The organism is Rheinheimera sp. (assembly GCF_030690345.1).
Taxonomy (GTDB): domain Bacteria; phylum Pseudomonadota; class Gammaproteobacteria; order Enterobacterales; family Alteromonadaceae; genus Alishewanella.
This window is the reverse complement of sequence record NZ_JAUYGV010000001.1, coordinates 686482-798960: the sequence shown is the minus strand read 5'-3', so window position 1 is coordinate 798960 and position 112479 is coordinate 686482. Positions and strand designations below refer to the sequence as shown.

The window sequence follows — 112479 nt, the reverse complement described above, 5'->3', positions numbered from 1 at the left end:
AGCATAGTACCGCAGCTGTACACCAGAAAAGGCCGCACCCGCTTGCCGCCGAGCAGCAAACTGTAAGACATGGCCGCTAATAAACGACCATCAGTTTCATCTCGCTGTGCCAGTAACTGCTGTAAATGCTGCTCTACCCGCTGTTGGTACAGTGGCAAGTTTTGCGGTACCACCTTATTCTCCTGCGACAGGTTCAAACGGCAACAGGCTTTCCTGCTGTTGCTGCTGCATCAGGATCTGTACTTTTTGTTCGGCGGCCTGCAACAACTGTTGGCTTTGTCTGGCCAGGGTAATACCGCGTTCAAACTGCTGTAATGACTGATCAAGCGACAGTTCGCCTTGTTCCAGTTGCTGCACTATCTGCTCAAGTTCAGAAAGTGTTTGCTCAAACTGGCTGAGATCGGCTTTTTTCTTGCTCATACTACCCCCGGAAAAAGTGTGCGCAAAGGTACCTTAGCAGGCTATTATGGTCAATCACAAAGCGGATGGGAAAGGCTAAATTGATAATTTTACGCAATTTATACTCAATCATTCGGCGCTTTTGTCGATAAACAGCTATCGTCTAAGATAAACTGGCACAGATAGTCGGTATAGCAGTGGCTCAATTAAGGAGAAAACAGTGGATTTAGCTACCCTGGTTGGTATGTTGGGCGCAATTGGCTTTATTGTTATGGCGATGGTGTTAGGCAGTAGCGGCAATGTTGGTATGTTTGCTGACACCGTGTCGGTATTGATCGTTTTTGGCGGCTCCATCTTTGTGGTTATTTCCAAGTTCACGCTTAGCCAGTTTTTTGGTTCCGGTAAAGCTGCGGCCAAAGCTTTTATGTTTAAAATTGAAGCACCGGAAGAGTTAATTGAAAAAGCGGTGCAGCTGGCTGACTCGGCACGTAAAGGCGGTTTTTTAGCGCTGGAAGAAGCTGATATTCCCAATGCTTTTATGCAAAAGGGTGTAAATATGTTGGTAGATGGCCATGACGCTGATGTGGTGCGTGCCACTTTACTCAAAGATATCAGCCTGACTGAAAAACGCCATGAAACCGCCATTGCCATTTTTAAAAGCCTGGGTGATGTGGCACCGGCCATGGGCATGATAGGTACTTTGGTTGGTTTAGTGGCGATGTTATCGAATATGGACGACCCTAAAGCGATAGGACCGGCGATGGCGGTGGCGCTGTTAACCACCTTATACGGTGCCTTTATTGCCAACGTTATTGCCATACCGCTGGCCGACAAGTTGGCAATTCGGAACCAGCAGGAAAAACAGAACAATCAGCTTATTCTCGATGCCATCCTGGGTATTCAGGATGGCCAGAACCCGAAAGTTATAGAAGGCATACTGCGCAACTATTTAGCCCAGGGTAAACGTGAAGTGGTGCCGGCGGAGTAAGTTATGAGCGAGCAAGCAGAAGAAGAATGTAAATGTCCACCGCCTGGTCTACCGCAGTATATGGGCACTTTTGCCGACCTAATGGCACTGCTGATGTGCTTTTTCGTATTGCTGTTGGCGTTTTCCGAGATGGACGTGCTGAAATTTAAGCAAATTGCCGGCTCGATGAAATTTGCTTTTGGTGTGCAAAACAAAATTGAAGTAGAAGATATCCCCAAAGGCACCAGTGTGATTGCGATGGAGTTTCGCCCCGGCCGGCCGGACCCAACGCCGATTGAAACGCTGCAGCAGCAAACCATCGACATTACTCAGCAGGTTATCGAATTTCAGGCCGGCGAAGAGGACTCAGCCGGCGGGCGTCAGGAGCAGCGTGAGGATTTAAGCGGCGGCCAGTCGATCAGCAATGCTGAAGAAATTATGGATGGCGAGCAGGCCTCTGCTGAAGCCGAAGCTCAGGCGCAACAGGAACAAACCAACGAAATGGTAAAAAAGCTGGCCGAACAGCTGGAGCAACAAATTGTCGACGGTGCCATAGAGCTGGAATCCCTCGGGCAGCAAATTATTATCCGCATTCGCGAAAACGGCTCTTTTCCGTCCGGGTCATCATTTTTGCAACCGCGCTTTAAACCGATTATTCAGCGTATCGGTGGCTTGTTAAATGAGGTACCGGGCCAGATCACAGTAACCGGCCATACCGACGATATTCAGGTATCGGACGAGCTGCATAGCAACAACTGGGATTTATCGGCTAAACGGGCGGTATCGGTGGCGACAGAAATGGTTAAAGCCGATGGCTTTGACCGCACGCGTTTAGTGGTGGCGGGGCATGCCGACACCAAACCTTTGGTACCGAATGAAGATGAACTGAGCCGGCGGCGCAACCGCAGGGTAGAAATTGCCATTATGCAGGGTAAAGCGAAAGAGTCTGATCCTATCAGCCTTGAACCGCCAGCCGCGCCGCAAAGCTAGGTTGCGACAAAACCAGCCAGGCACAAAATCAGGCTGTGACAAAATTAGTTTGGCACAAAGCGCAGATTAGGTCTTTAGCTACAGATCCGCTATAATCTGCGCCACTTTTTTTCCTGCTTAACTATGCTGCTACCCGATGATTGAATTCCTTATCAAATTACACCCTGAAATCGCCATTAAAAGCAGATCAGTGCGTAAACGCCAAACCCTGTTGCTGGAACGTAACCTGAAAACGATCCTGCTGCAGGTAGACCCTACCGTAGTGGTTAATAACAACTTTGATCATCTTACTGTGCGCTGCGACAGCGATGATGAAGTGCTGCGCCAGCGCTTAATTGACCGGTTGGGGTGTATTCCGGGCGTGGTCGCTTTCGCTGAAATGCAATCCTCAGCCTTTAGCAGCCTGCATGATATTTTTGAACAGGTACTGGCGGTATATGCATCGCAGTTGGAGAATAAAACCTTTAGCGTAAGAGTGCGTCGCAGTGGCAGCCATGAATTCAGCTCCATCGAAGCTGAGCGCTACATTGGTGGTGGTTTAAACCAGCATGTTGCCAGCGCCAAAGTGCAACTGAAAAAGCCGGATTTGGTGGTAACGCTGGAAATTAAAAAAGAGCTGCTGATCATGGTGCGCAAGATGCACCAGGGCATGGGCGGTTTTCCGTTGCCTTCGCAGTCTGATGTGTTGTCATTAATCTCCGGCGGCTATGACTCTGCGGTAGCCAGCTACCTGATGATCCGCAAGGGCCTGCGCACCCATTATCTGTTTTTTAATCTGGGTGGCGCTGCACATGAAGCCGGCGTACGCGAGATGGCGTTTCTTATCTGGCAAAAATACAGCCTGTCGCACAAAGTAAAGTTTGTCAGTGTTAACTTTGCCCCAGTGGTGGATCAGATTTTAGAAACTATCGACAATGGCTTAATGGGCGTGGTGCTCAAGCGCATGATGATGCGCGCGGCCAGTGAAGTGGCCGACAGCCTCGGTATTAAAGCCATTGTTACCGGTGAAAGTATCGGCCAGGTATCGAGCCAAACTGTTACTAATTTGAATGTCATAGACCGTGTTACCGAAACACTGATCCTGCGGCCGCTGATTTATCAGGACAAGCAGGAAATTATTGATATGGCGCGTAAGATCGGCGCCGAAGATATTGCCAAAAGCATGCCGGAATATTGCGGTGTCATTTCAAAAAAACCAACAGTAAACGCTGTACTGGCGGAGGTGCTGGCCAACGAGCAGAAGTTTGATTTCAGCGTATTGCAACAGGCGGTGCAAACGGCGAAAGTGCTGGATATCCGCACTGTGGATTACCAGGCTGAGCAACAAGCTCATGTTGTCAGCGAGTTAGCGCAGCTACCGCCGGCTGCTGTGGTATTGGATATCCGTAGCCCGGAAGAAACTGAGCTGAAGCCGCTTACTGTGGCCGGGCATGAAGTAGTTGAAATGCCGTTCTTTCGTTTGGCGTCGCAGTTTGCCAACCTGGATCAGGGCAAACAATATTACTGTTACTGTGAGCGCGGTGTCATGAGCCGCTTGCAGGCGGTTGTCTTACAAGAACAGGGGTTTAGCAATGTGGCGGTTTACCGGCCATAACCTTGTTGCAGTTGCAGCAGCAGATGCAGCAACTGCGCATTATGCGGTACTGCAAGCTTAAAACGCGCCGCTTGCGCCACTATATAGCCGTTAATGGCCTCAATTTCAGTGCGCCGCTGATGCACTATATCCTGCTGCATAGATGAGAAATTTGCTGCTGTGCTTTGTATTACTGCATGTATTCTTTCCAGCGTAACCTCATAGTGCAGCGCATAGCCGGCTGCTGCGGCTACCTGACATACTTCGTGTAAAATAGCGCTGATATGTTGCTGATACTGCGGTTGCGCCAACTCGCCGTTGTGGCAATTATGCAGTGCCGTCAGCGGATTAATGACCGCATTGATTGCCAGCTTTTGCCACAAAAACGGCTGAATATCCTCTGTTAACGCAACCGGCCCCAGTGCGCAGTCCATCGCGGCGCTAACGGCACCGCTGTGAGCCTGTGCCGCGCGGTTAAGCGGCGCCAGTACACTTTGGCCCAAACCTGTGTGTAAAATGCTCTGAGCTTGTTTTAGTGCACCGTGGGTGGTGGTTAAAAACCATAACCCCTGTTGTGGCGCCAACAATGGCAGCACCTGTTCTATGTTGCCCATACCATTGTGACTCAGTACCAGTTGTGCATCGCTGGTTAAATGCGGCAGCAGTGTTGTTACGGCTTCCAATACCGCATAGCTTTTTACCGGCACTAATACCGCGCTAAGCGGCGGCACCGCCGGTAAAAATTGTAATGGTTGTTGCTGAAACTGAATATTGACAGGCGCAGGCTGGCGCAGCCACAGCCCGGGTTTATAGCCGGCCAGTTGTAACCGGCTGGCGGCCAGTAAACCAATGGCGCCGTGGCCAACTATGCTCCAGCTCAGCGCTGGCTGCGCGGACGTATTTGATGCCACAGGGCACGTATCAGGTAAAAGCACAACACGCCGCCGATATCTGCCAGCCAATCCCACCAATCGCCGTTACGGCGGGTAAAGTTGTGCTGGGCTAATTCCACTGCGCCACCATAAAGGCCCAAAAACAGAAATGCCGGCCAGGGGCTGAGTTTAAAACCCTTCCACAGTAGCGCCGTTAACAGCGTAAAAATGCCGAAATGGGCAATTTTGTCCATGTGGGCAAAACCGCCGCCAATACGGTGACCGCTAAGCTCAGCCAAAAAGCCGGCAGTAGCCAGCACAAAGCACAATACGCATACCCAACGATAAAAAACCTGAGACACAGCTACCCCCTGTCAGAAACGGCGCTCGGATTGTAGCAGTTTTCTGGTTATAATCACCAGCAGACAGAAAGGCTTATGCTAAGGAGACTTTTAATGCCCTCATTCGATATTGTGTCAGAAGTAGATCAGCAAGAAGTGCTGAATGCGGTGGAAAACGCTAACCGCGAATTAACCACCCGCTTTGATTTTCGCGGCGTGCAGGCAGAATTCAGCCTGAAAGAGAAAGTTATTACCATGAAAGCGGAGGCGGAGTTTCAGCTGCAGCAAATGCTGGAAATTTTTCTGGCCAAAGCGGTAAAGCGCGGCCTGGATGTACGCTCATTTAAAGAGGGCGATGTCGTGCATTCCGGTAAAACCTATAGCCTCAGTGTCAGCCTGTTGCAGGGCATTGAGCAGGATATGGCGAAAAAGCTGGTGAAGCTGATTAAAGATAACAAAATGAAAGTGCAGGCGGCCATTCAGGGTGACCAGGTGCGGGTAACCGGCAAGAAACGTGACGACTTGCAAGAAGCTATAGCGCTTATTCGTGGCGCAGAATTAGAACAAGCCTTTCAATACACCAACTTCCGCGACTAAATTGCGCGGCGCTTGGCTGTTTTAGCCATCCGGAGCGCTGTTGACTTTTTTATTCGCCACGCTAAACTGCACGCGGCTCCGACAGGGAGCCGCTTTTTCTGGTGCTGCAGTTAACTGCAGGTAAACGGGAATCTGGTGTAAATCCAGAGCTGCCCCCGCAACGGTAAACAACTGAGCTGCATTCATGGCCACTGTCGCAAGATGGGAAGGCGAATGCAGGCGCAAGCAGGTTGTCAGCCCGGAGACCGGCCGGAAAAATCCTTCAACCAGACTAAATGTGCGGCGGGCACGTTTTCGGAGCTTACATGTTTAAACCTGCTTTGGCGGCCGTATTGGTCGCATCCTGTTTTCCGGCTATCGCTGAGAACATCGAACATATCAGTATTTATGCTAATCGCACCGCCACGCCGCAACAGGACGTATTGGCCAGTGTGACGGTATTGGAGCGCGATGATATCGTCGCACGCCAGGCCAACGATTTGTCAGCCTTACTGGCACAACTGCCGGGTATTAACCTGGCCCGTAACGGTGGCCGCGGCCAGCTGAGTAGTATTTTTGTTCGCGGCGGAGAAACCAAGCACACTCTGGTGCTGATTGACGGCGTGCGCAGTGGCTCGGCTACTGCCGGGGCGAAATCATTGGCAATGTTGCCGCTTGAACTGATTGAACGTATTGAAGTGATCCGCGGCCCACGTGCTGCCTGGTACGGCTCAGATGCACTGGCTGGTGTTATCGCCATTACCACAAGACGTGCCGGTGCAGTTGAGTTAAATGCCAATGTTGGTAGTGATGGCCAGGCGGGAACTGATATCAGTTTAAGCCACACTGTGGATCAACTTACTGTGCGCGCCACCGCAGGTGCAAGCCGTGCTGACGGTTATAACGTGCAACCGGCACAAGATCCGGATCGGGATGGTTACAACCAGAAATTTATTAAAGTAGCGGCAGATTATCAAACCGGGCTGGGTTTATGGACAACGCAGGTTGATGTTAACTCCGGCTACTATGAGTTTGATACATCCTGGGGTACAGAAGATCAAGCCGATACATTAAACCGCACCTATTTATTGGGCTGGGGACATCAAATTGGTGCATGGCAGCATCAGGCTCAGCTTAGCCGCCAGCTGGATCGTGATGTCAGTTTCGGGCCTGTGTCCAGCAGCCCGTTTAATACCGAACGTGATGAATTCAACTATCAAACCACAACGGATCTTACCGACAATTTGGGAGTATTGTTGGGGGTTAACTGGTATCAGGAAGAAGTGGCAAAAGCCGCACCAAACTTTGAGCGTGACAGCCGTACTAACCGGGCTGTGTTTACCGGTGTTAGTTACCAGCTGAGTCAGTTAAAGCTTGAAGCTGCTGCGCGACAGGACAATGCAACTCAGTATGGCAGCAATAACACCTGGCAGCTTGCGGCTGGTTATCAGTTCAATGAGCACTGGGCACTGCGCGCAAGTCGTGGCTCAGCTTTTAAAGCACCAACGTTCAATGATTTATATTTCCCCGGCTCTAATAACCCGGATTTACTGCCGGAACACGCAGTTGCTGATGAACTGGCGCTGGATTTTACAACAGCGGATACACAAGTCAGTTTGGCATGGTTTAACCGCGACGTAACTAACCTTATTCAGTGGGTTATTGATAAACCGGAAAATATCGCCAAAGCTGGTATTGAAGGCATAGAGTTCAGTGTGGCTTATCAGTGGCAGCAGTGGTCACAAAGCTTTGCTTATACCTGGCTGGATGCGCGCGACAAATCGAGTGATACCCGGTTGTTGTTGCGTCCGGAAAACAGTATTAACTGGCGGGGTAGTTTCAGTGCGGATGATTGGTCTGCTTTTATCACTGCCGATTATCAAAGCCGAACCAGGCAGCCATTTGATTGGGCAACGGGTAGTAACTTTCCCGATGCCTCAGCCCATACTTTATGGGGTGTAGGCGCAAGTTATACGGTATCACCGGTATTAGTACTGCGAGCTAAAGTTGATAATCTGTTTGATAAAGACTATTACACCAACCATGGTTTTGCCGCGAAGGGTACCAACTTTGGTATCAGTGTCAGCTATACGCCGCAGTAACAACGGTAGTCGTTAAAAAAGCGTGCTGTGGCCAAGGTGCCCGGCGCGCTTTTTTTCCGTTTACATATCCGGATAGTGCAGATAGTCATAATAACGCTGCGGCTCTATAGTGCGGCCAAGCAGTTGCCATAATTGCTCTGCCAAAGCCGGATGGCGCTGATAAAACCCTTTACTGAACACCAGATAACCGGTGGTCTCATACAGCGGCGGGTATACCAATCGCAGCGGTTTACGCAGGCTTTGCCGATCTGCCCCGGCGACACCGTTTACCTTGCACAATGTGGTAGTGGCATCGACCCGACCGGACAACACCAGCTCTAAGGCTTGCTGCTGTGAATGGACCTGCACCACACTTATCCCTGCCGGATAATCCGGATTAGAGTGACCAAGCGGCCTGGATACCACCAAACCACCGTGCTGTTGGGTGATTTTATGTTGAATATCGTTATCTGCCCTATGTACCAGGCAAGTGGCATGGCGGCTCATTGCGCGGGCCGGATCCGGTTTGCCGTCTGCTGTCATCGGGTAAACTGCAAAATCGCTGCGCTGCGGCAAATAGGTAGCTACCAATGCATCTACTTCATTTTGCTCCAGTTTTTGCAGGCAGCGGCGCCAGGGAAAGCGGACAAAAGCCAACCTTATGTTGCCGGCCGCTGCCGCACTGGCTTGCAAATGTTCAATGGTCACGCCCGGCAAATAGGCCGCAGCATGGCCTTCGCCGGTGTAATAGGGCAACAGTTGCTTATCTTCATAGCAAAATGTCAGCGTTACATTGTGTTCTGCCCGCGGCATAAATGACAGCAGCGGGCCAAGGCAGAGCAGCAACACAATACGGTAAGTCATAGTATTCCCGTTTATTGCAAGGTGGCACAGCGCTTTGCCGCCGGTGCATCAGCGCTTTAGTAGTTCAGTATAGTGCTGTTTGAACTTTGCCATCTTTGGGGCGACAACCAGTTGGCAATAGCCTTGCTCCGGATGTTGTAAAAAATAACCCTGATGATACTCTTCTGCCAGGTAAAAAGCCGACACCGGGCTTAGCTCCGTTACTATGTCGGCGCTAAACACTTGTTTTGCGCTCAGCTCTGCCAGCATCTGCTGTGCGTTTTGTTGTTGCTGCGCGTTGTGATAAAAAATTACCGAGCGGTACTGTGTGCCGACATCGTTACCCTGGCGGTTTAACTGGGTTGGGTCGTGCAGGCTGAAAAACACCAGACACAGCTGCTGATAGCTGACAATGCTGTCATCAAATTCTACCTGTACCACTTCGGCATGGCCGGTATCACCGTCACAGACACGGCGGTAATTGGCACTGTCGGCACTGCCGCCCATATAGCCGCTTAATGCCTGAATAACGCCGTTAAGCTGGTTCATAGCCGCTTCCAAACACCAAAAACAGCCGGCACCAAAGGTTGCAGTTTGTATCGCCATTGTGTTTCTCCGCTGGTAAAACATTGAATGTATCTTAATCGTCGCAGATGCACCAGTATCCATAGCTGTAGCAGATGATGCGATGAAGCGGGCTGATCCTGTACCCGGGCTGCAGCGTAAACAGGCGGTAAAACATTAAACAGGACTTTTATTGTGACGATAGCCATTATCGGGGCCGGTATTGCCGGAGCAGCTTGCGCGCATGAACTGGTGCGGCTGGGTAAGCAAGTAGTAGTGTTTGATAAAGGTCGTGCTGCCGGCGGGCGCATGAGCAGCAAACGCACAGCGACCGGCTATCTGGATTTGGGCGCGCAATATTTTACTGCCCGCAGCCAGGTGTTTAACCAGCAGTGTCAGCAGTGGCTGGCAGATAATGTTATTGCCCGCTGGCATGGCGAAACAGCACGGTATGACCAGGGCCGCTTGATAGCTTCGCCGGATAATACAGTACGTTATATTGGTGTGCCGTCGATGCAGGCACCGGTGCAACGTTTATTGGCCGGCATTGAGCTGCAAAGCAATTGCCGTATCGACAGTATTCGCTTTGATGGCGTTAACTGGCAGTTGTACAGTGGCGATACGCAGCTGGGCAGTTTTCAGCAGCTTATTCTGGCATTGCCGCAGCAACAGGCGGCGCAGTTACTGGCGCCTTGTTCAGCGCAGCTGTCACTGCTTGCAGCATTATTTAGCCAACCGGCCTTGTTGCCGTGTTGGGCGGTAGACCTTGAGCTGACGCAAGCCGCTGCGCTGGCTTTTTCGGCAATCTTTGTAAAAGACGACCCTACATTAAGCTGGCTGGCGCGGCAATCAACAAAGCCCGGACGCGCCGCGGGCGAGCACTGGCTGGTGCACTTTAATGCTGCTTTTTCCGCACAACATCTGGAAGCACAGCCAGAGCAGATAGCACCGCTTGCAGCGGCAGAGCTGCAACGTATATTGGGCCGGGCCATAGCGGTAAAAGCCTCGGTATGCCATCGCTGGCGCTATGCGCAGCAGGCTGAGGATGTTGCTGTAACGGGTTTTGTTTATCAGCCCGAAGCTGCGCTCGGGCTTTGTGGTGACTGGCTCAATGGCGGTCGGGTAGAAAATGCCTTTTTAAGTGGCAGGCAGCTGGCTGCGGCGGTAGCAGTATGAACGCGGCCACAGTAGTAATTGGCGCCGGCAGTGGTATTGGCCAGGCGCTGGTACAGCATTATTTGCAACAAGGCAGCACAGTGTATGCGTTTAGCCGCAAGGCTGCACCACCTGCACTAGACGCTGATAAGTTGCATTGGTATCGCGACAGCGCAGCTGATAGCGCAGCAGACACAGAGCGCAGAGCCGCGCTGTTGGCGCAGATTTTCAGCCAGGCTGTCAGTTATGTATTTATCTGCAACGGGGTGTTGCATGACGACAGTGCAATGCCGGAGAAAACCATCCGCCAGCTCGATACACAGGTATTGCTGACACGCCTGCATACTAATGTTGCAGTACCTGCGATGTACCTGCAGCAGTTATTTCCTTATTTGTGTAAAAGCCCGGCGGTGCGCGTACTGGTGCTAAGCGCTAAAGTCGGCAGTATCAGCGACAACCGCCTCGGCGGTTGGTACAGTTACCGGATCAGTAAGGCTGCGCTGAATATGCTGGTAAAAAATGTCAGCATTGAAGTAGGGCGGTTAAACAAAACCGCAGCTGTGGTAAGTGTACACCCTGGCACGACTGATACCGACTTGTCACAACCGTTTCAACAAAATTTGCCCCACGGGCAGCTGCAAAGCCCGGCAGCAACTGCGCAGCGCCTGGCGCAGGTAGCTGCAGCTCTGCAACCGCAGCAAAGCGGCGCTTTGTTGAATTGGGATGGCGCGGTGTTACCGTTTTAACTGCGGCGAAATAATAAAGACGCCGGGAGGCGCCTTTATTTACCCAGAGAGCTACATCAGCTCGGATGCACTTCATCAGCGGCGTGTTCGTCCGGCGCTTCGTTTTCCAGCCTATGCAGTTTTTGCTCTAAGCGCTTGGGTGAGCCGGTATTGCGCGCTATTACCATGTAAGTTACCGGGACCACGTAGATAGTCATCAGGGTAGCCAGCGCTACTCCGGAGAAAATCACCATACCGATCACCATCCGGCTTTCTGAGCCCGGGCCGGTAGCCACTATCAGCGGTATACTGCTCATTGCGGTGGTAAAGGCCGTCATCACAATCGGCCGCAAGCGCTGGGTGGCGGCTTGCTGGATTGCTGTACTGAATTCCACTCCGGCGTCGCGTAACTGGTTAGCAAATTCCACGATTAAAATACCGTTTTTCGCCACCAGGCCAATCAGCATTACCAGGCCAATCTGGCTGTAAATATTCAGTGTCATGCCACTGAAATACAAGCCCGATAACGCACCCACCAAACCCAGCGGTACTGTGATCAGGATCACCAGCGGGTGAATAAAGCTTTCAAACTGGGCGGCCAGCACCAGGTAAGTGATCAGTAACGCCAGAATAAACACCATCAGCGTGGAGCTGCCGCTTTCCTGAAACAGCAGCGATTCACCTTTATAATCAATACCGACCGTGTCCTGAATTTCCGTTTTAACGATATTTTCCAGGTACTCCAGCGCTTCACCCAAGCTGTAACCCGGTGCCATACTGGCGGTCAGTGTAATGCTGCGCATCCGGTTGTAGCGGTTTAAACTGGACGAGGTTGCCTCTTCACGCAGGGTAACTAAGTTATCCAGCGGGATTAGCTCGCCGGAAGTCTCTGAGCGCAAATACACATTGGTAATGCTGCCGGGCTGGGCGAAGTCTTCATCCAAACCCTCCAGAATCACGTCGTATTCTTTACCGCGGTCAAGGAAAGTCGTTACCCGCCGCCCGCCCAGCATGGCTTCCAGTGAGCGGCCAATAGCACCAACTGATACGCCCAGATCGCCGGCCCGCTCGGTGTTAATTTCCACCAACACCTGGGGTACTGTCTCTTTGTAATCGTGATCCAGCATCAGAATGTTCGGATTTTCTGCCGCCTTGTTGATCACAATATCACGCCAGCGCGCCAGTTCTTCGTAGGTATTACCCTGCAAAACAAACTGAATCGGCCGGCCGCCGCCACCGCCGCCGCCCAGGCCGCTGCGCATAAAGGTAAAGGCGCGTACGTCGGGAATTTCATTCAGCTTTTTGCCCACTTCACCCATTAGTTCTTCGGTACGGCGTTTACCGTTATGCCAGTTTTCTGTACCTACAATGGCAACGCCACCGCTGTTACCCCAACCGGGCACCCGTACCAGCAGGCGGTTAAACTCGCCCTGTTGATAATAGGGCATCAGTACATCTTCAATCAGACGCATATTGCGGCTGTTGCTGGTGTAGCTGGCGCCTTCTGCCGGGCTCATCATAACGAAAAAGGTGCCGCGATCTTCTACCGGTGCCAGCTCTGAGGGCAGCAGTTTTATCAACATATAACTGGCAACAAAACATAACGACACCACGATCATCACCGGCCAGCGGGTGGCGCAAACTACCTCCAGTTGCCGGCGGTAAGCTGCTTCCAGCTTATGAAAGGCAGCATGTAACCATAGTCCCAGCTTACTCTCGCGTTTTTGGTGGGTGAGTAATTTGCTGCACAGCATAGGAGATAATGTCAGCGCCGTGACGCTGGAAAAGGCTACTGCGGCGGAGATAGCCAGCGCAAATTCAGTAAACAGTTTGCCCAGTTGTCCCTGCATAAACACCAGCGGTACGAACACCGAAATTAATACCAGAGTGGTAGCGACCACTGCAAAGCCTACTTCGCGCGCACCGCGGTATGATGCCACTAACGGATGCTCGCCCAGCTCAATGCGGCGGTAGATGTTTTCCAGCACGACGATAGAGTCATCTACTACCAAACCAATAGCCAGAACCATGGCCAGCAAGGTAAGCAGGTTAACGGAGAAATCCAGCGCAAACAGCACGGTAACAGCTGCTACCAATGCTACCGGCACCGTTACCGCCGGAATAAAAGTAGCGCGGATATTACCTAAGAATAAAAAGATAACCACGACCACCAGCACCATGGCAATGCCCAGGGTGTTGTACACTTCTTTAATGGATTCAGCGATGAACAGCGAAGAGTCGTAACCTGGTTCAATAGTAGTGCCGTCCGGCAGGGTGGCCTTAATCCGTTCCATTTCAGCGCGGGCATTACGCACTACCTCCAGCGTATTGGCTTTTGACTGCTTAATAATACCGATACCCAGCAGGTTTTTACCGTCACCACGGAACTCGCTTTCCTCGTTTTCGGCGGTTAACAGTACATCGGCCACTTCGCCCAAGCGCACCAGGTAATTGTTATCGCCGCGTTTAATTACCAGGCGGCGAAAGTCTTGCTGAGTTTTATAAGTGCGTACCACGCGCACGGTAAAGTCGCGTTCTGTCGACTTAATATTACCCGCCGGCAGCTCAACGTTCTCTGCGCGCAGCACCGCTTCAATATCCTGCACGGTGACGCCGCGTGATGCCATGGCATCACGGTCCAGCCAAATCCGCATGGCATAATCACGGGAACCGCCTAACTGCAGACGGGCCACACCGTCGACCACAGAGAAACGCTCAACAATGTAGCGGTCAGCATAGTCGGTCAGCTCCAGCGAGGTCATGGTTTCGCTGTTTAACACAAACCAGGCAATGGTGTCTTCATCATCACTGGCTTTAGACACTTCCGGCGGATCAGCCTGATCCGGCAAGTTATTCAGCGCCCGTGATACGCGGTCGCGCACATCGTTAGCGGCTGAATCAATATCACGCTCTACATTAAACTCAATTGAAATATTAGAGCGGCCGTTGCGGCTGGTAGAGTTAATATTTTTAATGCCTTCGACGCCACTGATGCGGTCTTCCAGCAACTGGGTAATTTTTGACTCGACAATCTCCGCCGAAGCACCCGGGTAATTGGTACCGATACTGACAATAGGCGTATCAATATCGGGGTATTCGCGCAGCGGCAGCATGCTAAAGCAAACAATACCAAACACGATAAGCAACAGGTTAACAACCGTAGCAAAAACCGGCCGCTTAACCGAGGTATCAGATAGCCACATAATTAGCCTCCGACACGGTTAATGGTGACACCGGAGCGCAGTTTCTGAATACCTTCTACTACCACTTCGTCGCCTTCTTTCAGCCCGGTGAGAATTTCCACCCAGCCCGGCTCGCGCTGGCCGATGGTTACTTCCACCTGTGATACGGTGTTGTTATCGCCAACCAGATAGACAAATTGCTTTTGCTGCTGCGGTACCAGGGCTTTTTCTGAGATTTGCATGGCCACGCGGTTGTCCAACTCAAGTTTGACATTCAGCAGCATGCCTGGACGCAGGCGCACATCTTTATTTTCCAGGGAACCATGCACTGTTACCGTGCGGGTAACCGGATCCAGCCGGGTGTCAATGGCGCTAACCTTGCCGTTAAAACTGATATTGCCGTACGCGGCATTGGTTACGGTAAGTGGCATACCCGGCTTGATATCCGCCAAATAGTGTTCCGCTACGCTAAAGGCGACGCGCAGGGTGTTTAAATCGTCCAGGGTAGTGATAACAGTGCCGCTATTGATATAAGCGCCTTCGCTTACCTGGCGTAAGCCAAGATAACCGGCAAAGGGCGCGCTGATGGTCATTTGCGCCAGCTGTGCTTTGGCACTGTTTAACTGGGCCAGGGTGGTATTAACCCGGGTAATTTGTTCATCCAGCAGCGATTGCGCGGTTGCCTGGGTGTTAGCCAGATTTTTTAACCGGTCCAGCTGGCGTTTTTGCTCTGACAGAATGCCTTCCAGCTCTGTTACTCTGGCGCGTTCATCAACATCTTGTAATTTGGCAATAACCTCGCCGCGCTGCACCGCTTTGCCTTCACGAACGTTGAGCTCGGTAATAAAGTCGCTGGTTGGCGAGATTAACTGAATAGACTGGTTGGCAATACCGGTACCCAGCGAGTTTACGCTGCGGATCATCGGCTTGGTTTCCACTTTGGCTGTACTGACCGCCACGGCGGCTGCTGCGCGCCGGTTGTCAGTTTGTTGTGCCGGTAACCAGTACAAATAACCGATAAACACCAATAGAGCGATTAAAATCACCCAAATTAATTTTGAATGTAATTTTGCCACAGTAACCCCGTGTAACACCTGATAATAATTTCTGCCTTATTGTATGGAAGAAACACCCTGTTAGATTCCCTGTTATCGCAGTAGCGGCGGTGTTGGTCGATTCGCAGCCGTCACTTTACGCCGATAGCGGCACAATTTAGTAGCAAAACGCTGAACTATTGTGCAAAGCGTGCCATCATAAACAGTATCGACCCGCCAGGAGTATAGATCAGATGCAAGCGGTGAAAATTCAGGGCCAGGCCAGCCGCGGCGGCGCAAAACTGATGCTGTTCAGTACGCTTGGTTTATTTGTATTGCTGCTGAGTTTGATGTGGGTGCAACAGCTTGCTGTAATGCATGCCATTGCCTTTGTTGTGGCCTTGCTGGGCATGTTTGCCGGCTGGGCCAAGCTGGCTGAACCACAGTATTTTCTGCAGTACGATGATAAGGCTGTACGCTACTGTCATCGGAACGGTAGCTGGAGCCTGCCGTGGCACAGTTTTTTATATAGCGGAGTACCGCAGTACCAACAACAGCGCCTTGGCTATATTGGTTTTAAAGTAACAGATTACGATAGTTTTTTGGCGCAGTTACCGCTGCGGTTGGCGGTACGGCTTATGACCGAGCAACGGGCACTGTACATAGAAGCAGTACGGCAAAGCTGCAGCAACGGGCAATGTGCCGGCGAATTACTGGCAGAAAACAGCCATTTTCGCACGGCAGAGCAACAATATAACGGTATTAAAGCTGCGTTTGCCTGGCGCATGCAGCGTTTATCTGCAGCTACAGGCTTCGATGTTTTTGTGCCGGTAAACTTTGACGAAAGCGATAGCGAACATTTGTGTCGGCAGATTAATCAGGCCAGACTACAATTAATACAAAATACAGTCACCTAGACACTCCGGGCTGTCTGTATCATAATATTGGCATTATCGGATATTACGTAGGCTAGTGAATGAATAATTACGAAAAACCTTATTTGGTTAGTGGTCGTAACACACTGATACACAAAAACAAAAAGCTGGATTTAGTGTTGGTAAATGACGACGATGATCCTGCGGTCATCGTGACACGGCATGGCGTTAAAATTTTTACCGAGAGCGTACCGGCCAATCGTGGTGAAGCCAAAGATCGCTATATGGAAGTGGTGGACATCTCCAGCTCGGATGTATTTAGCGAAGTGAAAACGTTACTGTTTATCCAGGCAATCAATAATAAAGAATATAAAGTTGATTACAGTAAAAAAGGTACAGATTTGTTTATCCGTATCCATCAGGAAAACTATATCTGATATTTCCGGCAGTAATAGCCCTGCAACACTAAACAGGGCTTGCCTTTAGGGCGGTTATTTGTTTCATTAGTTGAGCTTTCTTGCAGTAATCAAAAGTGTGATGCCTTATGCAATTTACCGAGCACAACAATAGTATAAAAATAACCGTGCCTGTCACCTCAGACGCGTTAAGCGCCCATGACGTAGCAACTCAACTGCAGGCTGCCGGTTTTGGCCGCTGCCTGGTTATTCAGGATCAAATAACTAATCTGCTGGTGGAATATCAGCAAATTCAAAAGAAAATTAAAGATAAACTGCAGCCGGAAGGCACTACGCTCACTTATCGTATAGCTGAGAAGCGTGATGCTGAGCTCAGCTTTGATATTGCAGAAGACGCTATGTCTGCTGCTGCAGTTATAACGGCCGCCTGGGGCGGAGCGCCGGTGTCTGCTAATGTGCTGGTTAAAGGCGCGCAGGAAGCCGGCATAGTATTTGGCTTTAGCAAAGAACACATTATTAAATTGGTAACTCATGCCAGTAAAGGTGACCCGGGCAGTAAGGTAAAGCTGGTGATTGCCCGCGGTCGTAATGTGGTCAATGGTGAGAATTCCCGCTTTGAGGCGTTAATTCCTGATATGGAAAGCCGGCGCAATAAACCGCTGTTACAATCCGAAGAAAAAGCCGATTTGCGCGATTTTGGTGTAATCCCTGCTATCCGTGCCGGTGAGCCGTTAATGCGCCGTCATCCGCCCACTGCCGGTGTCGATGGCATGACAGTAACCGGCACTGCCTTACCGGCCACGCCAGGCCAGAGTATTGAATGGAATTTGGCCGAGGGCAGTGAGTTATCTGCTACCGATCCGGATTTATTGCAAGCTGCGCGTGATGGCTTACCCCGCGTAATAGAACACGGTGCTACGGTTGATGAAGTCTTTACCGTAAAGAACGTTGATTTAGCCACCGGACATATTATTTTTCGCGGCTCTGTGGTGGTAAACGGCGATGTAACCGAAGGCATGAAAGTAATAGCCGGCGGCAATGTGTTCGTTAAAGGCTTTGTTGAAGGCACGCTGATAGAAGCCGGTGGTGATATTAAAATTGGTGGCTCTGTTATCGGCCATCAACTGCCAACGGCAGAAAAAGACAGCGAATACAGCACAGAGCTTAGAGCTAAAGGCGATATTCAGTGCAACCTGGCGCAATATGCCCGGCTGGCCTGCGACGGCAACGTGTATGTGAATAAACAGATGATGCACTGTGCTGTGGCTGCCGCCAAGGTGTATGCCGGGCCGGAGGATAACCCGAACGGTAAACTAATCGGCGGTTATTTTTATCTTGATTACGGTATCTTTACCGGCAATCTGGGCGCCCCTTCCAGCAGCAATGTACTGGTTGAGCTAAACCGGTTAATTGATCCTATAGCCGAGAAGCAAGACATATTGCGTGCCAGTATATCGGCCGCCAAAACGGACATGCAGGATATTCGCGAGCAGTTGGAAAAGCTGAAAAAAATTGAAGGTAATGCCCAAATTGAGCTGCGCCGGCAACAGCTACAAGACGATTTTGATGAACATAAAAGTGTTGCGTTGGCGTTGATTGAAGACGTGAAGCAACTGGAGCAGCAACGTAAAGAAAAACTGGCGGCTACGCAGATAGTGGTACGTCAGCAACTGTTTTCTGCGGTAGAAGTGCACTTTGGTAAAGACTTGATCCGCAGCCGACGCGAATATGGCCCGTCTAAGGTATTGCTGGTTGATGGTAGCCCGGCGATTGAACCTTTCTTCTAACGTTGTTTCGATAGTTTGCAGCTTAGTTGCGGCATGGCGCAGTGCCTTTGCCGCCGCACTGGCTTAAGCTTTAACCGAACAAGCAGCCGGACAAAAAGTGGTGAAACGTTTTTATATTCTGATAATACTGTTATTGGCAGCGCCGCTGCAGGCGGCAGAGTGCAATATGGCTTTTGCCCACGGTATTCTTATTGCGCCTGAACATATCCGTATTATGCAAAATAACCGCACTCATGTGCAGATCAACGCCGATGAGCAACTGTTTATCCGTGGCGAATGGGTAACGCTTAACGCTGAAGAAACAGCCTTATTACAGCGTTACAGCCAGGGCTTGCGTAAATTTGTACCGGAAATTGTCAGCATTGCGGTTGACGGTGTTGAACTGGGTTTATCCAGTATCGAAGCCATGTTTACCGGTATTGGCAGCAGTGCCCAGCAAGCGGAATGGCGCGAGCTGGTACGTGAAACCACCTTTCAATGGATGTCGCGTTTTGTCCGCACCAACGAGCATTTCTATTTGGCCCCGCAAAGCCTGAATGAGCTGGATTATTTCTTACACGGCGAGCTGAAACCGCAGTTGGATAATTTGGCCAGGCATACTGTTGGCGCTGTGTGGGGCGCACTGCGTGATGCGCTGCGTCATTCTGATAACAACTTTGAGCGCTCAGACAACCAGGAATGGCAAGCCGTGGGCGCCCTGGTGAATAAGATCAATTCCGGGCTGGATGCCAAAGCGGTAGAGCTGGAAGAGAAATCGGCGCTGTTTTGTCAGCGGATGCAGGAGCTGGATAAAATAGAGTTGCAATTACAGCAGCGGGTGCCGGCGCTGCTGGATTACGATGTGGTAGCAGAAAAAGACTAGCGCTTAAACTACGCCATATTCCTCGCCCAACACCGGTGGCATAGCGTTATCTACTTCATCGTTTATCGCATCGACGGTCTTTTCAGCCTCTTCCAGTGAGCTGACTTCAGCGACATGAAACAAGGCTTCACCTTCATTTACCAGCGGCAGGTTGTTGCGACCGATCACAATACCGTCAAAGCTGGCATGTACGGCTACTTCAAAATCAGAGTAGGGCGAGTATATATGCGCCAGTACATCGCCGGTTTTAACCGTTTGCCCCAGCCCGACATAGTAACGGGCTATGCCATCATGCTCGGCGCGTACCCAGCTGCTTTTCTTGGAGAACAACGATTTGGTATTGGGCCGCTTGCGACCGGCACGCAACATGCCCAAGTCTGTCATTACGTTTAAAATGCCGCGTACACCAACATTAATTGACTGCTCATCAAAGCGCAGTGCTTCGCCGGCTTCAAACAGCAAAATAGGAATACCCAGGTTGTTGGCGGTGCCGCGCATAGTACCATCGCGGCTGGCGGCTTTAATAATAATGGGCGCGTTGAACACTTCTGCCATGCGCAGGGCCACTTTGTCTTTAGCGCTGGCTCTTACCTGCGGCAGGTTGGAGCGGTGAATAGCACCGGTGTGCAAATCAATGGCATGGCTGCAGTTTTGCAAAATTTTGTCGGTAAACTGAAATGCCATCCGGCTGCCGAGCGAGCCTTTTTCACTGCCGGGAAAGCTGCGGTTTAAATCGCGCCGATCGGGTAAATAACGCGATTGCTGCACAAAACCATAGGTATTTACTATCGGCACCACTATCAGGGTGCCTTTGAGCTGATTCAGCCGCGGCAGTTTCAGCAGGCGACGGCAAATTTCCACGCCGTTAATTTCATCGCCGTGTAACGCCGCCGTTACCAGCAGCACCGGGCCCTCTCTACGACCATGGATCACATGAGCGCCGATATTCAGCTCAGTGTGGGTGTACAGCTTACCAAAAGGGATATCTACCACGGCACGGCTGCCGGGCGGAATACTGCTGTTACCTAAGGTAAAAGGTGCTCTGCTGCTGGTTTGCATTAGCCGGTTCCTTTGGTGTTCAGTTTGCGCCGCGTTTTATGGCTGACTACTTTTTGCTCCAAAAATTCAATGCTCAGGTTGGCAATGTCTTTACCTGTAGCGGCTTCAATGCCTTCCAGCCCTGGCGAGCTGTTCACTTCCATTACCACAGGGCCATGGTTAGAGCGCAGTAAATCTACCCCGGCCACATTTAAGCCCATGGTTTTAGCTGCCCGAATGGCTGTGCTGCGCTCTTCTTTACTCAGGCGTACCACTGAGGCTGAGCCGCCGCGGTGCAGGTTAGAGCGAAACTCACCGGCTTTAGCCTGGCGTTTCATCGCGGCAACTACTTTGTTGCCCACCACAAAGCAGCGGATATCGGCGCCGTTAGCTTCACGAATATATTCCTGTACCAGGATATTCGCGTTTAAGCCCATAAAGGCTTCTATTACGCTTTCAGCGGCGGTGCGCGTTTCTGCCAACACCACACCTATGCCCTGGGTGCCTTCAAGTAACTTTATCACCAGCGGTGCACCGCCTACCATGTCAATTAAATCGGGGATATCGCCCGGTTTATCGGCAAAGCCGGTTACCGGCAAACCTATGCCCTGGCGCGCCAGCAACTGTAAGCTGCGCAGCTTATCGCGGGCGCGGCTGATAGCTACCGATTCATTTAAGCTGTACACCCCCATCATTTCAAACTGGCGCAGTACAGCGGTGCCGTAAAAGGTGATAGAAGCGCCAATGCGCGGGATCACGGCATCAAAACCGGCCAGCACTTCGCCTTTGTGGTGAATAGAAGAATTGCTGCGGTTAACATTCATATAGCAGGTAAGCGGGTCTATTACCTGGACTTCATGGCCGCGGGCTGTGGCTGCTTCCACCAGACGTTTGGTGGAGTACAATTCTGCGTTGCGCGATAAAATCGCAATTTTCATGCGCTCTCCGATAAGCGGTAATCTAAGTGGCTATTGTAAAAGTGTCTGGCGCGCAGAGCAGCAACAATACTGCTGTTTAAACTAAATAATTCAGTTGCTTTTCCATGGCAGTACAGCTGTTGCCAGCCTGTTCAGGCCAGCAAAAATAACGAGCCTAAGCCGAGAAAGGCAAAAAAGCCAATTACATCGGTAACCGTGGTCAGGATCACCGAGCCGGACAGGGCCGGGTCTATATCCAGCTTTTCCAGCCAAATCGGGATCATCACACCGGATAAGGCAGCCACTACGATGTTGATCACTATCGCCATGCCGATAATGCCGCCGATAATCCAATCACCAAACCAAAAATAGGTGATGGCAGCGATCACCAGTGCCCAAAGTACGCCATTAATGGCACCAACCCCCAGCTCTTTGCGCAGCAGCGTCATATAAGTTTTCGGTGTAATTTGTTCCAGCGCCAGGCCGCGGATCATCAGGGTCAGGGTTTGGCTGCCGGCAATGCCGCCCATACTGGCCACTATCGGCATAAGTACCGCCAGTGCCACGACTTGTTGCAGCGTGGCTTCAAACAAGCCTATAGTCCAGGCGGCTAAAAACGCCGTTAGCAGGTTAATGCCCAGCCACAGTGCACGGCGTTTGGCGCTGTTAAATATCGGCGCAAATAAATCTTCCTCTTCGTCTAAACCTGCGGTATGCATAAATTGGCTTTCGAGGCTGCGCCGCACGTTTTCCAGCGCTTCACCGATAGATAGCCGGCCCAGTAATTTACCTTCGGCATCGGTGACCGCCAGCGCGGTATAGCCGGAGCGCGAGACAATATCCGAGCCCTGGTCCAGCTCCATTTCACCGGCTACCACCGGCGCATCTTTATCAATAAAGGTTTCTACCGGCAAATGGCTACCCAGGCCCAGCAGCTGAGTGGCATGCACCAGGCCAACATAGCGGCCGGTGCGGTCTACCACAAACAGGGCATCGTGGTATTCGGCGTCCTCCGCCAATTGACGGAATAAACGGATAGCGTCACGAACTTTGGCGTTTTTATTGATGATCAACATGTCGTGGTCGGCATAACGGCCACATTGGTCTTCGTCATACGCCAGGGCGGTATCTAACCAGCGGCGCTGGCTTTCGTCCAGCCGCGAGCAGGCATAGTCATAGATGCGCTGCGGCAACTCGTCCAGCAGCTCAATCAGATCATCAACTTCCATGCCTTCAACCAGACTGCGCAGTTGCTGCTCGTCCAGTTGTTTAAAGATGTTTTCCCGCGCGTCAGAGCGCATATAGGTTAGCGCGGCTACCTGATCATCCGGATGCAGGCCCAGCCAGGTGCTTACCCGTTGTTCAACCGGCATTGCCTCCAGCGCTATGGCAATTTCTTCCGGTTCCAGTTGGCTTAGTTTGTCGCTCAGTTGTTCAGCTTCATTCTCATCAAAGCTGTCGCGGACAATTTCTTCAATATCCAAAGCCTGGTTTTCAGCCATATACAACTCCCTGGTCCGTGCTTACGGTGGTTACCACCAGCCGCGTATTTTAAACCAAATCAGCCCGCTAATGCCGCCTAAAGCCATAGCAGTTAATACCATAAAATAGCCATTGCTCATTTGCAGCTCCGGCATATAAATAAAATTCATGCCGTAGATGCCGGCAATAAAGGTCAACGGGATAAAAATAGTACTGACAATGGTTAATACTTTCATCCGTTCGTTAATCTGGTGCGAGGTCGTTGACAGATAGCCCTCCACCAGGTCGCTGAGCTGATCGTAATACAAATCGGTCATGCTGTGCAGCCGTTCAAATTTCTCGTAAAAGTCGCGGATATCCGCCGTGTTAAAATGACGCAACAGCGGATTCTGCTCTTCATACATAGCGTCGGAAAAAATGTCTTTCTGATAGGCCAGATTACGATTAATTTTACGCAGCACCGAGCGGTAGCGCATTATGCGCGCCATATGCTCATCATTGCCACGGTGCAGCATAACATCTTCCAGGTCGCTCTGTTCATCTTCAAAACTAATCAGTTTTTCCAGATAACTGGCCGATACCGCCAAAATCAGTTGTTTTACCCAATCAGCAACCGCATTGCTGCCGTTGTTGCTAAGCTGGGGTTCCAGCTGCTTCAATAATTGCGGGTTATGGCAATGCATACGGCTTATTAATACTTGTTTTGAATACAGTAAGTTAACCTGGGCGCTGCTGGTATATTCGGTAAAGTCGACATCGGCATAGCCGCGCATAATCAGCAGGGTAAAGTCCGGTTGCGCTTCCAGTTTTGGCGGGTGGCGCTGGCGGCTGAAATCTTCTGCCAGCGTAGGGGCTATGGCAAAGTGTTGTAGCACCAGTTGCATTTCTGCGGCGGTAGCGTCGTTCAGGTTTATCCACAGCCGGGCATCAGCCGGTAACGGCGCCGCCAGCTGAGCAGGCAGCTGTGTCACAGTGCTTTGCCGCCAGCTGTTGGTTTCCGGTTCAAAATAGCTAAGTAAAATCATACTGTTTCTCCAACTTCGGCCAGCGTTCAGGCTTATGTTACAGCATATGCATAAAAGCCTGTTACGGGCAAATACGTCAGGTGGTGCTTTTTCTACGCCGGTTAGTGCAGTGCCGGGCGCAACCGGCGGCTAAAAATCGCTATAATGCGAATCATTCTTTTTTGAGCTTTGGATTGTTGTATGCAAAAGCTGCTGTTGTTGTGTTTATTGTTGGTTACGCTGCCCGGCCAGGCATCGGATAAGTTAATTCAACTGATAGAGTATATCGGTGCCGACTATAAAGAAGCGGTGCAGCAGGGCGAGGTGGTTAATGCTGCCGAGTTTGCTGAAATGCAGGAATTTGCCGCGCTGATCCCCGCGCAATTGCCGGCCGGCCATGCAGAGTTACAGCAACAGGCCGCGCAGTTGCAGCAGCTGGTGGCCAGCCATGCTGCTGAAGCGCAAATTCAGCAGTTAACCGCCGCTATGCGCAGCGCGGTAATAGCAGCCATGCCGGCGGTAACCTTACCACAGCAGGTGCCGGATCACGGCCGCGGTAAAGTACTGTATCAGCAAAACTGTGCTATCTGTCACGGCAACACGGCGGAGGGTGATGGCCCTGCCGGCGCGCAGCTGGACCCGGCACCGACCAATTTCCATGATACAGAGCGCTACCGTGCGCGCAGTTTATTTGGCTTGTTTAACACCATCAGCCTTGGGGTAGAAGATACCGGTATGGCCTCCTTTGCTCATTTGGATGCGCAAAGCCGTTGGGACCTGGCTTTCTATGTCGGTGCCATTGCTGCGGACGATAGCGGTGCCGGTGCTTTGCCGGCTGCGCTGGTAACGCAATCTGCTGTCAGTGGTTTGCTTACTGCTACGCCAAACGATATGCACCATGCCGCCGGTGAGCAGGGCGCGGCGCAGATGGCATTGTTTCGTCGTCAACCGCAACAGTTTTTCCATGCTAAACAACTGTCTCCGCTGGATATAGCACAGCAACAACTGGTGCTGGTGCAACAGCAGGTGCAACAACAACAGTATAATTTAGCCTACAACCATGCTGTTGCCGCCTACCTTGATGGCTTTGAGCTGACAGAAAATAATCTGGCGGCAGTAGACAGTGCATTAAAAGATCAAATTGAGCAGCGTATGCTGCAGCTGCGGCAATTACTGCAGCAACAACGCAGCGCGGCTGAACTGCAAACAGAAATTGCGGCGATACAACAATTGCTGCAACAGGCACAAAGCGCGCTGGACAATACTGAGCTGGCCGGCGTTAACGTATTTTTACTGGCACTACTGATTTTACTGCGCGAAGGCCTCGAAGCCTTATTGGTGGTAGCCGCCATATACAGCGTGGCAGTAAAAACGGCACAGCCACAGTTAAAACGCTCAGTGCATTACGGCTGGATAGCGGCATTAGCGTTGGGGGCATTTACCTGGGTGCTGGCCAGTTTCGTTATTACGGTTTCCGGCGCGTCACGCGAGCTGACCGAAGGCTATACTGCGCTAATCGCAGCCGCGATGCTGTTTTATATGGGCTTTTGGATGCACAGTAAAACCTCTGCTGCGCAGTGGCAGCAGTTTATCGGTCGCCAGGTAAATAAAGCCATGACATCGGGCGCGTACTTCGGCTTGGCCCTGGTGGTGTTTTTAGCGGTATATCGTGAAGTGTTTGAAACCATCCTGTTCTATCAGTCCTTGTGGCTGCAGGGTGGCAGTGCCCATCAATTAGCTTTTACCGGCGGCATCGGCGCAGCATTGTTGGCACTGTTGGTGGTGGCGATCGCCTTGTTTAAATTTGCACTTAAACTGCCGTTAAAAACCTTTTTCGGCAGCACAGCACTGCTGATGATAGTGCTGGCGATGGTAATGGTGGGTAAAGGCGTCATGGCGTTGCAGGAAGCCGGCATTATGCCAATAAGCCAGCTGCCGTTGCCAGCCGTGAGCTGGTTGGGCATTTACCCGACAGTGCAGGGCATGGCAGCGCAGGCAGTATTGCTGCTGTTGGCACTGGTATTACTGTTGCAGCAGCGTTATCTGCGTAATGTCTGAGCGGTTGGCCTGGCACCATAGCGGCAGATAAAGCATTTTATTTACAGCAAATTAACGGGCATAATGCGGCGCTTTGTAGTTAAGAAACAAGGAACACCATGAAGTACCTCGTTAGCGCCCTGGCCTGCTGTTTAGTAACAGCCTGCTCTTTTGTTGATACGGACGTTGAATTTAAACCTGAACAAGGCGAAGAGCGGCGCTATCAGGTATACAGCAGCGCCAAAATGACGCTGGACACCGGCCGGCGCACGGAAACCCTTAACACCACATCGCACCAGCTGCTGCGCTACAAAGTAACCGATACCGGCGCAAACAGCCGCTTTGAAGTGCATATTGATTATATGCAAATGCGCGACGGCCAGGGCAGCGGTATCAGCAGCAGCTACCCGGCAGAGCGTAACCCCGAGATGCATGCTATTTTCTCACAAGGCTTTGAGTTTACGGCTAATTTACGTAGTGGCAATGTAACCGGCTTTAGTGCACTGAATAAACCTGTGTGGCAGGCGTTGCTGGCAGAGCGCGGCGCAGAGCTCGAACAAGAGATGAAAAAGCTGTTCAGTTCATCGGCGTTTCTAAGCAGTATTCCGGCCCGCGTTGGCGCTGTAGTGCAGCTTCCGGCTTATCAGGGCCAGGCTGATGCCACCCTTACTGTGCTGCAGCTAACCGACACTCATCTGCTGGCCAGGGTAGAAAGTGAACAGGCTGACGGCAAGTTTTATGGCCATATGCTGCTGGAGCGCGAGCGCGGCTGGTTGGTGCGCTTAGCCTTGGTAACCGAAATGCCGTTTGAGCGTTACGGCTATAACGGCACAGTGCGCAGCAACGTGCTGATGCTGGAGCAGCAGGAGCAGACGGGGGATCTGAGCCAGCGTTTTAGCTTTGAACATGATTTCCCTTCCTTTGAGTATGAACAGCAACCGGCGTTACGGGCGGATGACGCTAATAAAGCCTTAACGCAACAGGTAGTATTTCCGTTTGATGCCGGTTACTTTCAGCAGCAGGAGTATCAGTTACACCTGGTGTATCAGCATGATTTTACTGATGTCTCGCCGGTGGGAGAGTTTCGTTTAAGCAACATTATTGCCCGTAATGCAGAGGGCGTTGCGCTGCCGTTGCAGTTGGGTGCTATGGGCAGTTACAGCTACCCGGAGCAGGACGGTTTATATAAATCTGTGCGGCAAAACCTGCTGCTGGGCTGGAATGCACCGCATGAGTTGTTGCAACAGGTTACGCAGTTTAGTGCCACTGCAGAGTATACTGCGGCCAAATTGGTGCCGCTTAGCCTGACACCGGATCCGGCCAAAACGGTGACGGCACAGTATGAAGACTTAGAACTGGAATTATCTCCGGTGCCGGGCGATCCGCTCAGTTACCGCTTAGCCATCCGCGGTAGTGATAAGCATTGGTTGCTACAGCGTTATGACGGCGCCGAAGGAGCCACCGTGCAGTTTGCCCGGCCACAGTTTGCCGCAGAGCAGAGCACTGCGACAGACTGGCTCAGCGCGCAAGAGCAAACTATGCTGGCGCTGGCATCTGCAGCACACCATGAGCGCATCGTGCTGTTTACTTTTAAACAGCTGCCGCCTGCGCTGACGCTGTATGTTAATGCGGTGTCTGACAGCGGCGTGTTTCGTAAAGACATCACCTTTATGCCGGCAGAGCAATATGAACAAGATGCTGCTTATCCACCGGCGCATGAGCAGCTGTTGTTCAACGAGGACAGCTATGGCGGTTTTTATGATGAGTTTAAAGAGACAGCGCCGGCACAGCCTGACCCGGCTTTACTTGAGCCGCAAATAGTTAATACCTATGGTTTAAGCCTGCACCTTACGGCTGAACAAGCCGCTGTCTGTACCTTAAGCATTAGTGATGCGCCAAAGGTAAACGGCCATACACTGCAGTGGACCCTGCTTAACAACCGCAATAACCAGGTCGGCAATAACCAGGCCGGGGCACCTGCTAAACATGCGCGCTACCAACTGAGTACGGCCGATGGCATCCGGCGCAACTTTTACGATATCAAGCTAAGTAGCAGCTTAAACTGCAGCGGCACACCGCAATGGCATACTGTCGATTACCAACCGCAGCAAAACTGGCTTATAGATATTACCCGTTTGCCGGATGTGGATACTGAGCAAAGCGTGGCAGAGTTTATGCAGCGTTACCGCTTTTTAAATGCACAGGGCCTGGCGTTAGCACCTTTGGTGCTACCAAACCAGGTTGATGACTTTTATCAGCAACCGCTGCAGCAGGTATTGCACAAACAGCGCTGGTTTGCTTTATGGGGCCGCAGCCAGACTATCGAGCGGCTGAGCGTAAGCGGTGAGCCGGTTAACAAGCAGTGGCACAGCCAATTCCCCGCTTTACCTTAAGGAGCGCCCGATGAAACCTGTATTAATACTCTGCGTGCTGCTGTTATCGCTTAGTTTATCGTTTAGTGTGTCGGCAGAGCGTATCTTGCTGGATCAACAATGGCAGCCAAGCGATGAGCCCGGCGAAGTGATGTATTACCTGAAGCAGCCAGCTGAAGAAAAAAACGGTGTGTGGCCGCTGCAGTTATTTCATCTTTCAACAGATAAGCCGTTTTTTAACGGCAGTTTAAACGGGCCGGATTTAGCCGGACATTATCTGGTCGGCGATTTTGAGTTCTTCTATGATAATGGCCAGTTGTCGCGCAGCGGCAGCAGTTCTGCTGATGGCAGCTATCAGGGCACACACCGGCATTATTGGGAAGACGGCACACTAAAGGGCGAATATCAGTACCAAAACGGCCAGCTTCATGGTGAGCAAAAAACTTATCATAACAATGGCCAGCTGCACCGCCATGAGCAGCGTGTTAACGGTAGTGAGCTTGGGTTGGCAGAAAGCTTTCACGACAACGGCCAGTTGGCATCACGTAAAACCTATGGCGCTAACGGCATGGAAGGCTTGTATGAAACCTTCTATGACAACGGTAAACCGGAGCAGAGGGTTAACATGCTGGCCGGTGAATACCAGGGGGAGCGGCTGTACTGGGCCAAAGACGGCTGGGTGATCTATCAGCAGCATTATCTTAACGGTAAGCTGCACGGCGAAGAGCGTTATTACCAGGCCGAAGGTATTTTACGCGATCTGAAGAATTATCAGCATGGCAAATTGGTCGGCTTGCAACAGCATTTCAAAGGCCCCGGGTTATTGGCTGAAACCTTGCAGTACGATAACGACGGCCGTGAAATACAACGTATCAGCTATGGCAGCAAGGGCAAGATAACCGCGCGAACCGATACAGAGTATCCGCCTGGCGGCGCAGTAGTTATTGAGCAGCAGTTTAATGATGCGGCGAAGCTGAGCTACAGACAGCAGCATGACAGTAGCCGTGACTGGAGCCTGCGAGAGACCTTTAACAACGCCGGCGAGCTGATCGGGCGTGAGGAAAAACTTAACGGGCTGTATCAGGGGCTCTATATAGGTCCGGCCTGGAATGGTTATATAAAACGCGCGCATTATGTTAACGGTAAAATGCACGGCGATTATCGGGATGACGCCGAAGATGGCAGCGGCTTTGTCAGCGGCCAATACCAGCATGGTGTAAAAGTGGGGCAGTGGCTAACGAAGAACCCTGACATGTCGTCAACTGAGCGGTTTAACCAGCAGGGCCAGCTTGAGGGCGAACAACTACAAACCAGTGCCGATGGTACGATAATGCGGCAAGAGTTTTACAAAAACGATAAATTACATGGGGAGTATTTACTCCGTCGTTTTGATGGCCAGTTAGAAGCTAAAGGCCGTTATGTGAATGGTAAACGCGAGGGCAATTGGCAGCTGCTGGACGAAACCAGCTACAGCACGGTTAAGTTGTGGCAGGGTAACTATAAAGCCGGGCGCGAAGTGGGCCGCTGGCAGGCTTTTTCTGCCAACGGCCACTTGCTGGGGCTGATGCAGTATGACGATAAAGGTCGGCTGCAGGGCAAAGCCTACAGCTTTAACGAAGACGGCAGCTTGATAGAAAGCGACGAGTACCTTGATAACTTACGTCATGGCCGCTCGGTATATTACCAACAGGGCGAGCCGGCTTCGGTTTATCGCTATTTGCATGGCAGTCTTATACCGGCAGAATAAAACCCGACAAAGCAAAAAACCGGCACAATGTGTCGGTTTTTTGTTTCTGCTTGTCGAATTTGTTTATGGTTATCCGATTACAGGCAGGTAGCTGCAAGGTTATATCGCCAGCTATTATTTGTAACGACTAACTAACTGCTATTCGGAGAAACAGCATGAGCCGCATGATATTTGTTAACCTGCCGGTAAAAGACTTAACCGCCTCCATGGCGTTTTATACCGCGCTGGGTTTTAGCAACAACCCGCACTTTACGGATGACACCGCTGCCTGTATGGTTTGGAGCAAAGAAATTTACGTAATGCTGCTAACCCACGACAAGTGGCGCCAGTTTACCAACAGGGCCATTCCGGCAACGACCGCAAGCGAGGTGATGCTGGCGTTGTCATGCGATAGCCGCGATGCGGTTGATGCTATGAATAATGCAGCAAAGCAGGGCGGTACGGCAGATATTAATCCCGTGCAGGATTTGGGCTTTATGTACAGCCGCGCCTTTACCGATCCGGATGGCCATATTTGGGAACCGTTCTGGATGGACCCTGCCGCTGTGCCGGCAGAATAAGGCTGTTTTTGTGCTGCCGGCGTTATTGCCTGCAGCTCAGTTGTAAAGGAGTAAAGCATGCAATGGCTTGAACTGCGGCTACCGCCGGTAGCCCTGGTTATAATACTGGCTGGCGCTATGTGGCTGCTGGTAGCAGTTAACCCGGCACTGGCTATTGCGTTGCCGGCGGCTGTCGTTGTAGCCGCCATTTTTATGTTGGCCGGCACTGCGGTGGCGCTGCTGGGTGTGTATGCGTTTAAACAGGCCCGCACTACGGTAGATCCGCGCAGCCCGGACAAGGCAGAAGCGCTGGTAGTCGCCGGCATTTACCGGCTAAGCCGCAACCCGATGTATCTGGGCTTTTTACTGCTTTTGCTCGGCTTTGCCTGTTACCTGCAGCATATGCTGCCGTTTTTGTTACTGCCGCTGTTTGTGCTTTATATCAACCGCTTTCAAATCCGGCCGGAAGAGCGCTATATGCAACAAAAATTCGCCGCGGACTTTAGCGCTTACTGCGCCAAAGTACCGCGCTGGCTGGCACTGCAATTCTGGTTGCCCGGGTTGTTGTTGCTAAGCGGTTATATTTTGCTGGCTATTTGTCTCTTTCAGGATACGCTGCTATAGTATGCACATTACGCTGAGTGTGGATTGCTATGCCGGAGATTGACGCTTTTTTGGGCCTTTCATTCTGCTTGTATTTCTTTGATAACAAACAGCATAAATTACCTCACATACATGTTAAGTACGGCAGCCATGAGGTAATTATTGCCATTGAAACGGGCAAATGTCTGGAAGGGTATTTACCGAATAAACAGCGTAAACGGGCAGAGAGCCATATTGCAGCACACCGTGTGCAATTAATGGATATGTGGCATAAAGCGGTAAAGGGAAAAAATCCGGGGAAGTTGGAGGATTTATGTTAAAAATCATTGATGTAGATTGGGTTGCTGATTATACACTTACGCTGACATTCAATGACGGCTTTGAGGGTCTGGCCGATTTATCGGCGTACTTTTGTAACCCCCCTTTTTCTGCAATAACAGACTTTAAGAAGTTTTCTTTAACCGCAGAAGGTTCCTTAAACTGGAGTGGTAACGAATTATCTGCTGCTACGTTGCGTGATGCAACGCAGGGCGGGTATAAGGCATCGGATTTAAGCGTTAATGTTATGGAGATTGAACAGGTTATTAAGCAAGCTTCCTGGGACTCTATGCAAGAAGGCCGGCCTGATATTTTGCAGGCGGCCATTCGCGCTTACGTTGAACAGTTTGGCCATAGTCAGGTTATTGCTAAAGCAGGTATTAAAAGCCGTACCAGTGCTTACCGCTCACTTAAACCGCAAACCACGCCAAGCTTTGCTACTTTGGTTCAGCTTGGACATGCCGTAATTGAATTGGCAAAAGATCGCATCTCCCCGACGCCTGCACTTAAGCTGTAAGGAATTTTTTTATGAGTAAAGTTGTAATCGTAACTGGTGGTGGCCGGGGCATTGGAGCGGCTACCTCTGAGCTGCTGGCATCAAAGAGATACAGGGTTTGTGTCAATTATCGGGCAGATGCTGCAAGTGCGAATGCAACGGTTAGCAACATTACAGTATCAGGTGGTGAAGCATTTTCATTTCAGGCTGATGTATCCAATGAAAGTGACGTAATCGCTTTGTTTGATGCCACTGAAACAAGGTTCGGAGCTGTTACTCATTTGGTCAATAATGCGGGAATTCTGTTGCCGCAATCTGGTTTTGCAGACATTGGTATTGAGCGATTTAACAAGGTCCTGATATCTAATGTGACGAGCTGTTTTCTTTGCTCGCGTGAGTTTATCAAACGGGCTAAATCAAAGGGGGCTATCGTCAATGTGTCTTCAGCTGCTGCCAGAACCGGTGCACCATTTGAATACATCGATTATGCAGCCTCTAAAGGCGCAATGGACTCTTTAACAAAAGGCCTGTCGCTGGAAGTTGCAGCAAAGGGTATTCGGGTTAATTCAGTAAGGCCGGGTTTTATTTATACACAAATGCACGCAGATGGTGGCGAACCAAGCCGGGTCGATCGTTTGTCTTCGCAGATCCCTCTGCAGCGTGGCGGCACAGCTGGTGAAGTAGCCAATGCCATTGCCTGGTTATTATCAGACGAAGCATCTTATGTTACCGGCTCTTTTATTGATTTAGCCGGCGGGAAATAGTAGTTCCGGATCCATTGAATTAATTGTCAGGCATAAAGGAAAATACAGTGGTTACCTGCTATCTGCGATATATCATTGACCCATACAAACTGCAAGAGTTTGAGCATTACGGCAAACTCTGGATCCCGCTGGTTGAGAAATTCGGTGGTAAACATCATGGTTATTTTTTGCCGTCCGAGGGCGCAAATAACGTTGCTCTTGCCATGTTCACTTTCCCTGGTCTGGCTGAGTACGAACAGTATCGGCAAAAATCACTTCAGGACACGGCCTGCATAGCGGCGTTTAAATATGCTGAAGAAACAAAATGCATTATTAGCTATGAGCGCACATTCTTCAGGCCTGTGTTCAACGCCTGACAGGTGGTTCAGTAGCAAGACGGGAGGTATGAGTGAATATCAGGGAAATGGAACAGAGGGATCTGGAGGCTGTAAGTGCAATCTGCATAGATTCTTTTTCACAATCGGTAGCAGGCAGCCTGTCCGCAGCCGGAGTGTCCACCTTCAACAACATTGCTGCAAGCAGTGCCTTTCTTAACCGAATGCAGCAGGACAACGTGATGTTTGTGGCAGAACGCGATGGCAAGATTAACGGCGTAATTGAGCTTAAAGAGGGCCGCCATGTTGCCATGCTATTTGTTGCGCCAGAATGTCAGAAGCAAGGTGTCGGCCGTGCCTTAATTGCCGCCGCTTTGCGGTATGCGCGGGCAGACAGCGTAACGGTAAAGGCTTCGCTGTCTTCTGTTGCGGCGTATGAAAAGTATGGTTTCAAGTGCAACGGCGGCATAGCCGAAACCGCGGGTTTGGTTTTCCAGCCGATGGAAATTGAGCGTAGCAAATTTACGCCTTCCCGAGCCTTGTAAGTAAAGCAGCCCCGGGCACTATTGTGCGCAGGGCATAGTGTTATTTTCAGGACCCTGTTGTACTGTGCAGTACGGTATCCGGCCAGGCTGGGTTACCGTCGTTAGCGGCAGGTGTTAAGCCCAGAATGCGGCACATCAGGTTATACAGCTCGGTATTACTGAAAGCAGGAATAGTGCTGCCGGCTTTAAATGCCGGGCCGTGGCCGATAAAAATGGCCTGCATATAGTCGCTCTGGTTGTCATAACCGTGGCTACCGCTGGTTTTGCCTTCAGCGGCCATCTGCTGGTATTTTGCTGCGGTTTTTTGCTGAATTAGCCGCCAGCCGGGCTGTGGCACGACTAACAATGGCGCTATGCGATTATTGTCCCGGTAACGCCAGCGTGCGGGTAAGCTGGTTTTTTTATACACTTTGGCTTGTGGCGGTAAGCTGCGGCTTAGCTGCTGATAAATGCTGTCCAGTTTGCCTTCGCGCGGGAAGATTGAAACAATCTCTGCTGTCCATAGCGTAAGCAGGGCATCGCGGCTGTTAAACAACTGATCTAATTCAATAACTTGTTGTGGCGGCGTTTCTGCCATGCCGTGGTCTGACACCAGCATAATATTTACTTTGCGGTATAACCCCCGTTGGCTTAACCCTGCCAGTAAACGGCCAATCGCCTGGTCTACATCTGCTATTGCTGCGGCGACTTCTGCCGAGTCAGGGCCGTAAGTGTGGCCGGCATCATCTACCGCACTAAAATACAAGCTTAAAAAGCGCGGGCGCTCTGCCCCGGGTAAATCCAGCCATTGCAGCACAGAGTCGACTCTATCGTTATGGCTTACGTTGCCGTCATAGCGTTGCCAGTAACTGGGGCGCACATTCTTTATCGCCGCTTCGGAGCCCGGGTAAAAATAGGTAGCCGCTTTTACGCCCTGAGATTCAGCGGTAACCCATATTGGCTCACCATGCCACCAGCGCGCATTGGTCACTTCTTCGGCCTTATTTAGCCGGAAAATAGCATCAAAGTCGGCATCAAATATGTTGTTCTCAACAATGCCGTGCTTAGCCGGGTACAGGCCGGTAACAATGCTGTAGTGATTGGGGAAGGTTTTAGTGGGGAATACCGGCTGCATGCTCTGTGCCCTAAGGCCTTCCTGTGCCAGTTTTTTAATATTGGCCGCAGGGTATTGCTGCAGGTAGCGGTTGGCAAAGCCATCGATAGAAATCAACAGCACGCTGTCGGGCTGCGCTGTTACGGCAAAGCTAACCAGCAGGCTAAAGTGCAGAACCAGCTGTATTATCCGGGAAAATATCATAAGTTTGGTCTGGTAGTAAAAATCCGCTGCAGTGTATGCTGCCAATAATAAGTTAAGATGACAGATCCGATAAACTGCCGGCCTGGTGCCATAAATGGCGGGCACAATCCGAAAGGATTAGGCGTCCGGGTTACCTGTGAGCAGTAAACCGCTGTATAGTCAGTTATCTCAGCCAATAGTTAACACAACAAAGAGGCCCTATGTTTAAAGACGTACTCACTTTTTGGTTTAAAGAATTAGATCCCAAGCAGTGGTGGGTGTCGGAGCCTGGTTTTGATGCGCTGATTAAACAGCGCTTTTTACCGCTGTTGCAGCAGGCTGCGGCGGGTGAGTTATTTAGCTGGCGCGACAGTGCTGCGGGGCGTTTGGCGGAAATTATCGTGCTGGACCAGTTCTCGCGCAATATTTACCGTAATACCGCTATGGCTTTTGCCCGGGATGCAACGGCGCTGGTGCTGGCACAAGAAGCTGTTGCGGCCGGTGCGCTGGCGCAGCTTAATGCCGATGAGCGTAATTTTCTGCTAATGCCCTATATGCACAGCGAATCGCGCGCTATTCATCAGCAGGCAGAGGCGTTGTTTAAGCAATTTGCCCCGGAAAATAATTACCAATTTGAGCTTAAACACAAAGTGATAATTGACCGCTTTGGCCGTTATCCGCACCGCAATGCTATTTTAGGCCGCGCCTCCACTGCAGAAGAGTTGGCGTTTCTTCAACAGCCGGGCTCGGGCTTTTAGCCTTGCACTAAACAAGGTTTTGGCTTGCTTTAGTGTTTTAAGATGACATAAAGCGCATGAATAATGCCGGGTATAAAACCGAGCAGCGTTAGCAGAATACTGAGCCAAAAATGCCCTTTCAGGCCAACTTCGAGAAACACCCCCAGTGGCGGCAGCAGTATGGCGAAAAGGATTTTAATAGGGTCGGTTGCAGTAACGGCCATAACAGGCTCCTTAGCTTATAAGTCAGATGTGCTGTCGTAAGTTAAGCACTATTTGTGCCGTTTGGGCAAATAGAGCGGCTGGCAAGCGTGTTTTGCAATAAGGCATTGTGCTGCAGAGCTTGGCCCGGTTGAGCTTAGCTGATAACACGGCAAAAAAGCGCGGCTGATGTTTTAGCGGGTAACAGGCGTGTTGTCCGGCGGTTGCCGGTGAAAGCACTGCACTTTTTGTAACCTGGTTTGCAAACTTTACCGGCGCCGGCTCTATTTACTTCCGGCAAATAAAAAAGCCGGTCACTGGACCGGCTGGCAGGTTTTACACGTTGTTGGCTATCAGGCTTGAGTGGCGGCGATATACTCGTCTACCAGTTGCTCTAATACATCAAGCGGTACGGCGCCGTTTTTCAGTATCGTATCGTGGAAGGCGCGGATATCAAATTTATCGCCCAGCGCTGTTTTGGCTTTTTCGCGCAGTTCGATAATTTTAATCATGCCGATTTTATATGCCGTGGCCTGAGATGGCATCACGATATAGCGCTCTATGGCTTTTTCTACTGCCGTAGGCGTGTTGGGCGTGTTATCCAGCAGGTACTGAATAGCGTCTTCACGGCTCCACTTTTTCGCGTGAATACCGGTGTCGACCACTAAGCGGCAGGCGCGCCACAGCTCCATGGCTAAACGGCCAAAGTCGGAGTAGGGATCCTGATACAGGCCAATCTCTTTTGGCAGCAGTTCGGTATATAAACCCCAGCCTTCAATATAGGCCGTGTAACCGCCAAAACGGCGGAATTTAGGCATATCTTCCAGTTCTTGGGCGATAGCCAGCTGCATATGGTGGCCCGGGATACCTTCATGGTAGGCCAGTGCTTCGAGCTCATACCTGGGCATATCGCTCATGCGGTACAGGTTAGCGTAGTAAATGCCCGGCCGGCTGCCGTCCATCGACGGTTGCTGATAAAAGGCTTTACCGGCGCTTTTTTCGCGAAACGGCTCAACGGCTTTCACAATCATCTTGGCTTTGGGCTTAACCAGGAATAACTCATCCAGTCGCGTACGCATGTCGTCAATGACCGCGGTGGCATCTTTTAAGTAGGCGGCTTTGCCTTCCTCAGTGTCCGGGTAGTAAAACTGCTCGTCGGTTTGCATAAAGTTAAAGAAGGCTTTTAAGTCTCCGTTAAAGCCGGTCTTTGTCATAATGGCTTGCATTTCATTATGAATACGCGCCACTTCGTCCAAACCAAGCTGGTGAATTTGCGCTGCGGTTAAATCGGTGGTGGTGGTGCGCTGTAAGGCATTATTGTAAAACGCTTCGCCGTCTTTAAAGCGCCACACGCCATCGTCGGTACCGGCTTGTTGCTCCAGGCCTTGCAAGTAACGGATCAACGAGGTGTAGGCCGGCTTTACACTGGTAAGCAGCGCCACTTTGGCTTCATCTAGCAGCAGTTTTTTGGCCTGGTCGTTCAGTGTCAACTGGTTTACTTTTTTGGTGAAATCAGCCAGCAAGGTGCTGTCTTCGCCATCGTCAAACGGGGCACCCTTAATAACATTTTCACTGGCCGAGATCACCAGCGGAAAGACAAACTTCGGTGCGATAATACCCGCCGCGGCGCGATTTTCCAGCTGTTGTTGCAGCTGGTTAAACAAGGTTGGCACCGCATTTAAACGTGCGATATAGGCCTTGGCATCGCTTTCGTCGCTGATAGTATGTTGGTTGATTAGCAGTGATGGTACCTGCGAATGGGTGCCATACATTTGATTAACCGGGTAGCTGTATAAGCGCCATTTAGCATCGTCCAGTGTTTGCTGCAGCTCTTGTTGCATCAGCAGATAACTGACGCGGCTGTTGTCGTCCAGCTGTTCAATATCGATGGCGTGCAGCATGGTTAAATGTTGCTGCGTTAAGGCTAAACCGGCTTGATAGTGCTCGTCAGATAAGTCCTGCCATTTGTCGTAATCATCTTTAATCCCCAGCCGGGTTTGCTGCACCGGGTTGCGGCGGATATTGTCCATAAAAATTTGTTCAAACAGCGCATTGGCTTTTTCGGATTCAGTTTGCGTGCTGACAACGCTTGCCGGCGCGCTTTGCTGCGGGCTTTGGTTTTGCTGCGGGCCGCAAGCAGCCAATAGGGCGATGCTTATGGCGGCGGGCAATAGCGCCAGCCGGGTAAAGGTGGTTGCTTTCATCGGTATACCTGTCGTTGTAGTTAGAATAGTCATTTCATTCTACCTGCCTGACACAGGATGAAAAGGTAAAGTATCGCGTTGCTGTGTTGATCAGCCCCGGAAAAAACGGGGCTGTCTGTTAATAAACAACCCCCAGATAAACAACGCCAGATAACCTGCTTCAGATAAACAACGTTAGTAAGTCGTTCAGATAACGCGCGCCGTGGTCGGTAATTTGCCAGTGGCTGTCTGTTACCGTCAGTAGCTGTTTTTGCTCAGCTTCGGCAATAGCGCTGCTGATGCTGCTAAGCGGCAAGCCGGTGTAGGCAGTAAAATCGGCAATCGGGCAGGGCTCGAGCAGGCGAAAACGGTTCATAAAGAATTCAAACGGCCGGTCTTCCGCTGTTACCTGCTCGCGGCTGTCCATATAGCCGCGGCTGATATCCATATAGCCTTTAGGGTGCTTAATTTTTACTGTACGTAAAATAGCATTGCGCGAGGGCAGGGTAATTTTGCCGTGCGCGCCGCAGCCAATACCTAAATAGTCACCGTAGCGCCAGTAATTCAGATTATGCCGGCATTGCTGGCCTGGTTTGCTATAGGCTGAAATTTCATACTGCTGATAGCCATGCTGCTGCAATAACGCCAGGCCCTGCTGCTGAATATCCCACAGGGTATCGTCCGGCGGCAACACCGGCGGCCGGGAGGCAAAGGCGGTATTGGGTTCAATAGTCAGCTGATACCAGGATAAATGCGGCGGGGCTAAGTCGATAGCTTGCTGTAAATCGGCCAGGGCGCCGTTGATGTCCTGCTGTGGCAGGCCGTGCATTAAATCCAGATTAAAGCTTTGCAACGCCCGGCTGTTTAGCAGCCCGCCGGCAAGCCTTGCAGCGTTAACCGCTTCGTTGCTGTCATGGATACGGCCCAGCGCTTTTAGCTGCGCAGTTTGAAAGCTTTGTACGCCGATAGAAAAGCGTGTAACGCCGGCAGCAACATAGGCGGCAAAGCGCTCGGCTTCTATGGTGCCCGGGTTGGCTTCCATGGTCACTTCCATATCGGCATCACAGTGCAAGCGCTGTTTAACGCCATCTAAGATCCGGCCGATACCGGCGGCAGAAAATACGCTGGGGGTGCCGCCACCGATAAAAATACTGCTTAGATTGCGCCCTTTTACCAAAGCCAAATCCTGGTCAAGATCGGCCAGCAGGTGGGCAATGTATTCCTGCTCCGGTATGCCTTGTTTTACTGCGTGCGAGTTGAAATCGCAGTAAGGGCATTTCTCAATGCACCAGGGAATATGAATATACAACGCCAGTGGCGGTAACTGCAGTGCCACGGCTTAACCTTGTGGCCGCGTAAGCTGGCTGAGTAACTGTGCCAGGGCTTTGCCACGATGGCTCAGTTGTGCTTTACGCTCGCGGCTCAGCTCTGCACTGGTGCAGCCTTCAGCGGCAACATAAAACACCGGGTCATAGCCAAAGCCGCCGTTACCTTGCGGTGCCATTGTAATGTCGCCGTGCCAAACGCCATGGCATACCAGCGGCGTAGGGTCTTCGGCGTGACGTAAATACACCAGCACACAATGAAACTGCGCGCTGCGCTGCGCCTTGGGCACATCTTTTAAGGCCTGCAGCAGTTTGGCGATATTATCGGCGTCTGTGGCTGCTTCACCGGCATAACGGGCCGAGTAAATACCGGGCGCACCGCCCAAAGCATCTACTGCCAGGCCGGAGTCATCGGCAATGGCCGGCAAACCGGTAGCCAGAGCGGCGTGGCGGGCTTTAATAATGGCGTTTTCAATAAAAGTCAGTCCGGTTTCATCTGCATCGCTTACCGCCAGCTCGCTTTGCGGCACAATTTGGTACTGAAACGGTGCCAACATCTGTGACAACTCTGCCACTTTGCCCTTGTTGCCTGTGGCAAGTACAATTTTTTTTGTCATAAGTTTTTGTTTAATCTACGTAAAAAGTTTGGTCGAAGTTTAACTGCTCTGAACGGTTGCCGCTGATAATACTGATAGTAAAACTAAAGCGTTGTTCATGCCGGAATGGCAACTGCGCCAGATAATATACCGCATCCCCCTCTGTTACCTGGCTAAACTCCAGTTTGCGCTGGCGGCCCTGTAAGTCTTTGGCTACACCGCTGATAGCAACCTGCTGCGCTTTTTGGCTGGCTTTATCCAGCACTGAAATATTAATAATGCCGTTGTATTTGCTGCGCTGCAGTTGGTATTGCTGTGCCACTTCAGCTGTCAGTAGCGGCGCAGGAAAGGCGATATAATGCACATCCCAGTCACCCAGTTGTTTTTTCTGTTCGGCTGCGGCGCTAAAGCTAACGGTTAAGCCCAACAATAGGGCGAGAATAATGCGACTCATAGTTCACCTCGGTATTAGCTCAGGGAGTTAATTATAGTGGTTCATGCGATTGCCAGCAGGTTTTTCACCAGCAGCGGCAGTTGTTGCGGTGCCAGAATAAGCAGGGTTTTGTGCCGGCCCAGTTCGCCTTTTTCAATAACCACCTGTGATTTGGCTACCTTAAAACTTTTGGCGACAAATTTCAGCAGGTGGGCATTGGCCTGGCCATCTACCGGCGGCGCGGTAATGGCGACTTTAATTTCATCGCCATGCAGGCCTACCCAGTCATCGCGGCTGGCTTTGGGCTGAATATACAGCTTTAAGCGCAGATCCTCTCCGCTAAACTGCGCTGCCGTCAAAGGCCCGGAAACCAGCTGCTAAACAGGATATTTAAAAACTGCAGGCCTACCAGCACCACTAACACTGATAAATCCAGCCCACCCAGCGGCGGTAAAATACGCCGTATCGGCCGCAGCAGAGGCTCTGTCAGCTGATGCATTACATGCTCTACCGGGCTTCTGCCCTGGCTAAACCAGCTTAGCAGTGCGCGGATCACTAAAATCCAGAACAATAAGGTGAAGATCTCTTTCAGCAGGAAAATCAGCGATAAAATCAGGCTGGGCACCAGTGCCACCTGGCCGGCTTGAATAAGCTGCAAAATAACCAGTTTGGCCAGCATTACGGCGTATGCCAGCACCAGGGTTGCGGTATCCAGGCTGCCAATGCTGGGGATAATACGTCGCAGCGGCAACACTAACGGGTTGGTAGCTTTTACCACAAACTGGCTGAACGGGTTGTAAAAATCGGCCCGTACCAGTTGCAGCCATAAGCGTAAAATAACCACCATCAGGTACAGACTAAAGGCGGTATCAATAAGAAATAACACAGCTTGCATCGGGCTCTCCGGATATTACAACACTAACAAACTCAATAGAGCGACTGAAGCAGCTACACCCTGTAGCTACAAACGCCTGGTTACAAACACCTGATTACAGACTTTGCGCCATTTCCTGCGCCCGCTTAATAGCAGCATACATGGCGTCAGAAACCATTTTTTCAAGCCCCTGGTTGGCAAAAGTGGTGACAGCCTCATGCGTAGTGCCGCCTTTAGAAGTCACCTGAGCGCGCAAGTCGGCAAAGCTGTGTTCGCTCTGCAGTGCCATAGTTGCGGCGCCAAGCGCAGTTTGCGCCACCATCTGTTTGGCCTGTGCAGCATCAAAGCCCAGCTGCTCTGCCACTTGCTGCATTGCTTGCATAAAGAAGAAAAAGTACGCCGGTGAACTGCCGGTAACAGCAATCACATGGTCAATTTGTGCTTCGCTGTCTAACCAGACATTCATACCAGTGCCGCTGAACATATGATCAACAAAGGCTTTTTCATAATTTGAGCAAGCGGTTGGGAATAAACCGGTTACGCCCAGGCCAACCAGTGACGGCGTATTTGGCATAGCACGCACCAAGCGCACCTGCCCCAGCCACTGCTGATAACGCTCTACAGTAATGCCGGCAGCCAGGGTTACAAACAGCTTTTCGGCAATTTCCGGTGCGGCGGCAATTAATGCTTCGCACAGCTCCTGCATCATCTGCGGTTTGACTGCTAACACGATAACATCGGCTTTTTTTACCGCCTCTATGTTATCCAGCGTGGTGTGAATGCCAAAATCTGCCGCCAGTGCAGTGAGCTTAGGCTGGCTGCGGTTGGCAGCAATAATGTTATCTGCCGGATAACCGGCGTTAACCATAGCGGCAATAACGCAGCGCGCCATATTACCGGCTCCGATAAAGGCGACCATATTGTCATTCATCTGTGTGTTCATTCCTTGTCGTAGTCCCGTGCACCAAAAATTGCGCTGCCTAATCGTATCATAGTTGCGCCGTATCGCAGAGCCTGCGGCCAGTCATCTGACATTCCCATCGATAATTCAGTGGCATGCGGGTAGTGTTGTTGCAATCTGTCAGACAGCTGCTGCATGGCCGCGAACGCGGTTTCACTTTGTCCGGGCGCCGGTATTGCCATCAAGCCTTTTAACTGCAGCATCGGCAGTGCGCTGATCTGCTGTGCCAGTGGCAGCATTTCAGCGGCGCTAATACCGGCTTTGCTGGCTTCGTCACTGATATTGATTTGCAGCAGCACCTTAAGCACGCCCATCGCCGGTGGGCGCTGCGCGGCTAAACGCTGGGCTATTTTCAGCCGGTCAAGGCTGTGTACCCAGTGCGCGTGTTCAGCCACCAATTTGGTTTTATTCGACTGCAACGGGCCGATAAAATGCCAGACAATATCCTGGTACTGCTGCAATTCAGCGGCTTTTTCCGCCAGCTCCTGCGGATAGTTTTCGCCAAAATGGCGCTGGCCGGCGGTATAGGCCGCGACTATGGCAGAGGCCGGTTTGGTTTTACTGACGGCGATCAATTGCAGCTTGTCCGCTGCTATGGCCAGCGCGCTGCATTTTTCGTTCAGGTTGTGATAGGCGAGGCCCAGTTGTTCTGCTATGTTATTCATATTAATTGGCAAAGCGGAGTAAAAATTGTCATGGATATTACCGAATTATTGGCCTTTAGTGTGCAACATAAAGCGTCGGATTTACACCTTTCAGCCGGTGTACCACCGCTTATCCGCGTCGATGGCGACGTGCGTAAGCTGAATATTCCACCCTTGTCACACAAAGAAGTACATGCATTAGTGTACGAGATTATGACCGACAAGCAGCGTAAAGAATACGAAGAAAACCTAGAATCAGATTTTTCTTTCGAAGTGCCTAACTTAGCCCGGTTCCGGGTTAATGCTTTTGTACAAAACCGCGGCGCCTCTGCTGTATTCCGTACTATCCCCAGCGAAGTGTTAACCCTGGATGATTTGGGCGCACCGGACATCTTCAAAAAGATTGCCGATAACCCGCGCGGTTTGGTGCTGGTTACCGGGCCGACCGGTTCCGGTAAAAGTACCACCCTGGCGGCGATGGTCGACTACATTAATACCACGCGGCATGACCATATTCTGACCATTGAAGACCCGATAGAATTTGTGCACAACAACAAATCCTGCCTGATTAACCAGCGTGAAGTGCACCGCGATACTCACAGTTTCAGTAATGCGCTGCGCTCAGCACTGCGGGAAGACCCTGATGTTATCCTCGTAGGTGAATTACGGGATTTGGAAACCATTCGCTTAGCCATGACCGCAGCCGAAACCGGCCACTTAGTATTTGGCACCTTGCACACTACCTCAGCACCAAAAACCATCGACCGTATTATCGACGTGTTCCCGGGTGAAGAGAAAGACATGGTGCGCTCAATGCTATCTGAATCGCTGCGCGCGGTTATCTCGCAAACGCTGCTGAAAAAAGTTGGTGGCGGCCGTATTGCGGCGCACGAGATTATGGTGGGCTTGCCCGCCATTCGTAACCTTATTCGTGAAGATAAAATTGCCCAGATGTATTCAGTGATCCAAACCGGTGCCGCGCACGGCATGCAGACCATGGATCAGTGTCTGGTGAATTTGGTAAACCGGGGTTTGGTGTCGCAAAAAGATGCGGCGTCCAAAGCCCAGGACAAAAACACTTTCGGCGCCATGGGCAGGATATAACAGCTTATGCAACTGGATGACTTTCTTGACAAAATGGTGGCAGAAAAAGCTTCCGATATGTTTGTCACCGCCGGTATGCCGGTGGCGGCGAAGATTAACGGTGAGTTACTGCCAATAGACGAAACGCCGCTAACCGATGCGGCGTCGTTAAAGCTGGTGTTGTCGGCGATGAACGATAAGCAGCAGCAGGAATTTATGACCAGCAAAGAATGTAACTTTGCTATTGCCAATGAGCTGGGCCGTTTTCGGGTATCAGCATTTTGGCAGCGCGACTGCGCCGGCATGGTGGTGCGGCGTATTGTTACGCAAATTCCGAATGTAGACGACTTGGGCCTGCCGCCCATTATGAAAGAAGTGATTATGTCCAAGCGTGGCTTGGTGCTGTTTGTCGGTGGTACCGGCACCGGTAAATCAACCTCGCTGGCGGCCTTGCTGGGCTATCGCAATAAAAATGCGAAGGGGCATATTCTTACCATTGAAGACCCGATTGAATTTGTGCATGAACACCATAAAAGTTTAATTACCCAGCGCGAAGTGGGCATTGATACCGAATCGTTTGAAGCGGCGCTGAAAAGCTCTCTGCGCCAGGCACCGGACGTGATCCTAATCGGTGAAATCCGCAGCCAGGACACGATGGAATATGCCTTGTCGTTCGCTGAAACCGGCCATTTGTGTATTGCTACCCTGCACGCCAACAACGCCAACCAGGCAATAGATCGTATTATGCACCTGGTGCCAAAAGAGATGCACCAAAAGCTGTTGTTCGATTTATCGCTGAATTTACGCGGTATAGTGGCACAGCAATTGGTACCCACGGCAGACGGTAATGGCCGCGTGGCGGCAATAGAAGTGCTGCTGAATTCACCGCTGATTGCTGATCTAATTGCCCGCGGCGAAATGGGTGAGATTAAAGCAGTAATGACCAAGTCACGCGAGCTGGGCATGCAAACCTTTGACCAGGCGTTGTACGATTTGTATCAGCGCGGCCAAATCAGTTACGCCGATGCGCTGCACCATGCCGACTCACCGAACGATCTGCGTTTGATGATCAAGTTGCGTAGCGGCGACACCAAAGGTGCCGGTTTCCTGTCTGGCGTGACAATTGAAGGCTTTGAAAACAAAGACGAATAAGCAGTTTTAATCTCTGGAGGCGGTACATGAGCATTGCACAAATTATGACCCATCGTAACCGCCTGATAACTACTGCGGCCGATGCCAGCCTGGCCTCGTTACGTGATGTTTTTGCTAAAGCCAGATTTCAACATGTGCCGGTGGTAGACAGCAGCAACCGGCTGGTAGGTATAGTGTCAGTAAAGGATTATTTTCGTGAGCTGAGTCCGGTAATGGACTCGGCGACCGAACCTGCTATTGGCTTGTTGATCCGTAGCCGTAAAGTGCACCATGTAATGGTGTCGCCGGTCATTACCATTACTGAAACCAGCACAGTAAAGCAGGCAGCCGCACTGTTATTACAGCACAATATCAGCTGTTTACCGGTAGTCGATGGCCAAAAACATTTGCTGGGGCTGGTATCGTGGAAGGATATATTGCGCGCGGCGTTAACCAAGCCGGTGACGCCGGCGGTTTAACCGGCCTGCTGATAACGCTTATGTAAAATAGTCACCCGCTCCACATAAGCCAGAGTTTCGGCAAAGGGGGGAATACCCTTGTAGCGCCGCACATTACTGCTACCGGCATTATAAGCCGCCAACGCCAGCGCCATTTCCCCATTGTATTGTTTTAACAGCTGCGCCAGATAACGGCTGCCGCCGGCGATATTTTGCTCCGGCGCGGTAGAGTTGGCCACGCCCAGCTGGGCGGCTGTTTTTGGCATCAGCTGCATTAAACCAACAGCACCTTTACGTGATACAACCGCCGGGCGAAACGCTGATTCAGCGTGGATCACTGCGCGGATCAGCGCCGGGTCTAACTGATGTTCAGTTGCCGCAGCACTGATTAAACGGTTATACGGCCGGGTATAGAGCGGGGTAGTGTGCCAGTTCACTTTTGATAACGGATCGCAGGCAAAGCAATCGAACCGCACCACCTGATAGGGCCGGTTTAGCGGCTGCTGGTCGGAAAACACCGCAGTACCATCGTTTTTCAATGATTTATACACTGCGATTTGCGGCAGGGCCTTGCGTTGCGGTTGTGCCGGCAGCGCTTGTGGCCGGTCACCGGGCGATAATTTCAGCTGTCTTTTGCTGTCAACCTCAGCAGACTGAGCAGCAATACAGGCTAAACTGCAGCAGAAAAAACAGGCAAACATAATAAAGCGCAGCACTGATGTCAGATCCATTTCGACAGGGGATCGCAAGTAAAGCACTAAGCCGGCGAAATCTCAAGCGGTAGCATAAATCTGCTACCGGTTTCGGTAAACCGGCTGCAGTAGGGTATGATGGCAGCAATTTGGGTTATTGTGGTTAGACATGCAGATTGAAATAACAAATGTGCCGGCCGCGCAGGTAAGTTGTGCTAACTGCCGCGCCAGTTGTTGCCGGTTGGAAGTGATGATTATTTCTGACACCGGAGTGCCGGCAGAGCATATAGCGGTGGATGCCAGAGGCGGCGAAACTATGCGCCGGCTGGCCGATGGTTGGTGCTCGGCGTTAGATCGCGACACTTTCGACTGTACAATCTATGACAACAGGCCATGGATTTGCCGCGAGTTTGAAATGGGCTCGTACGAATGCCTGGACGAGCGCTCGGCACACAACGGATAAGCGGCCGCCACTCAGGCCGACTTTTCGCGGTGCAACTGACGGTTTATCCACCACAGCACAACACCAACCATTACCACAACCAGCGGCAGGCTGATGCTCTGCCACTTACTGACATTAACCCCGGGTAACCAATAGTGTAACGCTTGCAGCGCTTTGTCAGCTAACTGCACGGCATAGTAGCTGATGGCCACCAGTGACAAGCCTTCTACCATTTGCTGCATATTCAGTTGCAGCTTAGCGCGTTTATCCATCGAGGCTAGTAATTGCTGATTCTGTTGCTCTAACTTTAAGTTAATTCTGGTGCGCAACAACTCGGTAGAGCGGCCCAGCCGGCCGGACAGCGCATTTTGCCGGAACACCACCGACTCACTGGTCCGAAATGCCGGTGTTAAGCGCCGCTCGGTAAAATCCTGCAACGATAACAAGCCCTCTATCGGCGTTTCGTTTAAGCCTTTTATCCGATCCAGCGTAAGCTGATAATAAGCGGCGGTGGCCTGCAGGCGCGAGCTGGTTTCAGCAATTAAATGCTCGGTTTGCGCCGCCATAGTGGTAATTTCATTCAGCAAGCGTTCGTCATCGCTGCGTTGGTGCTCAATACGCTGGGTAATATCAGACAGTTGTTGCTCCAACAGATTAAGCTTGGCCAGCGCCTGGCGCGACATTGGCCAGCCCAACAGCGACAGCTTACGGTAGTTACCCAGGTCAAACAGCTGCTGTACCAAACGGCCCAAGGCTGCCGGGCTTAAACCCTGATCCAGCAACAACATGCGGCCGGCGCCTTCGGCATGTTTTTGAAAGTCGGTCCAAATGCGTGCCTTTTGCCCGGCTAACTGGCTGCTGATACAGTTATCCGGATTAAACAGCTTATCAATATTGCCGTTCACTTTGAGCTGCACCGGAGTCACCACACTTAGTTGCACCACGCGGAAAATTTGCCCCGGAATTTCATCCAGCCAGGTTTTGTGCGGTAAAAAATCCAGCGGATCGTCAAACAGCTGTTTTTCGCTGCCGGGCTGAATAAACACATAGCTGGAAAATTCACCGTGTTTTTCAAAGCGCAGCGTGCCGCCAAACAACGGCAGGTTAATATCGTGGTCGGTTTCACTGAAATGGCTGCCTTGCGCTCTGGCCATTTGCTGCATAAAGCTCAGCTCACTGCTGCGCGACGCTGGCGACACCGTCAACATAAACTGGCACAGCCGGCAAGGCGCTGTTAACGCCGGAAAAGTGCGTTGTTGTAACTCTTTATCCAGTACATCGCGCAGTGGATGGCTGCGGTTGTGTAGTCCGGTCATATTAATGCTCCCAGGTATGAGAAAATGCGGGGAATGAGCACAGATACCGTTACAGTGCTTAAGCAGATACTGTGCCAGCGACACTACAACACTGTTGTCGCGGCACAACAGCTATTAATTTGCCGCTAACATATTGCCGGATAATGAAATTCAGATGACGCTGCGGTGTCAGCCTCTGTGCAGCGCTCTTGATGCCGGCCGGCATTTTGCCCTGTAATAACGCAAGAACGACGCATCAGAGTGCAGTGCGGCTTACCTTAGCCATGCCCGGCAAGCTACAATAAACGCCTTACCCTTTGCCGTGTTTCTGTGCAGGTTATACGTACTATGTCGATACCCGTTAATCGCACCTTGCTGGTGGCGGTTGTCAGTGTGCTGTTGGCGATGCTGACTATTCAATCCGGTGCCTCTATTGCCAAGCAGCTGTTTCCGCTGATTGGCCCTGAGGGCACTACCGCGCTGCGGTTGGGTTTTTCGGCGCTGGTACTGTGGCTGGTGTTCCGGCCATGGCGCAGCTTGCCAAATACCAGGCGCGACTGGGCTGCTATCGTTACTTATGGCGTATGTCTTGGCGGAATGAATATTTTGTTTTATCTGGCTATAGCGCGTATTCCGCTTGGTATTGGTGTGGCGCTGGAGTTTACCGGGCCTTTAGCTGTGGCGCTGTTTTCCTCCAGGCGTAAGCGCGATTTAATCTGGGTCGGTTTTGCCATCGCCGGTATTTTATTGTTGTTGCCGGATATGCGCGGTGTGGATGCATTAGATCCGGTTGGTGTGGTGTTGGCACTGGCAGCCGGAGCGTGCTGGGCAGGCTATATATTATTTGGTAAAAGAACCAACGCGCAGGCCTCTGGCGGCATTACGGTGGCGCTGGGCATGACGGTGGCGGCAGCGTTTTTGGTGCCGATAGGCGCTATAAGTCAGGGTATGGCGCTGCTGAGTTGGGAAGTGTTGCCGTTGGGGCTGGTAGTGGGTATTTTATCCAGCGCCTTACCGTATTCATTAGAGATGGTAGCGCTTAGAAATATGACATCACAAAACTTTAGTGTGTTTATGAGCATGGAGCCGGCTATTGCGGCTTTGGCTGGTTTTTTGATTCTGGCCGAGCTGTTAACAGTATGGCAGTGGCTGGCAATTGGTTTAGTTATTCTGGCCTCTGTCGGCAGCTCGTTAACGCCCTCTGCGGCGAAGCCCGCCACAGAGAACGTATAGCAATCTTACTAAGACTTAGGCATGACTACACTGTCTAAAACGTGGATCACGCCATTGCTGGTTTCTATGTCGGTAGCAATAACCTGAGCACCGTTAACATAGACTTTGCCGTCTTTTACTTCAATAGCTAAGTCCTGGCCCTGCACGGTTTTAGCCGAGGTTAGCTTGACTACATCGGCAGCCATTACTTTGCCTGCTACGACATGGTACGTCAGCACCTTAGTAAGTGCTGCTTTATCTGCTACCAGCGCATTTAAATCTGCTGCCGGGATCTTGGCAAAAGCGGCATCGTTTGGTGCAAATACCGTGAACGGGCCTTTACTTTTCAGTGTGTCAACCAGCTCAGCAGCTTGTACCGCAGTTACCAGCGTAGAGAAGTTGCCGGCAGCAACTGCAGTGTCAACAATATCCGCTTTCATTTTGTGATTGTGCGCCTGGGCTGTAACCAGCAGCGAGCCGAGTAACAAAGAACCGGTAATAAGGTGTGACAGTTTCATAATGTTTCCTTTTTTAGCACAAAGTTAGATATAAAAATCGCTTATAAAAACGCCGCACCGGCTGAATAAGATCAGATTTATATTTTTTAGTTTTCGCAAAACTGGCTGGTTTTAATCACCGTACGCAGAAAAACTTGATCCAGTTCGGTGCAGCGGCAGCCGTTTTTCGCTATATCTATTAGTTATTACTCAGATGCTGCTAAAGGAGCTATGTATGGCTATCACTACTGTTGCCCAATTAATGACGATAGATCCGCTGTGTGTAACGCGGGATGCCAGTTTAAAAGATGCGCATGATTTAATGCGGGAAAAAAATATCCGCCATATTCCGGTGATTGACACTAAAGGCGAACTGGTGGGCATGCTGACGCAGAAAATTATGGTCGCCAAAGTAATGGGCTTAATGGCGCAGTTCGGCGCCACTGCGCTGGAGCGCAAAGAAAAACAGCAACTGGTGGCCGATATGATGGCAACCGATTTTGCAGCCATTACGCCTGAGCAGTCGTTAAAAGAAGTGGCCGGCTTTTTTGTTAAAAACCGCCATGGTTGCATGCCGGTAGTAGACGAAAACAATAAGCTAAAAGGTATTTTAACGTCGTCAGATTTTGTCCGGCTGGCGGCAGAGTTATTGGAAAAGCAATAAAAAAGCCAGCTTTGCAGCTGGCTTACGGGTAATGTTCGCGCCGGTTTACTCACGCCAACACGCCGTAAACCCTTCCCTGGGGGCTCGATTCGGCCATCCTGGCCTGCAACGGTTGGCTTAGAGTAAACCTCTGCTCGCTTGCAGGTTCCGCTTAATCGGCTACTTAACACCCATTTCTTTTAACAGGTTATCAGCACCGTCCAGCTGCATTTGCCACAGCATAAAACGATGATCGACCTGAATAGAGCGGGTGTTGTCCGGGTTGTAATCCCAGTCAGAAATAATCGAGTCCAGCGTGCCGTCGAACGCCAGGCCAACCAGTTCTGCTTTGCCGTTCAGCACCGCTGAGCCAGAGTTGCCGCCGGTAATGTCCAGCGTGGCCAGGTAATTGACCGGCACCGAATTTAAGCTCTCTACTTTGTAAGGGCCGTATTGTTTGGCGTTAATCGCATCCAGTTGTTTTTGCGGTGCGTTAAATTCACCTTCTCCGGTAGCTTTGGCCGTAATACCGCGCAGCGTAGTAAAGGCTGCCCAGGCGTTGCCGTCTTCGTTACCGTGGCCACGGCCTTTCACATTACCGTAGGTTACGCGCAGGGTGCTGTTAGCATCCGGGTAAACAGCCTGGCCTTTAGACTGCATAAAGGCAATTTTAGCCCGCATATAGCTGGCATAGGCTTGTTGAATTTTACCGGCCAGCTCTTCCTCTGCCGCTTCCTGCTTCAGGTGCCATTTGTGCAGCGCTACTGCTGCTTTAACAAAGGCATCATCGCTTTGGGCAAACTGCTCCGGGGTCATCTCCAACAGCGCCGTACGTTTTTCCGCGTCTGTTAAGCCGCTATTAGCGTACCAGCTGTTAATCAATGTGCTCAGCTGCTGCTCGCTCATGCCATCTTTAATGCCCATAACTTTATCAAACTCCGCATCGCGCAGTTTTTTCGGCTGAGCGGCGTATTTACTAAGGTTGTATAAGTCGAGTGCTTTTTCTACGCTCTCAGCAAAGTTACGCGCCATGCCTGCTACAAAACCTTTGTAGCGCGGTAAATCACGGCTTTGGAAACCGGCTTTACGCTCGGCGTCCGGCTTGGTGCCTTCTTCAGCCAACCGGTACAAAGCGCCGGCGACCGTTAACAACCGGGGTTTGGCATTATCCAGCAGATAGTTTTTGCGATCTTTTTCCTGGCGCTGTTTCAGCAGCTTTTCGATAGTTTTTAAATCATCGGCATAAGCCTTTTTATTATCACGGCTGCTGTTAACCCACTTAGTTAGTTCTGCATGTTCAGCTTGTTTGCGGCTTAAAAAATCACTGCCGGCAAAGCTGTCGAGCATGCCCTGACGGTTTTTCATATAGTTGTTTAACCCGGCCACGCGGCTGGCATATTTCAGCTCAGCGTCTTTGTCATTCGCTGTTTCGCGACCAATAATATCCAGCGTATTTTTAAAGTGCGCTACGGTATTAGGGTAGGCCCACTCAAAGGTCTCGCTTACTTCAGTTGGCAAACGGTGACGGTTAGTGCGGCCAGGGTAGCCCAGCGCCATCACAAAATCGCCTTCTTTTAAGCCGTCTTTGGCCAGGGTTAAGTGATAATCCGGTTTATAGGGTACGTTATCCACGCTGTAATCTGCCGATTTGCCTTGTGGGCTGACATAAGCGCGGTAGAAGCTGTAATCGCCGGTGTGGCGCGGCCACATCCAGTTGTCGGTGTCGCCACCAAATTTGCCCACACCCTCAGCCGGGGCGTGTACCAAGCGCACATCTTTAATTTCCAGCTGCTTAATCAGGTAAAACTCCAGGCTGCCGTAGTAGGCTGCTACTGTACAGCGATGGCCTTCGTCTTTCTCACACTCTGCGACTATGGCTTTTTGGTTAGCTTCAATGGCATCAATACGTTTTTTGCCGCTTAGTTTGGCGGTGGCAGCGTCAATGACTTTATCACTGACATTATCTACGGCCTTGGTAACAAAAATACGGCTACCCGGTGCGGCGGCAACTTCATCCGCCGGGGTGTTGGCTAAAAAGCCGTTCGCCAGCAGGTCATTTTCCGGTGTGGAGTTGTGCGCAATGCTGCCGTATACGCAGTGATGGTTAGTGGCGACCAAACCATTTGGCGACACGAAAGACGCTGAACACCCGCCCAGGCTAACGATAGCTGCGGCAGGGAATTCGGTTAGTTTAGACAAGCTGGCCGGGTCCAGTTGCAAGCCGGCAGCTTTTAACTCGTTGGCAATTTGCGGTAACTGCTGCGGCATCCACATGCCTTCATCAGCGATAGCGAAACTACTGGCTAAGGCCAGCATTAAGATGGATTTTTTCATAGCGACTCTTTTTATTGTAATGTTAACAGAAGTGTTAAACGTAAGACGGGGTTTATAGTCTGTGTCAGAGCGCTGCTTGTCAAGACACAGACAAAGGCTGTTACACTTTATTGCGATGATTTTGTCTGGTGCTGCGCCGTAAAGCGGCAGTGCAGCTTTATGGCGGGCTAAACCAGCAAGGTTGGTTCTGGCCCTGGCGTTTGGCCAGGTACATAGCGCTGTCGGCTTGCCGCAGTAAATCATCACTGTTGGCCTCGCCCAAAAATAATACCAGGCCGATGCTGCAGGCACATTGATGCATGCTGTGGTCCGACAAGGGGTAGGGCCGCGCCAGTTCATGGGCAATTTTGCCGGCTATTTGCTGCATATGCAGTTTGCTGCGTCCGGCATCAGTATCAATATCGCGTAACAACACAATAAATTCATCGCCGCCAAAGCGGGCCACGGTATCTGCAGAGCGCACAGCAGATTGCAGGCGTCTTGCTACTTCAGTCAGTAAAGTATCGCCGGTTTTATGGCCGTAGATGTCGTTAACCGGTTTAAAATTATCCAGATCGATAAACATCAGGCCGCAGTACTGTTGGTTACGCTTGCTTGACGCCATGGCTTGCAGCAAGTGCTCTTCCAGTAAGCGCCGGTTGGCTAATCCGGTAAGGCTGTCATAAAACGCCAGCTGGCGGATTTGCGTGGCACTGAGGCTGCGGCTAATCGCCAATTCAGCCAAATTGCCATAGGTTTTAATCTTTTCCAGTAACTCAGCTGATGGCTCAGTTGGCTGATGGTGATAGATAGCAAAAGTGCCCAATACTTTACCTTGGGCATTTTTTACCGGTTGTGACCAGCAGGCTTTAACATCTGCCAACTGAGCCAGTGCCTGATAGGGTTGCCAGTATGGATGGCTGTTAATATCCGTTACGATCACGGTTTCACCGGTACTGGCGGCGGTGCCGCAAGAGCCGACACCAACACCGATAGTAATGCCGTCCAATGCCTGATTATAGGCTTCCGGCATTGACGGCGCGGCACCATGACGTAATGTCGTGCCGCCTTCATCCAACAGTAAAATTGAACACAGCATGTTGGGGTGCAGCAGCTCTACCTGAGTAACCAAATTATGTAATACCGTTTTTAGCGCCGCACCTTCACTGATCTGGCTTAAAATTTGATTTTGTAGTGTCAGCTGCTGTGTACGCTGCAGTACCTGTTGCTCAGTGTGCTGCAGATGCTGCTGATAACGTGAGTTAACCAGACTCAGCTCGGTGATTTGTTGTGCTAAAGAAGCCAGCATATTCAACATCGCCGGCAGTTTGGCTTCGTCAACAATAGGCACGTCGGCCAGGGCAGAAAGGTAGTCAGCTGTATTAAAACCGGCTTCTGCAGCTTGGGCGCTAAAATAAGCCGGGTCGGGTTCATGCAATAAAAACTGACCAATAAACAAATTGGCGATATGTTCACCGTCCATAATAATCGGCGTGGCACAATCGGTCAGACCATTGCGGCAACGGTAGATTGAGTAATTTTTGCCTTGCTGCAGTTGCAACGCCAGGTCACGGTCGCTTTCCAGGCAGCGTTGCAGTGTCGGCTCTGCCTGACGATGAAACTGAATACAGGCACGTTGCCAGCGCGATGACGCCAGCACTTTGCCGTGCAAATCGATCAGCGCAATGGGAATATCCATTACCTGTAAAAAGTTTTCGAACAGCTGATTTAACAGGGTAAAGTCGAGTGCAGCAACCAGTTTACCGGTTACCGTATTATCAGGTGCAGGCAAAGTCTGATTCCAGTTTGTGGCCAAAGGGTCCAACATTTGGATCAGGTTTGCTCCGCGATGCAGATGCGGCGATTTCGCTGTCATGACAGCTCAAGTGTAGTCAGCTGACAGCCGTCACGCTACTAGTGCGTAAAATGAATTAAGGCCGCAGCTGTACAGCGAAACTGCCGGCACTGCGCGCGGGAAGCGTTTCCTGGTTAGCTCAGAATATATTGCCGGTAAGCTTTGCTCAGTATTGTGCAGACTGAGGGCTTTAAGCAATGGGTAGCAACCGGACAGGAGCAAAGCATATTATCGTGATGCTGGCGGGTACTGTTAATCCTTTTAATATTAGTGGCGGTCGTGCGGCCAGTTATGGTGACAATAATTACTGGCAGCAATACCCGGAGTTTATGCAAGCGCTAAAACACGTTACGCAGCAGTTTGCTAATGTGGCTATTTTTGATGCTCATGGCTGGAGTGGTGATAATACTGCAGCAAAGCGTCGGATTGCCGGCACTTATTTGGCTGAGCGTTTATGTGGCGCTAACGGCAAAGCTGCATATTATTCCGGTTATTTAAAGACGCCGGTATATTTTCACCTTATCGGACATTCACATGGTGGCAACATTGCGAACGAAATAATGCGTCGCGCTGCTGAGCTTACTGAGTGGCCTCCGGGTTGGCTGTTTGCCAGCGTATGTTATTTGTCAACGCCGTTTTACTCCTATCAGCACTTACCGGCGACACTGCATTGGGCCCTGGGGTTTAAAGCAATAAACCTGTTCAATCGTTATGATCTAACGCAGCGTTTCGCTGCCGTTGTGTCATTGCAGGACATGGTGCAGTTGGCTCAGTCTGATGCAGTTCAGAGTGATATTGTGCAGCATACTGCTGCGCTGAGCAGGAAGTTTAAAGCGATCCCGTGGTGTCAGTTGCAAGCGTTGCGGAGTATTTCTTACTGGCGGTGGGTGTTCCGGCCCTACAGTATTAAACTGTCAACGGGGTTTATCATTGCGTTGTACGACTTTTTACAACAACTGATTACCTGCCTGGACAGTGCGCTTCATTTCATCAGCGCGCTCATGGCAACGTCGCCACAGCAAGATAGTTTAAACCCCGGCGCCTTTGCCGGCGCACTGCAACAGCAGTTGCAGAGTTTGCGTCAGGCAGTACAGCAAACATTTGATGCCGCTGCAGCGTTAGTATATAAAGACGAGCATTCTCTGTTACGTTGGCTACAGCAATGCAGTGCGCTACTGCATGTTTTACGGTCGTTTTTAACGTTGAATGACAAGCAAGATGGCAGCACCATAATAAGTTTGCTGCGGCTGTATTTGCAGCAGCAGTTGGAAGTGGTAGCAATGACAGCCCAATCACCCAAGGTACAAAGTAATTTAGCGTGGGCAGACATTTTAACTGAGCTGGATATTACTGAGCTGGACCCTTTTGACCGGCAGGTTACGCCGGGTTTTGAGCTGTTGGCAGCACGTTTGTGTACTGATATAAACCGTATGCAAGCCGTTCCTTCAAATAACCACTTGGCGGCGTTATGCCTGCATTTATTAATGTTCGAGCCTGCCATGATGCGCGCTGCACAAGCCGGTCTGGTATGGCATCATCGCTTGCCTAAGTTGTTAAAGCAGCATAAAGCTGTTGCTGTTGTAGCACGGGTTCAGCGTTTTGTAACCCGTAATCCGCTGCTGTCGGTATTAACCTGTGGTATTGCACATCACCCGTTGTGGCTTATGCTGCAACAACTCATCTTACCTTCATTATCGATAGCCGGGGAGTACACAAGACACCTGGATGCAGATTTGCTGGCCCAACGGTATAAGGGCGGAAGTGATACTAAAGGCCTGGCGCATTTTTTACTATATTCCCATTCAATCAGCCGGCAAACTCTGCATCCGGTGTTACAGCAATGGTTAATAGCGCAGTTGATGCAGGGCAGGTAGCAATGCTAACCTGCCTTTAGGCCTGACTATATTTAATCCGGCAACTTTACCGGTTTGCGCCGAAAACCAATGTGATATGCCACTTGCTGCGCCACTATAGTGTGTTCACCCTGACGGATCAGTCGAAATCCAACATCTTTGGCCAAAATAATGCCGCGCGGATGCCCTTGCAGATAGCTGTTTAAGCGTTCAATTTGCCTCATCATACCGGCTTCGTCTTCTGCTCCGCTGTCGTGATAGCGGCCGACAATAACGCGCTCTACATGCTGTACTTCGCTAAGATCAAGTGCTGCGGTTGCATTTTTTGTCAGGTTCATATTTTGCTCCTGAAGAAAGTGCGCCGCAGATCATGCGGCGCAAAAAGGGGGTTATTGTAGTTTAACTTTGTCCAACTCTGTTCGTGCTGCGGCGGCATCTGCTCTGGCTGCTTCAACCGCAATAGTCTTAGCAGCTACATCATCTTCTGCAGTTTTCACTTGACGTTCGTCTTCAGCTTTTTCGGCATCGGTTGTAGTGCTGATTTGTGCTCTGGCCGCCTGAGTGTTTTGTTTTGTTCTCAGGTTACTTTGGGCCAGACGTAAATCAGCTTCAGCGCTGTCAAGTGCCCGGGTCTTTTCGTCTACAGCAGTAATTGCGGCAGGCACACCGGATTTTTCTGCCAGTCGTTTTCGCTCAGTTGATTCAACCTGTTTCGGTGACACATTACCGGCAATAATATCCAGCACCCTTGATAGTCCTTCTGGTGTGCCAGCTTGGGATGCATGTACTGAAACGTGGTATTTAGCGGAGTTGTCACTTTTTCGGGTGTTTTCCTTGTGTGAGGCTACGCTGCCAGACATTTCAACACTGGCTTTAAATACACCCCAACCAACGCTTGCTGATCCTTTTGATGCAAAAGCACGATCCTCAGTTTCAGTGGATGCCTCAGATGAACGAACTTCCATGTCAAAGGTTATATCCACCTGGTCCACCATTAATGCGGGTACATTGACAATTGCTAGCACCGGAACTTCAAGTGCCACGCGTTGCTCATCCATAATGTCGTTACCCAGAGCATCCTTGCCGGTGACTACATGGCGGGTAAAGGAAAAGTCAGCATTTCTGGTTTTGTCGCCATCAAAGCCAACATCACGAATAAATTCATAAGTTGAACGGGCCAGTGATAATTGTGCATCACAGGCAGCTTTTAGCGGTGTGCCAATCAGATCTTGCATTGGCAAACCGGTAAAGTGGTTTCGCATATCTTCTAAAGCCATTTTTATCTCCTTGCTGCTTAGCAGCAATTGAACGTGAACTTAGCTGCAGCAGCGCTATGCTGTTGCAGTGTTAAGCCAGAATTGCCCGGCTATGACTAAGTTAGATCTGGCGAAGATTGATAATCAGCGGGAAAAATTACCTGGGGCTAAATACGAATAAAAAAGCGGACCAAGGTCCGCTCTATATAAAATGTGTAGGTAAACTATTCCGCCGGCCCGGTTGAGCCTTCAGTATTATTATCATTGTTTAAGCGGGTAGGATGTATGCTGGCGTTGAATTTGTCTATTACACGCATTACCGCCTCGGGTGCATCGTGAGACTTAAATTTAATTTTAAAATCAATGATGTCTTTTGCTCTTTGCGTAGCATCTGAACTACTGTTGGCCACGGTTACAATAAAATGCGGCAGGTCTGAACGGGAGTTTAATCTGGCCGCAATATTATCTGCAGTAATGTCATTACTATTTTGGCCGTTATCAATGCCGGTAACCTTAACTGAAAAATCTACCTCCATTTCATCAAGAAACAAGCCTTTGCCATCGGATACCGCTATCCACGGCATAGTAATAACATGTTCTTCATCCAGTTGAATGATAGCCGTTTTGGGTTTAAAGCTGCCATCGTCCTGCTCGGTAAAATATTGACTGATTAGGTTTTGGTAATGGCTAAGCGCCATATCACTGGCACAGTTTGCTACATAGTTAAGACCTCTGATTAACCCGTCTAACAACTCGGGAGTTACATGGTGCTTCTTCTCTTTTTTAAAAAACATGGTGACCTCCAACATTAATAGTGAGCTTGTTAAGCTATTAATTTGGCTGGATGTTTCTAACTCGGAAGTATTTCACCGGTAATTATTCGATGGTTTAGTTATAAATGTTTCACTTTTATTGTATTTGTTGTTTTTTGCATGGTTTTACCCCCTGAAATAATTCACATTTAATTTATTTATTTAGTCGGCTCAGCATGAAGATATGTAGGTTGTCAGGGCGACGCATTAAATGAACAACAGTGAAATTTTAACAAGTTTTGATATCGAGCTGGCCAAACTGCCATTTTTTTTGCAGGAATTGATTGATTTGTTGGGGCAAGAGGAAGCGTTGAAGTTCGTCAGTTTATTTGGCGGACAATGTAAATATATTCCGCATAACCCTCAGCGTTCAAAATTACGCCATGAGTTGTCACTGGATGGGTTAGAGAAGCTTGCCAAAGTAATGGGTGGTGTAGAGGTTGAAGTGCCAATGTTGGTGCACTTTGAAAGGCAGCTTAGAAATCAGGCCATCGCCACTGCGTTAAAGCAGGGTATAAGCCGCACTGTTCTCGCGCGACAATATGGTTTAACAGTTCGGCAGATTGCTAATATTAAGCGCGATATGCGTTTATAAAAAAACGGTGCCAAATTTGGCACCGCTTCAACGATGGTTCTTTGATACTTTACAACGTTGCCTGACCCCAGCTGAGATCTGCTGGCAGTGGGATCAGACCGCTATTTTTACCTTTCCTGCCAAATACGCGGGTTTGCCCGTGATAAACTTGTATTTGAGTCAGAAAAACTTCAGCAAAACTCATAGTTTCTTCGGTGTGGTCAGCCGATTCACACGCATCAATATAGACGCTGCCCGTGTATCCATTAGGGAAAATACTTTTAATATTGTCAAAGAAATCTACTGCATTAACATAAAAGTCATTTTTTCTGTCCCCTATTACCGGGTTGTTGTCATCACCATTGTATGCGCCATGTGCGATAACGAAAAGATTTTCTCCCGGTAAAAGCCGCGGGATTTGATTGAAAATTCTATAAGTGTTACCAAAAATCTGTGGATTATTGCTGGACGAAATCTGAGCAATATCTACCAGCTTTTGGTCATCAGTGCAGACGATTATAATCATGAGAATATCCTTAATAAGTAGTCAAATGTTAACAGATGCGGTTCTTATTGAGCCGCTGGAACACTTTATTAAGGAGTCTGCGATGGGCGAACCATGAACAGCTTCCCGGGTGGAAAGCTGTTCAGTTTCAAAAAGGAGGGGGGTTATTGATGCCGCTGTTGCAGTACCTTAATTACGTCGTTCAGTTCCAGCTGTTGGCTGCGTAGCAGTACCAGCAAGTGAAAAATCAGGTCCGCGGCTTCATTGGCCAGCTCTTCCTTATCGCCAGCCATAGCGGCAAGGGCCGATTCAACACCTTCTTCACCGACTTTTTGCGCAATGCGTTTTACGCCTTTGGCAAATAAGCTGGCAGTATAGCTACTGGCCGGATCGGCGCCTTGGCGGCTTTTAATCACTTGCTCTAAGTCATATAAAAACGCCAGTTGCGGGCTGTTAGCGCTGTTGTCATGCCAGCAGGTTTCGGTGCCGACATGGCAGGTAGGGCCTTGTGGCAGTGCCAGCACTAAAATGCTGTCGGCATCGCAGTCGCTGTCGACACTAACCAATTTCAGTGTATTGCCCGAGTTTTCGCCTTTGGTCCACAGCCGCTGTTTGCTGCGGCTGTAAAACGTGACATTGCCGCTTTGCAGTGTGTGTTCAAGCGCTTCTGGGTTCATATAGCCTTGCATCAGCACTTTGCCGGAAATAGCGTGCTGCACTATTGCCGGTAATAACTGGTTATCGGGCCAGCTTAACGTTTTAATTTTATCGTTATTCATATACTTTCTCTAAGGCCTGATGCTGATGCCATCGGCAATCAGCTTTGCTTTTAACGCCGCTATCTCAATAATACCTTTATGAAACACACTGGCAGCCAGGGCGCCATCAACGTCAGCTTTTTCAAACACCTCGGTAAAATGCTGCATAGTACCGGCGCCACCACTGGCAATTAACGGCACTGTGCAAATATCGCGGATGCTTCTTAATTGGGCGATATCATACCCCTGGCGTACACCGTCCTGATTCATGCAGTTAAGCACTATCTCGCCGGCACCGCGGCTTAGTACCTCTGCTACCCAATCACGGCTAAGCCAGCGGGTTTTTTGGGTGCGGCTTTCATCACCGGTAAACTGGTATACCTGATACTGGCCCGAGGCGACATCAAAAAAGCTGTCTATACCCACCACCACACATTGCTGGCCAAAATTGTGGTTCAGCTCGTTGATCAGCTCTGGCCGTGCCAGGGCGGGGCTATTCACCGAAATTTTATCCGCGCCCATTTCTAATATCTTAGCGGCGTCAGCCACAGTTTTTATACCACCGGCGACACAAAACGGAATGTCGATAACCTCAGCAATACGGCGCACCCAGCTTTTATCAACCACGCGGCCATCGCTCGAGGCTGTGATGTCGTAAAACACCAACTCGTCAGCACCAGCCTCGGCATAACGCTGCGCCAGTGGCACTATATCGCCGATAATTTCATGGTTGCGAAATTGCACGCCTTTAACCACTTTGCCATCGCGTACATCCAGACAGGGAATTAACCGTTTTGCCAGCATGCTATGGCCTCCTCAAGCGTAAATTTACCTTCCAGTAAGGAGCGGCCCAAAATAACCCCGGCCACGCCGCTGCCAATTAAGGCGCGGATATCATCCAGCTTGCCAATGCCACCGGAGGCCTGCCACTGAATTTGCGGGTAATTAGCGGCTAACTCTTTATACAGCTTCACGTTAGAGCCGGTTAAGGTGCCGTCTTTGCTGATATCTGTGCACAGCACATGTTTAGCACCGGCGGCAATATAACCGTCCAGCACTTGCTCCAGTGTAATGTTAGATTGCTCAATCCAGCCGTGCGAAGGCAGTGTTTTCTCGCCTTTATCGTTAATGGCCACGTCCAGCGCCAGTACAATTTGCTCGCCGCCGTATTTGCGCACCCAGCCTTGTACCAGCTCGCTTTGCCGAATGGCTAAACTGCCGATCACAACACGACCGGCACCGGCGTCGAGTAAGTCAATCAGGTCCTGCTCGCTGCGCACACCGCCGCCAACCTGAATATGCAGCGGAGCGGCGGTCATCAGCTCAGTCAGTAATTTCAGCTGACGTTTAGTGGCATCTTTAGCGCCGGATAAATCAACAATATGCAGCCAGTCTGCGCCGGCATTGGCATAAGCGTTACGCAGGCCAAGCGGGCTGAATTCGTACTGCGTGGTATTGTCATAGCGGCCCTGATACAGCCGCACCACAGTACCGTCAATCAGGTCTATTGCCGGAATAATCATAATTGCCACTCCAGAAAGTTCTGTAACAAACGCGCACCGGTTTTGCCTGAGCGCTCGGGGTGAAATTGTGCGCCTACCACATTATCCTTGCCGATCACCGCTGCAAAATCGCTGCCGTAGTGGCATAGCGCAAGGCTGTATTGGCTGGGGGCCACGGCAAAGCTGTGGACAAAATACACATAGTCTGTGACAGAAAAACCGCGCATCAGCGGGTGCGTGCTTAAGCCGTGCAGGGTATTCCAACCCATATGCGGTAAGCGCAAACCTGCGCTTTGCATCGGCAGCACTTCGCCCGGGATAAGGTTTAAACACGCTACATCGCCTTCCATACTATGGCGGGTAAGCAGTTGCATACCCAAACAAATACCCAGTAGCGGTTGTTGCAGGCTTTGCAGGGTGTCAATCAACTCTGCCTGTTGCAGCTTGGCCATGGCGTTGTGTGCGGTGCCCACGCCTGGCAGCAGTACTTTATCGGCGGCTTTAATCAGCCTGGCATCACGGCTGATCGTGGCATCTACACCCAGGCGTTTAAAGGCAAAATACACCGAGCTGATATTGGCGCAGCCGGTATCGACAATCACCAGTTGCATTAAAGCACTCCTTTTGAGCTGGGTAACGCCTCGCCGGATACGGTAATGGCTTGGCGCAGCGCGCGGCCAAAGGCTTTAAACAATCCTTCTACCTTGTGGTGCTTATTACCTTCGGTAATGCTTAAGTGCAGCGTCATTAACATGGCATCACTTAGTGAGCGGAAAAAGTGCGGCACCATCTCCAGTGTTAAGCCGCCAACGGCACCTTCACCCAGCTCACCGTTAAACACAAACAGCGGCCGGCCGGATAAATCCAGCACGCATTCGGCGCGGCATTCATCCATTGGCAGCACAAAGCCAAAGCGGTTAATACCCCGCTTATTGCCCAGCGCCTGCTTTAATGCCTGGCCCAGTGCCAGCGCGGTGTCTTCTACACTGTGGTGATCGTCAATGTGGTAATCGCCCGCTACTTTTACCTGCAGTGAAAAACCGCCGTGGGTGGCAATTTGCTCCAGCATATGGTCAAAAAAGCCGACACCGGTGCCGAAAAAGTTATTGCCGCTGCTGTCCAGATCGACCGAAATCTCGATATCAGTTTCGCGCGTGGTACGGCGCACTGTGGCTTTGCGGCCACGGCTTAACAGGCGTTTGGTAATTTCGTTCCAGCCCAGATTATCGCGGTTGTAATGAAACGACGGCAGGCCCATATTTTCTGCCAGCTGCACATCGGTTAACCTGTCACCAATCACATAAGAATTAGTAAAATCGATTTTGCCTTGCTGCAGGTAGTCTTTTACCAGCCCCAGCTTTGGTTTGCGGCAGCTGCAGTTGTCACGTTCAAAGTGCGGGCAAATCAATACGTCGTCAAAGTTAATGCCCTGTGAGGTTAGCAGCTGCATCATTTTGTCGTGCGGCGCATCAAAGGTTTCACGCGGGAAGCTGTCAGTACCCAAGCCATCCTGATTAGTCACCATTACCAAACGGTAACCGGCGGCTTGCAGTTTTAATAACGCCGGCACTAAACCAGGCTCGTACGCCAGTTTTTCCAGGCTATCGAGCTGCTTGTCTATCAAAGGCTCTTCTACCATGGTGCCGTCACGGTCAATAAATAAAATAGGTTGGCCACTCATGCGCGTTCTCTCTGTGCTGTTTGCTGTAATGCTGCTTGTTGCAGGGTTGTTGGCGCATCAAAATAGTTGTCCATTACGCTGTATAGCGCCTGCATTTCTGCCGGGCTGCCGATAGACACCCGTACCACTTGTGACAAGCCCAACTGACTGGATTGGTTACGAATTAAAATGCCTTGCTGCGCCAGTGCTGCGACGCAGGCAGCCGCATCGTCGACTTGCAGCAATACATAGTTAGCATTGCTGGGCCACACTTTATTAATACCGCTGCGCTGCCTGGCATAAGCGATAAACTCGCCCCGTAAGGTGTTTATCGTTGTTACTGTATTTTGCATTAGCGCGACACACTCCGGAGTTAACGCTTGGGCGGCAATTTGCGCCACCGGCTCGGCCAGCGGGTAGGGGGCGATCATTTGTTTTAACGCATTAATAATATCCGGCGCGGCCAGCGTAAAACCACAACGCAGCCCCGCCAACGCAAAGGCTTTAGACAGGGTGCGCAGTATTACCAAATTAGGATACTGTGGCAGTAAATCAACCACAGATGCCTGCGGTGCAAATTCAATATAGGCTTCATCCAGCACTACTAAGGCGCTGTCTTTGTAATGCTCCAGTACGGCAATAATTTGCTCACGCGGGATCAAATCGCCGGTGGGGTTATTCGGGCTGCAAATAAACACCAGTTTGGGGGTGGTAGAAAACAGCGCGGCTAAATCCAGCTCAAAATCAGCGGTGAGCGGCACTATATTTACCGGCACCTGGTTGCTCTGCGCACTGATGGCATACATGCCGTAGGTGGGCGGGCAGATGCTGATGCTGTCTTGTTTCGGCTCGCAAAAGCTGCGGATCAAAAGCTCTATGCCCTCATCGGCACCGCGGCTAACCAATACCTGCTCTGCTGCCACACCGGCATAAGCGGCATAGCTGTCAATCACCGCTTTGGGTTGGCATGACGGGTAGCGGTTAAAGCTGCCGCTAAGCTGATATTCCGGCGCCAGCGCGTTTTCATTGGCATTAAGCCAGATGGCGCCGCCGCTCATACTACTGCGGGCAGAGGCATAAGGTACTATGGCTTTTACCGCATCACGGGCCAGAGCATTAATACTGTTACTCATGGTTTATTCCTTTGCTTGATCTGTCAGGGCCGCTAAACGTAAGGTTACGGCGTTGGCATGCGCCTGCAGGCCTTCTGCGGCGGCCAGCACTTCAATGGCCGGGCCGATATGGCGTATGCCGTCAGCGGACAATTTTTGCACTGTGTAACGCCGGTAAAAGTCGCTTAACGACAAACTCGACACGGTTTTGCTGTAGCCGTATGTCGGTAACACATGGTTGGTGCCGCTGGCGTAATCACCGGCCGACTCCGGCGTCCACTTACCAACAAAGATACTGGCGGCGCTGGTGAATTTATCAACCAGCTCGTCATCACAAGCGGTTTGCACTATTAAATGTTCCGGCGCATAGGCGTTGGTTACCGCCACCGCCTGCGCAAGATCAGCCGTTAAAATATAGCGGCTGTGGCTAAGCGCGGCGGCGGCAATGTCTTTCCGCGGTAACTGTGCCAGTTGGCTGGCTACTTCAGCTTGCACCGCATCAATTAGCGCTGCGCTGTCACTGACTAAAATTACCTGCGAGTCCGGGCCATGCTCGGCTTGCGACAATAAATCGGCGGCAACAAAGGCGGGGTTGGCGCTGTTATCGGCCAGCACCAGCACTTCAGACGGCCCGGCCGGCATATCGATCATCGCGCCTTTGGCATCCTGGCTGACCTGCTGTTTGGCTTCGGTCACATAGCGGTTGCCCGGGCCAAAAATTTTATCTACTTTGGCAATGCTTGCAGTGCCATAAGCCAGGGCGGCAATGGCCTGAGCACCGCCGATGGTGTAAATCTCGCTAATGCCGCACAATTCGGCGGCGTACAAAATTTCCGGTGCGATATCGCCTGCTTCGGGTTTACCCGGTGGTGTGACCAATACAACGCGCTCACAACCGGCTAACTGCGCCGGTACGCCCAGCATTAATACCGTAGAGGGCAGCGGCGCACTGCCGCCCGGAATATACAAACCCACTGCTGCAATGGCGCGGCTTTTTAGCTGGCAAACTACGCCAACACTGGTTTCCACCTCTATATCACGCGGCAACTGCGCAGCGTGGAATTTACGGATATTGTCATACGCCAGCTCTATCGCGGCTTTACGCTGTGGCAGTAACTTATTCAGCTGCGCCAGTTTTGTTTCCGGGTTTAAGCGCAGTGGATTGGTACTTAAACCATCAAATTGTTGGCTGTAGGCAATCAGCGCCTCATCGCCTTGCTGGCGCACCCTGTCAATAATAGTGCGCACCTGGGCGCTTAAGCTGGCAGAGTCGGCAAGCTCTGGCCGCGCCAGTGCGGCTTGCTGCTCAGTGGCGGATAACTGCGTCCAATTAAAGACCCTGGTCATAGCTACTCCATCATTTTTTCAATGGGCAACACTAAAATTGAGCTGGCCCCCAATGCTTTTAATTGCTCCATGGTTTCCCAAAACAGCGTTTCACTGCTAACCACATGAATGGCCACCATATCGCTGTTACCGGCCAGCGGCAGCATAGTCGGGTTTTCGGCGCCCGGTAGCAGCGCAATCACTTCGTCCAGGCGGGCACGCGGCGCGTGCAGCATAATGTATTTGCTTTCGTTGGCCTGCATTACGCCGTTAATCCGTGGCATCAGCTTATTAATCAACTTGAGCTGGCGCTCGTCGGTAAGGTTTTTACGCTGGATCAGCACCGCCTTGCTGCGGTAAATCACATCCACTTCTTTTAAGCCGTTGGCCTCCAGCGTGGCGCCGGTAGACACCAGATCGCAAATGGCATCGGCTAACCCGGCGCGGGGTGCTACTTCTACCGAACCTTTTAAATTCACAATACGGGCATTGACGCCTTGCTGTTTTAAATAGCGCGCCAGCAGGCGTGGATAAGTAGTAGCGATGGTTTTGCCGTCTAAAGAGGTAACACCGGTGTAGTTTTCTTCCTGCGGCACGGCAATCGATAAGCGGCAGCCGCCAAAATCAAGCCGCTTTAGCACGGTGTAATCAAAGCTGTCGTTATCCAGCTTGCGCTGCAAGGATTCTTCTTCCAGCACGTTTTCACCAACGATGCCCAAATCACAGACGCCGTCCATTACCAGGCCCGGGATATCGTCGTCGCGTACCCGCAGGATATCGATATCCATATTCTCGACATGGGCAATCAGCCGTTGCTCGCGCAGGTTAATTTTCAAGCCGCAGCTGGTGAACAGGGCCTGGGAGTCGACCGATAAGCGGCCGGATTTCTGCATGGCGATACGTAAGCGTTTAGATTCTGTTGCCGGACTCATAATGGTCTCCGTGACGATATTTAAAATGTGTAATGCGAATAAACAAAAACCCCGGGTTCGCACCCGGGGTTTTTTGTTACTGTACCACCGGAGCGCTAAACTGTAGCCCTCCGGATAATCGGACGGCTAGTGTCTATGATGATGGTGCAGTACAGTAACAATATTCATATTCGTTTTTTTGCTGGCTAAGTTGCTATACAAGTTACCTGTGGTGCAGCCGAAGTGCAAGAAAGTTTTATCGCTATGTTGCTTGCTTGTTTTTGTTTAATTTATTGATATTTAAAGTATTAATATTTAATTCTGATTTTTGGTTAAAAATTATTTTTTTATTATAACGGCTTAAACAGAATTTTAAGTGTAAAAAACAGTCAACTTGTATAGTCAATGCGTGCTTGAATTCAAGTTTTATCTCTGCATGCCGATAACAGGATAATTACCTGCAGGAGACGGTGATGGACGCTTTTATGCCTTTTATCCAGCGCGTACCCGGTACGCCGGTCGAGCCTGATCCTAAGCAGGTAGTGCCGGTATTTAAGGAGGCGCGCTTAAGCCCGATTAAGCCCAATGAGCAGAAGTACCTTATTCTGAGCCGGCCGACGCGTAAGCGTGACCGGCGTCAGCAAGAGTACCCCGAGGCGCCATACACCACGCCGGACGAAGATTTGCATGTTGATAAAGACGGCCATCTGGATATTTTTGTCTGAATTTCCCCGCCATTAAGGCATAATAGCCGCCTTATTTTACTGCCGGTTGTATTAGTGTTGCCTACTCCCTTTTATTACAAACTGAGTTGTTATGCGTAAGCAGGTTGCCAGCGCCTTTGCGCCGGGCGGTGCTTTAGCTGTGCATATTGCCGGTTTTAACGCCCGTGAGGCGCAGCTGCAAATGGCACAAGCCGTAGCTGACGTTATTGAAACGCCGGGCGCCTTAGTGGTGGAAGCCGGTACCGGTACCGGTAAAACCTATGCTTATTTAGTGCCGGCGCTGCTGAGCGGGAAAAAAGTAGTGCTATCTACCGGTACCAAGAACCTGCAGGAACAGCTGTATTTTCGCGATTTGCCCAAGGTGGTTAAAGCCCTGGCCAGCCCGTTGCAACTGGCGTTACTTAAAGGGCGTAGTAATTATCTGTGTTTGTTTCGCTTAGAGCAGCACTACAACCATGTGCCAATGCAGGATGAGCAGCTGATCCAGGATTTAAGCCTGATCAAAAAGTGGTCGGCCGAAACCCAAAGTGGTGATATCGGTGAGCTAAGCTATATAGCTGAAGACTCCAAAGCCCTGCCTTATGTTACCAGCACCACCGACAACTGCCTGGGTAAAGACTGCCCGGTGTACGAAGATTGCCACTTATTAAAAGCACGTAAAAAAGCTCAGGCCGCTGATTTAGTAGTGGTGAACCATCACTTATTTTTTGCTGATTTAGCACTGAAAGACACCGGCTTTGGCGAGCTGCTGCCGCAAATGGATGTGATTATTTTTGACGAAGCACACCAATTGCCGGATATTGCCAGTGACTATTTTGGCGAAAATGTCTCCAGCCGCTTATTGCTGGACTTGTGCCGTGATATTGATGTTGCCTGTAAAACCGAACTGCGTGACCACCCGCAACTGGCGAAAACCGCCGATAAAGTGGCGCAGCTGATCAAAGACTGGCGCCTGCAGTTTGGTAACGATGCCACTAAAGGCAATTGGCGTGAAGCCTATCAAAAACCAGAGATGCAAACCGCGCTAAACCGCGTTAGCGAAGCCATAGATATGCTGTATCTGGTGATGAAAAGCAGCCTGGGCCGCAGCGATTTAATTGATAATGCCTTTGAGCGCTTAGCGCTGTGTAAAGCGCGCTTGCTGAAATTGACCGATATGCAGCAAAACGGCGTCAGCCTGTGGTATGAAACCACCCGGTTGCACGTTAGCCTGCATTTAACACCGCTGAGTATTGCCGACAAGTTTCGTGACATTGTGGCAGCTGATAACCGCAGCTGGGTATTTACCTCGGCCACCTTGTCGGTGAATAACGGCTTTAGCCATTACACTGCGCAGATGGGGCTGAATAACGCTAAAACGCTGCTGCTGGAGAGCCCGTTTAACTATGCCGAACAGGCATTGCTGTGTGTGCCGCGCTATATGAGCGAGCCGCACGAGCAGGGCATGGCACGGCAGTTACTGCAAATTGCACTGCGCTTGATAGAAGCCAATAACGGTCGCTGCTTCTTTTTATTTACCAGCCACCGTATGCTGCAACTGGTAGCGAAACAGCTGCCGGATCTGGTGCGTCAACCGGTGTTGGTGCAGGGCAGCAGCGGTAAGCGTTTGCTGCTGGAGCAGTTTGTTAAACTGGATAACGCCGTGCTGCTCGGCACCGGCAGTTTTTGGGAAGGCGTAGATGTACGCGGCGATACGCTAAGCTGCGTAATTATTGATAAACTGCCGTTTGCCTCACCGGACGAGCCGCTGTTGCAGGCGCGCAGTGAAGACTGCACACTGCGCGGGCTGGATCCCTTTGCACAAGTGCAGCTGCCACAAGCGGTGATCACCTTAAAGCAGGGCGTAGGGCGCTTAATTCGTGATGTTACCGATCGTGGCGTGATGGTGATTTGCGATAATCGTTTAGTAACCAAGCCCTATGGCGAAGTATTCTTAACCAGCTTACCGCCGATGCGGCGTACCCGCTCGTTGGACGAGGCAGTAAGCTTTTTACAACAGATTAAACAGGACAGCAAAAGTGATTAAAAACACCGTGGCCGGCATAAAGTTACTTGCCTTAGATACCTCCACCGAAGCTTGCTCAGTTGCCTTGCAGGTTGGCACGGATATTTTGACACTGGACGAAGTCTGCCCGCAGCAACACAGCAAGCGTATTTTACCGATGGTGCAGCAGCTGTTAAGCCAGGCCGGTGTCAGCCTTAACCAACTGGACGGCATTGTATTTGGCCGCGGCCCGGGCAGCTTTACCGGCGTGCGTATTGGTGTGGGCGTAACCCAGGGGCTGGCCTTTGGTGCTGACGTGCCGGTATATGGTGTATCTACTCTGGCGGCTATGGCGCAGGCCGCGCAGCGCTTGCACAGCGCAACGCAGGTTATTGCAGCAATAGATGCGCGCATGGCGGAGGTGTATATCGGCAGTTTTGTATTACAGAACGGCCTGATGCAGCCCCGTAATGGCGAAGTGGCGATAAAGCCGCAGGATATTACCGGTTTTGGTCTTAATGGCGAAGTCTATGCTGTTGGTACCGGTTGGCAAACCTATGCTGCAGCCTTACTGCAAAAGCAGGCTGCTGTTATCGCGGCTGATATTTTGTATCCGTCGGCACAGGATATGCTAACACTGGCGCTGCCGGCATTTGACGCCGGGCAGTTTATCGCCGCAGAGCTGGCAGAGCCGGTGTATGTGCGTGATGATGTGACCTGGCAAAAACTGCCCGGACGATAACCGTCCTACTTGAAACTGCAGCGGTGTTGGCTGCAGCTCCAACTGGTTAGGGTATAAAATAACTTGGTTAATAATGCTTTCTGGTTATAATTAAGCCAGTTTGCTTAAGTGATGATGCTATGACGTTAAACGTTAATCAGAGCCTGAATGCTTCCACCAACATTAGCAGCGTATTTGCCGGTAATGAGCCTCGCCGCGCGCTGCCGCGCAATGAAACGACTACCGAATTACCGCAAGGCCGTGGTGTACGTGCCAGCAATGAGGTGATAAGCCAGCTGGATGATGAGCGTCGCCGGCAAGCAAACTTCAGCTCTGCCAATGACAGGCGCAGCCAACAAGCCATAGATGCCTACCAAAGCCAGGCCAACGAACAGCGGCGCAGCGAAGTACAGGCCATGCTGGGTGTTGATCTTTACGCCTGAATAAATCCAACTCTCTGCTCTTGCCGTAGTCTTAACAGTACTTACTTGTTTTGAGACGGTTATGACTTCTACTTGTTTAATTACCGGTGCCAGCTCCGGCATCGGCCGCGAATTAGCCCTGCATTACGCCGCCAACGGTTGGATAGTCTATGCGGTGGCGCGCTCGGCCGATAAACTGCACGAATTGGAGCAAAAGCCCGGCATCCGTGCTTTGCCGCTGGATCTTACCGACAACACCGCACTACAGCGTATTGCGCAGCAATTAAACGAAGATGGTGTAGTGCTGGATTTGGTGCTGCTTAATGCCGGCACCTGCGAATATGTGGATGCGGACAATCTTGATCTGGCGGCGTTTGAACGCACCTTTGCCATTAATTTTCATGCTGTGGTGGCCGCCACCAAATACTTTATGCCGCTGCTAAAGGCCTCATTAACGCCACAGCTGGCAATCGTCAGCTCTATGGCACACTTTTTTCCTTTTACCCGCAGCGAAGCCTATGGTGCCAGCAAGGCCGCCGTCAGCTATTTTGTTGATAGTTTGCGGGTAGATTTAGCTGACAGTGGTATTAGTATCAGCTTAATTGAGCCGGGGTTTGTCGATACGCCGCTGACACAAAAAAACGATTTCGCTATGCCATTTTTAGTGCCGGTAGCGCAGGCAGCCAGCCGTATTTATACCGGTTTAACACAGGGGAAAAGCCGTATCCGCTTTCCGCGCCGGTTAAGCCTGCTGTTAAAGCTGTTGTCATTGCTACCCTATGATTTGCGCAACAATGTAGCCAAAAGGATGAAGCAATAATGGCGGGCGCTAAAGGTTTTAACTGGCGTGCGTTGGTTGGTTTTGAGCTGTGTTGGTTTGCGCTGGTGTATTTTCAGCAATGGGCGGTGCTACCGGTGTTAGCCTATTTTGCTTATGGCTTATGGCAGCTGGACCAGGCGGGACGCATTGCGGTATTGCTGATATTGCCGGCAGGTGTCGGCATAGACACGCTGTTGCTGCAGCTGAATGTTATACAATTTAGCGGCAATGCATTGCTGCCGTTTTGGTTTGTGCTGTTGTGGGCGGTGTTTGCGCTGGCTGCAGTGGAATTTATGGCCAAAGTACTCACCAAACCCTGGCTGGCGGCCATATTGGGTGCCAGTGGCGGGCCTTTATCTTACTGGGGCGGGGCAGCGCTTAGCGGTGAAGCATTGCAGTTTCCGTTGCAGCTGTACTCTGCAGTAGTGTTAATTGTGGTCTGGGCGCTTATTGCTATAGCGCTTGGCCAAAGCAGGAGGTGGTATGTTAAAGCCGTATAGTCTGTTATTGCTGTTGGGCTTAGCCGGTGGCGTTGGGTTTAATGCCGCGGCGGTGCCGGAGCTGACAACGGTTGGCGAAGGCTCGTACCGTTATATGTTCTGGCAGTTGTATGATGCCCGTTTAGCCACGCAAAGCGGCCAGTTTGCTGACTACCAGCAAAGCGCGCCTTTGCTGCTGGAGCTAACCTACAAACGCGATATCAGTAAACAGCAGTTTATTGATGCCACGGTAGATGAGTGGCAAAAACTGGGGCACAGCAGTAAAGCACAGCAACAGCAGTGGGCGCAGCAGTTACAAAGCTTGTGGCAGGATGTGCAGGAAGGCGATACGCTGGCTGCGCTGTTGCAAGATGATGGCAGTGTTAAGTTTTATTTAAACGGCACTGAAACCGGTGTATTGGAAGATACTGCTTTTGGCACGGCTTTTTTTGATATCTGGCTGCACCCTGATACCAGCGCACCTAAATTGCGCCGCCAGTTAATAGCGGCGCAGTAACACTATTTAGTTTGCTGAATATATTGGATCAGCTTTTTCGCAATCTGAGTATTATCCTGAAAGCCGATAAAGTCTTTTGCATCTTTGCCATAGGCCAGTACAGCGACATCGGTAGCCGTGTGGCCGCCTGTCGTCCAACCGGTGTAGGAATATTTTGCCACCAGTTGATTGGACAGCTTACGCAGTGCGGTTTCTTCCTGTGTTCTGGCTGCCAGCAGCGCCTGCTGCTCTTCTGCCGTTAAACTGATAGACGTCAGCTTTGCCCACAGTGCCAAAGCGGCGTTATCAGAATCTGCTTTTTTCAGCTGCTCTGCAATACTGCGGCCGGTAGCGCTTACGTTACGCACTACATCCGGCAACCACTGGTATTCGCCGGCTGCCCCCAATGACATACCGCCGGTTTCATGATCGGCGGTAATTACCAAAATAGTATCCGGGTGTTTATCAACATAAGTTTTAGCCACGGCGATGGCTTTGGCAAAGTCGTCCATTTCTGCCATGGCACAGGCGATGTCGTTATCATGGCCACACCAGTCTATCTGGCTGCCTTCTACCATCAGCACAAAGCCTTTTTCAGCCGGTGTTAACAGTTGCAGCGCTTTTTCTGTCAGGGTGGCCAATTGCTTATCCTGGCTGCTGTTTAATACTGCCGGTAAAGCGGTTTCCGCCAACAGCGCTAATGCCGGGGTTTTGGTTAGGGTATTTAGTTGTTGCCAACTGTCGGTGTACTGAAAACCCAGTTGTTTAAACTCATTAACCAGATTGCGGTCATCACGGATAAAATACTTGGTGCCGCCGCCTAAAATAATGTCGGCAACGGTTTTACCTTCGATGCGGTAATCCAGATACATATCAGCGATTTCGTTGTAATTACGCCGGCTTTTATTATGGGCTAAAAAAGACGCCGGCGTGGCATGGTTAACCTGAGAGCTGGCAACAATACCGTTGGCTTTGCCCAACTTTTTTGCCAGCTGCATCATGGTGCCGATAGGAATATGCTGGCGGTTTACCGCAATAGCACCATTGTAGCTTTTAAAGCCGGTGGCCAGCGCTGTCGCACCTGCAGCTGAATCGGTAACGTAGGTATCATCGTCAGGGTAGGTGCTGGCCATGCCCAGCCACAGCTCGTCAAAAATGGTGTTTTCCACTTCAGCTGTGTTTTTATCATCACTGAAATAACGGTAGCCGGCCAGATAAGCCGGGCCCATGCCATCACCAATCATATAAATAATGTTTTTCGGAGCAGCAGACGCCAAAGCAGGCGTGAGTAACAGTGTCAGCGTGAGCAGGGATTTACGCATAGGGCTTTACCTTATAACAGCTTGATGTTCTTGTGAGCTAGTGTACTTTATAGCGGCAAGATGGCAAAAAGATGTCGACGGTTATCTGGTTTTCTGTGGCCAAAGGTTTACTTTCAGCATAAAAATGTCGCTGAACCCTTAATACAAAATGAACTGTATTAAATCCTGTGACTCTTATGTGCATATTTTGTACAGTTTTTTCGTTCAAGCTTTGCAACTTGCAAAGTGCCAACAAAACCAAGGTGTTGTTTATGTCGATAAAAATTACAAGAAAGACAGTGTTGTACCCGTTAGCTTTTCTTTGCGTTACTTTAGCGGGCTCACTGGCTGCGCAAGGCACAAATTATACTGAAAAGCTAACGCAGTTGGCCGACGCACCACAACGCAGCAAAGCGCATAAACAACGCAATCAATATCGTAATCCGGTAGAAACGCTGCAATTTTTTGGCCTGACCCCCGATATGTCGGTGCTGGAGATTTGGCCCGGCCATGGCTGGTATACCGAAATTCTGGCGCCTTTTGTTAAAGAGCAGGGCAAGCTGACGGTAGCGCAATTTCGTCACAACGACGGCTCGTTAAAAGATGAGCGCAGTATTTTCTGGGCGCGGGTTAGCCAAAAGCTGGCTGAACGTATTGCTGAACAGGCAAACTACTTTGGCGAGGTGGCAATGGTTGAGTTGGACCCGCCGCTGTTGTCGCCGCCACAGGACGAACAGTTTGATATGGTGCTGACATTTCGTAATGCCCATATCTGGAACGAAGACGGCAATTTGTTCGGCACCTTGCAAAGCCTTTTTCAGGCACTAAAGCCCGGTGGCATCTTAGGTATGGTAGAGCACCGCGCAGCACGCTTGTCGGATATTTCCAGTTCAGCAGTAGATGGTTATCTGGATGAGTCTTATGTTATCCAGGCCGCCCAACTGGCCGGTTTTGAACTGGTTGCCAGCAGCGAAATTAATGCCAATCCCGCCGATACGAAAAATTATCCGAAAGGTGTTTATGCCTTGCCTCCGACCCTGGCAATGGGGCAGTATAACAAAGCTGAATTCCTCGCTATTGGTGAAAGCGATCGTATGACATTAAAGTTCGTCAAGCCGAAGGAATAGCAGGGCTAATTGTGCAACGCCTGTAATTGTGGGATGATTAGCTGTTAGAGTAAAAACTCCAATAAAGCCACTCTTGTAATTAAAGCGCAACGACAGATTGCGTGTGGGTGGTTTTATATCTATACAATAATAACCTTAGACAAAAGGAGAGGACGGTGGATAGAGTTTGGTTAAAACGTTACCCGTCAGGCGTACCCGCAGAAATTAATGCCGATCATTACCCGTCATTATTAGATATTTTTGAACAAAGCATTGCTCAGTATCCGGACAAAACCGCTTTTATCAATATGGGTAAAAGCATCAGTTACCGTGAGTTGGATCAGCAAAGCACTGCTTTTGCTGCTTATCTGCAAACACAGTTGGGGCTGAAAAAAGGCGATGCCGTTGCCATTATGATGCCTAACTTGCTGCAATACCCCATTGCGTTAATGGGCATATTGCGCGCCGGCTGCGTGGTAGTAAATGTAAATCCACTGTATACACCGCGCGAGCTGGAGCATCAGTTAAATGATTCCCAAGCCAAAGCCATTGTTATTGTAGAGAACTTTGCGCATACGCTAAGTGCAATCGAAAGCAAGGTGAAATTGGATCACGTGATCCTGACCACTATGGGCGATCGCTTAGGTGTACTTAAAGGTACTATCGTCAATTTAGTGGTTAAGCATATTAAAAAGCTGGTGCCGGCCTATAAGCTGACAAAGTTTGTACGCTTTAACAGTGCGCTGGAAAAAGGCGTAACATTAAAATACAACAAGCCGGCTATGCAAGGCTCAGACATTGCATTTTTGCAGTATACCGGCGGTACAACCGGCGTATCAAAAGGCGCCATGTTAACGCACCGTAATATGGTGGGTAACCTGGAACAAGTCAGTGGTTGTTTGGACAATTTGCTGGAAAAAGGTGCTGAGCGGGTGATTACTGCACTGCCGCTTTACCATATCTTTGCTTTAACGGCGAATTTCTTCACCTTCTTTAAGTATGGCGCAACCAACCTGCTGATCACTAATCCGCGGGACATGAAAGGCTTTGTTAAAGAGCTGCAGAAGTTTCACTTTACTATCTTTACCGGTGTCAACACGCTGTACAACGGCTTATTAAATACCCCGGGTTTTGCTGAGTTAAACTTCAGCGGCCTCAAAGCCTCTATCGGTGGTGGTATGGCGGTACAACGGCCGGTAGCAGAGCGCTGGCAGAAAGTAACCGGCACCCGCTTGATGGAAGGTTACGGTTTAACAGAATGCTGCCCACTGGTAACGGTAAGCCCTTATGATTTAACCAGTTTTAATGGCAGCATTGGCTTGCCGGCACCCTCTACCGATATCCGTCTGGTTGATGAAGAAGGCAACGACGTTGCTGCCGGAGAGCCGGGTGAAATGCTGGTAAAAGGCCCGCAGGTGATGCTGGGTTATTTAAACCGGCCGGAAGAAACGGAAAAAGTGCTTAAAGACGGCTGGTTGTATACCGGTGATATCGCCCGTATGGACGAAGAAGGCTTCTTTTATATTGTCGATCGTAAGAAAGACATGATTTTAGTTTCCGGCTTCAACGTCTATCCGAACGAAATTGAAGAAGTGGTCGCAATGAGCGATAAGGTGCTTGAAGTTGCAGCTGTGGGCGTGCCAAACGAAGCCACCGGCGAAGCAGTTAAACTCTTTATTGTGAAAAAAGACGCCAGTTTAACTGAGCAGGAAGTGATCCAACACTGCCGGCAACATTTAACGGGCTATAAAGTGCCTAAGCAGGTAGAATTCCGTACAGAATTACCGAAAACCAATGTCGGTAAAATTTTACGGCGAGAGCTTCGTGGTTAATACGCTTTACAACAAAAGCCGGCCCTGAAGCCGGCTTTTGTTTTCATAAGACACAACAGGTAACGCATGATTCCGTTAATTACTGATAACGAGGCATTGGCCACTTACTGTCAGCAAGCCGCAAACCATAACGTATTGGCAGTAGACACCGAGTTTATCCGCCAAAGTACACTGTATCCCAAGCTGGGCTTGATCCAACTGTTTGACGGCCAGGCACTGGCGCTGGTTGATCCACTGCGCATTACTGACTGGCAACCGCTGAATCGCTTATTTGCGGATACCGGCATTATTAAGTTGCTGCATTCCTGTAGTGAAGATCTTGAAGCCCTGGCCACCATTGGTATCAGCCAAATAACGCCGTTGTTTGATACCCAACTGGCCGCCGAGTTACTGGGGTGGGGCAGCAGCATGGGCTATGCCAGGCTGGTAGAACAACTCACCGGCGAGATACTGGATAAAAGTGAATCGCGTACCGATTGGTTAGCGCGGCCTTTATCAGACACTCAGCTGACTTATGCCGCTAACGATGTGCACTTTTTATTTCCGTTGTACGAAAAGTTTACCGCGCAGATGAGCGCAGCGCAGCAACAGTTGTTGCTACAAGAGGGCGAGCAGTTAACCCGGCGTAAAGAGCAGCAACTGCCGCTGGAATTTAAGTACCTGGAAATTAAAAACAGCTGGCAACTTACCCCGCGGGAGCTGGCGATACTGCGTGAGCTGACCGCCTGGCGCCAACGTTATGCCATGGAACGCGACCTGGCATTGGGCTTGATATTAAAAGATATTCAGCTGATTGAGCTGGCTAAGCGCCGGCCGTCGACGGCTGAGAGCTTACTGAATATTCCCGGCATGCCACCGCGCGAGTTACGCCGTCACGCTAAAACCCTGGTGGAAATTATTGCTCAGGCCAAAGACTTGCCACAGGCACAGTGCCCGCAACGGTTTTACCACGAACAGCAGTTTGCCGGTCATAAAGAAACTGTAGTGCAACTAACTCAGGCGATAAAACGTGCCGCAGCAGAGCAGGGCATTCCGGCCGAATTTATCTCGGTGAAACGCCAGTTAAATGAGTATTTAAACTGGTGCTGGCGTGTAGCAGACCACGAGCGGCAGTTATTGCCGTTGCCGGAGTATTTGCAGGGCTGGCGGCAAAGCCGTCTGCTGCCGTATTTGCCAAAACCGGCCCATATAAAATAGTTAAACCAAGTATTAACGTCTGTTAGTTGCAGGTAGATCAGTATAATTTTCCGACAGTTTTATTCGATATTTGCCATTTATTTTGGTTGATCGTGATAAAAAGCCATTGCGTAACACTTCAGCAATTCATAACTGAAGGGTTACAACAATGAAAGGAATAAAAATCTTTGCTTTGCCTGCAGTATTGTCGCTGTCTTTGACAGGCTGTTTTCTTGACTCTGATTCAGATCCGTTGCCAACACCACCACCTCCGCCGCCGGTGGTCGATGCCACAGTGCAGGTGGTGCATACAGCGATAGATGCGCCTGATGTTAATGTACTGGCCAACGACGATGCGGTTATCGAAGGCCTGGCCTTTGGCGAAGCTTCTGAAGTGCTATCCCTGCCTCCGGCCACTTACAGCATAGCGGTGGATGCATTGTTACCGGGCGACAGCAGTGCCACTGTCATTGGTCCGCTGGACCTGGCGTTGGCAGAAGCCGTGCGTTACACCGTATTTGCCGTGGGTAAAGTGGCAGAAGAAACTTTAGAACCGCTGGTAGTGCCCGGCACAGTAAACGATGTCGCTGACGGTAAAATCCGTTTACAGGTAGTACACGCCGCCTCTACTGCACCTGAAGTCAGTGTGCATGTTACCCCGCCTGAGGCAGAACTTGGCACCCCGGCAGTAACCTTCTCGTTTAAAGACTTTACCGATCCGCTGGAGCTTGACCCGGCTGAGTATCGGGTACGCATCACCTTGCCTGATAATGAAACTGTAGTATTCGACAGCGGTACCCTGGATTTAAGCACTGCAGGCACTGATCTGGTAGTTGCTGCAGTAGACAGCCAGTATTCCGGCGACTCACCGGTGTCTTTACTTGCCGTGGGACAGGATGGCAGCGAATTGGCTATTCTTGACGCCGCTGCTACGGCATCTGTGCGGGTGGTACACAATGTGTCTGACGCCCCGGCAGTGGACGTTATTGTCGATGATGCCATTACGTTGGTCGATGCGCTGGCGTTCCCTGATTTTACTGACTACGTTGAAGTCGCTGACGCGACTTATAATGTGAAAGTGGCAGCTGATGCAGACAACAGTGTAGTGGTAATAGATGCGGATCTGACATTAGATGCCGGCGCATTTTACAGCGTATTGGCTGTAGGGTCTCTGGGCGAGGATACAGTAGAGCCTTTGGTTCTGACAGATATGCCACGCCGTGTAGCTACTGAGGCTAAAGTGCGCATTGTACATGGCTCTACACTGGCCGGTAATGTCGATATTTATGTTACCGCCGATGGTGATATTGCCGAAGCAAGCCCTGCCTTTGCTGATGTAGCCTTTAAAGCCGAAACCGGTTATGTGCCTTTAGCTGCCGGCGACTATGTGGTTACCGTTACACCAACCGGCAGTAAAACGGCAGCAATAGAAGCCCCGGTAGAATTGGCCGCCAATAGTATTTACACCGCTATTGCCCGCGACGGCGCAAACTTAGACGCCACTATGATTGGCCTGATCCTGATGGATGATTTTGGTGTGCTCTAACGCTGCACCACAACAGCAAAATCATGGTGACAGCTAAGGTCCTGTAACCTGGTTAAAGCCCGCATTTAGCGGGCTTTGTTTATGCGACGAAATGTTGCGTTCAACTCTGTGAAATATTTTGCCAGCGTGCAAGCATTTTGCTACTTTGCAGCTGAAAAAAAATAATGATAACAGGAACGTTAAGCATGAAGTTGTTCTCTTTACGTCTGCTGGTTATAGCAGCCATATTGCCGCTACAGGTTGCAGCTCAAGCCGCTATTCAGCCCACAGCCGCAGAACTGCCGGTAGAGGCCTTTGCCAGCGCCCCCACTGTAGATAAGCTTAAACTGTCACCGGATGGTACCAAGTTGTCGATGATCCAAACCGTCGATACTGAGAAAGATCAGCTGGTGTTGGTGAAGCTGTTTGATCTGCAAACCGGCGAGCAGAAATTTTTGGTTAAGGCTGATAGCCGCGACCTGACGATCTATTCGGTGATCTGGGCCAACAACAGGCAGCTACTGATGCGTGCTGCTTATGCTTCGCACCGTTACGGCACCCCGGTTACTGAAACCCGGCTGATGGTAATAGATATTGAAACCGGTAAAAACCGTAGTGTTATTAATGGTCAGTTGCAGCGTAAGCTGGTGCGCACACCGCAGTTTCAATCGAATATTGTCGATTTAATGCCGGCCGATGAACACAATTTTTTACTGGCGTTAGACGGCTTTAGCTATGGCACCGGCACCAGCGTAATAAAAGTGAACCTGAATGGCGAGCTGCATGAAATGGTGGCGCATGCCCGTAAAGACGTGTATGACTGGGTGGCCGACCGCCAGCACCGGCCGCGCATTGCCCTGTTGCGTGATGACACCCGTTACGAGGTGCAGGAAAAATTGCTCGACACTAAGGAGTTTCGCACCTTATGGCAGTTTGAGCTGTTCTCCGGGCAGGAAGTCTGGCCAATAGGCTTTGATGCCGATCCGAATATTCTGTACGTATCAGCCTATCACGAAGGCCGGTTAGCCATTTTTAAAACCGATTTATCGGCACAGCAACCGACGCTGCAACTGGTTAAAGCCGATGAAAACTATGATGTGCCGGCCGACATCAGCTACTCCTGGCAAGAAAACAAGGTTATTGCCATAGGCGAAGAGTATGTTGACAGCGACTATCAGGCGTTTCAAAAGGCAGTAGATGCGGCTTTGCCTGATGCGGACAACCATATCGTCAGCATGAGCCATGATCAAAACCGCTACATTATTGAATCAAGCAGCGCCACCCGCCCCGGTAGCTATCTGTTAGGTGATCGTAAAGACAAGTCGATGACTTTTTTACTGGATAAATTCAGCCAACTCGATCCGGAGCAAATGGTAGCGAAGCAGAAAATTCAATATCAGGCCCGCGATGGCCTGAGCATAGAAGGTTATTTGACCACGCCGCTGGGTTATAAGCAGGGTAGCCTACCGACCATTATCTTTCCGCATGGCGGCCCAATCAGCTTTGATGACGAAGGCTTTGATTACTGGACGCAGTTTTTTGCTAACCGTGGCTATGCTGTGCTGCAAATGAATTTTCGCGGCTCGCACGGCTATGGCTTCGACTTTATGCAAATGGGCTTGCAGGGCTGGGGCTTACAAATGCAGGACGATGTGGAAGACGGTACCCGCTGGTTAATTAAGCAAGGTGTAGCGGACCCCGGCCGTATCTGTATCGTCGGAGCCAGTTATGGTGGCTATGCTGCACTGATGGGCGCAGTAAAAACACCTGAGCTGTATAAGTGTGTAGTCAGTTTTGCCGGCGTAACTGACGTAGAAGCATTGGTAAAATCGCATCGTAATTTTACCAATTACGAGATTGTGAAAAAGCAGTTGGGGGATGATTTCGATCTGTTAGAGCAGCGCTCACCGCTAACTCATGCCGCCAAAATACAAGTGCCGGTATTGCTGGTGCATGGCACTAAAGATCGCAGTGTGCCGGTAAAGCAAAGCAGCGCTATGTACCGTGCACTTAGCAAACATGATAAAAACGTGCAGTATATTGAGCTGGAAGACGGTGATCATTATCTCAGTACCAACAGTCACCGGCTGCAAACGTTTAAAGCGATGGATGTGTTTTTGAAAAACCATCTGCAGCTGCCTGTGCAGCAAGTTGAAGTAAAATAAAGCGCGAAATATTCAATTATTTATAACAACAGGCCCGCATTATGCGGGTTTTGTTTGTTAGATATTTAATAAATTCAATAAAATGTATTTATTTGTTTTGATTCTATTTTGGTGATGGTGGGATTAAAGTCGGCCAGCGGCGGGTTATTGAATTTTTATTATCACCGGTGATTAAAGCGGTGGATAAAGGGGTAAGGGAGCGATGAGGTGTTCGGTGCTTACACAATGCGGGAGTTTAAATGAAATTTAACTGGAAGGTGGCTGTAGGCCTTGCTTTGCCTGTCAATGCAGTTCTGGCCGGATGGCTATATCTGTATATGACCAACCAAAAAGCAGCTGATACGAATGCAGAGTTCTATTTGCCTGATTTCAATTTGGAGCTGAACTGCACCGACTCTGCATCCAAAGTTGACACAATAGTATGCTCTGATAAGGCATTGACTGCGTTAGACAAAGAATTGACCGTGGCTTATGCCAACGACAGTTTATGGCGTTTTACCCAAGCATCTGCCGGTAATTACGATGATGTATGTAAAAAAAGCAATATCAGAACCTGTTTAAGAGATCTGGAAAAACGGCAGCAGCGCTGGGTAACCCGAAAGCACGACCGTTGCGACACAGTTAAATGTTTAACTAAGGCCTATCGCGCTCGGATCAGCGAGCTTAATGGTCAGTCTGAGCCGCTGGCATCTTTCAGGTTGGGGGTAAGTATAGAGCCTGCTGTTTGTGATGCCATGCTCGAAATACTTAATCGCACCCCGCGAGAACAGTTAGGTGCTTGCGCGCACTATGATTTTAGCAATACGCCTTTTACTCCTGTTACCACACGATTGACAGCCGAACATTGGCAAGAATTTGAACGCTTTTATCATAAAAAAACTAGTAAACAAGAGCCATATCCACAGTACTGGACATCAATGGAACAACGCTATCAAACAGGGTTACGGCGCTTGTATGGGGTTCAATATCAGGACGTTAATAAGGATAAAGTCGCTTGGTTGCAGGAAGTTAGCTTCCCCAGCCAGAGATGCCAAACCCAGCCCTATGGCTCTTATGACGAGAGACATCTTGCGCGTGCAGAGCGTGATAATCAGTTTAATACCTTGGATGCAACAGGTGAGCTGCAGCATGCAGAAAAATACGGTTGGATGTCTGTTATTGCAGCACCGGCGGCTGGATATAACGGCGTGCTGCATAAAGGTCAGTTACTTCGATTTAACGACGAGTGGTATGTACTTAACCAGGAAGGAATGGAACTTATGCATAGCCCGGAAAGATATGTTTCAAAGTACTTAGTTAAATTACTTAAATTGAATTTGGATGAAGGTAGTTATTCAATTTCAGGGCGAAAGCTGACTTGTGGTTATTGGTATAACTATTGAAATTTTATGATGGTGTCTATGAGAAATTCAAAAGCTTTACGTTTGGTTGTTAATTTATTTTTTTTGTTAGCCATCCTGGTTGATGTATTTTTGAATTATTCAAAATATTTTGTCGGTCCGGAAGATGTTCGATGCGAGTTGGGTCGAGTTGACTCTTTTGGTTCAAAAAGGAGCGCATCAAATTGGTTTTATCTCGTTGAGTCTGGTGAGAGATTTTCAGCTGATTCTTTTAATCTGAGTAAAAGTGCTCCTTATGCAATTTGGAAAAATGATGACTACATTGTAAATGATCAACTTCATACCATCTGCCATGTTGAGGTAAGGCGGTTCGTGTTTTTTGAAAGTAATTATGTGATTTATTTTGGTGACTACAGTTACTATGAAAATGATTTAACGTTGTTAGTTGATGCTGTCAGCTCCATTGAAAATAGAACATATGTTCATTTTGCTTTTTTTTCGTTTATTTATTTAGTGTTTTTCTTTGTTAATTTAAGGGATTAGTTATATGGCGAGTTTCGATAGATTAGGGTGCTTTTCAGATGTCAGTGCTGAGGTTCTAGAGCTAGAATCTAAGTATAAAATTGCAGGGTTCATAGTTGTAGGGTCAGATCAAAATTAAATAAAAATTTGTTAGTTATTTTATTTCGCTGTGATTCTATTTTGGTTCTGGCTGACATGAAAAAAGCCAGCGGCGGATTGTAGAGCTTTTATTATCACCGGTGATTAAAGCGGTGGATGAAGGGGTAAGGGAGCGATGAGGTGTTCAGTGCTTAAACAACGCAGAGGTTTAGATGAAGTTTAACTGGAAAGTAGCTGTAGGGTTTTTACTGCTGGCTGCTTTGGCGGGTGGTGCGGTTACTTACTGGCAGCAAGATAAAGTGCCTACAGCAAAACGCCGCCCGGTAATTGAAGCGCCTGCGTTTACGCCCGAGGTGGATTGCAGCAATGCTTTAACTGACGCAGAAAAACTGATCTGTGCAGATGACAGTTTAAAGCAGCTGGATGCAGAGTTAGCGGTTGCTTATCACAATGATTTACGCTGGCAACTGCACACCGCAAAATTTGCCATTAACCCGGAGCAGGAAATACAGCACGGCTGTATAAAGCAACAACCTGAAAAGTGCCAACAGCGGATTGAAGCAGCGCAACGACAGTGGGCGGCTGATCGCCGGGATCAATGTAAAACAGCTGATTGCCTGGTGGCAGCTTATAAAAGCCGCATTGCACAGATAAACGGCCAGCCAGAGCCGTTGCCAAACTTTCGCTTAAGCACCAACCGCAGACCTGAAATGTGTGACGCGATGCTGGAAGTTTTAAACCGTACACCACGGCAACGTCTAGGTGCCTGTACAGAACATGATTTTACCGGTACGCCGATTGTCCCTGTAATAAATAAAGCAAGTCAGAAATCGCAAATGCAATTTGAGGAATACCTTTTCAGCTTTAGAAAATTCGAAAGAAGGTCATTTGACCAATATTGGCAAGAAGATATAGAGCCTCAATACCAAACTGACTTGAAAAAAATACTCAGCAAAAAAATTGACATCGATAGCGATGGTGAAGAAGAGCTGTTGCTTCAGTACAGTGAAGCGGATAGCAAGTGTATGACGTTAGTTGGTAATAATGAAGAAGAACGAAAAACTTCTTTAGTTGAAAATTCCAGAAAATGGAGGTTTTTTAATGATAATGAAAAATATTCTTCTGCCAAGCAGTATGGTTGGTTGAGCACAGTTTACTTACAGAAAGACGGTGCGTATAACCCAGTTCGATCTGGGCAGCTACTTTTTATTGATGATAATTATGTAGTTCTAAATCAAAGTGGCATGCTTAATATTATTTCTAGTAGTCATAAAGAAAGAATTTTACTTTTCATTGTGCCTAAAGCTCCTGAAGTGAATTATGGTTGGGAAGGCTCTGAAATATGTAGCTATTGGTATAACTATTAATTTTATTTTTCTTTGATTACATTTTGATGCTGGTGGGTATGAGAACAGCCAGCGGCGGATTATTGAGTTTTTATTATCACCGGTGATAAAAGCGGTGGATGAAGGGGGGAGGGAGCGATGAGCAACGCATTTTCTAAGGGTAGGTGTTTATATGAAATTTAACTGGAAAGTGGCTGTTGGCATTGTAGTGCTGATAAGTGGTGCAGCGGCCGCTGCAGTGGCTTATTGGCAAGTTAGCAGCGAGCAAAAGCAACGACGAGTTGATGTGATCAATCTAAACAAATTTATGTCAGAGCTGAATTGCACCAAGCCAGCTAATAAGGCCGAAGTAATTATTTGCTCTGACGATACTTTGCAGCTTTTGGATAAGCAGCTGGCAGTGGCATATCACAATAACAGCTTGAATACTTTTTGGCAGTTCAATCATGCAATTGAAAAACGGGCCGATGCTCCTTGTATCAAAGACTGTCTGGTAACTATGGACAAATTGCAGCAGCGCTGGATATCAAAGGTTCGTAACCGCTGCAGTAGTGTTGAATGTTTAACCAAGGTATACATTGAGCGGATCGCCGAGTTAAATGGGCAGTCTGAACCACTACCAACATTCAGAGTGGATCTAAACAGAGACACTGAAATGTGCCACGCCATGTTGGAAGTCCTCAATCAAACGCCACGCGACCAGTTGGGTGCCTGCACCCGTTATGACTTTAGCGGCAGTCCCTTTAGCCAGGTTTCTACCAAATTAACATCAGAGTATTGGCAAAATACTGAACAGTTTTTACATGAAAAGAACCAGATGCCGGATGGTAAAAGCAACATGCCATTTCACGCATTTGCAGATGCCTGGCCGGAATTAAAGAATAAATATCAGGTGGGGACTCGCCAGTTATATGGCGCCCAACGAGAGGGAGCTGAACATGAGAGAGCAGCCTGGTTTCTGGAAGTGCGCTATCCAAGTGCCAGCTGTCAGACATTACCCTATGGCACGAGGAACGAAAGAAGCCAAATATTCAGCAAAATTAAAGACGAACTTAAAAAAGCCGGTGTTGCCGGTGAGTTGTTGCATGCGGAACAAAATGGCTGGGAGTCTGTTGTCGCAGCGCCCGACGCAGGTCAATCTGGTTCTGTGTATTCTGGTCAACTAGTTCGTTATAAACAAGAATGGTTTGTACTCGACCAATCACGGATGAATGTAATCAACGGGCCAGAAAGCTATTCTTTATCTAAATCATTTGTTTATATAAAAAAGATATATCCAGACATGAACATTAGAACAAGTAGAGATAATGGCTATATGTGTAGTTATTGGTACAACTATTGAAACGTTTTGTCACGGTATACTGACATGGGGAATAGGTATGGCAGGTTTTTTATATATGTTAAAAAATAGTTTAAGAGTAAGAGCCTTAATTTTTTTCGCAATGGCGGGTTTAATTTCTTTTGGTATGTTCGGCTGGAGCATTTTTCAGAGTGAGGATTTCAAAGTTGCTTATGGTCATCAATAGGGTCAGAGTCATTGATTCACTGACCCCATTGATTCAACGCCTTAACCGGCCGACGCTAACGATGGCTAAGCACATTGCCAAAAACAATAAGAACGGATAAAGCGCCTCTAAGATCTGTTCAGCAGTGTAAGTAGCAGCCCGCTGCATCAATATTGCTGTTATCAAGGCAAGGGTGCCAAAAACAACCGCCGCAAGTCCAGATAACCACTGAACCCACTGATGTAGCCGCACTATGTTAAAGCGTTGAAACCGGCGCAAGCCCCAACTGCTGTATTGCCAGTAGCTATACATCACTAACAAAAATGCACCAACAAGGTACCAGAGTGGCGTTGCCGGGGTTAATGGTGTCAGCTTGGTCGACACTGCTGTGGCAAATAACATCACCATTAAGATGCCAACACTGTAAAGTGCTGAAAATATAAATTGATGCATAGTTTTGTGTTTAAGTTCTTTGCCTGAGGCTGAAAATAACAAACCCGCTGGCGCGGGTTTGTTGGCTAAGCTTAGCGCTTTTCATCCGGAAAGGTGACATTCAGCTCCAGCACGGATAACTGATCGTCGCGCTGTTCTAACGTTACGGCAATATCTTCCGGCGAAATATCCACGTATTTGCGGATCACTTCTAAGATATCGCGCTCCAGCTGCGGCAGATAATCCGGGCTGTTACGCCGTCTGCGCTCGTGCGCGACGATGATTTGTAAGCGCTCTTTGGCCGTGTTGGCCGTGCTTTTCTTGGTTGAACGAAAATAATCCAGTAATGACATCCCTTATCCTCCGAAAATCCGTTTTAACAGGCCCTTTTTCTCCACTGTTAAAAAGCGGAACGGCACTTTTTCACCCAGTAAGCGCTCGACGGTATCCAGGTATGCCTGACCGGCATCACTTTCGCTATCAAGAATAACCGGCTGACCGGAGTTCGACGCATTAAGCACGGCTTGCGACTCCGGAATAACGCCCAACAGGTCAATCGACAGAATTTCTTTTACGTCTTCAACGCTGAGCATCTCGCCTTTTTCTACCCGCTCGGGGTTGTAGCGGGTTAACAGCAAGTGCTCTTTTATTGCATCCAGGCCTTGCTCGGCACGGCGTGACTTACTGGCTAACATGCCCAGAATGCGGTCTGAATCGCGTACGGATGACACTTCCGGATTGGTAACTACTACGGCTTCATCGGCAAAATACAGCGCCATCATGGCACCGGCTTCAATGCCGGCCGGCGAGTCACATAAAATAAAGTCGAAATCTTTTGCCAGCTCGTTCAGTACCTTTTCTACCCCGGCCTTGCTTAAGGCATCTTTATCGCGTGTTTGCGACGCCGGTAAAATAAACAGGTTGTCGGTGCGTTTATCTTTAATAAGCGTCTGTTTTAAATTGGCTTCGCCGTTAATTACATTAACGAAGTCGTACACTACGCGGCGCTCACAACCCATAATCAGGTCTAAATTACGCAGACCAATGTCAAAATCGATAATTACCGTTTTATGGCCTTTTAATGCCAGGCCGGTACCGATAGCTGCACTGGAAGTGGTTTTACCCACGCCGCCCTTTCCTGACGTTACAACTATGATTTTTGCCATAGTGAAATCCTTACCCTAATTCTGCTAATACCAGTTGATCGTCCTGTAATTTGATACAAGCCGATTTACCCCAAAATTCACCCTGCAGGCTTTCGCTAAGCCAATAGTTACCGGCAATAGACACCAGTTCGGCCTGCAAGTTGTAACAAAAAATACGTTTACTGCGATCGCCGGCTGCACCGGCAATGGCTTTGCCACGCAAGGTGCCGTAAATATGAATGTTGCCATCGGCGATCACTTCAGCACCGGCACCTACGGTACCTTTGACAATTAAGTCGGTGCCTTTGGCATACAGTTGCTGGCCGGAGCGCACGGTTTGCTCAACAATTTTTGCGTCCATCGACACGTTCACCGTTTCTGCGTTGCCGCTTGGCACCGCAGCGCTGGCTTTGGCGGCTGTTTTGCTGTCTTTACCCAATTGCAAAGCGGCTAAGCCGGCTTGCTGGGCGTGTTGCTTTAACTCTGCGCCGGCGCCACACACCCCAACCAATACCAGGTTTAACTCAGTAAACAGTTGTTTTATCGCAGTAAAGTCGGGTGTTTGCCGGCATTCGGCTACATTGAGCACTATAGGCGCCTGATAGAAAAAGGCCGGTGCCTGAGCCAGTTTCTGGCTTAAAGCACTGCGTAGGGCGTTAACGCTGAGATCGGCGCAGGAGAGTACCGATAAAGGAAATAAACTGCCTTTTAGTTCCAAAGTCTGATCTGACATAACTGTTCTGTGCGCACTTATAATTATCTGTCGCGGGCTTTGACCTATTGCTTGCCAGGCCGCGCTTTTATTTGCGTTGCCGCTTGTTTGCCGGTACGCAATACCTGGGCTTCATGTTATAGTTTAGACCTTCGTTAAGCAAGGTTGAGGCGTGGTTTTATTCGATGCTGTGTGCAGTTTACAGAAGTCCGAACAAGGACAGTACCTATCTTTATGTTGAACGGCGTGATGACTTCAGCAAGGTACCGGCAACCTTGCTAACCACCTTTGGTGTGCCGCAACTGGTTACTGTACTTAATTTAGCCGCGCGGGAACAATTGGCGCTGGCAGATATCGATAAGGTACGGCTGCTGTTGCAGCAGCAGGGCTATTACCTGCAGTTGCCACCGCCACCGCAGGATATGCTGGCACAGCATAAGGCGCAACATCAGCAATAAATTCATTTACCTAACGGGTCCTTATTATGATTAAATCTGTTATCTGTATTACCATCGCGGCTGTCTTCAGTGTCTCCGTTTTTGCCGCCGACAATAAGCCTGAATTCTCTGATTACGTTGCCACACTAAAGCAGGAAGCGCTGAGCAAAGGCTATAAGCCGGAGTTAATCGAACCGGTGTTTGCCTCGCTGACCTATCACGAGCGTATTGTCGCCGCCGATAAAAGCCAGCCCGAAGTAGTGGAAACCCTCAGTACTTACTTACCCAAACGGGTAAGTGAAACCCGCATCAGAATGGCACGTGAGCGTTATCAGCAGTATTTACCGCAGCTGGAAAAAATTGCCGCGCAATACGGTGTGCAAGCGCGCTTTATTGTTGCGCTGTGGGGGCTGGAGAGCAGTTTCGGTAACTTTATGGGCACCTATTCTGTGCCGTCTGCCCTGGTAACCCTTGCCTATGACGGCCGGCGCGAAAGCTTTTTTAAACAAGAATTTTACCAGGCACTGGATATTTTAGCCCAGGGCCATATCAGCCTGGAACAGATGAAAGGCTCGTGGGCCGGCGCTATGGGGCAAAGCCAGTTTATGCCCAGCTCTTTTATGGCCTATGCGCAGGACGGTGACGGCGATGGCAAAAAAGATATCTGGACCAATCAGGCCGATGTATTTGCCTCTATTGCCAATTATTTAAAACAGCAAGGCTGGGATAACAGTAAAACCTGGGGCCGGGAAGTAATACTGCCGGACAATTTTGACATAACACATGCTATTGCCCGCGGTAGTTTACAGCGTGGCGAATGGCTGCAGCGCTGGGCAGCGTCGGAGCGCAGCCTGGCCGATTGGCAGCAACTGGGCTTACAGCGGTTAAATAAAACCGCGCTGCCGGTGCGCGACATTACGGCTGCTTTAGTGCTGCCGGATGGTGAAGATGGCCGCGCCTTTTTAGCTTACGACAACTACAAAGTGCTGATGCATTGGAACCGGTCTTATTACTTTGTTACCAGTGTCGGCTACCTGGCCGATTTAATCGTAGCGGCGGAATAACAACATGACATATCAACATCTTACTGTTGCTGGAGAACCCATAGCGCTGCCGGTTGGCAAGGTGCTGTGCATCGGACAGAACTATCAGGATCATATTGCGGAGATGCAAAGCAAAACGGCACCGCAGGCGCTGTTTTTTATCAAGCCCTCGACCGCGCTGTGTCATTTTTCGCCGGGCTTCAGCTTGCCGCAGGGGCAGGGTGCGGTACACAACGAAACCGAACTGGCAGTGCTGATTGCCAAGCCGTTACGCCAGGCTGACTTTGCCAGTGTAAACGATGCTATCTGGGGTTACAGTTTAGCGCTGGATCTGACGCTTCGTGATGTACAGGCACAGCTAAAACAGCTGGGCCGGCCGTGGGAAATTGCCAAAGGCTTTGACGGTGCCTGTCCGGTGGCCGGCTTTGTCGACAAAGCGCTGCTGCAGCATCCGCAGCAGTTAGAGTTTCGTTTAACGGTTAATTCGCAGTTGCGCCAACAGGGCAATACCGCCAATATGATCCGTGGTATCAGCCAGTTGATCAGTGAAATGAGCCAGCATTTTACCCTGTTACCCGGGGATATCGTGCTTACCGGCACACCCGCCGGCGTGGGGCCGCTGCAAAGCGGGGATCAGTTGCAGTTACAACTGGCTGATGTTTTTACAGTAAACAGCAAGGTAAATTAAGCATGGCTTTAGCAGAACGCTATTGGGAAACCAAAACGCTTGATGAAATGAACACAGAAGAGTGGGAAGCCTTGTGTGATGGCTGCGCCAAATGCTGCCTGAACAAGTTTATTGATGATGACGAAGATGAAGGCCCAACGGCAGTGCTGCACCAGGATGAACAGGTGCATTACACCAATATTGCCTGTCGTTACTTAAACAGCCACAAGTGTGAATGCACCGAATATACACAGCGTACTGTGCTGGTGCCGGATTGCATTGCACTGACCAAACAAAACCTGAAAGACATTTTCTTTATGCCAACCAGTTGTGCTTACCGGCGTTTGCACGAAGGCCGCGGCTTGCCGCACTGGCATCCGCTGTTAAACGGCGGTAAAAAAAGTCTGATGCATAAAAAGCAAATGTCAGTACGCAATAAAACCATCTCGGAGCACCAGGTTAACCTGGACGATTTTGAAGATTTTATTGTGCGCTGGCCGCTGAACGACCTGGATTAACCCGCATCTTTATGAGAGCCTGATTTTGTCATTTTTTCAGTATTCACAGCAGCTGATGCAACATTTCAGCCCCACCACAGTGCAACTGATTATCACTGTATCAGTGGTTATTCTGTACTTTATTATCAGCCGGCGTATTGCTCCTGTGTTATACCGCTTTATTGCCGCCAGCCAGCTAAAAGCCGAGATGAACAAGCGGGCCCTGGTGGTGTTCCACATTATATTGGCACTGTTGTTGATAGTGGTACTGAGCATTGTCTGGGGCGTCGATATCCGCGGTTTACTGGTATTGGCCTCATCAATGATTGCGGTAGTGGGGGTGGCGTTATTTGCCGCCTGGAGCCTGCTTAGTAATATTACCGCGTTTTTTATTCTGCTGGGGCAAAAGGCCTTTGCCGAGGGCATGGAAGTGCGGGTAGTCGACGGCGGTAACTTTCTCGAAGGTCGTATTATTGAAATTAACTTGTTCAGCACGGTATTGCGCACTAAAGATAACGAGTTAGTGGTGTATCCGAACAACCTGCTTATTTCGCGCCCGGTGGTGGTATTTCCAAAGAAAAGCCGTAAAACGGTAAACCATACCGTGGTAGAAAAAGCCCGGCGCTGGCGCAGTAAGACCTTGATTGGTCAGAGAAGCGAGTGATTTTCCCGTGACAGTAAGCAAGCGCGCTGCTACATTCGGCCAAACGCGATGATAACAATAATAATTTGCCCCGATGCGCTTAAAACAGATCAAGCTGTCCGGCTTTAAGTCGTTTGTTGACAGCACCAGTGTGCCTTTTCCACAGCAAATGACCGCTGTGGTCGGGCCCAATGGCTGTGGTAAATCGAATGTAATTGATGCAGTGCGCTGGGTGCTGGGCGAAAGCTCGGCCAAAAACCTGCGCGGCGATGCCATGACCGACGTTATTTTTAACGGCTCGTCGCAGCGCAAGCCGGTATCACAAGCCTCGGTAGAGCTGGTGTTTGAGAACACTCAGGGCCGCCTGGCCGGTGGCATGGCAGATCGCAGTGAAATTTCCATTAAGCGTATTGTTACCCGTGATGCCCAATCTAATTATTTTCTTAACGGCAGTAAATGCCGCCGCCGTGACATCACCGACATCTTCTTAGGCACCGGGCTTGGGCCGCGCAGTTACGCCATTATTGAACAAGGCATGATTTCCAGGCTTATCGAATCCAGGCCACAGGAGCTACGGGTTTTTATTGAAGAAGCCGCCGGCATTTCCAAGTACAAAGAGCGGCGGCGCGAAACCGAAAACCGCATTAAGCATACGCGGGAAAACCTCGAGCGTTTAGCCGATGTGCGTGAAGAGCTGGGCAAAAATATTGATAAGTTAAAGCGCCAGGCCAGCGCCGCCCAGCGCTATAAAGAACTTAAAGCACAAGAGCGTAAGCTGAAAGCGGAACTGACCACCATTAAGTGGCTGCAATACAACAATAGCTTTACCGCGTTGGAGCAGCAACTGGCGCAGCAACAAACCGAACTGGATAAGTATCAGTCGCAGGAGTTGGGCGATCAGCGTGTGTTGTTGGAGTTAAAACAGCAAGCACAGGACGGCCGCCAGGCGTTGGAGAAAGTGCAGAGCAATTTTTATCAACTGGGCAGCAGTATCAGCCGGCTGGAACAGCAAATTTTGCATCAGCGCCAGCAACAACAAAGCCTCAGCGCTCAGCTACAACAAGCACAATACACCCTGGCGCAGGCACAGGAGTTTATTGCTACCGAGCAGGCGCAGCAGGCTGAACTGCAACTGCAACTGGCAGAAGATGAACCGCAACAGGCGCTGCTGGACGAGCAACTGGCCGAACTGACAGAGCAACTGCAGCAGTTGGAAGATGAGCAGCAGCAACAGCAGCAGGCCTTTAACCAGTGGCAACAGCAGCATTTTCGCCTGCAGCAGCAGCAACAACAACAACAGTTACAGCAGCAAAATCAGCTTCATCAGCTTACTCAGCTGCGCCAACAGGAAGAGCAACTGCAGCAGGAGTTAGCCGGGCTGGCACTGGCCCCGTTGCAGCAGCGTGTCGGCGTGCTTACTGCTGAACTGGACCAGGCTGCCGCACAGGTACAACAGGCTGGGGCACAGCACGAACAGGCACAGCAGGCAGTGCAGCAGCAAGAGCAGCTAAGCCGTACGCTGGATGCCGCGCAGTTGCAGGCAAAGTCTGAACTGCTGCTGTTGCAGCGCGAGCAACAACAACTGCAGCAACAGCAGCAACAACAGGACGGTGAGCAACAGCAATTATTGCAGCAGTTGCAGGTAAAACCCGGCTGGGCCACCTCTGTCGCGTTGGTGTTGGGCCAGTTGCAGCATGCCGCGGTGGCCGAGCAACTGCCGGCTGCGGCGCTGACTATGGTAAGCCGCAACACCGCTGCTGCAGCTAAAGGCAGCCTGGCAGAAGTGATTGTAAGCGGGGTTTATCCGGAGAGCTTCAACCAGATCAGTTGTGTGGCCGACGTTGATACTGCACAGCAGGCGCTGCCACAGCTGACGCCCGGCCAGAGTGTAATCACCGCATCGGGCTATTGGCTGGGCACTAACTGGTCATTGCAGGCCGGGGCTCAACAGCAGGACAATTATTTACTGCGCGAAGAGCGCTTAGTACAACTGACGCAGGAATTAACCACAGCTGAGCAGCATGTCGCAGAGCTGAGCGGGCAGTACGGCGCGCAGCAAAGCGCGTTGCAACAATCACAGCAACAGCAGCAACACGCTATGGCGCAACTGCAACAGGCTGAGCGCTCACAGCAGCAGCAGCTCACCGCGCAGTTACTGGCACAGCAAGAGCTGCAACAGGCGCAAAAGCTGGCGCAAAAGTTGGCGGCAGAACAGCAACAGTTGCAACTGAAACAAGCGCAACTGGAAGAAAGCACCGAACAACTGGCGATGGCGCTGGAGCAAAGTGCAGAGCAACTGTTGCAACACGAAGCTGCGCAACAGCAATTGCACAGCCAAAGTGGTAATCAGCAGCAGCAAGTGCAACAACTGCGCGCGCAGTTCGAGCAAAAACGGACGCAGCAACAACAGCTGCTGATGCAACAAAAAGTGGCCGAGCAACAACTCAGCACGCTGCAGCAAAGCCTGCAGCGCGCCCGCATGCAACAGCAGCAATTGCAGGAGCAAGCCGGGGCGCTGGAAGCCAAACTGCAACAGGATGATGAACCGGAATTGCTGCTGCACGAACAATTGCAGCAAGCCTTACTGGAGCGCGAAGAGGCTGAGCAGCAAATGATTGCACAGCAAGATCAGTTGGCGGCGGTAGAGCAGCAAATCCGTGAGCTTGAGCAAGGCCAACATGGTATTTTGCAGCTGTTAAACAAAAAGCGCGCTGAGTTGGCTGAATTGCGCCTTGATGCTGAAGGCTACCGCGTGCGCGCCAATAATATGCTGGAACTTTTGCGTGAACAGCAGGCCAATATGAAGGATGTGTTGGCCGAACTGGCACCGGACGCTGAAGAAGCCGTCTGGCAGCAGCAGCTGGATAAAACCGTGGACGCCGTCGGCCGTTTAGGCCCGATTAACCTGGCGGCCATCGAAGAATATGAGCAACAGGCAGAGCGTAAGCAGTATCTGGATGCCCAGAATGACGACTTAACCTCGGCGATGGACACGCTGGAAACGGCGATCCGCAAAATTGATAAAGAAACGCGGCAAAAGTTTAAAGAAACCTTTGAGCAGGTGAATGACGGCTTAAAAACACTGTTTCCCAAAGTGTTTGGCGGCGGCAGTGCCTATCTGGCACTAACCGAAGATGACTTGTTGGAAACCGGTGTAACTATCATGGCAAGGCCACCGGGCAAAAAAAACAGTACAATACATTTATTATCGGGTGGTGAAAAAGCCCTAACGGCTTTATCATTAGTGTTTTCGATTTTCCGGCTTAACCCGGCGCCATTTTGTATGTTAGATGAAGTAGATGCACCACTGGACGATGCTAACGTCGGCCGTTTTTGTAATTTGGTGCGGGAAATGTCGGAAACAGTGCAATTTATTTATATTAGCCACAATAAAATTGCCATGGAAATGGCGGCGCAGTTAATGGGCGTGACAATGCAGGAACCCGGCGTGTCACGTGTTGTAGCTGTCGATGTGGATGATGCTGTCAAGATGGCAGCAGCCTCTTAATTAAAGGTAACCTTATGGCTGACGAATTACGTTTAGTGTTTATTATTATCGGCGCTTTAGTGCTGGGTGCTTTGTTGCTGCACGGCTTGTGGACAGTACGGAAAAACTCCGGCCAGCCAAGACACCGCTATTACGATGAGCAACAGCCGGACAGCACAGAAAAAGCCGACGGGTTCGACGATTTTGGTGTAGGCCAGGTGCGGGTAGTGAAAAAAGGCACTGCAGCGGAGAAACCGTCAGCAGCTAAATCCGTAGCTAAAACTGAACCGCTAAAACGGCCTGAGCCGCAAAAAGCCGTAGCTGAAGTGCAAACCGAATTAGCCTTTGACGAGCCGAAAGAGCCGGAGCTGAACTTCAGTGCGCTGAGCGAAGATGAATTGCAGCAACCGGCGTTTGAAGCGCCGGCAGAGCAAGATGAGCCGGCCCCGGCAGCTGAAGAGCCGGCAGAAGTGCTGATTTTGTATGTGTTGTTGCCGGAAAGCAAAGACATGAAAGGGCCGGATTTACTCTCTGCGCTGTTAACCCTGGGCTTTAAATACGGCGAGATGGATATTTTCCACCGCCATCTGGACAGTGCCGGCTCCGGTGCAGTGTTATTCAGCCTGGCCAATATGTTTAACCCGGGCACCTTTGACCTGGAAAATATCGAAAAGCTCAGCACCCGCGGTGTCAGTTTGTTTATGACCTTACCCGGGCCAGGTGAGCCGCTGCAAAACTTTAACCTGATGCACAACGCGGCGAAGAAGCTGGCAGAAGAATTCGGTGGCCAGGTGTTAGACGGCCAGCGCAGTGTGCTCACAGTACAAACGGTGCGGCATTACGTGGATAAGATCCGCGAGTTTCAGCGCCAGCGCCTTATTCACGGCTAAAGCCGCTAACGGCGAAAATAACAGCAGCTAAAACGGCAGGCAGTAGTCCTGCCGTTTTTGTTATGGCAAACTCAGAGCTACATTTTTACAGGCACATTCAGGTTATGGAACAGGCAATTTTGCAGCAGGTACAGCAGCTGCGTCAGCAATTGGAAGACTACAGCTATCAGTACTATGTGCTGGATAACCCCTCGGTACCGGACGCCGAGTACGACCGCTTATACCGGCAGTTACAGCAGTTAGAAGCAGACTATCCGCAGTTGGTTACAGCAGACTCGCCCACCCAGCGGGTTGGCGCGGCACCGCTGGCCAAATTTGGTCAGGTCAGCCACAGCATTGCCATGTTATCGCTGGACAACGCCTTTGGCGCGGATGAATTCAACGCCTTTTGCAAACGTATGGCCGACAAACTCGATAGCAGTGCGGAGTTCAGCTTTTGCTGCGAGCCGAAACTGGATGGCCTGGCAGTAAGTATCCGCTATGAAAACGGCGTGCTGGTGCAGGCAGCAACCCGCGGCGACGGCTATACCGGTGAGGATATTACATCTAACGTAAAAACGATCCGCGCCGTGCCGTTAAAACTAAAAGGCCAGGCTATACCGGCGGTGCTGGAAGTGCGCGGCGAGGTGTTTATGCCGTTGGCCGGTTTTAACCAGATGAACGACAAGGCCCGTGCTGCCGGCGACAAAGTGTTTGCCAACCCGCGTAACGCTGCCGCCGGCAGTTTACGCCAGCTGGACCCGAAAATCACCGCGCAGCGGCCACTGATGTTTTATGCCTATGCCGTGGGCGCGGTGGAAGACCCGGCGCAACTGCTCGACAGCCGCAGCCATTATCAGCGCTTAATGCAGCTAAAAGACTGGGGGCTGCCGGTGTGTCCGGAAATCCGCCTGGTAACCGGTGCCGATGCAGCGCTGGCGTACTATCAGGATATTATGCAGCGCCGTGCCGCGCTGGCGTATGAAATTGATGGCGTGGTGATCAAAGTGTCGGATCTGGCACAGCAGCAGGCGCTGGGGTTTGTCGCCCGGGCACCGCGCTGGGCTATAGCCTTTAAGTTTCCGGCTCAGGAAATGCTGACCAGCTTGTTAGATGTCGAATTTCAGGTTGGCCGTACCGGTGCCATTACGCCGGTTGCCAGGTTAGAGCCGGTGCTGGTGGGGGGCGTTACCGTCAGCAATGCCACTTTACACAATCAGGATGAGATCGACCGCTTAGCGGTAAAAATCGGCGACAGGGTCATAGTGCGCCGTGCCGGTGATGTGATCCCGCAAATTGTTTCGGTAGTGACAGAGCAGCGGCCTGATACGGCGCGCGATATCGTGTTTCCGTTAAGTTGCCCGGTATGTGGCTCGGCAGTAGAGCGGGTTAGTGGTGAAGCCGTAGCGCGTTGCAGCGGTGGTTTGTTCTGCGCGGCGCAGTTAAAAGAGTCGATAAAACATTTTGTCTCGCGCAAAGCCATCGATATAGAGGGCCTGGGCGATAAATTGGTGGAACAGTTAGTTGAGCAGCAGTTGGTGAAAACCCCGGCCGATATCTATAGCCTGGATATGGCGGCGCTGGTGGGTTTGGAGCGGATGGCGGAGAAATCCGCACTTAAGCTGTTAGCGGCGATTGAACAGTCAAAACACACCACCTTAGCGCGTTTTATTTATGCCTTGGGTATTCGTGAGGTAGGGGAGGCGACGGCGCTGAATTTGGCCAATCATTTTGCGGAGTTGCCGAATATACAACAAGCCACAGTGGAACAACTGCTGCAGGTCAGCGATGTGGGCACTGTAGTGGCGGAGCATGTAAACAGCTTTTTTGCCGAGCCGCATAACCAGGAAGTAATAGCCGCTCTGCTGGCGGCAGGGATCAGTTGGCCGCTAATAGAGCAACAAGCGCAAACCGAGCAACCGCTGGCCGGGCAAACAATAGTACTTACCGGCACGCTGATCAGCATGGGCCGTGACGATGCTAAGGCTAAACTGCAACGCCTTGGTGCCAAGGTGTCCGGCTCGGTATCGGCGAAAACCCACGCCGTTATTGCCGGTGATAATGCCGGCTCTAAACTGGCCAAAGCGAACGAGTTAAATGTGGCAGTGTGGACAGAGCAGCAGATGTTAGATGTATTTACGCAGTACGGGGTGAATTAAGATGCCGGATGTTATTTATCAGTTGCTGCTGGATTGGGGCAGTTTTTTCCGGCCTTATGTGCGCGATATTGCGCTGGCGATGGTGGCAACCTGTCTGGTGGTGTTCGGCGATGATGTAAACCGCTTTGTGCGTCGGCAAATCGCCTCACTGCACTTTGTCTGGCGTACCGGTATTTTTATTCTGCTGTGTGCTTTTGGCTATGGCGCGCTAACAATATTGTTAACGCCGCTGGTGGCCGGCCAGCTGGGCAAGTTAACTAATCTGTGGTTGCCCTGGGTGTGTTTAGCCATTTTTATCGCGCTTGGCAGCCTGGCGCAGCGTAAACGCCAGCTATGAGCCGCGCGCCGCTGTGGCCGGTACTGGATGACTATGGCTTACACAAGGTGCCGCTGCGCTTTTACTGGCTGTTGTTGCTGCTATTGCGGCCTTATATCTGTTGGGTATTGGTGCTGACATTGCCGCAGGCTCAGCGCGATATGTTGGCACTGTTTTACCCGCAACAAGCCGATTTTATCCTCGCCTGTCTGGTGGCTGCGCCGTTGTTGTTGCTTATTGCAGCGCTTAGCCAACGTAAACCCAAAGGCCACCGCGGTTGGTGGCATATCTGGCGTTTTGGCCGCGGTATATTATTGCTGGTGGCTTTAGCTGATTTGGTGCTGACTATTGTGGATTTACCGGCGCTGGTAATGTTGGATGCACCCTGGCGTATTGCCGCCCCGGTATTGTTACTGGCCGGGGTGTGCTGGCTGTTGCGCTCGCGGACACTGCGTGCGGTATTTGCCGAATGGCCGGACGCGGCTAACGCCAACAGCACTAAGCCTTAAGCCAGCTTGCTCAGGTACTTTTGCTTTAATTGCAAATAACGCTGCTGTTGCTCCGGCCTGAGGTTGGTGTTTTCAATCAGTTGATGGCATTGCTGCAGTAGCTGTTCGCGTTGCTGTGGCGGGCACAGTGGCCTTGGCGATGTCAGCAGGGTTTGCCATAAATTCAGCGCGATGCCGGCGTTTTTCGGCATCACCTGCCATGCCAGCGCAAAAGCCGAAAAAGCCTCCTGCCAGTTACCGTGCTGATACAAATGCACGGCATTATTATTCAGCTCGCGCGGACCATGTGCCATAGCCGCACGCTCGCGTTGCTCTTGTTGTAAGTAGGCGCTTAATACCGGCTCCGGTTGCTGCCGGCGGCAATGCTCAGTTATTTGTTTAAACAGCGCCCGTGAGGCGTCGCTTAAACCCACTTCATGTAAGGCCTTGGCTTTATCCAGCGCATCTTCCAGTGAATCTATATCGCTCTGTGTGGTTAAATCCGCCAGCAGCAACCGTGCTTTTTCCCTATGGTCCTGCAAATACAGCAGCCTGGCTTGCAGCACTTGCTGCGCTGCAGTCAGCTTCTGTTCGGCAAACTGGCGTTGTACGGTATTAATGGATAAGGTAGCCTGGCGGTTCAGCCGCGCCTGTTGCTCGCTGTCGTCGGTGCTCAGGGCAAAGTCTATGCTGGCACGGGCCAGGTTCAGATACAGATCCGCTTGCTCGTGCATCGAGTTGCGGGCGTATTTCACCATATCGCGGGCGGCACGGTACTGCAGCTCGTAGTCATGGTTCAACCTGGATAATTGCAATAATTTTTGTTGGCGTAATAAATTACGCGGCGCTATATCGGCGGCAGCCAAAATATGTTGCTGCGCCTGCTGATAGCGTTGTTGCTGAAACTCCAGCTCGGCCAGGCAGTCCAGCGCAAACAGCCGTGTTTCGCTGCGCGCCAGCATCTGTTCCAGCTCAGCAAAGGCTTGTTGTTCCTGGTTATCGTGCAGTAAACAGCGCACACGGCCGATGCGGGCCCAACTAAACGGCTGAATACGCAACATCGCATCAAAGAAGGTGGCTGCGTCTGCAAAAGCTTGTTGCTCCAGCAAAATGTCGCCTTTAAGTTTAAGCAATAGCGGAAAGTACTTATGCAACTCGGCTTGTGCCAGTTGTTGGTCTACTGCCGACAGCGCGCGGCCATACAGCTTTTGCTGCAGTAAGTCATACACCGGTCGCAACTGTTGTTTACGGCGGAACACCCGCTCAATACGCATTTGTAAATCGCGGATGACAAAAGGTTTGGCTAAAAACTCATCCGGCTGTAATTCCAGTACACTGTGCACCAGCGCGGGGTCGGTTTCTGCGCTGATAAAAATCATGCCGCAATTCAGCTGCTGTAAGCCACTGACTTTAAGCTCTTCAAATAATTGATAACCGTCTTTGCCTTTGGGCAGGTTATAAGCACAGATAATTAAGTCATAGCTGTTTTGTTTACATAAGCTCAGCGCCGTCTGGGCGCGGTCAGCATAGCTGATATTCTGGTAGCCCAATTGCTCCAGCGCATAACGCAGATAGCTTTGGCTTAAACTTTGATCGTCAATAATCAGAATGCGCTCGTCGCGCTTGACGGTATTATCCATGGCTGGTCAAAAAGCTGTCAAAAGTAAAATTAGCGTTACTATAGCAATAATTTTTCGCAGAAAAACCAAAAGCCGCAGAAATTGCGTTGATGTAACTGCTATTCGCAGCTGAATGACTTAAACAGGGATTTTTAGTAAAGGTAAACTGGTGCTTTGCTATGGTTTGTATCAGGAGGTGGTGGATTGTACTGTGTTCGGGGCAGTGGCAACCGTGTCTTAATAAAGAGAGGGCGGTGCTTTGCTATGGTTTGTATCAGGAAGTGGTGGATTGTACTGGGTTCGAACCAGTGACCCCCGCCTTGTAAGGGCGGTGCTCTCCCAGCTGAGCTAACAATCCACGCTGTTTGATGGCGCTCATTATAGGGAGCATGAAAAAGCTGTCAACATTATTTTGGTAATAGCGGTTTGTCTGCTGCAAAAGTAAACATTCTGCCGTGCTTTAACGCAAAACAGTTGCGGCGGCGCTACCTTAGCGGGTGCATCCGGCGCCCCGCATTGTTACAATAGCCGCCATTATTGCACTGTGATGGATAAACTATGTCTCTTGTTACCCGTTTTGCGCCAAGCCCAACCGGATATTTACACGTTGGTGGTGCCCGTACTGCCTTGTTCAGCTGGTTATATGCCAAAAAGAAGGGCGGAAAATTTATTCTGCGGATTGAAGATACCGACTTAGAGCGGTCTACCCAGGCATCGGTTGATGCCATTTTAGAGGGCATGAGCTGGCTGGGGCTGGACTACGACGAAGGCCCGTATTACCAAACAAAACGCTTTGATTTATACAAAGAAGTTGTAGCGCAGCTGGTGGCTGACGGTAAAGCCTATAAGTGTTTTTGCAGCATAGAAGAAGTTGATGCCATGCGCGAAGCGCAAACCGCAGCCGGTGAGAAACCGCGTTACAACGGTATGTGGCGTGACCGCACTGATCATCCGGCAGATAAACCCTTCGTGATCCGCTTTAAAAACCCGCAAAGCGGCACTGTGGTCATTGACGATTTAATTAAAGGCCGCATTGAAATTGCCAACAGCGAGCTGGACGATTTAATTATTGCCCGCAGCGACGGCACACCCACTTATAACCTTACCGTGGTGGTGGACGACTGGAAAATGGGCATTACCCACGTGATCCGCGGCGATGACCATGTAAACAATACGCCAAGACAGATGAATATTCTGGCGGCGCTGGGCGCGGATATTCCGAAATATGCCCATGTACCGATGATCCTGGGCGATGATGGCAAACGCTTATCCAAGCGTCACGGTGCTGTGGGTGTGATGCAATACCGCGACAACGGCTTTTTACCCGAAGCCTTACTGAACTATTTAGTGCGCTTGGGCTGGTCACATGGCGACCAGGAAATTTTCAGCAAAGACGAGTTAATTCAGCTGTTTGACCTGGATAGCTGTAACCGTGCACCGTCGGCATTTAATACTGACAAGCTGATTTGGTTAAACCAGCACTATATGAAAACCCTGCCGCCAGAGCAGGTGGCGGCGCAACTGCAATGGCATATTGCAGAGCAAAAACTGGATATCAGTAACGGCCCCGCGTTAACTGAGCTGGTAAAAGCCCAGGCCGAACGGGTAAAAACGCTTAAAGAAATGGTTGAAGTAAGTCGCTACTTTTATGAAGACTTCAGCCAATTTGACGCCGATGCCGCAAAAAAACATTTACGCCCGGTGGCGCTGGAACCTTTGCAGGCCGTTGCAGCCAAACTGGAAGCATTAACTGACTGGTCAGTAACGGCCATTCATGATGCGATAAACGCTACGGCAGAGCAGCTGGGGGTTGGCATGGGCAAAATTGGCATGCCACTGCGGGTAGCGGTAACCGGTGGCGGCAATTCACCGGCATTGGATCTAACCTTAAGTTTAATTGGCAAAGCCCGTAGCCTGGCGCGGTTGCATTTGGCGATCAGTTTTGTGCAACAACGTGCAAACGACAGCGAGTAAGGCTGCTACTTTCGGTCAATCCACCAAATACTCAGTCCGCTGATGCCGGACTGAGTAACATAGCTTGCTACAATGTTACTGCAGTTCAGGGAATGAATAATAACAACCGGGAAGACATAACTCATGGGTGAAACAACAACAACGGAGTAATACAGCAAGATAATGCATTTTTTCTCACGCGGTGTCAGCCTTGCGCTGATGCTTTGCCTGTATGGGGTACAGGCAGCAGAGACTGATAACTTGCCGGTCAGCGAAGAGCCACTGCAGCCTATAGGTTTTTTTGGCACGGTAACCGGCGATGTTGAGCTGGGGTTTTTGCTTACATCCGGTAATACCGACTCTTTTGCTATCCGCGCCAACAGCGAATTAGTACATGATTTGCAGCACTTTCGTAATCGCTACCAATTACAAAGCCTGGTGCAAAAGAATAACGTCATTGATACTGAAAGCGGTGCATCACGTCAGGTTACTACGGCCAGCCGTTATGGCTTTACCGGCCAGAGTAACTACAAGTTAGTCTCCGGTAATGAATCTATCTTCGGCCGTGGCGCTTTTTTGCATGATAAATTCGGCGCCTTTCGCGAACAAGCCTCGTTAGCGGTGGGTTACGGTAACCGGCTGTACGAACAACTGACAGATTATGTTGATTTGGAAACCGGGCCGGGTTTTGCCCATCAGCAATCGGCGGCAGGCGAAAACAGAAGTGGTGCTATTTGGTTTTTGGCAGCGAATATGAACTATGCCTTGTATGACACCAGCAGCTTTCGGCAAACGCTGGAGGGGGCGGTATCGCTGGATGGTGAAAACACCACCTTGCTTAGCCGCAGCAGTATTACCGCTACCATAGCCGACAAGTTATCTATGCGGTTAAACTTTATCGTGAAGTATAACTCCAGGCCTGAGGGCACACTGCGCAGCACCGATACCGAAACTTCAGCCTCACTGGTATATACCTTCTGACAGTAAAAAGCCGGTATAAGTTACCGGCTTTTTTATCATCACACCGCTCTGGCGGATGCTTACGAATGCAGTACCCGGGCCCGTAAGGTGGCCGGTATCGCCCGCAGTTCATTTAACGCCTGCTCGACATCGTCAGAATCAATGTCAATAACCACATAACCAATATCGGCATTGGTTTGCAGGTATTGGCCGGCAATATTGATATTGTGTTTGGCAAAGGCTTCGTTGATTTTAGTCAGCACGCCCGGCTGGTTTTTATGGATATGCAGCAGGCGCGAGCGGCCTTTGTGTTCCGGCAGTGACACTTCAGGGAAGTTTACCGCCGACAGGGTAGAGCCGTTGTCGCTGTATTTCACCAGCTTGCCGGCCACTTCAAAGCCGATATTTTCCTGCGCTTCCTGGGTAGAGCCGCCAATGTGCGGGGTTAAGATCACATTATCAAACGCACGCAGTGGCGAGATAAATTCTTCATCGTTGCCTTTGGGTTCTGTCGGGAACACATCAATAGCGGCACCGGCCAGCTTTTTGCTGCGCAGCGCCTCAGTTAAGGCATCAATATCTACCACGGTGCCGCGCGAGGCATTAATTAAAATGCTGCCGGGCTTCATCAGTTCCAGCTCGGCTTCACCAATCATGTTTTTGGTTTGCGGCGTTTCCGGCACATGCAAGGTGATCACGTCAGAGGTTTTCAGCAAGGTACCAAAGTTAACCTGGCTGGCATTGCCCAGCACCAGCTTGTCTTCGATATCGTAAAACTGCACCCGCATACCGATATTCTCCGCCATAATACTCAGCTGAGTACCGATATGGCCATAACCGATAATACCCAGGGTTTTACCGCGGGCTTCAAAGGAGTTATTGGCGGTTTTTTGCCACTCACCGCGATGGGCAGCAGCAGAGCGCTGCGGAATACCGCGTAGCAGCATAATAATTTCGCCCAGTACCAGCTCGGCTACCGAACGGGTATTGGAAAACGGTGCATTAAATACCGGGATAGCGCGTTTTAACGCTGCGGTTAAATCGACCTGGTTGGTACCAATACAAAAGCAGCCGATAGCAACCAGTTTGCCGGCGGCATCCAGTACTTTTTCCGTCAGTTGGGTGCGCGAGCGGATACCGATAAAATGCGCATCTTTAATGCGCTCAATCAGCTCGTCTTCCGGTAACGAGGTTTTTAAATATTCGATATTGCTGTAGCCCTGATTTTTAAAGCTTTGCACCGCACTTTGGTGTAAGCCTTCGAGCAGCAATATTTTTATTTTGTCTTTGGCCAGTGAAAATTTTTCCATGTCACTTCTCTTCATTAAATTTAAAATAAAATCAGTTAGTTATTCTTGTTATAGTTTTTCGTGGCCCAAGGCTGCAATATCAGCGGATAACCTGTGTACCGGTAGCGCTGCCTACCAATACCATATCGGCCGCACGCATTGCGAAGATGCCATTGGTTACTACGCCGACAATATTATTAATCTGTTGCTCAAGCTCGATTGGTTCGCTGATGGCTAAATCGTGTACGTCGAGGATCACATTACCGTTATCGGTAGTGACACCGTCGCGCAACACCGGCCGGCCGCCCAACTTTGTCAGTTCACGCGCCACATAGCCGGCGGCCATTGGGATCACTTCGACCGGCAGCGGAAATTTACCTAATACTGCAACCTGTTTGCTCTGATCAACAATGCAAATAAAGCTATCGGCTACCGCTGCAACAATTTTTTCGCGGGTAAGGGCGGCACCACCGCCTTTAATCATATGTTTTTGCGCGTTAATTTCATCGGCGCCGTCTACGTAAACACTAAAGCTGTCGATACTGTTTAAATCCAGCACCTCGATACCCAGGGCTTTGAGCTTTTCGGTAGATTGTACCGAGCTGGACACGGCCCCTTTAATATCATGCTTAATGCTGGCCAGGGCATCGATAAAATGATTTACCGTAGAGCCGGTACCCACGCCAACCACGGTATTGCGCGGAATAAACTCCAATGCAGCCCAGGCCGCGTTTTTCTTCATTTCATCTTGTGTCATCAGCTGATCCAAATTCGTTTAGCCATACAGATGGATATTATATCGAAAGGGCCTGCTGACAAAAGGGTAAAAGCAGAAAAACGCCAAAACAGTTTTATTACTCGAAAGATGATGGTTCGAATGAGGAGGCCAGAAACGCGATCTGGTCGTCACAGAGTGTCTGAGCCCTGCCGCAGGCAGTAGGGCGAGTTGCTGTGACGAGCCAGAGCGGGTATTGTGGCCGGATTCAGCCACACAACCAATGCTTCCGCAGCGTAATAATCTGCTTTCGCGGGTTACGCCGTAAACGCTCAGCGAAAATCAAAGTATTTACCCGGCGTAATAATCTGCTGCAGCGGAATATCCCAAGCCTCACCCGGCACGGCATCTACCTGCTGGCAGTTATGCGCCAGGCCGATAACCTGACACTCGCTGCCCGGCGGCAGTTGCGACAAAGTGCGATCATAAAAACCGCCGCCCATACCCAGGCGGTTACCGGCGGCATCAAAGGCAACCAGGGGCGTAAAAATCATATCCAGCTGCTGCACTGGTAGCAGCCGGTGGCAAGCGGCGAAGGGTTCGGGGATGCCGAATTTGTTCGGGTACAGCAGAGTATCTTTGTCGTAGCGCACAAACAGCAAATAACCGGCAGCAAACGGGTGTAGCACCGGCAAATACACGCTTTTGCCCAGTTGCCACAGCGCCTGGATCAACGGATAAGTATCCGCTTCGCCGTCATTGGCCAGATATAGCGCAAAGTGTTGTTGCTGTGTTAGCCCGGGTAATGCCAGCGCGTGTTGTAGTAAATCCTGCGCGGCTTGTTGCTGTTGCTGAGGGCTAAGCTGCTGCCGTTGGCGGCGGATAAAGGTTCTGAGCTGTTGGCGCTGTGTGCTGGTATCGGCCAAGGTAGATATCTGTGTTGCTGTGGACATGGTACTGAGTATGCCTGAACGGCGGCAGAAAAAAAGGGGTTCTCCAAATTGCCGTGTCTGGTGTTAGCCCTTGAACCATAGGTTCAAGGCGGGAGTCAATTGGCCACCTCAGGCTTCCCGGTACGGGCCGGGCTTGCACACTGGCGGCGCAGAAGAATCCCTGGGTAAAAACAATTATCGGCTCAGGGACATCCACCTGATCACCAACAATCCAGAGAACAGGCCTGAGTATAACACCGCAGTTTACGATGGATAAGGTTATTCATCGCAGTTTTACGTCTGCTGGTGTTAGTTGCATGGTTTTACAGCAACTTTTGTTTACACACTGCGCTGTTGTTATTTCTGCGGCCGGAAAGTTGGCGCTTTTTCGCTGTGGTGGTAGCATAAAGGCAGTTAATCACAGCACGAATAGTTATATGAGCAGCCTTTCTTTACTAAGCTACGATGAATGGACTTACAAGCTGGACCAGGGCTATGTTATGGCCTCGGCCGCAGAAGTGCATGGTTTAATTGCCGGCCTGCTCAGCGCCGGAGTCGATCCGGAGCCGCAGCAGTTAATGCCGGTGCTGCACGACTTTCTTAACGACGGCCAGGCGCTGCCGGTCGAAGTAAAACAACATGTGATCAGCCTGATAGAAAACAGTGCCAAACAATTAGCGCAAAACGATTTTAGTTTCAGCATGTTACTGCCAAGTGACGACGACAGCCTGCCGGAGCGGTTAGATGCCATGGTGGAGTGGACCCAGGCGTTTTTAGTCGGTTTTGCGGTGCAGCAAACTGATTTATCGCTGGTATCAGATGATGTACGCGAAGCGCTGGATCAGTTAACCGAAGTAACCAAAATCGATATTCACACTACCGATGACGGCAGCAGCGAAGAGAACGAAGAAGCCTACTATCTGGTGCTGGAGCATATCCGCATTATGGTACTGGCCTGTTATACCGAAGTGGGGCAAAAGTTCGGTGTGAAGCCGGTAAGCAATAAGACATTGCATTAGATGAGTACAGCAACCCCGCAGCAGTTCGATATTGTTATTGCCGGTGGTGGTATGGCCGGCAGTACCCTGGCGGTGGCGTTGTTGCAGGCCAACCCGGCGCTGAAGCTGGCCATTATTGAGCAGCAGGCAGAACAAATCAGCAGTACCAGCTTTGACAGCCGCAGCATAGCATTGGCTGCCGCCAGCGTTGAGCTGTTAGCAAAATGGGGCTTGTGGGCTGAACTGGCCGGCAAAGCCTGTGCTATTAAGCATATTCAGGTGTCGGATCGCGGCCATTTTGGCAAAACGCAGTTAAGCGCCGCGGAATATCAGCAACAGGCGCTGGGATATGTACTGGAAGTAGAACCGTTTGGCGCGGTGTTGTCCGGCAAACTGGCGCAATATAAACAGTTACAACGCTTTGCCCCCAATACCATCAGCGGCATCACCACCACGCAGCAGCACCAGCACCTGACCTTAAATGACGGCACAACATTGCAGACTAGATTACTGGTTATTGCTGAAGGTGGCTTATCCCCCAGCCGTGCGCTGGCAGGTTTTACGGTGCAGGAGCGTCGTTATCAGCAATATGCGGTTATTGCCAACCTGGCACTGGCGCAGGGCCATCAGCATACTGCGTTTGAGCGTTTTACCGAACATGGCCCCATCGCATTGTTGCCGCTTAACGCGCAGCGTTATTCGCTGGTATATACCGTAGAAGAGGCGGCAGTAAACCGGATTATGCAGTTGGACGATGCCGCCTTTGTTGAGCATATACAGCAGGCTTTTGGTTATCGCGCCGGTATTTTTACCGCAGTGGGGCGCCGGGCTTGTTACCCGCTTAGCCTTCGTGTAAGCGGCGATATAGTGCGCCATCGTACGGCATTGCTCGGCAACAGCCTGCACAATGTGCACCCTATAGCCGGCCAGGGCTTTAACCTGGCGCTGCGCGATATTGCTGAGTTAGTGCGTCAGCTAAGCGCTGCGCCGGAGGATATTGGCGGCTATGCCATGCTGCGCGCATACCAGCAGGCACGCCAGCAAGATATCAACACCGTAACCACTGCCACCGATGCGCTGGTGCGTATTTTCTCTAACCGCTCGCGCTTAATGGCGTTGGCGCGTAACGGTGGCTTGCTGGCGATGACATTATGTGATGAATTAAAACGCCCGTTGGCCGAACAGGCGATGGGGCTGCGGAGCTAGAATGCAAAATGTCGATATCACTATTGTTGGTGCCGGTAGTGCCGGGTTAACCCTGGCATTGTTGCTGGCGCCACTGGGCCTGCAGATTGTAGTGCTGGAGCAGGGCAGTGCGCCGCACAGCAGCAATATTAACCATCAACGTGTCAGTGCGCTTAACCCGGCATCAATGCGCCTGCTAAGCCATACCGGTGCCTGGCCGGCTATTGCCGCCACAGCACAAAGCTATAACCGCATGCAGGTGTGGGATGCCGACAGCTTTGCCAATATTGAATTTGACGCCGCCACAGAGCGCTTGCCACAACTGGGCTGGATTTGCGATAACGAGCAAATCCGTGTTGCCTTGCATCAGCAATTGCAGCAGCACACTAATGTGCGCTTAGAGTTTAACTGCAGCATCAACAGCCTGGTGCAAAGTGAGCGCGATGTGTTAATTAACATTAACCAACAGCAACTACTGCTAAGCCGCTTACTGGTAGGCGCCGATGGCGTAAATTCGCTGGTACGCAGCAGCATGCAACTGCCGCTGGCACATTGGGATTACGAGCAGCAGGCCATAGTCGCCACTATTACTACACAGTTGCCGCATCAGAACACCGCACGCCAGGTGTTTTTACCCACCGGGCCGCTGGCGCTGTTGCCGCTGCCGGATCCACAGCAGTGCTCTATTGTCTGGAGCTGTAACCCCGAACGTGCCGCACAGTTGCTTGCTATGCCGGCGCAGCAGTTTAACCAGGCGCTTAGTGCCGCCGGCAACAGTGTGCTGGGTGTGTTGCAACTGCAGACAAAACCCAAAGCCTTTGGCCTGAAAATGCGCTACGCCGGCAGTTGGCTGCGCGGCCGGGTGGTGTTGGTCGCCGATGCGGCGCACAGCATACATCCGCTGGCCGGCCAGGGCATGAATTTAGGCCTGATGGATGTTGCAGCATTAGCAGAACTAATAAGTGAAGCGGTAGCGGCAAATAAAGATTTTAGCGAAACCCGGCTGCTGCGGCGTTACGAGCGCTGGCGCAAGGCCGAGGCGCAAACCCTGATCGTGGCAATGGAAGCTTTTAAGCGTGGTTTCAGTAATAAGCAGCCACTGCTCAAGCTGGTAAGAGCTGTCGGTATGAGCGGCGTAAACCAATTGCCTTGGTTAAAAAGCAAGATCATCGCTGCAGCCCTTGGTAACAGTGGCGACTTACCAAAACTGGCACAGCCGGCGGCAAAAACGGCCCGTACGGCCTGAGTTAGTTTTTTTAGTAATTACCGCTGTCGCATTACAAAAACTAATTAATCGGGGGCTGTTTGCCGGCGCTGCCTTGCGCTATAATCCGGCTGCCTTTTTTATCCGCTGTGCTGCATAAGTTGTCATAAAACTGTGCGGTAGCGCTGAATTTCCGGCGCCTTGCGGGCCTTACAATAAGCAGGAAATAGCAATGGCCAATCAAACTGCGTTACATGGCAAACACCTCGAAGCCGGTGCCAAAATGGTCGACTTCTTCGGCTGGGACATGCCCATCAATTACGGCTCACAAATTGAAGAACACCACGCGGTACGCCGCGATGCCGGGATGTTCGACGTCTCTCATATGACTATCGTTGACTTAAAAGGCGCCAATACCCGCGCCTTTTTGCGTTATTTACTGGCCAATGACGTGGCTAAATTAACTGTCCCCGGTAAGGCGCTGTACAGCGGTATGTTAAATGCAACCGGCGGCGTAATTGACGATTTAATTGTGTATTTCCTGCAGGAAGACTTCTTCCGCCTGGTGGTTAACTCGGCCACCCGTGAAAAAGACTTAGCTCACATCAACAGCGAAGCCAAAGCCTTTGACGTAACAGTAACTGAACGCCCTGAGTTCGCCATGATTGCCGTGCAGGGCCCGAATGCTAAAGCCAAAGTTGCGACCTTATTAAACGCTGAGCAACAAGCTGCAGTAGCGGGCATGAAGCCATTTTTTGGTGTGCAGGCCGGCGAGTTATTTATTGCCACTACCGGTTACACCGGTGAAGACGGTTACGAGATTGCGCTGCCAAACGAGCAGGCTGCTGATTTTTGGCAAAAACTGCTGGATGCCGGCGTAGCCCCGGCCGGTTTAGGTGCGCGTGATACTTTGCGTTTAGAAGCCGGCATGAACTTATACGGCCAGGATATGGACGAAAGCGTATCGCCATTGGCGGCCAATATGGGCTGGACCATTGCCTGGGCCCCGGAAGAGCGTAACTTTATCGGCCGTAAAGCTATTGAGCAACATAAAGCCGAAGGCACCTTTAAACTGGTGGGCTTGGTAATGGAGCAAAAAGGCGTACTGCGCCATGGCCAGCGCGTAGTGGTTGAGGGCGGCGAGGGTGAAATTACCTCCGGTACTTTCTCGCCAACCCTGGGTTACAGTATTGCGATGGCGCGGGTACCGGCCACGGTGGGCGATGTAGCCGAAGTAGATATTCGCGGTAAGATGGTGCCGGTTAAAGTGGTTAAACCTGCTTTCGTGCGCATGGGTAAGAAAGTCATCTAAACTGTGACAGTAATTAAAAACTATATTAATTAAAAGACACCAGCTAAGGATTAAACAATGAGCTCAATTCCTAACACATTGAAATACGCCAGCAGCCACGAGTGGGCACGCGATGAAGGTAACGGTATCTACACTGTAGGTATTACCGAACACGCTCAGGGCCTGCTGGGTGATATGGTGTTTGTTGAACTGCCGGACGTAGGCGATGCTGTAACCCAGGGCGATGACTGCGCAGTAGCCGAGTCTGTAAAAGCTGCTTCTGATATTTATGCGCCGCTGTCGGGCGAGATTGTTGAAGTTAACGAAGCGCTGGCCGACTCGCCGGAGCTGGTAAACAGCAGCCCGTACGAAGATGGCTGGATGTTTAAAATTAAGCTGTCGGACACTGCTGAACTGTCAGCACTGTTAGACGCTGCCGGCTACAAAAACTCTATCGACGAGTAAGCCAACTTAGCAAATCCATTTAAGCCCCGTGCACGTACAAATTACCTGTATAAGCCACGGGGCTTAACTTTAGTAGCAACGAAACCTTACCAGGACATTCAAGGCATGACCAACTCCGCTGTGAAAACCCTGTCGCAACTTGCGAACCACGACGAATTTATTCAGCGCCATATTGGCCCGGACGCGGCAGAAACCGCTGCCATGCTAAGTGAGCTGGGTGTAGACAGCATTGAAGCGCTGATTGCCCAAACGGTACCGGCGGATATCCGCCTGACGACGCCACTGGCCACCGGCCCGGCCCGCACCGAAGCCGATGCGTTAGCTGTGTTAAAGCAAGCTGCGGCAAAGAACAAAATGTTCAAATCTTACATTGGTATGGGCTATCACCCGACGTTAACGCCGAATGTGATCCTGCGTAATGTGCTGGAAAACCCGGGCTGGTACACGGCGTACACGCCATACCAGCCGGAAATTGCCCAGGGCCGCCTTGAATCGCTGTTAAACTTCCAGCAATTAACGCTGGATTTAACCGGTATGGAGCTGGCCAGCGCCTCGTTGCTGGACGAAGCCACCGCCGCTGCTGAAGCCATGGCTTTGGCAAAGCGCGTAACCAAGAGCAAGTCTAACCTGTACTTTATTAGCGACGATGTACACCCGCAAACTATCGACGTGGTAAAAACCCGCGCTGAAATGTTTGGTTTTGACATTGTAGTTGGCAAGGCGGCCGATGCGGCTGAGCACGATGTATTTGGTGCCCTTATTCAATACCCAACTACTAACGGCGATATCCGTAACGACAGCGCATTAATCGCGGCGTTACAGGCGAAAAAGGCCATAGTGGCTGTTGCTACCGATCCTATGGCACTGCTGC

112 protein-coding genes, 1 tRNA gene, 1 other RNA gene and 1 riboswitch (2 of these 115 cut by a window edge) are annotated in these 112479 nt (G+C 50.5%); of the genes, 65 read left to right on the top strand and 49 right to left on the bottom strand.

From position 1 onward, the window contains the following. On the bottom strand, nt 1-173 hold the beginning of the coding sequence (ispA, locus tag Q8O77_RS03820; RefSeq protein ID WP_305551547.1) for a (2E,6E)-farnesyl diphosphate synthase. It extends 715 nt beyond the left edge of the window; the window shows 173 of its 888 coding nt (coding positions 1-173); the start codon lies at nt 171-173; the stop codon falls past the left edge of the window. Between the two features lies 1 nt (nt 174). After that, on the bottom strand, nt 175-420 hold the full coding sequence (gene xseB, locus Q8O77_RS03815; protein WP_305551546.1) for an exodeoxyribonuclease VII small subunit: 246 nt from the start codon (nt 418-420) through the stop codon (nt 175-177). 199 nt (nt 421-619) lie between these two features. Between xseB and pomA the strand changes: the two genes are divergently transcribed. From pomA to thiI, 3 genes are all read left to right on the top strand, one after another. Beyond that, a complete protein-coding gene (gene pomA / locus Q8O77_RS03810) occupies nt 620-1387 on the top strand; it encodes a flagellar motor protein PomA (RefSeq protein WP_305551545.1) in 768 nt (255 codons plus the stop codon). 3 nt (nt 1388-1390) lie between these two features. Beyond that, complete coding sequence (locus Q8O77_RS03805) at nt 1391-2356, top strand: flagellar motor protein MotB (RefSeq protein WP_305551544.1); 966 nt, start codon at nt 1391-1393, stop codon at nt 2354-2356. Nucleotides 2357-2492: 136 nt separating this feature from the next. Then, the gene (gene thiI / locus Q8O77_RS03800; protein ID WP_305551543.1) at nt 2493-3950 is read left to right on the top strand and encodes a tRNA uracil 4-sulfurtransferase ThiI; all 1458 of its coding nucleotides are present in this window, start codon (nt 2493-2495) and stop codon (nt 3948-3950) included. Here thiI and Q8O77_RS03795 read toward each other — a convergent pair. Together Q8O77_RS03795 and Q8O77_RS03790 are read right to left on the bottom strand one after the other, a co-directional pair. Continuing rightward, nucleotides 3938-4840: a ketopantoate reductase family protein gene (locus Q8O77_RS03795; protein WP_305551542.1), complete on the bottom strand. Its 903-nt coding sequence runs from the start codon at nt 4838-4840 to the stop codon at nt 3938-3940. The two genes, thiI and Q8O77_RS03795, sit on opposite strands and share 13 nt — an antisense overlap. Further along, nucleotides 4807-5163 carry a VanZ family protein gene (locus Q8O77_RS03790; protein WP_305551541.1) on the bottom strand — a complete coding sequence of 119 codons (357 nt, stop codon included), beginning with the start codon at nt 5161-5163 and terminating at the stop codon, nt 4807-4809. Before Q8O77_RS03790 ends, Q8O77_RS03795 begins: the two co-directional genes overlap by 34 nt. A 93-nt stretch (nt 5164-5256) precedes the next feature. On the opposite strand from Q8O77_RS03790, the gene Q8O77_RS03785 reads away from it, so the two are divergent. Continuing rightward, on the top strand, nt 5257-5739 hold the full coding sequence (locus tag Q8O77_RS03785) for a YajQ family cyclic di-GMP-binding protein (protein WP_305551540.1): 483 nt from the start codon (nt 5257-5259) through the stop codon (nt 5737-5739). 82 nt (nt 5740-5821) lie between these two features. Continuing rightward, nucleotides 5822-6008, top strand: a riboswitch (cobalamin riboswitch). A 36-nt stretch (nt 6009-6044) separates the two neighbouring features. Next, on the top strand, nt 6045-7820 hold the full coding sequence (locus Q8O77_RS03780; RefSeq protein ID WP_305551539.1) for a TonB-dependent receptor domain-containing protein: 1776 nt from the start codon (nt 6045-6047) through the stop codon (nt 7818-7820). Between the two features lie 60 nt (nt 7821-7880). Here Q8O77_RS03780 and Q8O77_RS03775 read toward each other — a convergent pair whose 3' ends face one another. After that, complete coding sequence (locus tag Q8O77_RS03775) at nt 7881-8663, bottom strand: ABC transporter substrate-binding protein (protein WP_305551538.1); 783 nt, start codon at nt 8661-8663, stop codon at nt 7881-7883. A gap of 48 nt (nt 8664-8711) precedes the next feature. After that, nucleotides 8712-9248, bottom strand: coding sequence for a peptide-methionine (S)-S-oxide reductase MsrA (msrA, locus tag Q8O77_RS03770; RefSeq protein ID WP_305551537.1), 537 nt, complete (start codon nt 9246-9248; stop codon nt 8712-8714). A gap of 153 nt (nt 9249-9401) precedes the next feature. Here msrA and Q8O77_RS03765 point away from each other — a divergent pair, with 153 nt between their 5' ends. Together Q8O77_RS03765 and Q8O77_RS03760 are read left to right on the top strand one after the other, a co-directional pair. Next, a complete protein-coding gene (locus tag Q8O77_RS03765; protein ID WP_305551536.1) occupies nt 9402-10382 on the top strand; it encodes an NAD(P)/FAD-dependent oxidoreductase in 981 nt (326 codons plus the stop codon). After that, nucleotides 10379-11107: an SDR family NAD(P)-dependent oxidoreductase gene (locus Q8O77_RS03760; RefSeq protein ID WP_305551535.1), complete on the top strand. Its 729-nt coding sequence runs from the start codon at nt 10379-10381 to the stop codon at nt 11105-11107. Before Q8O77_RS03765 ends, Q8O77_RS03760 begins: the two co-directional genes overlap by 4 nt. A 56-nt stretch (nt 11108-11163) precedes the next feature. Here the strand turns inward: Q8O77_RS03760 and Q8O77_RS03755 are convergent, their stop codons facing one another. Both Q8O77_RS03755 and Q8O77_RS03750 read right to left on the bottom strand, forming a co-directional pair. Beyond that, nucleotides 11164-14289, bottom strand: coding sequence for an efflux RND transporter permease subunit (locus tag Q8O77_RS03755; protein WP_305551534.1), 3126 nt, complete (start codon nt 14287-14289; stop codon nt 11164-11166). A 2-nt stretch (nt 14290-14291) separates the two neighbouring features. After that, nucleotides 14292-15344: an efflux RND transporter periplasmic adaptor subunit gene (locus Q8O77_RS03750; protein WP_305551533.1), complete on the bottom strand. Its 1053-nt coding sequence runs from the start codon at nt 15342-15344 to the stop codon at nt 14292-14294. A 212-nt stretch (nt 15345-15556) separates the two neighbouring features. Here Q8O77_RS03750 and Q8O77_RS03745 point away from each other — a divergent pair, with 212 nt between their 5' ends. The 4 genes from Q8O77_RS03745 to Q8O77_RS03730 all read left to right on the top strand — a co-directional run bounded on the left by Q8O77_RS03745 (nt 15557) and on the right by Q8O77_RS03730 (nt 19242). Continuing rightward, nucleotides 15557-16219 (top strand): DUF2982 domain-containing protein, encoded by a 663-nt coding sequence (locus Q8O77_RS03745; RefSeq protein WP_305551532.1) that lies wholly within the window; start codon nt 15557-15559, stop codon nt 16217-16219. 59 nt (nt 16220-16278) lie between these two features. Further along, nucleotides 16279-16614, top strand: coding sequence for a hypothetical protein (locus Q8O77_RS03740; protein WP_305551531.1), 336 nt, complete (start codon nt 16279-16281; stop codon nt 16612-16614). A 107-nt stretch (nt 16615-16721) separates the two neighbouring features. Beyond that, complete coding sequence (locus Q8O77_RS03735; RefSeq protein ID WP_305551530.1) at nt 16722-18380, top strand: FapA family protein; 1659 nt, start codon at nt 16722-16724, stop codon at nt 18378-18380. Nucleotides 18381-18480: 100 nt separating this feature from the next. Further along, nucleotides 18481-19242: a DUF2884 family protein gene (locus Q8O77_RS03730; protein ID WP_305551529.1), complete on the top strand. Its 762-nt coding sequence runs from the start codon at nt 18481-18483 to the stop codon at nt 19240-19242. 3 nt (nt 19243-19245) lie between these two features. Here the strand turns inward: Q8O77_RS03730 and Q8O77_RS03725 are convergent, their stop codons facing one another. The 4 genes from Q8O77_RS03725 to Q8O77_RS03710 all read right to left on the bottom strand — a co-directional run bounded on the left by Q8O77_RS03725 (nt 19246) and on the right by Q8O77_RS03710 (nt 23704). Next, a complete protein-coding gene (locus Q8O77_RS03725; RefSeq protein ID WP_305551528.1) occupies nt 19246-20301 on the bottom strand; it encodes a succinylglutamate desuccinylase/aspartoacylase family protein in 1056 nt (351 codons plus the stop codon). Beyond that, the gene (gene rimK / locus Q8O77_RS03720) at nt 20301-21218 is read right to left on the bottom strand and encodes a 30S ribosomal protein S6--L-glutamate ligase (RefSeq protein WP_305551527.1); all 918 of its coding nucleotides are present in this window, start codon (nt 21216-21218) and stop codon (nt 20301-20303) included. Before rimK ends, Q8O77_RS03725 begins: the two co-directional genes overlap by 1 nt. 131 nt (nt 21219-21349) lie before the next feature. Beyond that, on the bottom strand, nt 21350-22699 hold the full coding sequence (mgtE, locus tag Q8O77_RS03715) for a magnesium transporter (protein ID WP_305551526.1): 1350 nt from the start codon (nt 22697-22699) through the stop codon (nt 21350-21352). Nucleotides 22700-22729: 30 nt separating this feature from the next. After that, nucleotides 22730-23704, bottom strand: a complete 975-nt coding sequence (locus Q8O77_RS03710; protein WP_305551525.1) for a magnesium transporter CorA family protein — start codon at nt 23702-23704, stop codon at nt 22730-22732. Between the two features lie 180 nt (nt 23705-23884). On the opposite strand from Q8O77_RS03710, the gene Q8O77_RS03705 reads away from it, so the two are divergent. The 10 genes from Q8O77_RS03705 (at nt 23885) to Q8O77_RS03660 (ending at nt 33418) form a co-directional block, all read left to right on the top strand. Continuing rightward, nucleotides 23885-25741: a cytochrome c/FTR1 family iron permease gene (locus tag Q8O77_RS03705; RefSeq protein WP_305551524.1), complete on the top strand. Its 1857-nt coding sequence runs from the start codon at nt 23885-23887 to the stop codon at nt 25739-25741. Between the two features lie 98 nt (nt 25742-25839). Continuing rightward, nucleotides 25840-28113, top strand: a complete 2274-nt coding sequence (locus Q8O77_RS03700) for a hypothetical protein (RefSeq protein ID WP_305551523.1) — start codon at nt 25840-25842, stop codon at nt 28111-28113. Nucleotides 28114-28123: 10 nt separating this feature from the next. Further along, nucleotides 28124-29839, top strand: a complete 1716-nt coding sequence (locus Q8O77_RS03695; RefSeq protein WP_305551522.1) for a toxin-antitoxin system YwqK family antitoxin — start codon at nt 28124-28126, stop codon at nt 29837-29839. A 155-nt stretch (nt 29840-29994) separates the two neighbouring features. Beyond that, complete coding sequence (locus tag Q8O77_RS03690; protein WP_305551521.1) at nt 29995-30399, top strand: VOC family protein; 405 nt, start codon at nt 29995-29997, stop codon at nt 30397-30399. 57 nt (nt 30400-30456) lie between these two features. Next, complete coding sequence (locus Q8O77_RS03685) at nt 30457-31002, top strand: isoprenylcysteine carboxylmethyltransferase family protein (protein ID WP_305551520.1); 546 nt, start codon at nt 30457-30459, stop codon at nt 31000-31002. Between the two features lie 29 nt (nt 31003-31031). Continuing rightward, nucleotides 31032-31301 carry a DUF4160 domain-containing protein gene (locus Q8O77_RS03680; protein WP_305551519.1) on the top strand — a complete coding sequence of 90 codons (270 nt, stop codon included), beginning with the start codon at nt 31032-31034 and terminating at the stop codon, nt 31299-31301. Beyond that, on the top strand, nt 31295-31816 hold the full coding sequence (locus Q8O77_RS03675; RefSeq protein ID WP_305551518.1) for a DUF2442 domain-containing protein: 522 nt from the start codon (nt 31295-31297) through the stop codon (nt 31814-31816). The genes Q8O77_RS03680 and Q8O77_RS03675 overlap by 7 nt, the downstream gene beginning before the upstream one ends. An 11-nt stretch (nt 31817-31827) precedes the next feature. Further along, nucleotides 31828-32559, top strand: coding sequence for an SDR family oxidoreductase (locus Q8O77_RS03670; protein ID WP_305551517.1), 732 nt, complete (start codon nt 31828-31830; stop codon nt 32557-32559). A 47-nt stretch (nt 32560-32606) separates the two neighbouring features. Further along, entirely contained in the window at nt 32607-32915 is a 309-nt protein-coding gene (locus Q8O77_RS03665) for an NIPSNAP family protein (protein ID WP_305551516.1), read from the top strand. A 32-nt stretch (nt 32916-32947) separates the two neighbouring features. Next, nucleotides 32948-33418 carry a GNAT family N-acetyltransferase gene (locus Q8O77_RS03660; protein WP_305551515.1) on the top strand — a complete coding sequence of 157 codons (471 nt, stop codon included), beginning with the start codon at nt 32948-32950 and terminating at the stop codon, nt 33416-33418. A gap of 46 nt (nt 33419-33464) precedes the next feature. Here the strand turns inward: Q8O77_RS03660 and Q8O77_RS03655 are convergent, their stop codons facing one another. Continuing rightward, nucleotides 33465-34715, bottom strand: coding sequence for an ectonucleotide pyrophosphatase/phosphodiesterase (locus Q8O77_RS03655; RefSeq protein WP_305551514.1), 1251 nt, complete (start codon nt 34713-34715; stop codon nt 33465-33467). Between the two features lie 200 nt (nt 34716-34915). On the opposite strand from Q8O77_RS03655, the gene Q8O77_RS03650 reads away from it, so the two are divergent. Beyond that, a complete protein-coding gene (locus tag Q8O77_RS03650) occupies nt 34916-35452 on the top strand; it encodes a DUF924 family protein (RefSeq protein ID WP_305551513.1) in 537 nt (178 codons plus the stop codon). A 29-nt stretch (nt 35453-35481) separates the two neighbouring features. On the opposite strand, the gene Q8O77_RS03645 is transcribed toward Q8O77_RS03650, so the two are convergent. The 9 genes from Q8O77_RS03645 to Q8O77_RS03605 all read right to left on the bottom strand — a co-directional run bounded on the left by Q8O77_RS03645 (nt 35482) and on the right by Q8O77_RS03605 (nt 42669). After that, nucleotides 35482-35655, bottom strand: coding sequence for a YqaE/Pmp3 family membrane protein (locus tag Q8O77_RS03645; RefSeq protein ID WP_046553786.1), 174 nt, complete (start codon nt 35653-35655; stop codon nt 35482-35484). Between the two features lie 330 nt (nt 35656-35985). Then, entirely contained in the window at nt 35986-37836 is a 1851-nt protein-coding gene (locus Q8O77_RS03640; protein ID WP_305551512.1) for a DUF885 family protein, read from the bottom strand. Nucleotides 37837-37996: 160 nt separating this feature from the next. After that, entirely contained in the window at nt 37997-39151 is a 1155-nt protein-coding gene (gene hemW, locus Q8O77_RS03635; RefSeq protein WP_305551511.1) for a radical SAM family heme chaperone HemW, read from the bottom strand. 3 nt (nt 39152-39154) lie between these two features. Then, the gene (gene rdgB, locus Q8O77_RS03630; protein WP_305551510.1) at nt 39155-39757 is read right to left on the bottom strand and encodes an RdgB/HAM1 family non-canonical purine NTP pyrophosphatase; all 603 of its coding nucleotides are present in this window, start codon (nt 39755-39757) and stop codon (nt 39155-39157) included. A gap of 10 nt (nt 39758-39767) precedes the next feature. Continuing rightward, the gene (locus Q8O77_RS03625) at nt 39768-40190 is read right to left on the bottom strand and encodes a DUF4426 domain-containing protein (protein WP_305551509.1); all 423 of its coding nucleotides are present in this window, start codon (nt 40188-40190) and stop codon (nt 39768-39770) included. Between the two features lie 41 nt (nt 40191-40231). Next, nucleotides 40232-40528, bottom strand: coding sequence for a DUF167 family protein YggU (gene yggU / locus Q8O77_RS03620; protein ID WP_305551508.1), 297 nt, complete (start codon nt 40526-40528; stop codon nt 40232-40234). Next, nucleotides 40525-41064 carry a YggT family protein gene (locus Q8O77_RS03615; protein ID WP_305551507.1) on the bottom strand — a complete coding sequence of 180 codons (540 nt, stop codon included), beginning with the start codon at nt 41062-41064 and terminating at the stop codon, nt 40525-40527. Before Q8O77_RS03615 ends, yggU begins: the two co-directional genes overlap by 4 nt. A gap of 94 nt (nt 41065-41158) precedes the next feature. Beyond that, nucleotides 41159-41974, bottom strand: a complete 816-nt coding sequence (gene proC, locus Q8O77_RS03610) for a pyrroline-5-carboxylate reductase (protein ID WP_305551506.1) — start codon at nt 41972-41974, stop codon at nt 41159-41161. A gap of 8 nt (nt 41975-41982) precedes the next feature. Then, nucleotides 41983-42669, bottom strand: a complete 687-nt coding sequence (locus tag Q8O77_RS03605; protein ID WP_305551505.1) for a YggS family pyridoxal phosphate-dependent enzyme — start codon at nt 42667-42669, stop codon at nt 41983-41985. 30 nt (nt 42670-42699) lie between these two features. Here Q8O77_RS03605 and Q8O77_RS03600 point away from each other — a divergent pair, with 30 nt between their 5' ends. From Q8O77_RS03600 to Q8O77_RS03590, 3 genes are read left to right on the top strand one after another with little or no spacing between them, the layout of a single operon-like run. Continuing rightward, on the top strand, nt 42700-43752 hold the full coding sequence (locus Q8O77_RS03600) for a type IV pilus twitching motility protein PilT (protein ID WP_305551504.1): 1053 nt from the start codon (nt 42700-42702) through the stop codon (nt 43750-43752). A 6-nt stretch (nt 43753-43758) separates the two neighbouring features. Beyond that, the gene (locus tag Q8O77_RS03595; RefSeq protein ID WP_305551503.1) at nt 43759-44883 is read left to right on the top strand and encodes a PilT/PilU family type 4a pilus ATPase; all 1125 of its coding nucleotides are present in this window, start codon (nt 43759-43761) and stop codon (nt 44881-44883) included. 26 nt (nt 44884-44909) lie between these two features. Beyond that, nucleotides 44910-45341, top strand: coding sequence for a CBS domain-containing protein (locus Q8O77_RS03590; protein ID WP_305551502.1), 432 nt, complete (start codon nt 44910-44912; stop codon nt 45339-45341). Here Q8O77_RS03590 and Q8O77_RS03585 read toward each other — a convergent pair. Then, nucleotides 45338-46051, bottom strand: a complete 714-nt coding sequence (locus tag Q8O77_RS03585; protein WP_305551501.1) for a lytic transglycosylase domain-containing protein — start codon at nt 46049-46051, stop codon at nt 45338-45340. The genes Q8O77_RS03590 and Q8O77_RS03585 overlap by 4 nt on opposite strands. Nucleotides 46052-46181: 130 nt before the next feature. Here Q8O77_RS03585 and Q8O77_RS03580 point away from each other — a divergent pair, with 130 nt between their 5' ends. Further along, complete coding sequence (locus Q8O77_RS03580; protein WP_305551500.1) at nt 46182-46475, top strand: YkgJ family cysteine cluster protein; 294 nt, start codon at nt 46182-46184, stop codon at nt 46473-46475. An 11-nt stretch (nt 46476-46486) separates the two neighbouring features. Here Q8O77_RS03580 and Q8O77_RS03575 read toward each other — a convergent pair whose 3' ends face one another. Continuing rightward, nucleotides 46487-47770 carry a DUF3422 family protein gene (locus tag Q8O77_RS03575; RefSeq protein ID WP_305551499.1) on the bottom strand — a complete coding sequence of 428 codons (1284 nt, stop codon included), beginning with the start codon at nt 47768-47770 and terminating at the stop codon, nt 46487-46489. A 327-nt stretch (nt 47771-48097) separates the two neighbouring features. On the opposite strand from Q8O77_RS03575, the gene Q8O77_RS03570 reads away from it, so the two are divergent. After that, nucleotides 48098-48982 carry a DMT family transporter gene (locus Q8O77_RS03570; protein WP_305551498.1) on the top strand — a complete coding sequence of 295 codons (885 nt, stop codon included), beginning with the start codon at nt 48098-48100 and terminating at the stop codon, nt 48980-48982. Between the two features lie 8 nt (nt 48983-48990). Here the strand turns inward: Q8O77_RS03570 and Q8O77_RS03565 are convergent, their stop codons facing one another. After that, complete coding sequence (locus tag Q8O77_RS03565) at nt 48991-49479, bottom strand: fasciclin domain-containing protein (protein WP_305551497.1); 489 nt, start codon at nt 49477-49479, stop codon at nt 48991-48993. A 214-nt stretch (nt 49480-49693) separates the two neighbouring features. On the opposite strand from Q8O77_RS03565, the gene Q8O77_RS03560 reads away from it, so the two are divergent. Next, nucleotides 49694-50122: an HPP family protein gene (locus Q8O77_RS03560; RefSeq protein WP_305551496.1), complete on the top strand. Its 429-nt coding sequence runs from the start codon at nt 49694-49696 to the stop codon at nt 50120-50122. 159 nt (nt 50123-50281) lie between these two features. Here the strand turns inward: Q8O77_RS03560 and Q8O77_RS03555 are convergent, their stop codons facing one another. Together Q8O77_RS03555 and Q8O77_RS03550 are read right to left on the bottom strand one after the other, a co-directional pair. Beyond that, nucleotides 50282-52435 (bottom strand): S46 family peptidase, encoded by a 2154-nt coding sequence (locus tag Q8O77_RS03555; RefSeq protein WP_305551495.1) that lies wholly within the window; start codon nt 52433-52435, stop codon nt 50282-50284. Nucleotides 52436-52592: 157 nt separating this feature from the next. Further along, the gene (locus tag Q8O77_RS03550) at nt 52593-54290 is read right to left on the bottom strand and encodes a diguanylate cyclase domain-containing protein (protein WP_305551494.1); all 1698 of its coding nucleotides are present in this window, start codon (nt 54288-54290) and stop codon (nt 52593-52595) included. Nucleotides 54291-54466: 176 nt separating this feature from the next. On the opposite strand from Q8O77_RS03550, the gene Q8O77_RS03545 reads away from it, so the two are divergent. Further along, on the top strand, nt 54467-56143 hold the full coding sequence (locus Q8O77_RS03545; protein ID WP_305551493.1) for a hypothetical protein: 1677 nt from the start codon (nt 54467-54469) through the stop codon (nt 56141-56143). Between the two features lie 32 nt (nt 56144-56175). Here Q8O77_RS03545 and Q8O77_RS03540 read toward each other — a convergent pair whose 3' ends face one another. From Q8O77_RS03540 to Q8O77_RS03530, 3 genes are all read right to left on the bottom strand, one after another. Further along, on the bottom strand, nt 56176-56460 hold the full coding sequence (locus Q8O77_RS03540; RefSeq protein WP_305551492.1) for a hypothetical protein: 285 nt from the start codon (nt 56458-56460) through the stop codon (nt 56176-56178). A gap of 51 nt (nt 56461-56511) precedes the next feature. Further along, nucleotides 56512-57399, bottom strand: coding sequence for a DUF2589 domain-containing protein (locus tag Q8O77_RS03535; RefSeq protein WP_305551491.1), 888 nt, complete (start codon nt 57397-57399; stop codon nt 56512-56514). A 203-nt stretch (nt 57400-57602) separates the two neighbouring features. After that, entirely contained in the window at nt 57603-58172 is a 570-nt protein-coding gene (locus Q8O77_RS03530; RefSeq protein ID WP_305551490.1) for a DUF2589 domain-containing protein, read from the bottom strand. A gap of 229 nt (nt 58173-58401) precedes the next feature. Here Q8O77_RS03530 and Q8O77_RS03525 point away from each other — a divergent pair, with 229 nt between their 5' ends. Beyond that, nucleotides 58402-58785, top strand: a complete 384-nt coding sequence (locus tag Q8O77_RS03525) for a Mor transcription activator family protein (protein ID WP_305551489.1) — start codon at nt 58402-58404, stop codon at nt 58783-58785. A gap of 49 nt (nt 58786-58834) precedes the next feature. On the opposite strand, the gene Q8O77_RS03520 is transcribed toward Q8O77_RS03525, so the two are convergent. From Q8O77_RS03520 to hisG, 9 genes are all read right to left on the bottom strand, one after another. Next, on the bottom strand, nt 58835-59290 hold the full coding sequence (locus Q8O77_RS03520) for a hypothetical protein (RefSeq protein WP_305551488.1): 456 nt from the start codon (nt 59288-59290) through the stop codon (nt 58835-58837). 143 nt (nt 59291-59433) lie between these two features. After that, complete coding sequence (gene hisIE / locus Q8O77_RS03515; protein ID WP_305551487.1) at nt 59434-60048, bottom strand: bifunctional phosphoribosyl-AMP cyclohydrolase/phosphoribosyl-ATP diphosphatase HisIE; 615 nt, start codon at nt 60046-60048, stop codon at nt 59434-59436. 9 nt (nt 60049-60057) lie between these two features. Continuing rightward, nucleotides 60058-60831, bottom strand: a complete 774-nt coding sequence (gene hisF / locus Q8O77_RS03510; protein ID WP_305551486.1) for an imidazole glycerol phosphate synthase subunit HisF — start codon at nt 60829-60831, stop codon at nt 60058-60060. Continuing rightward, entirely contained in the window at nt 60813-61550 is a 738-nt protein-coding gene (hisA, locus tag Q8O77_RS03505) for a 1-(5-phosphoribosyl)-5-[(5-phosphoribosylamino)methylideneamino]imidazole-4-carboxamide isomerase (RefSeq protein WP_305551485.1), read from the bottom strand. The genes hisF and hisA overlap by 19 nt, the downstream gene beginning before the upstream one ends. Then, on the bottom strand, nt 61547-62140 hold the full coding sequence (gene hisH, locus Q8O77_RS03500; protein ID WP_305551484.1) for an imidazole glycerol phosphate synthase subunit HisH: 594 nt from the start codon (nt 62138-62140) through the stop codon (nt 61547-61549). Before hisH ends, hisA begins: the two co-directional genes overlap by 4 nt. Further along, nucleotides 62140-63210 carry a bifunctional histidinol-phosphatase/imidazoleglycerol-phosphate dehydratase HisB gene (gene hisB, locus Q8O77_RS03495; protein WP_305551483.1) on the bottom strand — a complete coding sequence of 357 codons (1071 nt, stop codon included), beginning with the start codon at nt 63208-63210 and terminating at the stop codon, nt 62140-62142. Before hisB ends, hisH begins: the two co-directional genes overlap by 1 nt. Further along, entirely contained in the window at nt 63207-64322 is a 1116-nt protein-coding gene (gene hisC, locus Q8O77_RS03490; protein ID WP_305551482.1) for a histidinol-phosphate transaminase, read from the bottom strand. Before hisC ends, hisB begins: the two co-directional genes overlap by 4 nt. Before the next feature lie 3 nt (nt 64323-64325). Continuing rightward, nucleotides 64326-65648, bottom strand: a complete 1323-nt coding sequence (hisD, locus tag Q8O77_RS03485) for a histidinol dehydrogenase (RefSeq protein WP_305551481.1) — start codon at nt 65646-65648, stop codon at nt 64326-64328. A 2-nt stretch (nt 65649-65650) separates the two neighbouring features. Further along, nucleotides 65651-66559, bottom strand: coding sequence for an ATP phosphoribosyltransferase (gene hisG / locus Q8O77_RS03480; protein ID WP_305551480.1), 909 nt, complete (start codon nt 66557-66559; stop codon nt 65651-65653). Between the two features lie 452 nt (nt 66560-67011). Here hisG and Q8O77_RS03475 point away from each other — a divergent pair, with 452 nt between their 5' ends. From Q8O77_RS03475 to Q8O77_RS03445, 7 genes are all read left to right on the top strand, one after another. Beyond that, complete coding sequence (locus tag Q8O77_RS03475; protein ID WP_305551479.1) at nt 67012-67263, top strand: hypothetical protein; 252 nt, start codon at nt 67012-67014, stop codon at nt 67261-67263. A gap of 91 nt (nt 67264-67354) precedes the next feature. Beyond that, nucleotides 67355-69289: an ATP-dependent DNA helicase gene (locus Q8O77_RS03470; RefSeq protein ID WP_305551478.1), complete on the top strand. Its 1935-nt coding sequence runs from the start codon at nt 67355-67357 to the stop codon at nt 69287-69289. Beyond that, nucleotides 69282-69989: a tRNA (adenosine(37)-N6)-threonylcarbamoyltransferase complex dimerization subunit type 1 TsaB gene (gene tsaB, locus Q8O77_RS03465; protein WP_305551477.1), complete on the top strand. Its 708-nt coding sequence runs from the start codon at nt 69282-69284 to the stop codon at nt 69987-69989. Before Q8O77_RS03470 ends, tsaB begins: the two co-directional genes overlap by 8 nt. 119 nt (nt 69990-70108) lie before the next feature. Further along, nucleotides 70109-70411, top strand: coding sequence for a hypothetical protein (locus Q8O77_RS03460; protein ID WP_305551476.1), 303 nt, complete (start codon nt 70109-70111; stop codon nt 70409-70411). Nucleotides 70412-70472: 61 nt separating this feature from the next. After that, nucleotides 70473-71210: an SDR family oxidoreductase gene (locus Q8O77_RS03455; RefSeq protein WP_305551475.1), complete on the top strand. Its 738-nt coding sequence runs from the start codon at nt 70473-70475 to the stop codon at nt 71208-71210. Next, on the top strand, nt 71210-71710 hold the full coding sequence (locus Q8O77_RS03450; protein ID WP_305551474.1) for a DUF2878 domain-containing protein: 501 nt from the start codon (nt 71210-71212) through the stop codon (nt 71708-71710). The genes Q8O77_RS03455 and Q8O77_RS03450 overlap by 1 nt, the downstream gene beginning before the upstream one ends. Continuing rightward, nucleotides 71694-72206, top strand: a complete 513-nt coding sequence (locus tag Q8O77_RS03445; RefSeq protein WP_305551473.1) for a chalcone isomerase family protein — start codon at nt 71694-71696, stop codon at nt 72204-72206. Before Q8O77_RS03450 ends, Q8O77_RS03445 begins: the two co-directional genes overlap by 17 nt. Nucleotides 72207-72208: 2 nt before the next feature. Here the strand turns inward: Q8O77_RS03445 and Q8O77_RS03440 are convergent, their stop codons facing one another. After that, nucleotides 72209-73507 carry an alkaline phosphatase gene (locus Q8O77_RS03440; protein ID WP_305551472.1) on the bottom strand — a complete coding sequence of 433 codons (1299 nt, stop codon included), beginning with the start codon at nt 73505-73507 and terminating at the stop codon, nt 72209-72211. Between the two features lie 251 nt (nt 73508-73758). On the opposite strand from Q8O77_RS03440, the gene Q8O77_RS03435 reads away from it, so the two are divergent. The 10 genes from Q8O77_RS03435 (at nt 73759) to Q8O77_RS03390 (ending at nt 86123) form a co-directional block, all read left to right on the top strand. Next, nucleotides 73759-74613: a class I SAM-dependent methyltransferase gene (locus Q8O77_RS03435; RefSeq protein ID WP_305551471.1), complete on the top strand. Its 855-nt coding sequence runs from the start codon at nt 73759-73761 to the stop codon at nt 74611-74613. Between the two features lie 155 nt (nt 74614-74768). After that, nucleotides 74769-76424 carry a long-chain-fatty-acid--CoA ligase FadD gene (gene fadD / locus Q8O77_RS03430; RefSeq protein ID WP_305551470.1) on the top strand — a complete coding sequence of 552 codons (1656 nt, stop codon included), beginning with the start codon at nt 74769-74771 and terminating at the stop codon, nt 76422-76424. A gap of 66 nt (nt 76425-76490) precedes the next feature. Next, nucleotides 76491-77621, top strand: coding sequence for a ribonuclease D (gene rnd / locus Q8O77_RS03425; RefSeq protein ID WP_305551469.1), 1131 nt, complete (start codon nt 76491-76493; stop codon nt 77619-77621). A gap of 148 nt (nt 77622-77769) precedes the next feature. Further along, a complete protein-coding gene (locus Q8O77_RS03420) occupies nt 77770-79146 on the top strand; it encodes a DUF4397 domain-containing protein (protein ID WP_305551468.1) in 1377 nt (458 codons plus the stop codon). 185 nt (nt 79147-79331) lie between these two features. Beyond that, nucleotides 79332-81290, top strand: a complete 1959-nt coding sequence (locus tag Q8O77_RS03415) for a S9 family peptidase (protein ID WP_305551467.1) — start codon at nt 79332-79334, stop codon at nt 81288-81290. 239 nt (nt 81291-81529) lie between these two features. Beyond that, entirely contained in the window at nt 81530-82672 is a 1143-nt protein-coding gene (locus Q8O77_RS03410) for a lysozyme inhibitor LprI family protein (protein WP_305551466.1), read from the top strand. A gap of 18 nt (nt 82673-82690) precedes the next feature. Next, the gene (locus tag Q8O77_RS03405; protein ID WP_305551465.1) at nt 82691-83173 is read left to right on the top strand and encodes a hypothetical protein; all 483 of its coding nucleotides are present in this window, start codon (nt 82691-82693) and stop codon (nt 83171-83173) included. A 290-nt stretch (nt 83174-83463) separates the two neighbouring features. After that, nucleotides 83464-84618, top strand: coding sequence for a lysozyme inhibitor LprI family protein (locus Q8O77_RS03400; protein ID WP_305551464.1), 1155 nt, complete (start codon nt 83464-83466; stop codon nt 84616-84618). Nucleotides 84619-84769: 151 nt separating this feature from the next. Beyond that, nucleotides 84770-85939, top strand: coding sequence for a lysozyme inhibitor LprI family protein (locus Q8O77_RS03395; RefSeq protein WP_305551463.1), 1170 nt, complete (start codon nt 84770-84772; stop codon nt 85937-85939). A 37-nt stretch (nt 85940-85976) separates the two neighbouring features. After that, nucleotides 85977-86123, top strand: coding sequence for a hypothetical protein (locus Q8O77_RS03390; RefSeq protein WP_305551462.1), 147 nt, complete (start codon nt 85977-85979; stop codon nt 86121-86123). A 503-nt stretch (nt 86124-86626) separates the two neighbouring features. On the opposite strand, the gene minE is transcribed toward Q8O77_RS03390, so the two are convergent. From minE to minC, 3 genes are read right to left on the bottom strand one after another with little or no spacing between them, the layout of a single operon-like run. Beyond that, a complete protein-coding gene (gene minE, locus Q8O77_RS03385; RefSeq protein ID WP_305551461.1) occupies nt 86627-86887 on the bottom strand; it encodes a cell division topological specificity factor MinE in 261 nt (86 codons plus the stop codon). 3 nt (nt 86888-86890) lie between these two features. Beyond that, nucleotides 86891-87700, bottom strand: coding sequence for a septum site-determining protein MinD (minD, locus tag Q8O77_RS03380; RefSeq protein ID WP_305551460.1), 810 nt, complete (start codon nt 87698-87700; stop codon nt 86891-86893). Nucleotides 87701-87710: 10 nt separating this feature from the next. Next, complete coding sequence (gene minC / locus Q8O77_RS03375) at nt 87711-88412, bottom strand: septum site-determining protein MinC (RefSeq protein ID WP_305551459.1); 702 nt, start codon at nt 88410-88412, stop codon at nt 87711-87713. Nucleotides 88413-88576: 164 nt separating this feature from the next. Between minC and Q8O77_RS03370 the strand changes: the two genes are divergently transcribed. The 10 genes from Q8O77_RS03370 (at nt 88577) to Q8O77_RS03325 (ending at nt 99018) form a co-directional block, all read left to right on the top strand. Then, nucleotides 88577-88849 carry a YcgL domain-containing protein gene (locus Q8O77_RS03370; RefSeq protein ID WP_305551458.1) on the top strand — a complete coding sequence of 91 codons (273 nt, stop codon included), beginning with the start codon at nt 88577-88579 and terminating at the stop codon, nt 88847-88849. A 26-nt stretch (nt 88850-88875) separates the two neighbouring features. Continuing rightward, complete coding sequence (locus Q8O77_RS03365; RefSeq protein WP_305551457.1) at nt 88876-89892, top strand: lytic transglycosylase domain-containing protein; 1017 nt, start codon at nt 88876-88878, stop codon at nt 89890-89892. A 4-nt stretch (nt 89893-89896) separates the two neighbouring features. After that, nucleotides 89897-90559: a fumarylacetoacetate hydrolase family protein gene (locus tag Q8O77_RS03360; RefSeq protein WP_305551456.1), complete on the top strand. Its 663-nt coding sequence runs from the start codon at nt 89897-89899 to the stop codon at nt 90557-90559. A 2-nt stretch (nt 90560-90561) separates the two neighbouring features. Further along, the gene (locus tag Q8O77_RS03355) at nt 90562-91056 is read left to right on the top strand and encodes a YcgN family cysteine cluster protein (RefSeq protein WP_305551455.1); all 495 of its coding nucleotides are present in this window, start codon (nt 90562-90564) and stop codon (nt 91054-91056) included. 55 nt (nt 91057-91111) lie between these two features. Further along, nucleotides 91112-91699, top strand: coding sequence for a mechanosensitive ion channel domain-containing protein (locus Q8O77_RS03350; RefSeq protein WP_305551454.1), 588 nt, complete (start codon nt 91112-91114; stop codon nt 91697-91699). 73 nt (nt 91700-91772) lie between these two features. Continuing rightward, nucleotides 91773-95186, top strand: coding sequence for a chromosome segregation protein SMC (gene smc, locus Q8O77_RS03345; protein WP_305551453.1), 3414 nt, complete (start codon nt 91773-91775; stop codon nt 95184-95186). A 14-nt stretch (nt 95187-95200) separates the two neighbouring features. Then, entirely contained in the window at nt 95201-96055 is an 855-nt protein-coding gene (zipA, locus tag Q8O77_RS03340; protein WP_305551452.1) for a cell division protein ZipA, read from the top strand. Between the two features lie 95 nt (nt 96056-96150). Beyond that, nucleotides 96151-98193: an NAD-dependent DNA ligase LigA gene (ligA, locus tag Q8O77_RS03335; RefSeq protein ID WP_305551696.1), complete on the top strand. Its 2043-nt coding sequence runs from the start codon at nt 96151-96153 to the stop codon at nt 98191-98193. Between the two features lies 1 nt (nt 98194). Next, nucleotides 98195-98530, top strand: coding sequence for a DUF3392 domain-containing protein (locus tag Q8O77_RS03330; RefSeq protein ID WP_305551451.1), 336 nt, complete (start codon nt 98195-98197; stop codon nt 98528-98530). After that, complete coding sequence (locus Q8O77_RS03325) at nt 98527-99018, top strand: DUF2919 family protein (protein WP_305551450.1); 492 nt, start codon at nt 98527-98529, stop codon at nt 99016-99018. The genes Q8O77_RS03330 and Q8O77_RS03325 overlap by 4 nt, the downstream gene beginning before the upstream one ends. Here Q8O77_RS03325 and Q8O77_RS03320 read toward each other — a convergent pair. Both Q8O77_RS03320 and Q8O77_RS03315 read right to left on the bottom strand, forming a co-directional pair. Then, nucleotides 99015-100637, bottom strand: coding sequence for a response regulator (locus tag Q8O77_RS03320; RefSeq protein WP_305551449.1), 1623 nt, complete (start codon nt 100635-100637; stop codon nt 99015-99017). The two genes, Q8O77_RS03325 and Q8O77_RS03320, sit on opposite strands and share 4 nt — an antisense overlap. Before the next feature lie 261 nt (nt 100638-100898). Continuing rightward, a tRNA-Val gene (locus Q8O77_RS03315) sits at nt 100899-100974 on the bottom strand. A gap of 200 nt (nt 100975-101174) precedes the next feature. Between Q8O77_RS03315 and gltX the strand changes: the two genes are divergently transcribed. Further along, nucleotides 101175-102590: a glutamate--tRNA ligase gene (gene gltX / locus Q8O77_RS03310; protein ID WP_305551448.1), complete on the top strand. Its 1416-nt coding sequence runs from the start codon at nt 101175-101177 to the stop codon at nt 102588-102590. Between the two features lie 162 nt (nt 102591-102752). Then, complete coding sequence (locus Q8O77_RS03305; RefSeq protein ID WP_305551447.1) at nt 102753-103550, top strand: YdiY family protein; 798 nt, start codon at nt 102753-102755, stop codon at nt 103548-103550. 59 nt (nt 103551-103609) lie between these two features. Here the strand turns inward: Q8O77_RS03305 and serA are convergent, their stop codons facing one another. The 4 genes from serA to ssrS form a co-directional block, all read right to left on the bottom strand. Further along, nucleotides 103610-104839 (bottom strand): phosphoglycerate dehydrogenase, encoded by a 1230-nt coding sequence (gene serA, locus Q8O77_RS03300; RefSeq protein ID WP_305551446.1) that lies wholly within the window; start codon nt 104837-104839, stop codon nt 103610-103612. A 79-nt stretch (nt 104840-104918) separates the two neighbouring features. Next, nucleotides 104919-105575, bottom strand: coding sequence for a ribose-5-phosphate isomerase RpiA (gene rpiA / locus Q8O77_RS03295; protein WP_305551445.1), 657 nt, complete (start codon nt 105573-105575; stop codon nt 104919-104921). 290 nt (nt 105576-105865) lie between these two features. Further along, nucleotides 105866-106486 (bottom strand): 5-formyltetrahydrofolate cyclo-ligase, encoded by a 621-nt coding sequence (locus tag Q8O77_RS03290; protein ID WP_305551444.1) that lies wholly within the window; start codon nt 106484-106486, stop codon nt 105866-105868. Nucleotides 106487-106522: 36 nt separating this feature from the next. After that, nucleotides 106523-106707, bottom strand: a non-coding RNA gene (gene ssrS, locus Q8O77_RS03285) — 6S RNA. A 195-nt stretch (nt 106708-106902) separates the two neighbouring features. Between ssrS and Q8O77_RS03280 the strand changes: the two genes are divergently transcribed. From Q8O77_RS03280 to gcvP, 6 genes are all read left to right on the top strand, one after another. Then, nucleotides 106903-107484: a UPF0149 family protein gene (locus tag Q8O77_RS03280; RefSeq protein ID WP_305551443.1), complete on the top strand. Its 582-nt coding sequence runs from the start codon at nt 106903-106905 to the stop codon at nt 107482-107484. Further along, the gene (ubiH, locus tag Q8O77_RS03275) at nt 107485-108669 is read left to right on the top strand and encodes a 2-octaprenyl-6-methoxyphenyl hydroxylase (RefSeq protein WP_305551442.1); all 1185 of its coding nucleotides are present in this window, start codon (nt 107485-107487) and stop codon (nt 108667-108669) included. A 1-nt stretch (nt 108670) separates the two neighbouring features. Next, on the top strand, nt 108671-109894 hold the full coding sequence (locus Q8O77_RS03270) for an FAD-dependent monooxygenase (protein ID WP_305551441.1): 1224 nt from the start codon (nt 108671-108673) through the stop codon (nt 109892-109894). 190 nt (nt 109895-110084) lie between these two features. Next, nucleotides 110085-111164 (top strand): glycine cleavage system aminomethyltransferase GcvT, encoded by a 1080-nt coding sequence (gene gcvT / locus Q8O77_RS03265; protein ID WP_305551440.1) that lies wholly within the window; start codon nt 110085-110087, stop codon nt 111162-111164. A gap of 57 nt (nt 111165-111221) precedes the next feature. Then, nucleotides 111222-111608 carry a glycine cleavage system protein GcvH gene (gene gcvH, locus Q8O77_RS03260; RefSeq protein WP_305551439.1) on the top strand — a complete coding sequence of 129 codons (387 nt, stop codon included), beginning with the start codon at nt 111222-111224 and terminating at the stop codon, nt 111606-111608. Nucleotides 111609-111713: 105 nt separating this feature from the next. Beyond that, on the top strand, nt 111714-112479 hold the 5' portion of the coding sequence (gene gcvP, locus Q8O77_RS03255; RefSeq protein ID WP_305551438.1) for an aminomethyl-transferring glycine dehydrogenase. It continues 2126 nt past the right edge of the window; 766 of the gene's 2892 nt are visible here — the first part of the coding sequence; its start codon is at nt 111714-111716; its stop codon lies off the right edge, out of view.

What these genes read in the sequence shown, in the direction of transcription:
- minE (WP_305551461.1), bottom strand. Translation starts at nt 86,887, where the DNA reads ATGTCATTACTGGATTATTTTCGTTCAACCAAGAAAAGCACGGCCAAC.
- Q8O77_RS03775 (WP_305551538.1), bottom strand. Translation starts at nt 8,663, where the DNA reads ATGACTTACCGTATTGTGTTGCTGCTCTGCCTTGGCCCGCTGCTGTCA.
- gltX (WP_305551448.1), top strand. Translation starts at nt 101,175, where the DNA reads ATGTCTCTTGTTACCCGTTTTGCGCCAAGCCCAACCGGATATTTACAC.
- Q8O77_RS03410 (WP_305551466.1), top strand. Translation starts at nt 81,530, where the DNA reads ATGAAATTTAACTGGAAGGTGGCTGTAGGCCTTGCTTTGCCTGTCAAT.
- Q8O77_RS03690 (WP_305551521.1), top strand. Translation starts at nt 29,995, where the DNA reads ATGAGCCGCATGATATTTGTTAACCTGCCGGTAAAAGACTTAACCGCC.
- hisG (WP_305551480.1), bottom strand. Translation starts at nt 66,559, where the DNA reads ATGAGTCCGGCAACAGAATCTAAACGCTTACGTATCGCCATGCAGAAA.
- Q8O77_RS03590 (WP_305551502.1), top strand. Translation starts at nt 44,910, where the DNA reads ATGAGCATTGCACAAATTATGACCCATCGTAACCGCCTGATAACTACT.
- proC (WP_305551506.1), bottom strand. Translation starts at nt 41,974, where the DNA reads ATGAATGACAATATGGTCGCCTTTATCGGAGCCGGTAATATGGCGCGC.
- Q8O77_RS03445 (WP_305551473.1), top strand. Translation starts at nt 71,694, where the DNA reads ATGTTAAAGCCGTATAGTCTGTTATTGCTGTTGGGCTTAGCCGGTGGC.
- Q8O77_RS03470 (WP_305551478.1), top strand. Translation starts at nt 67,355, where the DNA reads ATGCGTAAGCAGGTTGCCAGCGCCTTTGCGCCGGGCGGTGCTTTAGCT.
- Q8O77_RS03475 (WP_305551479.1), top strand. Translation starts at nt 67,012, where the DNA reads ATGGACGCTTTTATGCCTTTTATCCAGCGCGTACCCGGTACGCCGGTC.
- Q8O77_RS03460 (WP_305551476.1), top strand. Translation starts at nt 70,109, where the DNA reads ATGACGTTAAACGTTAATCAGAGCCTGAATGCTTCCACCAACATTAGC.
- ubiH (WP_305551442.1), top strand. Translation starts at nt 107,485, where the DNA reads ATGAGTACAGCAACCCCGCAGCAGTTCGATATTGTTATTGCCGGTGGT.
- hisA (WP_305551485.1), bottom strand. Translation starts at nt 61,550, where the DNA reads ATGATTATTCCGGCAATAGACCTGATTGACGGTACTGTGGTGCGGCTG.
- thiI (WP_305551543.1), top strand. Translation starts at nt 2,493, where the DNA reads ATGATTGAATTCCTTATCAAATTACACCCTGAAATCGCCATTAAAAGC.
- Q8O77_RS03555 (WP_305551495.1), bottom strand. Translation starts at nt 52,435, where the DNA reads ATGAAAAAATCCATCTTAATGCTGGCCTTAGCCAGTAGTTTCGCTATC.
- gcvT (WP_305551440.1), top strand. Translation starts at nt 110,085, where the DNA reads ATGGCCAATCAAACTGCGTTACATGGCAAACACCTCGAAGCCGGTGCC.
- Q8O77_RS03400 (WP_305551464.1), top strand. Translation starts at nt 83,464, where the DNA reads ATGAAGTTTAACTGGAAAGTAGCTGTAGGGTTTTTACTGCTGGCTGCT.
- Q8O77_RS03420 (WP_305551468.1), top strand. Translation starts at nt 77,770, where the DNA reads ATGAAAGGAATAAAAATCTTTGCTTTGCCTGCAGTATTGTCGCTGTCT.
- Q8O77_RS03415 (WP_305551467.1), top strand. Translation starts at nt 79,332, where the DNA reads ATGAAGTTGTTCTCTTTACGTCTGCTGGTTATAGCAGCCATATTGCCG.
- Q8O77_RS03525 (WP_305551489.1), top strand. Translation starts at nt 58,402, where the DNA reads ATGAACAACAGTGAAATTTTAACAAGTTTTGATATCGAGCTGGCCAAA.
- gcvH (WP_305551439.1), top strand. Translation starts at nt 111,222, where the DNA reads ATGAGCTCAATTCCTAACACATTGAAATACGCCAGCAGCCACGAGTGG.
- Q8O77_RS03355 (WP_305551455.1), top strand. Translation starts at nt 90,562, where the DNA reads ATGGCTTTAGCAGAACGCTATTGGGAAACCAAAACGCTTGATGAAATG.
- mgtE (WP_305551526.1), bottom strand. Translation starts at nt 22,699, where the DNA reads ATGGCTGAAAACCAGGCTTTGGATATTGAAGAAATTGTCCGCGACAGC.
- hisD (WP_305551481.1), bottom strand. Translation starts at nt 65,648, where the DNA reads ATGACCAGGGTCTTTAATTGGACGCAGTTATCCGCCACTGAGCAGCAA.
- zipA (WP_305551452.1), top strand. Translation starts at nt 95,201, where the DNA reads ATGGCTGACGAATTACGTTTAGTGTTTATTATTATCGGCGCTTTAGTG.
- Q8O77_RS03320 (WP_305551449.1), bottom strand. Translation starts at nt 100,637, where the DNA reads ATGGATAATACCGTCAAGCGCGACGAGCGCATTCTGATTATTGACGAT.
- Q8O77_RS03745 (WP_305551532.1), top strand. Translation starts at nt 15,557, where the DNA reads ATGCAAGCGGTGAAAATTCAGGGCCAGGCCAGCCGCGGCGGCGCAAAA.
- Q8O77_RS03640 (WP_305551512.1), bottom strand. Translation starts at nt 37,836, where the DNA reads ATGAAAGCAACCACCTTTACCCGGCTGGCGCTATTGCCCGCCGCCATA.
- xseB (WP_305551546.1), bottom strand. Translation starts at nt 420, where the DNA reads ATGAGCAAGAAAAAAGCCGATCTCAGCCAGTTTGAGCAAACACTTTCT.
- Q8O77_RS03280 (WP_305551443.1), top strand. Translation starts at nt 106,903, where the DNA reads ATGAGCAGCCTTTCTTTACTAAGCTACGATGAATGGACTTACAAGCTG.
- Q8O77_RS03710 (WP_305551525.1), bottom strand. Translation starts at nt 23,704, where the DNA reads ATGATTTTACTTAGCTATTTTGAACCGGAAACCAACAGCTGGCGGCAA.
- Q8O77_RS03440 (WP_305551472.1), bottom strand. Translation starts at nt 73,507, where the DNA reads ATGCGTAAATCCCTGCTCACGCTGACACTGTTACTCACGCCTGCTTTG.
- Q8O77_RS03390 (WP_305551462.1), top strand. Translation starts at nt 85,977, where the DNA reads ATGGCAGGTTTTTTATATATGTTAAAAAATAGTTTAAGAGTAAGAGCC.
- Q8O77_RS03455 (WP_305551475.1), top strand. Translation starts at nt 70,473, where the DNA reads ATGACTTCTACTTGTTTAATTACCGGTGCCAGCTCCGGCATCGGCCGC.
- Q8O77_RS03785 (WP_305551540.1), top strand. Translation starts at nt 5,257, where the DNA reads ATGCCCTCATTCGATATTGTGTCAGAAGTAGATCAGCAAGAAGTGCTG.
- Q8O77_RS03695 (WP_305551522.1), top strand. Translation starts at nt 28,124, where the DNA reads ATGAAACCTGTATTAATACTCTGCGTGCTGCTGTTATCGCTTAGTTTA.
- Q8O77_RS03680 (WP_305551519.1), top strand. Translation starts at nt 31,032, where the DNA reads ATGCCGGAGATTGACGCTTTTTTGGGCCTTTCATTCTGCTTGTATTTC.
- smc (WP_305551453.1), top strand. Translation starts at nt 91,773, where the DNA reads ATGCGCTTAAAACAGATCAAGCTGTCCGGCTTTAAGTCGTTTGTTGAC.
- Q8O77_RS03550 (WP_305551494.1), bottom strand. Translation starts at nt 54,290, where the DNA reads ATGACAGCGAAATCGCCGCATCTGCATCGCGGAGCAAACCTGATCCAA.
- Q8O77_RS03655 (WP_305551514.1), bottom strand. Translation starts at nt 34,715, where the DNA reads ATGATATTTTCCCGGATAATACAGCTGGTTCTGCACTTTAGCCTGCTG.
- Q8O77_RS03675 (WP_305551518.1), top strand. Translation starts at nt 31,295, where the DNA reads ATGTTAAAAATCATTGATGTAGATTGGGTTGCTGATTATACACTTACG.
- Q8O77_RS03650 (WP_305551513.1), top strand. Translation starts at nt 34,916, where the DNA reads ATGTTTAAAGACGTACTCACTTTTTGGTTTAAAGAATTAGATCCCAAG.
- Q8O77_RS03325 (WP_305551450.1), top strand. Translation starts at nt 98,527, where the DNA reads ATGAGCCGCGCGCCGCTGTGGCCGGTACTGGATGACTATGGCTTACAC.
- Q8O77_RS03540 (WP_305551492.1), bottom strand. Translation starts at nt 56,460, where the DNA reads ATGAACCTGACAAAAAATGCAACCGCAGCACTTGATCTTAGCGAAGTA.
- rnd (WP_305551469.1), top strand. Translation starts at nt 76,491, where the DNA reads ATGATTCCGTTAATTACTGATAACGAGGCATTGGCCACTTACTGTCAG.
- msrA (WP_305551537.1), bottom strand. Translation starts at nt 9,248, where the DNA reads ATGGCGATACAAACTGCAACCTTTGGTGCCGGCTGTTTTTGGTGTTTG.
- Q8O77_RS03545 (WP_305551493.1), top strand. Translation starts at nt 54,467, where the DNA reads ATGGGTAGCAACCGGACAGGAGCAAAGCATATTATCGTGATGCTGGCG.
- Q8O77_RS03705 (WP_305551524.1), top strand. Translation starts at nt 23,885, where the DNA reads ATGCAAAAGCTGCTGTTGTTGTGTTTATTGTTGGTTACGCTGCCCGGC.
- minD (WP_305551460.1), bottom strand. Translation starts at nt 87,700, where the DNA reads ATGGCAAAAATCATAGTTGTAACGTCAGGAAAGGGCGGCGTGGGTAAA.
- rimK (WP_305551527.1), bottom strand. Translation starts at nt 21,218, where the DNA reads ATGAAAATTGCGATTTTATCGCGCAACGCAGAATTGTACTCCACCAAA.
- Q8O77_RS03780 (WP_305551539.1), top strand. Translation starts at nt 6,045, where the DNA reads ATGTTTAAACCTGCTTTGGCGGCCGTATTGGTCGCATCCTGTTTTCCG.
- hisH (WP_305551484.1), bottom strand. Translation starts at nt 62,140, where the DNA reads ATGCAACTGGTGATTGTCGATACCGGCTGCGCCAATATCAGCTCGGTG.
- Q8O77_RS03570 (WP_305551498.1), top strand. Translation starts at nt 48,098, where the DNA reads ATGTCGATACCCGTTAATCGCACCTTGCTGGTGGCGGTTGTCAGTGTG.
- Q8O77_RS03350 (WP_305551454.1), top strand. Translation starts at nt 91,112, where the DNA reads ATGCAACATTTCAGCCCCACCACAGTGCAACTGATTATCACTGTATCA.
- Q8O77_RS03645 (WP_046553786.1), bottom strand. Translation starts at nt 35,655, where the DNA reads ATGGCCGTTACTGCAACCGACCCTATTAAAATCCTTTTCGCCATACTG.
- Q8O77_RS03530 (WP_305551490.1), bottom strand. Translation starts at nt 58,172, where the DNA reads ATGTTTTTTAAAAAAGAGAAGAAGCACCATGTAACTCCCGAGTTGTTA.
- Q8O77_RS03270 (WP_305551441.1), top strand. Translation starts at nt 108,671, where the DNA reads ATGCAAAATGTCGATATCACTATTGTTGGTGCCGGTAGTGCCGGGTTA.
- Q8O77_RS03805 (WP_305551544.1), top strand. Translation starts at nt 1,391, where the DNA reads ATGAGCGAGCAAGCAGAAGAAGAATGTAAATGTCCACCGCCTGGTCTA.
- Q8O77_RS03305 (WP_305551447.1), top strand. Translation starts at nt 102,753, where the DNA reads ATGCATTTTTTCTCACGCGGTGTCAGCCTTGCGCTGATGCTTTGCCTG.
- minC (WP_305551459.1), bottom strand. Translation starts at nt 88,412, where the DNA reads ATGTCAGATCAGACTTTGGAACTAAAAGGCAGTTTATTTCCTTTATCG.
- Q8O77_RS03755 (WP_305551534.1), bottom strand. Translation starts at nt 14,289, where the DNA reads ATGTGGCTATCTGATACCTCGGTTAAGCGGCCGGTTTTTGCTACGGTT.
- Q8O77_RS03585 (WP_305551501.1), bottom strand. Translation starts at nt 46,051, where the DNA reads ATGGATCTGACATCAGTGCTGCGCTTTATTATGTTTGCCTGTTTTTTC.
- Q8O77_RS03365 (WP_305551457.1), top strand. Translation starts at nt 88,876, where the DNA reads ATGATTAAATCTGTTATCTGTATTACCATCGCGGCTGTCTTCAGTGTC.
- hisB (WP_305551483.1), bottom strand. Translation starts at nt 63,210, where the DNA reads ATGAGTGGCCAACCTATTTTATTTATTGACCGTGACGGCACCATGGTA.
- Q8O77_RS03435 (WP_305551471.1), top strand. Translation starts at nt 73,759, where the DNA reads ATGTCGATAAAAATTACAAGAAAGACAGTGTTGTACCCGTTAGCTTTT.
- serA (WP_305551446.1), bottom strand. Translation starts at nt 104,839, where the DNA reads ATGGAAAAATTTTCACTGGCCAAAGACAAAATAAAAATATTGCTGCTC.
- Q8O77_RS03615 (WP_305551507.1), bottom strand. Translation starts at nt 41,064, where the DNA reads ATGCAAGCTGTGTTATTTCTTATTGATACCGCCTTTAGTCTGTACCTG.
- rpiA (WP_305551445.1), bottom strand. Translation starts at nt 105,575, where the DNA reads ATGACACAAGATGAAATGAAGAAAAACGCGGCCTGGGCTGCATTGGAG.
- Q8O77_RS03565 (WP_305551497.1), bottom strand. Translation starts at nt 49,479, where the DNA reads ATGAAACTGTCACACCTTATTACCGGTTCTTTGTTACTCGGCTCGCTG.
- Q8O77_RS03405 (WP_305551465.1), top strand. Translation starts at nt 82,691, where the DNA reads ATGAGAAATTCAAAAGCTTTACGTTTGGTTGTTAATTTATTTTTTTTG.
- Q8O77_RS03600 (WP_305551504.1), top strand. Translation starts at nt 42,700, where the DNA reads ATGGATATTACCGAATTATTGGCCTTTAGTGTGCAACATAAAGCGTCG.
- Q8O77_RS03330 (WP_305551451.1), top strand. Translation starts at nt 98,195, where the DNA reads ATGCCGGATGTTATTTATCAGTTGCTGCTGGATTGGGGCAGTTTTTTC.
- hisC (WP_305551482.1), bottom strand. Translation starts at nt 64,322, where the DNA reads ATGAGTAACAGTATTAATGCTCTGGCCCGTGATGCGGTAAAAGCCATA.
- hisIE (WP_305551487.1), bottom strand. Translation starts at nt 60,048, where the DNA reads ATGAATAACGATAAAATTAAAACGTTAAGCTGGCCCGATAACCAGTTA.
- Q8O77_RS03395 (WP_305551463.1), top strand. Translation starts at nt 84,770, where the DNA reads ATGAAATTTAACTGGAAAGTGGCTGTTGGCATTGTAGTGCTGATAAGT.
- hisF (WP_305551486.1), bottom strand. Translation starts at nt 60,831, where the DNA reads ATGCTGGCAAAACGGTTAATTCCCTGTCTGGATGTACGCGATGGCAAA.
- Q8O77_RS03740 (WP_305551531.1), top strand. Translation starts at nt 16,279, where the DNA reads ATGAATAATTACGAAAAACCTTATTTGGTTAGTGGTCGTAACACACTG.
- Q8O77_RS03575 (WP_305551499.1), bottom strand. Translation starts at nt 47,770, where the DNA reads ATGACCGGACTACACAACCGCAGCCATCCACTGCGCGATGTACTGGAT.
- Q8O77_RS03290 (WP_305551444.1), bottom strand. Translation starts at nt 106,486, where the DNA reads ATGTCCACAGCAACACAGATATCTACCTTGGCCGATACCAGCACACAG.
- Q8O77_RS03580 (WP_305551500.1), top strand. Translation starts at nt 46,182, where the DNA reads ATGCAGATTGAAATAACAAATGTGCCGGCCGCGCAGGTAAGTTGTGCT.
- Q8O77_RS03685 (WP_305551520.1), top strand. Translation starts at nt 30,457, where the DNA reads ATGCAATGGCTTGAACTGCGGCTACCGCCGGTAGCCCTGGTTATAATA.
- Q8O77_RS03595 (WP_305551503.1), top strand. Translation starts at nt 43,759, where the DNA reads ATGCAACTGGATGACTTTCTTGACAAAATGGTGGCAGAAAAAGCTTCC.
- Q8O77_RS03625 (WP_305551509.1), bottom strand. Translation starts at nt 40,190, where the DNA reads ATGAGTCGCATTATTCTCGCCCTATTGTTGGGCTTAACCGTTAGCTTT.
- Q8O77_RS03520 (WP_305551488.1), bottom strand. Translation starts at nt 59,290, where the DNA reads ATGATTATAATCGTCTGCACTGATGACCAAAAGCTGGTAGATATTGCT.
- Q8O77_RS03735 (WP_305551530.1), top strand. Translation starts at nt 16,722, where the DNA reads ATGCAATTTACCGAGCACAACAATAGTATAAAAATAACCGTGCCTGTC.
- Q8O77_RS03700 (WP_305551523.1), top strand. Translation starts at nt 25,840, where the DNA reads ATGAAGTACCTCGTTAGCGCCCTGGCCTGCTGTTTAGTAACAGCCTGC.
- Q8O77_RS03760 (WP_305551535.1), top strand. Translation starts at nt 10,379, where the DNA reads ATGAACGCGGCCACAGTAGTAATTGGCGCCGGCAGTGGTATTGGCCAG.
- rdgB (WP_305551510.1), bottom strand. Translation starts at nt 39,757, where the DNA reads ATGACAAAAAAAATTGTACTTGCCACAGGCAACAAGGGCAAAGTGGCA.
- Q8O77_RS03560 (WP_305551496.1), top strand. Translation starts at nt 49,694, where the DNA reads ATGGCTATCACTACTGTTGCCCAATTAATGACGATAGATCCGCTGTGT.
- Q8O77_RS03360 (WP_305551456.1), top strand. Translation starts at nt 89,897, where the DNA reads ATGACATATCAACATCTTACTGTTGCTGGAGAACCCATAGCGCTGCCG.
- Q8O77_RS03670 (WP_305551517.1), top strand. Translation starts at nt 31,828, where the DNA reads ATGAGTAAAGTTGTAATCGTAACTGGTGGTGGCCGGGGCATTGGAGCG.
- Q8O77_RS03450 (WP_305551474.1), top strand. Translation starts at nt 71,210, where the DNA reads ATGGCGGGCGCTAAAGGTTTTAACTGGCGTGCGTTGGTTGGTTTTGAG.
- Q8O77_RS03725 (WP_305551528.1), bottom strand. Translation starts at nt 20,301, where the DNA reads ATGCAAACCAGCAGCAGAGCACCTTTTACCTTAGGTAACAGCAGTATT.
- Q8O77_RS03605 (WP_305551505.1), bottom strand. Translation starts at nt 42,669, where the DNA reads ATGAATAACATAGCAGAACAACTGGGCCTCGCCTATCACAACCTGAAC.
- Q8O77_RS03370 (WP_305551458.1), top strand. Translation starts at nt 88,577, where the DNA reads ATGCTGTGTGCAGTTTACAGAAGTCCGAACAAGGACAGTACCTATCTT.
- Q8O77_RS03535 (WP_305551491.1), bottom strand. Translation starts at nt 57,399, where the DNA reads ATGGCTTTAGAAGATATGCGAAACCACTTTACCGGTTTGCCAATGCAA.